Source organism: bacterium, assembly GCA_024742285.1.
Taxonomy (GTDB): domain Bacteria; phylum Myxococcota_A; class UBA9160; order UBA9160; family UBA4427; genus UBA4427.
Map to the genome: position 1 here is coordinate 1 of JANSYR010000012.1, position 113,937 is coordinate 113,937.

At 69.1% G+C, this 113,937-nt stretch carries 104 protein-coding genes, 4 tRNA genes and 1 other RNA gene; 47 read left to right on the plus strand and 62 right to left on the minus strand.

Translation table 11 applies throughout. The features are described from left to right. The 7 genes from NXI30_19905 to kdsB form a co-directional block, all read right to left on the minus strand. Positions 1-252: hypothetical protein (locus NXI30_19905; GenBank protein MCR9096496.1), on the minus strand; the 252-nt coding region annotated here is incomplete at its 3' end. Between the two features lie 38 nt (positions 253-290). After that, positions 291-1,259 (minus strand): hypothetical protein, encoded by a 969-nt coding sequence (locus NXI30_19910; GenBank protein ID MCR9096497.1) that lies wholly within the window; start codon positions 1,257-1,259, stop codon positions 291-293. A 3-nt stretch (positions 1,260-1,262) separates the two neighbouring features. Continuing rightward, on the minus strand, positions 1,263-2,147 hold the full coding sequence (gene purU, locus NXI30_19915) for a formyltetrahydrofolate deformylase (protein MCR9096498.1): 885 nt from the start codon (positions 2,145-2,147) through the stop codon (positions 1,263-1,265). A 513-nt stretch (positions 2,148-2,660) separates the two neighbouring features. Beyond that, complete coding sequence (locus NXI30_19920) at positions 2,661-3,308, minus strand: PEP-CTERM sorting domain-containing protein (protein ID MCR9096499.1); 648 nt, start codon at positions 3,306-3,308, stop codon at positions 2,661-2,663. Between the two features lie 168 nt (positions 3,309-3,476). After that, positions 3,477-4,562: a hypothetical protein gene (locus tag NXI30_19925; GenBank protein ID MCR9096500.1), complete on the minus strand. Its 1,086-nt coding sequence runs from the start codon at positions 4,560-4,562 to the stop codon at positions 3,477-3,479. A gap of 62 nt (positions 4,563-4,624) precedes the next feature. Further along, the gene (locus NXI30_19930) at positions 4,625-5,581 is read right to left on the minus strand and encodes a cyclase family protein (GenBank protein ID MCR9096501.1); all 957 of its coding nucleotides are present in this window, start codon (positions 5,579-5,581) and stop codon (positions 4,625-4,627) included. Continuing rightward, complete coding sequence (gene kdsB / locus NXI30_19935) at positions 5,578-6,315, minus strand: 3-deoxy-manno-octulosonate cytidylyltransferase (GenBank protein MCR9096502.1); 738 nt, start codon at positions 6,313-6,315, stop codon at positions 5,578-5,580. The genes NXI30_19930 and kdsB overlap by 4 nt, the downstream gene beginning before the upstream one ends. A 125-nt stretch (positions 6,316-6,440) precedes the next feature. On the opposite strand from kdsB, the gene NXI30_19940 reads away from it, so the two are divergent. Continuing rightward, a complete protein-coding gene (locus tag NXI30_19940) occupies positions 6,441-7,775 on the plus strand; it encodes an MFS transporter (protein MCR9096503.1) in 1,335 nt (444 codons plus the stop codon). Positions 7,776-7,880: 105 nt separating this feature from the next. Beyond that, positions 7,881-8,351 (plus strand): DUF420 domain-containing protein, encoded by a 471-nt coding sequence (locus NXI30_19945; GenBank protein MCR9096504.1) that lies wholly within the window; start codon positions 7,881-7,883, stop codon positions 8,349-8,351. Between the two features lie 26 nt (positions 8,352-8,377). On the opposite strand, the gene NXI30_19950 is transcribed toward NXI30_19945, so the two are convergent. From NXI30_19950 to greA, 5 genes are all read right to left on the minus strand, one after another. Next, entirely contained in the window at positions 8,378-9,316 is a 939-nt protein-coding gene (locus tag NXI30_19950) for an LLM class flavin-dependent oxidoreductase (GenBank protein ID MCR9096505.1), read from the minus strand. Positions 9,317-9,423: 107 nt separating this feature from the next. After that, positions 9,424-10,002, minus strand: coding sequence for a TIGR04211 family SH3 domain-containing protein (locus NXI30_19955; GenBank protein ID MCR9096506.1), 579 nt, complete (start codon positions 10,000-10,002; stop codon positions 9,424-9,426). A gap of 334 nt (positions 10,003-10,336) precedes the next feature. After that, positions 10,337-10,999 carry a CCXG family PEP-CTERM protein gene (locus NXI30_19960; protein MCR9096507.1) on the minus strand — a complete coding sequence of 221 codons (663 nt, stop codon included), beginning with the start codon at positions 10,997-10,999 and terminating at the stop codon, positions 10,337-10,339. Positions 11,000-11,419: 420 nt separating this feature from the next. Continuing rightward, a tRNA-Asn gene (locus NXI30_19965) sits at positions 11,420-11,495 on the minus strand. Between the two features lie 129 nt (positions 11,496-11,624). Then, positions 11,625-12,107 (minus strand): transcription elongation factor GreA, encoded by a 483-nt coding sequence (greA, locus tag NXI30_19970; GenBank protein ID MCR9096508.1) that lies wholly within the window; start codon positions 12,105-12,107, stop codon positions 11,625-11,627. 254 nt (positions 12,108-12,361) lie between these two features. Here greA and NXI30_19975 point away from each other — a divergent pair, with 254 nt between their 5' ends. After that, positions 12,362-13,006 carry a CPBP family intramembrane metalloprotease gene (locus NXI30_19975; protein ID MCR9096509.1) on the plus strand — a complete coding sequence of 215 codons (645 nt, stop codon included), beginning with the start codon at positions 12,362-12,364 and terminating at the stop codon, positions 13,004-13,006. Positions 13,007-13,021: 15 nt separating this feature from the next. Here the strand turns inward: NXI30_19975 and NXI30_19980 are convergent, their stop codons facing one another. The 6 genes from NXI30_19980 to NXI30_20005 all read right to left on the minus strand — a co-directional run bounded on the left by NXI30_19980 (position 13,022) and on the right by NXI30_20005 (position 17,616). Continuing rightward, entirely contained in the window at positions 13,022-13,414 is a 393-nt protein-coding gene (locus NXI30_19980; GenBank protein MCR9096510.1) for a RidA family protein, read from the minus strand. Between the two features lie 146 nt (positions 13,415-13,560). Beyond that, complete coding sequence (locus tag NXI30_19985) at positions 13,561-13,821, minus strand: hypothetical protein (GenBank protein ID MCR9096511.1); 261 nt, start codon at positions 13,819-13,821, stop codon at positions 13,561-13,563. Between the two features lie 398 nt (positions 13,822-14,219). Further along, positions 14,220-15,137 carry an EamA family transporter RarD gene (rarD, locus tag NXI30_19990; GenBank protein ID MCR9096512.1) on the minus strand — a complete coding sequence of 306 codons (918 nt, stop codon included), beginning with the start codon at positions 15,135-15,137 and terminating at the stop codon, positions 14,220-14,222. A 72-nt stretch (positions 15,138-15,209) separates the two neighbouring features. Beyond that, positions 15,210-15,728 carry a hypothetical protein gene (locus NXI30_19995; protein MCR9096513.1) on the minus strand — a complete coding sequence of 173 codons (519 nt, stop codon included), beginning with the start codon at positions 15,726-15,728 and terminating at the stop codon, positions 15,210-15,212. After that, the gene (locus tag NXI30_20000) at positions 15,725-16,630 is read right to left on the minus strand and encodes a 1-acyl-sn-glycerol-3-phosphate acyltransferase (protein ID MCR9096514.1); all 906 of its coding nucleotides are present in this window, start codon (positions 16,628-16,630) and stop codon (positions 15,725-15,727) included. The genes NXI30_19995 and NXI30_20000 overlap by 4 nt, the downstream gene beginning before the upstream one ends. Next, entirely contained in the window at positions 16,627-17,616 is a 990-nt protein-coding gene (locus NXI30_20005; GenBank protein MCR9096515.1) for a GNAT family N-acetyltransferase, read from the minus strand. The genes NXI30_20000 and NXI30_20005 overlap by 4 nt, the downstream gene beginning before the upstream one ends. A gap of 57 nt (positions 17,617-17,673) precedes the next feature. Here NXI30_20005 and NXI30_20010 point away from each other — a divergent pair, with 57 nt between their 5' ends. Further along, positions 17,674-20,196 (plus strand): alpha/beta fold hydrolase, encoded by a 2,523-nt coding sequence (locus NXI30_20010; protein ID MCR9096516.1) that lies wholly within the window; start codon positions 17,674-17,676, stop codon positions 20,194-20,196. Positions 20,197-20,224: 28 nt separating this feature from the next. On the opposite strand, the gene NXI30_20015 is transcribed toward NXI30_20010, so the two are convergent. From NXI30_20015 to NXI30_20025, 3 genes are all read right to left on the minus strand, one after another. After that, on the minus strand, positions 20,225-20,707 hold the full coding sequence (locus tag NXI30_20015) for a YHS domain-containing protein (protein ID MCR9096517.1): 483 nt from the start codon (positions 20,705-20,707) through the stop codon (positions 20,225-20,227). Positions 20,708-20,785: 78 nt separating this feature from the next. Continuing rightward, on the minus strand, positions 20,786-23,224 hold the full coding sequence (locus NXI30_20020) for a CoA transferase (protein ID MCR9096518.1): 2,439 nt from the start codon (positions 23,222-23,224) through the stop codon (positions 20,786-20,788). A 16-nt stretch (positions 23,225-23,240) separates the two neighbouring features. Further along, positions 23,241-23,627, minus strand: coding sequence for a nuclear transport factor 2 family protein (locus NXI30_20025; protein ID MCR9096519.1), 387 nt, complete (start codon positions 23,625-23,627; stop codon positions 23,241-23,243). 205 nt (positions 23,628-23,832) lie between these two features. Between NXI30_20025 and purE the strand changes: the two genes are divergently transcribed. Both purE and NXI30_20035 read left to right on the plus strand, forming a co-directional pair. Continuing rightward, positions 23,833-24,357 (plus strand): 5-(carboxyamino)imidazole ribonucleotide mutase, encoded by a 525-nt coding sequence (gene purE, locus NXI30_20030; protein ID MCR9096520.1) that lies wholly within the window; start codon positions 23,833-23,835, stop codon positions 24,355-24,357. Between the two features lie 24 nt (positions 24,358-24,381). Next, positions 24,382-25,485, plus strand: coding sequence for a 5-(carboxyamino)imidazole ribonucleotide synthase (locus NXI30_20035; GenBank protein ID MCR9096521.1), 1,104 nt, complete (start codon positions 24,382-24,384; stop codon positions 25,483-25,485). Here NXI30_20035 and NXI30_20040 read toward each other — a convergent pair. After that, positions 25,482-26,627: a sulfotransferase gene (locus NXI30_20040; protein ID MCR9096522.1), complete on the minus strand. Its 1,146-nt coding sequence runs from the start codon at positions 26,625-26,627 to the stop codon at positions 25,482-25,484. The genes NXI30_20035 and NXI30_20040 overlap by 4 nt on opposite strands. A gap of 19 nt (positions 26,628-26,646) precedes the next feature. Continuing rightward, on the minus strand, positions 26,647-27,102 hold the full coding sequence (locus NXI30_20045; protein MCR9096523.1) for a DUF3237 domain-containing protein: 456 nt from the start codon (positions 27,100-27,102) through the stop codon (positions 26,647-26,649). Positions 27,103-27,195: 93 nt separating this feature from the next. Here NXI30_20045 and NXI30_20050 point away from each other — a divergent pair, with 93 nt between their 5' ends. Both NXI30_20050 and NXI30_20055 read left to right on the plus strand, forming a co-directional pair. Continuing rightward, the gene (locus tag NXI30_20050; protein MCR9096524.1) at positions 27,196-28,041 is read left to right on the plus strand and encodes an alpha/beta hydrolase; all 846 of its coding nucleotides are present in this window, start codon (positions 27,196-27,198) and stop codon (positions 28,039-28,041) included. Positions 28,042-28,162: 121 nt separating this feature from the next. Then, entirely contained in the window at positions 28,163-28,639 is a 477-nt protein-coding gene (locus NXI30_20055; GenBank protein ID MCR9096525.1) for a peroxiredoxin, read from the plus strand. 92 nt (positions 28,640-28,731) lie between these two features. Here the strand turns inward: NXI30_20055 and NXI30_20060 are convergent, their stop codons facing one another. Then, on the minus strand, positions 28,732-29,232 hold the full coding sequence (locus NXI30_20060) for a hypothetical protein (protein MCR9096526.1): 501 nt from the start codon (positions 29,230-29,232) through the stop codon (positions 28,732-28,734). 229 nt (positions 29,233-29,461) lie between these two features. Here NXI30_20060 and NXI30_20065 point away from each other — a divergent pair, with 229 nt between their 5' ends. Continuing rightward, positions 29,462-29,830 carry a hypothetical protein gene (locus NXI30_20065; protein MCR9096527.1) on the plus strand — a complete coding sequence of 123 codons (369 nt, stop codon included), beginning with the start codon at positions 29,462-29,464 and terminating at the stop codon, positions 29,828-29,830. Between the two features lie 19 nt (positions 29,831-29,849). Here NXI30_20065 and NXI30_20070 read toward each other — a convergent pair whose 3' ends face one another. The 3 genes from NXI30_20070 to NXI30_20080 form a co-directional block, all read right to left on the minus strand. Further along, on the minus strand, positions 29,850-30,284 hold the full coding sequence (locus NXI30_20070; protein MCR9096528.1) for an OB-fold domain-containing protein: 435 nt from the start codon (positions 30,282-30,284) through the stop codon (positions 29,850-29,852). Between the two features lie 101 nt (positions 30,285-30,385). Next, a complete protein-coding gene (locus tag NXI30_20075; protein MCR9096529.1) occupies positions 30,386-31,573 on the minus strand; it encodes an acetyl-CoA acetyltransferase in 1,188 nt (395 codons plus the stop codon). Positions 31,574-31,651: 78 nt separating this feature from the next. Next, the gene (locus tag NXI30_20080; protein ID MCR9096530.1) at positions 31,652-32,077 is read right to left on the minus strand and encodes a thrombospondin type 3 repeat-containing protein; all 426 of its coding nucleotides are present in this window, start codon (positions 32,075-32,077) and stop codon (positions 31,652-31,654) included. A gap of 157 nt (positions 32,078-32,234) precedes the next feature. Between NXI30_20080 and NXI30_20085 the strand changes: the two genes are divergently transcribed. The 8 genes from NXI30_20085 to NXI30_20120 all read left to right on the plus strand — a co-directional run bounded on the left by NXI30_20085 (position 32,235) and on the right by NXI30_20120 (position 39,752). Further along, a complete protein-coding gene (locus NXI30_20085) occupies positions 32,235-33,107 on the plus strand; it encodes a xanthine dehydrogenase family protein subunit M (GenBank protein MCR9096531.1) in 873 nt (290 codons plus the stop codon). Between the two features lie 36 nt (positions 33,108-33,143). After that, the gene (locus NXI30_20090; GenBank protein MCR9096532.1) at positions 33,144-33,626 is read left to right on the plus strand and encodes a (2Fe-2S)-binding protein; all 483 of its coding nucleotides are present in this window, start codon (positions 33,144-33,146) and stop codon (positions 33,624-33,626) included. Next, the gene (locus NXI30_20095) at positions 33,623-35,899 is read left to right on the plus strand and encodes a xanthine dehydrogenase family protein molybdopterin-binding subunit (protein ID MCR9096533.1); all 2,277 of its coding nucleotides are present in this window, start codon (positions 33,623-33,625) and stop codon (positions 35,897-35,899) included. The genes NXI30_20090 and NXI30_20095 overlap by 4 nt, the downstream gene beginning before the upstream one ends. A gap of 259 nt (positions 35,900-36,158) precedes the next feature. Continuing rightward, positions 36,159-36,527, plus strand: coding sequence for an XdhC family protein (locus tag NXI30_20100; GenBank protein MCR9096534.1), 369 nt, complete (start codon positions 36,159-36,161; stop codon positions 36,525-36,527). Beyond that, entirely contained in the window at positions 36,524-37,216 is a 693-nt protein-coding gene (locus NXI30_20105) for an XdhC family protein (GenBank protein ID MCR9096535.1), read from the plus strand. The genes NXI30_20100 and NXI30_20105 overlap by 4 nt, the downstream gene beginning before the upstream one ends. Next, complete coding sequence (locus NXI30_20110) at positions 37,213-37,839, plus strand: nucleotidyltransferase family protein (protein MCR9096536.1); 627 nt, start codon at positions 37,213-37,215, stop codon at positions 37,837-37,839. The genes NXI30_20105 and NXI30_20110 overlap by 4 nt, the downstream gene beginning before the upstream one ends. Positions 37,840-37,996: 157 nt before the next feature. Then, positions 37,997-38,470 (plus strand): MaoC family dehydratase, encoded by a 474-nt coding sequence (locus tag NXI30_20115; GenBank protein MCR9096537.1) that lies wholly within the window; start codon positions 37,997-37,999, stop codon positions 38,468-38,470. Between the two features lie 16 nt (positions 38,471-38,486). Continuing rightward, positions 38,487-39,752, plus strand: coding sequence for an MFS transporter (locus NXI30_20120; GenBank protein ID MCR9096538.1), 1,266 nt, complete (start codon positions 38,487-38,489; stop codon positions 39,750-39,752). Positions 39,753-39,755: 3 nt separating this feature from the next. On the opposite strand, the gene NXI30_20125 is transcribed toward NXI30_20120, so the two are convergent. Next, positions 39,756-40,982, minus strand: coding sequence for a 6-phosphofructokinase (locus NXI30_20125; GenBank protein ID MCR9096539.1), 1,227 nt, complete (start codon positions 40,980-40,982; stop codon positions 39,756-39,758). Positions 40,983-41,052: 70 nt separating this feature from the next. Next, the gene (locus NXI30_20130) at positions 41,053-41,544 is read right to left on the minus strand and encodes a cupin domain-containing protein (protein MCR9096540.1); all 492 of its coding nucleotides are present in this window, start codon (positions 41,542-41,544) and stop codon (positions 41,053-41,055) included. 98 nt (positions 41,545-41,642) lie between these two features. Here NXI30_20130 and NXI30_20135 point away from each other — a divergent pair, with 98 nt between their 5' ends. From NXI30_20135 to NXI30_20150, 4 genes are all read left to right on the plus strand, one after another. Continuing rightward, the gene (locus tag NXI30_20135; protein ID MCR9096541.1) at positions 41,643-42,548 is read left to right on the plus strand and encodes an SDR family oxidoreductase; all 906 of its coding nucleotides are present in this window, start codon (positions 41,643-41,645) and stop codon (positions 42,546-42,548) included. 141 nt (positions 42,549-42,689) lie between these two features. After that, positions 42,690-44,435 (plus strand): amidohydrolase family protein, encoded by a 1,746-nt coding sequence (locus NXI30_20140; protein ID MCR9096542.1) that lies wholly within the window; start codon positions 42,690-42,692, stop codon positions 44,433-44,435. Between the two features lie 26 nt (positions 44,436-44,461). Beyond that, positions 44,462-45,733, plus strand: a complete 1,272-nt coding sequence (locus NXI30_20145) for a phytanoyl-CoA dioxygenase family protein (GenBank protein MCR9096543.1) — start codon at positions 44,462-44,464, stop codon at positions 45,731-45,733. Between the two features lie 43 nt (positions 45,734-45,776). Next, positions 45,777-46,976 (plus strand): amidohydrolase, encoded by a 1,200-nt coding sequence (locus NXI30_20150; protein MCR9096544.1) that lies wholly within the window; start codon positions 45,777-45,779, stop codon positions 46,974-46,976. Here NXI30_20150 and NXI30_20155 read toward each other — a convergent pair. Further along, a complete protein-coding gene (locus NXI30_20155) occupies positions 46,973-47,416 on the minus strand; it encodes a hypothetical protein (protein ID MCR9096545.1) in 444 nt (147 codons plus the stop codon). The two genes, NXI30_20150 and NXI30_20155, sit on opposite strands and share 4 nt — an antisense overlap. After that, positions 47,413-49,158, minus strand: coding sequence for an amidohydrolase family protein (locus tag NXI30_20160; GenBank protein ID MCR9096546.1), 1,746 nt, complete (start codon positions 49,156-49,158; stop codon positions 47,413-47,415). Before NXI30_20160 ends, NXI30_20155 begins: the two co-directional genes overlap by 4 nt. A gap of 277 nt (positions 49,159-49,435) precedes the next feature. Between NXI30_20160 and NXI30_20165 the strand changes: the two genes are divergently transcribed. Both NXI30_20165 and NXI30_20170 read left to right on the plus strand, forming a co-directional pair. Continuing rightward, positions 49,436-49,975, plus strand: coding sequence for a hypothetical protein (locus tag NXI30_20165; protein MCR9096547.1), 540 nt, complete (start codon positions 49,436-49,438; stop codon positions 49,973-49,975). Between the two features lie 128 nt (positions 49,976-50,103). Next, positions 50,104-52,005, plus strand: a complete 1,902-nt coding sequence (locus NXI30_20170) for an alpha/beta fold hydrolase (GenBank protein ID MCR9096548.1) — start codon at positions 50,104-50,106, stop codon at positions 52,003-52,005. Positions 52,006-52,030: 25 nt separating this feature from the next. Here the strand turns inward: NXI30_20170 and NXI30_20175 are convergent, their stop codons facing one another. Then, the gene (locus NXI30_20175; protein ID MCR9096549.1) at positions 52,031-52,807 is read right to left on the minus strand and encodes a hypothetical protein; all 777 of its coding nucleotides are present in this window, start codon (positions 52,805-52,807) and stop codon (positions 52,031-52,033) included. 69 nt (positions 52,808-52,876) lie between these two features. Continuing rightward, positions 52,877-54,115 (minus strand): sulfotransferase, encoded by a 1,239-nt coding sequence (locus NXI30_20180; GenBank protein ID MCR9096550.1) that lies wholly within the window; start codon positions 54,113-54,115, stop codon positions 52,877-52,879. Between the two features lie 131 nt (positions 54,116-54,246). Between NXI30_20180 and NXI30_20185 the strand changes: the two genes are divergently transcribed. From NXI30_20185 to NXI30_20210, 6 genes are all read left to right on the plus strand, one after another. After that, positions 54,247-55,965, plus strand: coding sequence for an amidohydrolase (locus NXI30_20185; protein MCR9096551.1), 1,719 nt, complete (start codon positions 54,247-54,249; stop codon positions 55,963-55,965). A 121-nt stretch (positions 55,966-56,086) separates the two neighbouring features. Beyond that, on the plus strand, positions 56,087-57,313 hold the full coding sequence (locus NXI30_20190; GenBank protein MCR9096552.1) for an LLM class flavin-dependent oxidoreductase: 1,227 nt from the start codon (positions 56,087-56,089) through the stop codon (positions 57,311-57,313). Between the two features lie 22 nt (positions 57,314-57,335). After that, positions 57,336-58,244: a TIGR03620 family F420-dependent LLM class oxidoreductase gene (locus tag NXI30_20195; GenBank protein MCR9096553.1), complete on the plus strand. Its 909-nt coding sequence runs from the start codon at positions 57,336-57,338 to the stop codon at positions 58,242-58,244. A 300-nt stretch (positions 58,245-58,544) separates the two neighbouring features. Next, positions 58,545-60,893: a PKD domain-containing protein gene (locus NXI30_20200; GenBank protein ID MCR9096554.1), complete on the plus strand. Its 2,349-nt coding sequence runs from the start codon at positions 58,545-58,547 to the stop codon at positions 60,891-60,893. A 76-nt stretch (positions 60,894-60,969) separates the two neighbouring features. Further along, on the plus strand, positions 60,970-61,992 hold the full coding sequence (locus NXI30_20205) for a hypothetical protein (GenBank protein MCR9096555.1): 1,023 nt from the start codon (positions 60,970-60,972) through the stop codon (positions 61,990-61,992). A gap of 140 nt (positions 61,993-62,132) precedes the next feature. Continuing rightward, positions 62,133-63,305: an MFS transporter gene (locus NXI30_20210; protein MCR9096556.1), complete on the plus strand. Its 1,173-nt coding sequence runs from the start codon at positions 62,133-62,135 to the stop codon at positions 63,303-63,305. A 7-nt stretch (positions 63,306-63,312) separates the two neighbouring features. Here NXI30_20210 and NXI30_20215 read toward each other — a convergent pair whose 3' ends face one another. Beyond that, positions 63,313-64,767, minus strand: a complete 1,455-nt coding sequence (locus NXI30_20215) for an NAD(P)/FAD-dependent oxidoreductase (protein MCR9096557.1) — start codon at positions 64,765-64,767, stop codon at positions 63,313-63,315. A 173-nt stretch (positions 64,768-64,940) separates the two neighbouring features. On the opposite strand from NXI30_20215, the gene NXI30_20220 reads away from it, so the two are divergent. Further along, entirely contained in the window at positions 64,941-65,723 is a 783-nt protein-coding gene (locus NXI30_20220) for an SDR family oxidoreductase (protein ID MCR9096558.1), read from the plus strand. A gap of 12 nt (positions 65,724-65,735) precedes the next feature. Here NXI30_20220 and NXI30_20225 read toward each other — a convergent pair whose 3' ends face one another. Next, positions 65,736-66,377, minus strand: coding sequence for a glutathione S-transferase family protein (locus tag NXI30_20225; GenBank protein MCR9096559.1), 642 nt, complete (start codon positions 66,375-66,377; stop codon positions 65,736-65,738). Between the two features lie 639 nt (positions 66,378-67,016). On the opposite strand from NXI30_20225, the gene NXI30_20230 reads away from it, so the two are divergent. The 4 genes from NXI30_20230 (at position 67,017) to NXI30_20245 (ending at position 70,529) form a co-directional block, all read left to right on the plus strand. Beyond that, positions 67,017-67,091, plus strand: a tRNA-His gene (locus tag NXI30_20230). 153 nt (positions 67,092-67,244) lie between these two features. After that, positions 67,245-67,318 (plus strand) — tRNA-Leu (locus NXI30_20235). Positions 67,319-67,632: 314 nt separating this feature from the next. After that, on the plus strand, positions 67,633-68,895 hold the full coding sequence (locus NXI30_20240; protein MCR9096560.1) for a slipin family protein: 1,263 nt from the start codon (positions 67,633-67,635) through the stop codon (positions 68,893-68,895). A 164-nt stretch (positions 68,896-69,059) separates the two neighbouring features. Then, on the plus strand, positions 69,060-70,529 hold the full coding sequence (locus tag NXI30_20245; protein MCR9096561.1) for a PcfJ domain-containing protein: 1,470 nt from the start codon (positions 69,060-69,062) through the stop codon (positions 70,527-70,529). A 205-nt stretch (positions 70,530-70,734) separates the two neighbouring features. On the opposite strand, the gene NXI30_20250 is transcribed toward NXI30_20245, so the two are convergent. The 6 genes from NXI30_20250 to priA all read right to left on the minus strand — a co-directional run bounded on the left by NXI30_20250 (position 70,735) and on the right by priA (position 77,389). Beyond that, positions 70,735-70,811: transfer RNA gene (locus tag NXI30_20250), tRNA-Pro, on the minus strand. Positions 70,812-70,941: 130 nt separating this feature from the next. After that, on the minus strand, positions 70,942-71,652 hold the full coding sequence (gene rpe / locus NXI30_20255) for a ribulose-phosphate 3-epimerase (protein MCR9096562.1): 711 nt from the start codon (positions 71,650-71,652) through the stop codon (positions 70,942-70,944). A gap of 11 nt (positions 71,653-71,663) precedes the next feature. Beyond that, positions 71,664-73,136, minus strand: a complete 1,473-nt coding sequence (gene rsmB / locus NXI30_20260) for a 16S rRNA (cytosine(967)-C(5))-methyltransferase RsmB (protein ID MCR9096563.1) — start codon at positions 73,134-73,136, stop codon at positions 71,664-71,666. Next, on the minus strand, positions 73,133-74,134 hold the full coding sequence (gene fmt / locus NXI30_20265) for a methionyl-tRNA formyltransferase (GenBank protein MCR9096564.1): 1,002 nt from the start codon (positions 74,132-74,134) through the stop codon (positions 73,133-73,135). The genes rsmB and fmt overlap by 4 nt, the downstream gene beginning before the upstream one ends. A gap of 39 nt (positions 74,135-74,173) precedes the next feature. Then, the gene (gene def, locus NXI30_20270; GenBank protein MCR9096565.1) at positions 74,174-74,692 is read right to left on the minus strand and encodes a peptide deformylase; all 519 of its coding nucleotides are present in this window, start codon (positions 74,690-74,692) and stop codon (positions 74,174-74,176) included. Between the two features lie 165 nt (positions 74,693-74,857). After that, positions 74,858-77,389, minus strand: coding sequence for a primosomal protein N' (priA, locus tag NXI30_20275; GenBank protein ID MCR9096566.1), 2,532 nt, complete (start codon positions 77,387-77,389; stop codon positions 74,858-74,860). 85 nt (positions 77,390-77,474) lie between these two features. On the opposite strand from priA, the gene NXI30_20280 reads away from it, so the two are divergent. Next, the gene (locus tag NXI30_20280; GenBank protein ID MCR9096567.1) at positions 77,475-78,161 is read left to right on the plus strand and encodes a fused MFS/spermidine synthase; all 687 of its coding nucleotides are present in this window, start codon (positions 77,475-77,477) and stop codon (positions 78,159-78,161) included. Between the two features lie 21 nt (positions 78,162-78,182). Here the strand turns inward: NXI30_20280 and NXI30_20285 are convergent, their stop codons facing one another. Further along, positions 78,183-78,899, minus strand: coding sequence for a PEP-CTERM sorting domain-containing protein (locus NXI30_20285; GenBank protein MCR9096568.1), 717 nt, complete (start codon positions 78,897-78,899; stop codon positions 78,183-78,185). Between the two features lie 266 nt (positions 78,900-79,165). On the opposite strand from NXI30_20285, the gene NXI30_20290 reads away from it, so the two are divergent. The 5 genes from NXI30_20290 to NXI30_20310 all read left to right on the plus strand — a co-directional run bounded on the left by NXI30_20290 (position 79,166) and on the right by NXI30_20310 (position 85,646). Beyond that, positions 79,166-79,897 (plus strand): TetR/AcrR family transcriptional regulator, encoded by a 732-nt coding sequence (locus NXI30_20290; GenBank protein ID MCR9096569.1) that lies wholly within the window; start codon positions 79,166-79,168, stop codon positions 79,895-79,897. Continuing rightward, a complete protein-coding gene (locus NXI30_20295) occupies positions 79,894-81,051 on the plus strand; it encodes an efflux RND transporter periplasmic adaptor subunit (protein ID MCR9096570.1) in 1,158 nt (385 codons plus the stop codon). Before NXI30_20290 ends, NXI30_20295 begins: the two co-directional genes overlap by 4 nt. A 3-nt stretch (positions 81,052-81,054) precedes the next feature. Then, positions 81,055-84,210, plus strand: coding sequence for an efflux RND transporter permease subunit (locus NXI30_20300; protein MCR9096571.1), 3,156 nt, complete (start codon positions 81,055-81,057; stop codon positions 84,208-84,210). Continuing rightward, the gene (locus tag NXI30_20305) at positions 84,207-84,737 is read left to right on the plus strand and encodes a carboxymuconolactone decarboxylase family protein (protein ID MCR9096572.1); all 531 of its coding nucleotides are present in this window, start codon (positions 84,207-84,209) and stop codon (positions 84,735-84,737) included. The genes NXI30_20300 and NXI30_20305 overlap by 4 nt, the downstream gene beginning before the upstream one ends. 177 nt (positions 84,738-84,914) lie before the next feature. Beyond that, entirely contained in the window at positions 84,915-85,646 is a 732-nt protein-coding gene (locus tag NXI30_20310; protein ID MCR9096573.1) for a hypothetical protein, read from the plus strand. A 28-nt stretch (positions 85,647-85,674) separates the two neighbouring features. Here the strand turns inward: NXI30_20310 and NXI30_20315 are convergent, their stop codons facing one another. The 6 genes from NXI30_20315 to ffs all read right to left on the minus strand — a co-directional run bounded on the left by NXI30_20315 (position 85,675) and on the right by ffs (position 90,376). Beyond that, positions 85,675-86,265, minus strand: coding sequence for an ADP-ribosylation factor-like protein (locus NXI30_20315; GenBank protein ID MCR9096574.1), 591 nt, complete (start codon positions 86,263-86,265; stop codon positions 85,675-85,677). 73 nt (positions 86,266-86,338) lie between these two features. Next, a complete protein-coding gene (locus tag NXI30_20320) occupies positions 86,339-86,824 on the minus strand; it encodes a roadblock/LC7 domain-containing protein (GenBank protein ID MCR9096575.1) in 486 nt (161 codons plus the stop codon). Between the two features lie 282 nt (positions 86,825-87,106). Further along, positions 87,107-87,709, minus strand: coding sequence for a recombination mediator RecR (gene recR / locus NXI30_20325; GenBank protein ID MCR9096576.1), 603 nt, complete (start codon positions 87,707-87,709; stop codon positions 87,107-87,109). Further along, a complete protein-coding gene (locus tag NXI30_20330; GenBank protein MCR9096577.1) occupies positions 87,709-88,080 on the minus strand; it encodes a YbaB/EbfC family nucleoid-associated protein in 372 nt (123 codons plus the stop codon). Before NXI30_20330 ends, recR begins: the two co-directional genes overlap by 1 nt. A 42-nt stretch (positions 88,081-88,122) precedes the next feature. Then, entirely contained in the window at positions 88,123-90,111 is a 1,989-nt protein-coding gene (dnaX, locus tag NXI30_20335) for a DNA polymerase III subunit gamma/tau (protein MCR9096578.1), read from the minus strand. Between the two features lie 166 nt (positions 90,112-90,277). Next, an RNA gene (ffs, locus tag NXI30_20340) (signal recognition particle sRNA small type) lies at positions 90,278-90,376 on the minus strand. Positions 90,377-90,503: 127 nt separating this feature from the next. On the opposite strand from ffs, the gene NXI30_20345 reads away from it, so the two are divergent. Then, positions 90,504-90,968: a nuclear transport factor 2 family protein gene (locus tag NXI30_20345; protein ID MCR9096579.1), complete on the plus strand. Its 465-nt coding sequence runs from the start codon at positions 90,504-90,506 to the stop codon at positions 90,966-90,968. On the opposite strand, the gene hxpB is transcribed toward NXI30_20345, so the two are convergent. From hxpB to NXI30_20365, 4 genes are all read right to left on the minus strand, one after another. Next, positions 90,965-91,681 (minus strand): hexitol phosphatase HxpB, encoded by a 717-nt coding sequence (gene hxpB, locus NXI30_20350; protein MCR9096580.1) that lies wholly within the window; start codon positions 91,679-91,681, stop codon positions 90,965-90,967. The genes NXI30_20345 and hxpB overlap by 4 nt on opposite strands. After that, entirely contained in the window at positions 91,678-92,439 is a 762-nt protein-coding gene (locus NXI30_20355) for an SDR family oxidoreductase (protein ID MCR9096581.1), read from the minus strand. The genes hxpB and NXI30_20355 overlap by 4 nt, the downstream gene beginning before the upstream one ends. 64 nt (positions 92,440-92,503) lie before the next feature. After that, entirely contained in the window at positions 92,504-93,997 is a 1,494-nt protein-coding gene (locus NXI30_20360) for a sulfatase-like hydrolase/transferase (protein MCR9096582.1), read from the minus strand. Between the two features lie 5 nt (positions 93,998-94,002). After that, a complete protein-coding gene (locus NXI30_20365) occupies positions 94,003-94,914 on the minus strand; it encodes a ThuA domain-containing protein (protein ID MCR9096583.1) in 912 nt (303 codons plus the stop codon). Between the two features lie 115 nt (positions 94,915-95,029). Here NXI30_20365 and NXI30_20370 point away from each other — a divergent pair, with 115 nt between their 5' ends. Next, positions 95,030-97,213, plus strand: coding sequence for a PQQ-binding-like beta-propeller repeat protein (locus NXI30_20370; protein MCR9096584.1), 2,184 nt, complete (start codon positions 95,030-95,032; stop codon positions 97,211-97,213). Positions 97,214-97,245: 32 nt separating this feature from the next. On the opposite strand, the gene NXI30_20375 is transcribed toward NXI30_20370, so the two are convergent. From NXI30_20375 to NXI30_20410, 8 genes are all read right to left on the minus strand, one after another. Next, the gene (locus NXI30_20375) at positions 97,246-97,683 is read right to left on the minus strand and encodes a zinc ribbon domain-containing protein (protein MCR9096585.1); all 438 of its coding nucleotides are present in this window, start codon (positions 97,681-97,683) and stop codon (positions 97,246-97,248) included. Then, on the minus strand, positions 97,680-98,837 hold the full coding sequence (locus NXI30_20380; GenBank protein ID MCR9096586.1) for an acetyl-CoA acetyltransferase: 1,158 nt from the start codon (positions 98,835-98,837) through the stop codon (positions 97,680-97,682). The genes NXI30_20375 and NXI30_20380 overlap by 4 nt, the downstream gene beginning before the upstream one ends. A 3-nt stretch (positions 98,838-98,840) precedes the next feature. Continuing rightward, complete coding sequence (locus NXI30_20385; protein MCR9096587.1) at positions 98,841-100,226, minus strand: hypothetical protein; 1,386 nt, start codon at positions 100,224-100,226, stop codon at positions 98,841-98,843. Positions 100,227-100,310: 84 nt separating this feature from the next. Further along, positions 100,311-101,525 (minus strand): CoA transferase, encoded by a 1,215-nt coding sequence (locus NXI30_20390; GenBank protein MCR9096588.1) that lies wholly within the window; start codon positions 101,523-101,525, stop codon positions 100,311-100,313. Between the two features lies 1 nt (position 101,526). After that, the gene (locus NXI30_20395; GenBank protein ID MCR9096589.1) at positions 101,527-102,399 is read right to left on the minus strand and encodes an amidohydrolase family protein; all 873 of its coding nucleotides are present in this window, start codon (positions 102,397-102,399) and stop codon (positions 101,527-101,529) included. A 70-nt stretch (positions 102,400-102,469) separates the two neighbouring features. Then, a complete protein-coding gene (locus NXI30_20400; protein ID MCR9096590.1) occupies positions 102,470-103,735 on the minus strand; it encodes a cytochrome P450 in 1,266 nt (421 codons plus the stop codon). A gap of 56 nt (positions 103,736-103,791) precedes the next feature. Next, a complete protein-coding gene (locus NXI30_20405; GenBank protein MCR9096591.1) occupies positions 103,792-104,406 on the minus strand; it encodes a TetR/AcrR family transcriptional regulator in 615 nt (204 codons plus the stop codon). Positions 104,407-104,674: 268 nt separating this feature from the next. Further along, the gene (locus NXI30_20410; GenBank protein MCR9096592.1) at positions 104,675-105,706 is read right to left on the minus strand and encodes a metallophosphoesterase; all 1,032 of its coding nucleotides are present in this window, start codon (positions 105,704-105,706) and stop codon (positions 104,675-104,677) included. 183 nt (positions 105,707-105,889) lie between these two features. Between NXI30_20410 and NXI30_20415 the strand changes: the two genes are divergently transcribed. The 4 genes from NXI30_20415 (at position 105,890) to NXI30_20430 (ending at position 109,993) form a co-directional block, all read left to right on the plus strand. Further along, entirely contained in the window at positions 105,890-107,191 is a 1,302-nt protein-coding gene (locus tag NXI30_20415; GenBank protein MCR9096593.1) for an LLM class flavin-dependent oxidoreductase, read from the plus strand. A 159-nt stretch (positions 107,192-107,350) separates the two neighbouring features. Further along, positions 107,351-108,022, plus strand: a complete 672-nt coding sequence (locus NXI30_20420; GenBank protein MCR9096594.1) for a hypothetical protein — start codon at positions 107,351-107,353, stop codon at positions 108,020-108,022. Positions 108,023-108,072: 50 nt separating this feature from the next. Then, a complete protein-coding gene (locus tag NXI30_20425; protein ID MCR9096595.1) occupies positions 108,073-108,564 on the plus strand; it encodes an isoprenylcysteine carboxylmethyltransferase family protein in 492 nt (163 codons plus the stop codon). Between the two features lie 190 nt (positions 108,565-108,754). Beyond that, a complete protein-coding gene (locus NXI30_20430) occupies positions 108,755-109,993 on the plus strand; it encodes a saccharopine dehydrogenase NADP-binding domain-containing protein (protein MCR9096596.1) in 1,239 nt (412 codons plus the stop codon). Between the two features lie 16 nt (positions 109,994-110,009). Here NXI30_20430 and NXI30_20435 read toward each other — a convergent pair whose 3' ends face one another. Further along, positions 110,010-111,275: a cytochrome P450 gene (locus NXI30_20435; GenBank protein ID MCR9096597.1), complete on the minus strand. Its 1,266-nt coding sequence runs from the start codon at positions 111,273-111,275 to the stop codon at positions 110,010-110,012. Positions 111,276-111,410: 135 nt separating this feature from the next. Between NXI30_20435 and NXI30_20440 the strand changes: the two genes are divergently transcribed. Beyond that, positions 111,411-112,223 (plus strand): TauD/TfdA family dioxygenase, encoded by an 813-nt coding sequence (locus NXI30_20440; protein ID MCR9096598.1) that lies wholly within the window; start codon positions 111,411-111,413, stop codon positions 112,221-112,223. Here NXI30_20440 and NXI30_20445 read toward each other — a convergent pair. Further along, positions 112,220-113,758, minus strand: a complete 1,539-nt coding sequence (locus NXI30_20445) for a PQQ-dependent sugar dehydrogenase (protein MCR9096599.1) — start codon at positions 113,756-113,758, stop codon at positions 112,220-112,222. The two genes, NXI30_20440 and NXI30_20445, sit on opposite strands and share 4 nt — an antisense overlap. Between the last annotated feature and the right edge of the window lie 179 nt (positions 113,759-113,937).

Here is a 113,937-nt window from a genome sequence, read left to right on the forward strand (position 1 = left end):
CAGGAGGTGGAACACGTCCTCGAGGAGATCTCCGCGTCTCAGCCAGTAGGACGGAGAGAAGGTCTGTGAACTGAAGTAGCGGCCGCAGTGGGTACAGCGGTACCGCTGAATCCTGCGCGGCCGGGCCTCGCGTTCGTAGAAACCCTTCTTCTGAAAGCGCCAACCGGTTGGATCTGAATGGAAATCGCAGTCGGGGTTCGGGCAGTGGGGTGGTCGTCGAGGGAAGTGAAGCGTCGGCATGAAGCCCGACATCGCAGGATGCGTGCCGGGTGCAGACTACGGTCCACGTCTCAGGGGAAGACGAGCTCGCCGTCCTCCGCGATCACCACTTCGCCACCGAACGTGTTTCCCACGAGGCGCGACATCTGGATCTCGAAGAACGGCGGCGGGCGGAGTCGGACCAACACGAGTCGGTCCACCTGTGCGTCCGTCGCGAGACGCCCCGCATCGTCGATCAGCGTGTGCAGCGCGCGATCCCGGTCGATTCGCTCCGCATCCTCGACGATCGCGCCGGTCCCCTCGAGCTCGGCGACCGTCGGGAGATAGGCGGCCTCGTGGATCAACACGTCGGCGCCGCCGGCGAAGCTCGCGAGCTCCTCGTGACCCCAGCCGGCGCCGGAGATCACGATCCGGGACCGACCGTCGGTGAAGCGCCAGGCGAGGGTCGGAATCGGACCGCCCGGGAGGGCGCGCGCCTCGATCGTGAGCGGGCCGACTGCTTCGGCGTATCCGTCGCCGACTTCCTGGACGTCGATCCGGCCGCCGTCCTCCGGGAGGCCCAGCGCCTCTCCCATCGCGGCGTTGCCGGCGGCGTGGGCAGCACTGATCCCCTCGACGAGGGCGCGGGTTCCCGTCGGTCCGACGACGCGGAGGGGCGCTTCGCGGTCCGTCAGCCAGCCGTTCACGAGGAGGTCGTCGAGGCCGACGGTGTTCCAGGGCAGGAGGTTGGTCAGGAAGACGACCGCTGGCTGGTCGACCGGGATCTTCGCGAGGCGCAGCCCCTCGGCGATCCCGCGGCCCGCATCGACGAGCACGACCGTCGTTCCGAGGCCGACCGCGGTCGCGGGGCCGCGGCGTTCGGGGTTCTCGAACTCGCTCCCCGTTCCGACGGTCACGACGGACAGCTCGTCGTAGTCCGCTGGATCGAGCGGCGCGACGATCTCCGCCATCTCCGCCGCACGCCAGAGCACGCCGGCGCCGACCCAGGCGAGGATCAGGATGAGGAAAACGATTCCGAGAAAGGCGAGTCGTCCGTCCATGGATCAGTCGAATACTACGGTCTTGTTGTCGTACACGAGGACGCGACCGTCGAGATGCCAGGAGACGGCGCGGGAGAGCACGGTCCGCTCCACGTCTCGCCCCTTGCGCACGAGATCCTTCGGCGTGTCCCGATGCGAGACGCGGACCACATCCTGCTCGATGATCGGTCCTTCGTCGAGGTCGAGGGTCGCGTAGTGGGCGGTCGCGCCGATCCGCTTCACGCCGCGTCCGTACGCCTGATGGTAGGGGCGGCCTCCCTGGAAGGCGGGCAGGAAGGAGTGGTGGATGTTGATGATGCGCATCGGAAAGGCGTCGATCATCTGCTTCGACAGGATCTGCATGTACCGCGCCATCACCACGAGATCGATCCGATACTCGCCCAGGAGATCGATCTCCTTGCGCTCCTGCTCCGCCTTCGTCTCCTTCGTGATCGGATAGATGCGGTAGTCGATGCCGAACTGCTCCGCGATCGGTTCGAGATCCGGGTGGTTGCTCACGATCAGCGGGATGTCGCAGTGGAGCTCGCCCGAACGGTGGCGCAGGAGGAGGTCGTAGAGGCAGTGGTCGGTCTTCGAGACGAAGATCGCCATCCGCGGGACGTCCCGGTCGAGGCGAAGGGTCCATTCCATCTCGAAGCGGTCGGCCACTTCACGGATCGCGCCCTGCAGGGTCTTCTCGTCGATCACGGAGCCGCCGTTGCCGGTCGCGAGATCGAATCGGATGCGCTGGAAGAACTTCCCCGCGACGGAATCGGTGTGCTGGTCCGCGTCCAGGATGTTCAGGCCGAGGGCGAAGAGCAGTTGCGAGAGGGCGGCCACCAGCCCCGGGCGATCGTCGCAGCTCACCAGGAGCGTGGCGGTCGTCGAGTCTTTAGGGGGGGTCGGCATCGGGGTTCTCCTGCGGGAATCCGGGCGAGGAGCGTAGCCGAGGGGGGCGATCTGGCGAGGTTCGTCGTTCAGCTGGCCATGGAGCTATGGCCGCACCCGGATCGCTCCGATAAGTTCCTCAGCAGGGAATTCACTCATTCCCGAGTTCACCGCGGCCCGTTCATGGGGGCGAGTCGTGGGAGCGGCCCGGAGGGGCGGTTACGGCGACCACCTGAGCCCGGGAACCAGGCATGCGCTTTGGGGCGCATGCCCATCCATACCATGCCGACTTTGGGAGGTAAGAATGGACCAACGTAGCACTACGGCGAGTGAGGTGGTGGCGTCCTAGCAACGCTGAACCGTTTCGTCGAAATAGCTAGGTGCTGCGTGGGACGCAGGTTCCCAACGCCGCCGCCCCTGGGATCGCGGATGTCGTAGCCGCTTCGGGGCCTGATGGCCTGATCCCAGGGACTTTCTCGTTCTGGGCCCCGGAATGTGAATCATCCGGGCCGAACGTGATGACGCGTCCGCTCTTCAGCCGTGCGTCGCTCGAGGCCGCCGGGCCAGGAGGCCCAGGCCGAGCCCGAGCAGGATCGCCGTGCCCGGTTCCGGCACGAGATTCCAGGTCAGCCGGTCGGCGATGAAGAAGGCCGAGCCGCCGGAGTCGTGGCTGATGCGGAGCGTGTCGAACTCGATGTCCCGCAGGCCGTAGACCGCGGCCGCGCAGCACGTGCCGTGGCTGAACACGGTGGTCTCGACCACCGAGCCCGCGCGCAACGCCGTGAACTCGAACGCGTTGCCGTCGTTGGCGGCGAACTCCATCGCGACGGCCGTGACCGTGCCCGAGAAGATGATCTCGATCGTCGCGTTGACGGTGCCGGTTCCGGTCTGGAAGTTCGCGAAGTTGTTCCCGTCCCAACCGAGCGCGCCGCGGTTGTTCTCGTACCAGACGTTCGGCGAGAACGTCACGCCGTAGCCGGCTTCGTACTGGTTCGTGATGACCGTGCTCTGGCTCATCGCGATCTCGTCGAAGTCGAGGGAGAGCGTCGAGGCGTCCGCGAAGGAGAAGTCCGTCGCGGGAAGCGCCAGGGCACGCGTCGACCCGAGAAGGAGCCAGAACGTCGCGAGGAGGAGGATTCGTCCGGCGGACCGGTGGCATCGCGCGAAAGAGCGTCGGGACATCTTGAGGATCTCGAGGAAAGAAGGTGGATTCCTCGGGACTCATCGACCGGGACCGCCCAGGGCTCGATCGGGAACGGTCCGAATCGCGGCGCATGCGGCGGAGTTGCCGCCGCGTTGCCGGTCGCTTTGGGGGTGCCGCTTCGTTCGACCGGACGTGTCGGCGTGATCTCAGCCGTCGGCCATCTTCCACATGATTCGTACGGCCGGGAATCGGATCGGATCCCGTCCGTCGTCGTGCGCCTCGATCCAGCGATCGAACGCTTCGCGGTCCAGATCGGGCGGAAAGGTCCACCAGGGCTGGCCGAAGGCAGCGCGGACGTACTCACGGAAGAGTCCGGCCGCGTCGACACGGTCGGCCGTGGTGAAGTTCGTCTCGCCGCAGGGAGTGCCCTCTGCCGCGAGGCTCGAGGCCCGTTGGCGCCAGGCCTCGAGAGCGCCGTGGCGCGCAGCGTACTCACGCTCGAACGTGTCGAGATAGCGCCCTTCGAGGATCTCGTTTCGGTGGAATGCACCGTAGACGATCCATGCCGCGAGGGCGCATGCGTCCGCCGGAGAGCCGGCGGCCTGGGTGTAGATCACGACCTGCACGTCCGGAGCGGCGATGGACCCGGGTCGAACGCCGACCTGCGCGTGGAGGGCTTCGACGAGACCGACGATGTGATCGTCTGCGGTCGGGTCGCCGTGGAACTCGCCCGTGATTCGTACCTTGAAGAACAGGTGGTTCTTCACGTTCACGAAACCGAAGCTGCGCGCGCGGAGGCGTTCGGAATCGGCGAGGACGAGACTGCGTTCGATCAGGACACCCGCCGACTCGGCCGTTCCGTCGGGGGAGAGCTGGCGGAAGGTCGGAGGGCCGTACGCGAGACGGTCGCGACGGGCGGCGATGTCCATCCCGTCCAGGATGGACTGGGCTTCGATCGAGAGGGCGGCGGAGAGGGTCGATTCCTCGTGGATCGTGATCGGGTAGACGTAGACGTCGATCTTGGCGTCGGGGTAGCTGTCGTCGCGATAGCTGATCATGTGTCCGAGCTCCGGTTCGGGGAAGGAGCGGATCCCCACGCGTCGGAGGTCGTCGATTCGCTCGGGGGCCACGAGGTCGGCTCGGTCGACGCGGTGCAGGGTGACGAACCCCTGTTCGACCAGGGAGACCGGTCCCGTCGTCGGGGCACAGCCGGGCGCTGCGAAGAGCATCAGGGCGAGGCTCAGGAAGAGCGACCCTCTCGGACGAGCCGTTCGAGCGCCGAGTCTGGTCATGCGATTCCTCCCGATCTCGAGGGCTCGACCCCGCCGGGTCCGCCTTGGTTCATCGAGTCCGCCTAACGGATCGCCAGGGGATTGATCGGCGAACCGACCGCGCCGGTGATCGGGAGCGGGGGGGCCGTGAAGAGGAACGCGTATCGGAGGTCCTCGGCGCAGGCCTCGGCGAGCGCGTCCAGGTTGAAGATCTCGCCGAAGAGCACGCCGGTGTTCCGGAGCGAGATCATGTGGAGCGGCTGGAAGCAGTCCTCGGTCTCGTTCGGGATGACTTCGATTCCCCAGGTGTCGGTGCAGACCGCGGCGATCTCCCGGTCGTAGAGCCAGCTCGCGCAGTGGACCGAGAGGCCCGGCGCGCTTCCTCCGCAGTACCCGTCCCAGGAGCCCTCGTCGAGGCAGCGAGTCATCATGCCCGTGCGAACCAGCACGATGTCGCCGCTCTCGATCGCGACGCCCTGCGCCTCCGCGCAGGCGTCCAGGTCGTCGGGCTTGATCGCGAACCCGTCCTCGAGCCAGAGCTCGCCGCGATGGCGCGGGATGTCGAGGAGGACGCCGCGGCCGACGACGCCGTTCTTGGCGGCCTCGATCCCGTTCACGCGCGCGCCACGGCTCGTCACGAGTTCGATGTCGCGGTCGTTGTACATCTTGCCGTCGTAGAAGACGTGGCTGAGCGCATCCCACTGGGTTCCGCACTGGAGCGGCATCGTCACCGCGTCGTCCGCATAGCGAAAGCCGCCGGGGATCCCGTCCTGGGCGCCGGCGAGCACGTCTCCGCCGTCCTGCAGCATGAAGTGGATCGGGTTGTGGCGACCGCCGGCGCCGCTCTGCGGGCCCTTGTGGTCGAAGTCGAGGCCGCAGGAGATGACCTGACCGCGGCGGGGCAGGGCGGTCGCCGCGAGGATCCGCCCCGGTGTGATGAAGTTCAGCGCGCCGAGCTCGTCGTCGGGACCCCAGCGGCCCCAGTTCGAGTAGCGCCGGCCCCATTCGCGGACGGTGTCGGCGGTGATCCGGGCGCTCATGCAGCGCCTCCGCTTCGGGCGAGGGCGGCTTCGACGACGGCGACGTCTTCGGGCACGTCGACGGGCACGCTCGTCCATCCCGCGATCTCGGCTGCCCGGATCCGGTAGCCGTTCTCGAGGGCGCGAAGCTGCTCGAGCTCCTCCGTCCGTTCGGCGGGGCTTCGTTCGAGCTTCACGATTTCGAGCAGGAAGTCCTTGCGGTAGACGTAGAGCCCGACGTGCTGGAGCGGTGCGATCCCGGTGTCCTTGCGGCGGAATGGGATCGGAGCGCGGGAGAAGTAGAGGGCGAAGCCCGCGGAGTCCAGCACGACCTTCACCCGGTTCGGGTCCTCTGCGGCCTCGGGCTCGGCGCGATGGACGATCGTCGACATCGCGGCGCGCTCGTCCTTCAGGAGTGCTTCGACCGCGGCGTCGACGACGAAGCCTTCGATCAGCGGCTCGTCCCCCTGCACGTTGACGATCACGTCGTGATCCCGGCGCGCGGCGACCTCGGCGAGGCGATCCGTCCCGGTCGGATGGTCGTCCCGGGTCATCTCCACCTCGGCGCCGAATCCTTCGCAGGCCTCGCGGATGCGTTCGTCGTCCGTCGCGACCACGACCGCGTCGACGCATTTCGCTGCCCGCGTCCGCTCCCAGACGTGTTGGATCATGGGCTTGCCCGCGATCGGCGTCAGCGGCTTGCCGGGAAAGCGGGTCGAACCGTATCGAGCGGGCAGGATCGCGAGAGTCGACATGGAACCATCCTACCCGAATCGGCCCTTCGGTACGAAGCGCGTTCGTTCGCGGGAAGGCCCCGAACGCCTACGAACTCGCGGTCAGGAAGCGCACCGGCCGCTCACCCGATTGCTAGGATCCGCGCGTGCAGGAAACCGGCCGTGACGGCGGCGCCGCACACGACTCCGATCAAACGCTTCGACGTGTGGCGCGGCCCTGGTGGCTGCCTCATTTCCTCGGACGCGTCCCGCTCGGCCTGAACGAGCGGCACGTGGCGCTGGTCGGTGTGGTGGCGCTGGCGGCGCTCTTCGAGAACTACGACCAGTCGATGCTCACGTCTGCCTTCAAGCAGATCCGTGAAGACTTCGTGCTTTCACAGTCGGAGGCCGCGACCTGGTTCGGGTGGATCCGCCTCGGCGCCATCCCCGCGATCCTGGTCCTGCCTCTCGCCGATCGAATGGGCCGCCGGATCGTCTTCCTGGTCGCGATCGTCGGGATGAGCGTCGGGACCCTGCTCTCGGGCTTCGCGCCGAACGTCGAGAGCTTCGTCGCGATGCAGACGATCACGCGAACCTTCATCGTCGCCGCGATCTCCTGCGCGATCGTGATCATCGCCGAGGAGCTGCCGGCCGCGAATCGGGGCTGGGGAATCGGGATCCTCGGCGCGATCGGTGCCTTCGGCTATGGCCTCGGCGCCATCCTCTACGCATTCATCGACGTCTTGCCCTATGGATGGCGCGCCATGTACATGGTCGGCGGCGTCCCGCTCCTGCTCATGCCGCGCTTCATTCGCAACATCCCCGAGACCGCGCGCTTTCTGGAGGAGCGCGCCGAGCGGATCGCCGGTCGGCGCCCCGAGAGCGGATGGATCTCCCCGCTCGTCGAGCTCGTGGGGCGCTATCCCGGGCGCGTCGTGGGCGTGGCCGCGATGGCCCTCTTCTTCGCGACCGGTTCGTCTCCGGCCTTCGGTCTGCTCTCGGACTTCGTGCAGACGACCCATCAATGGACGCCCGCCAACTACTCGTTGATGGCGCTGGTCGCAGGGACCTTCGGGATCGTCGGGAACTCGGCGATGGGATGGGCCGCGGATCGCTGGGGCCGGCGCCCGGTCGCGATCTTCGGCTTCGGCTTCTTTCCGTTGACCGCGTTCGCGCTCTATTTCGGTCCCGAGACGACGCTCCCCCTGGTCTGGATTCCCTTCGTGTTCCTGCTGACGGGTGGCAACGTCCTGATGCGCATCATCGTGACGGAGCTCTTCCCCACGTCCAGTCGGAATACGGCCATGGGCTGGGGAACCCTCATGGAGACCGTGGGGGCGGCGGCCGGGTACTGGCTGGTCGGTGGTTTCACGACCGTCGGTGCCTCGATCGCGCCCGCGGCGGTGGGTGTCAGTGCGCTGACCCTCGTCGCCGTCTTCGTCATGCTCTTCATCCCCGAGACCGCGGGGCGGGAGCTTGAAGAGACCAGCCAGAACGCCTAGGCCGGCGGCCACCGCGACGCGCCCGCGGCGGGCCCATTCGCTACCGTGGCGCGCGAACCCTGCCGCCGGTGAAGCGGGCGACGCCTCTTCCCGACACGAGATTCGATGGATCCCAAGATCATCTTCTGGGCCGCAGCCCTCCTGAACCTCGGTGTGCTCTGTGGCTTCGGCCTCTTCGGCGTTCGCTACGCGCGTCGGGGAGAGATCGCTCGCCATCGACGCAGCATGAAGATCGCGTCGCTCCTGATCGTGGCCTTCCTCGCGGCGTACCTCTTGAAGGTCGTCTTCCTCGGTCGCGAGGATCAGTCGGTCTGGTCGAGCCTCGACGTCTGGGTGCTCCGGATCCACGAGGTGTTCGTCGTCTTCATGCTCGGCGGCGGGATCGTCGCCTGGCTCCAGGCCCGCAAGCTCGAGGGGACCCAGCTCGTGACCCGGGATCCCGGGGATCCCGCGCCGGATCCGAAGGTCGCCCGAACCCACCGACTCGCCGGCCGGACCTCCGTGATCGCCGGTGTGCTCGCCTTCCTGATGGCGATCGGCGTGCTCGCCGGGATGGTCGCGCGCTCGGGAAGCTGACGGCGCGACCGTTCCCCCGCTCCCCCTCAGACGATCGAGCGCAGCTCCCGGACCATGTCCGTCGAAGCGCGTTCGATGATCTCGTCGGGGTCGGAGAGCGCGGACATCACGAAGTGGCGACAGCCCGCCTTCGCGAAGGCGCGCATCTGCTCGAGGCAGTCTTCCGGCTTGCCGAGCAGGCAGTAGCGCTTGGACGCTTCGGTGAAGTCGGTGTTGTAGATCGTTCCGAGCATCTCCGAGGCCCGCTTGTGGGCGGCTTCGTAGCTGTCGTCGAGGACGGTGAAGAGGAGCGCGGCCGTGTGGAAGGGCAGGCCGTCCCGGCCCGCTTCCTTCGCGTGTCCGCCGATCGCCTTCATGTTGGCGGTGTAGGTCTCGACGTCGCACATGTGTGAGATGTAGCCGTCGCCGAGGCGTCCGGCGCGCTTCATCGACACCGCTTTTCGGCCGCCGACGATGATGGGCGGCGTTCGAACCGGCTTGGGCTCGATCTTGACGGGGTCGAACTGGTAGTACTCGCCGTCGTAGCCGGCCTTTCCCTCGGCCCAGTGGGCGCGCAGGATCTCGATGGCCTCGTTCGTCCGCGGGCCTCGCTCCTCGATCGGGGAGGCGACGGCCTGGAACTCCGGCGGAAATTCGCCGCCGACGCCGACGCCGCAGATGAAGCGGCCGTTCGACAGCATGTCGATCGTCCCGGTCATCTTGGCGGTCAGGGTCGGGTTGCGCAGGGGCAGCAGCAGCACGCCGGTCGCCAGCTCGATCCGCTCGGTCGCGGCGGCGCAGAACGACAGGAGCGAAAGGCTCTCGATCACCGGGATGTGGAAGGCGATGTGGTCCCCGACCCAGATCGAGTCGAGGCCGCTTTCTTCCATCTTGCGCGCCCGCGCCAGGACCGAGTCGCGGTCGTTGGCCGCGAGCATCATCCCCATCTTCACTTCGTCGACGACGTTCAGTCCTTCGATTTCCATGAAGCGAGTCTAGTGCGCCGACGCCGAGAAGGTCAGCGCCCGCCGGATCAGCGCCTGCAGCCCAAGGGCGCTCTGCGCCCGCCGGATCAGCGTCTGTGCCCGCCGGGTTACAAGCGGATGCGGGAGGACGGGCGCCGCGTCGAGTTCCGGTGGAGGAACGCGCCGAGGATCATGCCGCCGGCCAGGATCAGGGCGCCGGTGATCCACTCCTGATAGCGGCTGCCCGCGCGGAGCTCGTAGTTCTCGATCTTGAGCGACTCGATCTCGGCGCGCTGGCCGGAGTCGGTCGAGGCGAGCGTGGCGTTCGACTCGCGGAGCTGCGCCGCCTCGGAGCGGATCTCCTCGAGCTGGCTTCGGAGGCTCGCGGTCTCGCTCTCGAGCATCTCGAGGCGAAGGGTCGGCGGAGGCTCGGTCTCGAGGTAGCCGGCGGGGATCCAGCCGGTCTTGCCGTCGCTCGTGCGCACCCGCGTCCAGCTCTCGCCGCGGGCCAGGACGTCCATCTCGTCGCCCGTCTCGACGGCGCCCAGGATCTTGAACTGGGTCCCGGCGCCGGCGCGCAGGTTGAGACGGATGTTGCCACGGACCCAACCGGTGTCGGCGGCCGCGGGTGGGGCGATGGCGATCGTCGCGAGGGCGACCAGGGCCACGAAGGTGAAGGTGGCGGGGAGGATTCTCGAGGGACGCAAACGGGTACTCCCGGGACTGCGGGCGAGTCCTTTGGGGGGAGGATTTCGGACGGTAGTCGACGGCCCAGGGCGATCTTGTGATCCTCGGCACCGGAATCGGCGCCCGGAATCCCCCCGAGATGGACGACGCTCGGCGGCCAGCATATCGCCCGAAGCGCCCCGGCGGGAGTCATCCGGTCGCGGGATTGCACGGAGAAGTGCATCGAACTCGCGTCGCCCGCCGCAACCGTCGACGGGACGACCGGCCGCGCGCGCCACGGGGCGGATCGAATGAGGCTGAAAACACTCAGGTAAGCGCGCGTGCCCGCGTCGACCCCCCGGTGCTCTGGGGCCGTCAGGCCGAGTCGCGCTCGTCCCGCCGGCGCGTCGTCGCGAGTCCCGCCAACCCGAGCGTGACCAGCACGCCGGTCGAAGGCTCCGGCGTCAGCACGTAGGGATCGAAGTTCGTCGACGTCAGATCGGCGAAGCCACCCCCGTCGACGGAGAAGCGGAGGGTCGTGGAGCCGCCACAGCATCCTTCGAAACCGACCCAGGCGAGCGTGTAGGAATCGCCGGCCGCGAAGTCGAAGGTCGTCTCGAAGACGTCGGGATTGTTCCAGTCGTAGTCCCACCAGACGTCGTCGGTGATCACGCGTTCGTAGACGACGGAGCCCGTCGTGTTGTCGATCAGCGCCGTAGCGCCGCCGCGCCCCCAGTCGGTCCCGACCTGGAACGTATATCGCCCCTCGACGCCGATCGTCACGTCCGTGGTCATCAGGATGCTGTAGTTCGAGCTGACGCCGCCGCCGTGCACCGCGGTCGAGACGTTCTGCAGCGAATCGATGACGTTGCTCTGGATCAGCGTCTCGCCTTCGTGCTGCGCGAGCAGATCCGAGAACGTGTCCCCCGCCGTTACCTGGAAGGTCGACTGGCGGAAGTCCGCACGGAACTCGAGCGCAGTCGCCGTTCCAGCGGACGCAACCAAGGACAGGAGCGACGAGAGCACGGCACGAAACATCGGAAACCTCGCGGCCCCCAAACCCGGCCGTGACGCTCTCATCGGTCCCGTTGCACCCCACCTTGAAGAGCTGCCACCAACCCGCCCGTGACTTGCCCTTCGAAATGCCCCACCCGCAGCCCACCGGCAGAACGCACGCGCGAGGCTCTGCCCCAAATGACGCCAAGAGATCCGCAGGCGCGGCGGAACGAAGACGCTCCAACGGCGCGCGGAGCAGAACGCCTCATCGCCCGGATCGGCACAAGCGGCAAGCGCCCGCGGCCCAGCGAAGCGCGCCGAAAAAGCGCCTGCGGCCGAAACGAAGCGCGCCTTCGGCGCAACGAGCTCAAAAAGCGCCTGCGGCCCAGCGAAGCGCGCCGAAGGCGCGCGAAGCGAAAAAAGGTTCCGTTTCGTTCCGCACGCGTCGTGCGCGGAACGAATTGGCTCCCCGGGCAGGACTCGAACCTGCGACAAGGCGGTTAACAGCCGCCTGCTCTACCAGCTGAGCTACCGGGGAACGGAAACTCGGGGGGCGGAGTTTACGCGTTGGCGGGGCGACCGCAACGCTCTCGCACCGGCAGTTTCGGTGCGCCCTCCGGGTCGGATCGGGGGCCGGGGATGCGCCAGAACGGGCGCTGCCGACCGATCAGAGCGCGTCGAAGCGGATTTCGAGGACCTCGAACTCGCGGATGCCCTTGGGCACCTTGACCGAGACGTCGTCGCCGACTTCCTTGCTCATCAGCGCCTGGGCCACGGGCGACGTCACCGAGATCATGCCCTGCTTGGCGTCCGCCTCGTCCTCGCCCACGATCGTGTAGGAGACCTCGTCCTCGGTCTCGATATCCGAGAGAAGGACGGTCGCGCCGAATCGAACCTTGTCGGGGTCCTGGCCCGAGGTCTCGATGACCTGGGCCCGGGCGATCTTGTCGTCCAGCATGGCGATCCGGCCGGCGATGTGGGCCTGCTTCTCCTTGGCGGCGTGGTATTCGGCGTTCTCGGAGAGGTCGCCGTGGGCGATCGCCTCCTCGATGTCCTTCACGTTGGCGGGCCGCTCGACCGTCTTCAGGTGCTTCAGCTCTTCCTTGAGGGCCTCGTAGCCACGGGGAGTCATCGGGACTCGCTCGTCCATTCCATTCCCTTCGTTCCGACGTGCGCGCGAATCGCTCGCGGCGCCGTTCGAACCTCGTACTGCGATCGTGAACCTGACGGATCGGGGCCTCGAGTCTCATCCCAGGAGTCGGGATCGGTCGCGCGGGGGGTGCGCGCTCGGTCTGCGTGGCCGGCCAGGCGGGGATCTCTCGACGAAATAGGCTACCCAGAGCGTTCGGTCGCATCAACCGGTGGGCCGTATCGGGGCCTTTTGCCCTCGATTTTGGAGCGCAGATGTTCGGCGAAGAGCCCGACGACGAGGACGATCGCGCGCGCGAGGAGGCGCCGATCGAGGACGAGGGCGCGGACCGCACGGCCTTCGTTCGGGGTGCGCTCTTCTTCTACGGCGCGCTCGGGTGCATCGCCCTGGTCTGGCGGATGTCGACGCCCGGCGCCTCGATCCTCCACCCGCCCGGGCGGGCCGAGTCGTTCGAAGGGCTCGGCACCGCGCTGCTGGCCGGTCTCGCCCTGGGCCTCGTCTCGCTGGGGCTCTCCGAGCTGATGACGCGCTTCTCGACCCTGGGCGAGGCGCTGGCGGACACCCTCGGCGATGGCCTGATGGGGATCACCACCGCGGACGGGATCCTGCTGGCCTTCGCGAGCGGCATCGCCGAGGAGATGTTCTTTCGCGGGGCGCTGCAGCCGGCCGTCGGGCTCGTCTGGGCGAGCCTCCTCTTCGGCGCCTGTCACTTCCTGCCGCGCCGGGAGCTCGCGCTCTGGAGCGTGTACGCCGTCGCGATGGGTTTCGCGTTCGGTTGGCTCTTCGAGGCGACGGGGCACCTGCTCGCGCCGATCGCCGCGCACGTCCTGGTGAACGCGGTCAACCTCCCACGGCTCGCACGCCGCGCCGAGGCACGGACGGAGGATCGCCCGGGCTGACCGGCCGACGCCGGCTCAGCCGACCAGCGCGATCGCGTCGATCTCGACCTGGGCACCCAGGGGCAGAGCGGCCACGCCGACGGTCACCCGAGCGGGAGCGGGATCCGCATCGAAGGCTTCGGCATAGACGGCGTTCACGCGCGGGAAGAGCGAGAGGTCCGTCAGGTAGACGGTCGCCTTGACGACCCGATCCATGCCGCTGCCGGCGGCTTCGAGGACCGCCTTCAGGTTCGCCAGGACCTGGCGTGCCTCGTCCTCGATCTCGCCTCCGACCTTCTCGCCGGTCGCGGGGTCGAGGGGGATCTGCCCGGAGGCGTAGACGACGTCTCCGGCGCGGATCGCCTGGGAGTAGGGACCCACCGGCGCGGGCGCGTCGGCGGTACGGATTTCCTGGCGTGCTTCGCTCATGGCGCGGGAGCATACCGCGCAAGCCGTCCGCGAGAAGCACCGGGCGTGACATCACACCCCGCGCCGCGAACACGAGCCGACGGCCCTTTCCGCTCTGCGTCGCCGACCTGCACGGCGCCTCGAAGTCGAGCCGCCGTGCCCCCGACTCAAGAAAGCGGGGTGCTGTCGTCGTCCGGGAGCAGGCGCTCTTCGAGGACGCGGATCAGGTAGCCGAAGAGAAGGAGGTTCGGCAGGCGGCCGCGCGCGTCGCCGTGGATTCCGGCGCCGTCGGCGAAGGCTTCGGCGTACTGCGAGAAGAATTCGATGGTCTCGAAGGGGATGTTCTTCGCGAGCATCTCGTTGATCTGCTCGGACGGGAGATCGTCGAAGATCTCCGCGAACTCGACTGCAATCTCTTCCGGGGTCATTTCCGTCTCCGTGAAACGAATGCGACCCGGGCGCTTGCCCCGTACGTCACGCGTCTCGGCATGTTCAGCTTCGCGATGGGCCCGCGCAGGGCCGCTTCGACGGGGCCGATCTTCACCCGACGACCCCATCGTGTCAAGCATCGCGGGAAGGCAAGAGTCTCGAAAACGGCCGCGAGAAGCGCTGTCGCGGCCGATCTACGTTCGACCTGCCGGGCGCCTTCGCGTCGGGCCCGCGCGGGATTCCCGTTCGCCTTCGCCGGCGCAGCGCGGGAGTTGCCGGTTGCCGATCCGGCCTTCGCCGCGGCGACGTCTCGGTTCGTCGGATCGGAAGTGCGCATCCCAGCCGTCGCACGAACTCGAGACGGGGCCCGCAGGCCCGTGCCGGCTCGTGCCGCGCTTCACTCCGCCGCCATCAGCGCGTTGCGCAGGTTCGCGCGGCGCACCGAGTCGAACGTGAAGACGACCAGCCCGATCCAGACGAAGCCGAAGCCCGTCGCGTGGGCGGTCGTGAAGGCCTCGCCGTAGATGAACGTCGCCAGTGCGAGCGTGATCGTCGGCGCGATGTACTGGAACATGCCGACCGCGGCGAGGGGGAGGCGCCGCGTCGACGCGTGGAAGAGCAGCAAGGGGCCCGCGGTCACGACGCTCGTGAGCGAGAGGTAGGCGTGCTCGCCGGCGCTCGCGGCGAGAAGCGGCGAGTGGTCCTTCGCGGTCAGCGCCAGGACCGCGAGCAGGCTGAGGGGCGTCAGTACGAGCATCTCGCGTGCGAGTCCGCCGAGCGGAGGCTGCGGCCTGACCTTGTGGATCAGTCCGTAGAGCGCGAAGGAGCTGGCGAGGGCCAGCGAGATCCACGGCAGCCCGCCGGCGCGGACGGTGAGAGTCGCGACGCCCAGGGCAGCGACCACGACGGCCACGGTCTGCGCGCGGTTCAGGCGCTCGCCGAGCACGACGAGTCCGAGCAGGATGCTCATCAGCGGGTTGATGTAGTAGCCGAGACTGGTCGCGACGATCTGCCCGGACTGCACCGCGTAGATGAAGATCAGCCAGTTGGTTGCGAGCAGCAGCGCGGCGAGCAGGTTCCAGCCCCACTCCCGGGCCTTCGCGGGGCGGAGCTCGCCGAGCTTGCCGGTCGCGGTGGCGGCCGCCATCAGCAGCAGCATCGTCCAGAGGATCCGCGGAATCAGCGCCTCGTCGGAGGGGATGTGCTCGATCGCCTTCCAGTAGATCGGGACGAGGCCCCACGCGAGGTAGCAGGCCGTCGCGAAACCCATCCCGCTCGGAGAGAGCGCTTCGTCACGTGAGGGATCGCCGGCCATCGCGGGAGCCTAGCGGGTCGGCTCCCGGATTCCGCGACCTCGCGAATCGGCCTTGGCTCCGGGTGTAACGAATCAGCCCTCGGTCTCGGCGCGATAGGCGAGGGTCGAAGGCGCGACGCCGAACTCCGGAGGCGCCTCGACCCCGCGCACCGCGAGGGTCAGTCGGATCAGCGCGTGGTGATGGAGGACGTGGGTGGACACGAACTGCAGCTCGCGCGAGAGGGAAGAGCGGGTCCAGCCCTGACCCGGCTCCGGGCGGACCTCGATCGGCGTGCGTCCGGCCAGCTCGCGGATGCGTTCGAGACCGTCGATCGCGCGTTCGATCTGCTGGCGACCGAACTCGCGATGGGTCTCGACCTCCGACCGGCGCTTGCGGGCGGTGTAGTCGATCCGCTGGGCATCGATCCCGGCGAGCAGGCAACCGACGAAGTCGAGCAGGTGGCGCGTGTGCGCGCCGGGGCTGGCCCAGGCCGCGTCCGCTGCCTGCGTCGTCGTCTCGAGGGAGGCGGCGTAGTCCTCGTCGGAGAGGGCGTCGATCAGAGCGTGCCCCTGCCGGAGCAGGTCGATCAGGGCGTCGGCGGCGCGGCTCAATTCGCTGCCCCGAACGGGGTGCGGGGTGGAGGCCCGGCCCATTCCGAGGATGCCGGAGGGGTCGTGGGAATGAACTTCTTCTGTACGGCTTCGTAGGCTCGGCGACACAGTTCCTTGCGCTTCCTCGCGTGGTTGGGGGTCGAAGGGATTCGGCCCGCTCTTTCCTCTATCGGCAACTCGGCCGCAGATCCTTCGCTCGACGAGTCCAGGACCGGTGAGAACCGGACCCGGGCCTCGATCGAGGGCAGGGTGAGCAGGCGTCGTACGTGGGGCAGGAACGTCATGTCGCCCCACCAGCATACGCATTCGCGAGCCGGTTGGTTTCGATCGTTCGTCTCGTATTGCAGGCTCGCGGCGACGACGGGGGCGCCGGTTCGCACGGAAGCCTCGAAGAGCGAGCTCTTGAAGGGCAGGACGTCGGCTCCGCGCGTGCTGGTCGCTTCCGGGAAGAAGACGACGGCCTCGCCGCTTCTCAGGGCGTCCGTCATCCGGGGAAGGACCTCGAGCAGCGAACGCCGGCGCGCCCGATCGAGGAAGATCGTGCCCAGGGTTCGCGAGGCAGGGCCGACGCCGGGCCAGTCGGCCACGTCCGCGCGCGCGACGAAACGACCCGGGACGAGCGACCAGAGGAGCGGGATGTCGAGGTAGCTCAGATGGTTCGCGACGAGCACGACCGGGCCGCTCGGGATCTCTCCCTCGACGTGGATGCGGAGTCCGAGGCTGCGCGTCGTCTTCGAGGCCCAGCGACGCAGTCTCGTCTCGACGTCTTCGGGCCGCCCGAGCGCGCGCGCGAGCCAGAGGCCGACGACGAGCCGGACGGAGCGGGTCACGAGCATCGCCGCCCGCCGAATCGCGATCGCGCGCCGGCGCCCGGTCGATGCGAAGGTCCGTGGTCGGCTCATCGCTTCCCGCAGTAGCGCGCGTAGGTACGCGGATCGACGCGCTCGAGGTCGAGGAGCACGAAGAAGTCGAGGGTCCGGAAGTCGGGATCCCAGGCGGGGGCGCACGCGAGCCGCGCGCCGATCGCGCAGTAGGCGTAGAGCAGCGCCGGAATCTCCGGCCGCGCGCCCGCCTGCGACTCGGGCCACGCGGGGCGATACGCGGGGGTCGGCGCCACGGCGAGATCCGGGTCGAGCCAGCCCTCGGCCTCGATCTCGGCCAGGGCGAGCCGGGACTGGGCCTCGTCCTTCAGGCCGACCGAGCCACATCCGAAGGCGAAGCGCTTTCCGGCGTGGACGAGGTAGGCACCGATCCCGCGGAGCAGGAGCTGGAGCACGCCGCGGTTGCGGTGGGCCAGCGCGACGCAGGCGCGACCGAGCTCGACGCCTTCGTGTCGGACGTCGGGCGGCAGGCGGTCGAGCTCGAAGATGCGCTCGGTGTAGAAGCCCTCGTCCGCGACCTGCTCGAGGGTCGCGAGGCGATAGCTGCCGACGCACTCGCTGCTCTCGCGGTGGACCACCATCAGATGGTCCGCCCGTTCGTCGAGCGGGTCGAGATCGAGCCCCCGGTCGGCGCCTTCGACGCGGGCACCCAGCTCGCGGGCGAAGACCTCGTAGCGAAGCGCCTGCACGCTCCGTCGATCCGCTGCGTTCCGGGCGAAGCGAACGGCGTAGGCGCCCCGCTCTTCGAGCCAGGTCCGGAGTCCGCCGTCGTCCCGCGGCGTAACCGGATCTCGTCCGATTTCGTTCTCTCTCGTGTCGGGCGCATCGCCGTTCCGGCACGCCGTCCCGGCCGCGAGCGCGAGGCCCGACCGCGGCGCGCCGGATTCGGCTCGGTCCGAGGAAGGAATGGGTCGATGGAAGGCGATCAGCGGTTCGTTCTCCTCGACCGGTCCTACGCATCGCTCCGACGACTGGTTGCCATCTCCTCGTGAATTCCCGCGCGCCATTGGTTCGAACCGACGGAGGATCCGCTCCCGGATCCCGCACGGTCTCAGGCAGGTCCCTTGTTTCGATCCCGAAGATTCTGGTCCTTCTATCTACTGGCCCTCGTCGGGTCGCGCTTGTGGCTCACGTTCGGGGAGGGCGAAGGGCTCGGTCCGCTTCCGGAGGGCATGCAGCGGACGGCGGTCGAGGTCGCTGGGATCGAGCGCACGATCGCTTTCCGCGATCTGGGCCCGTCGGTCGACGAGGCGGTCGTCCTGCTGCACGGGAGCCCGGGCTCGCTCCAGGACTTCGCGGCCCTCGCGAATCGACTGGGCCCGACGCGGCGCGTGCTCGTCCCCGACCTGCTCGGCTTCGGCCGGTCTTCGAGGAGCGTGCCCGATCACTCCTTCGTGGCGCAGGCCGACGCGCTCGCGCAGCTGCTCGACGCACGCGGCGTCGCCCGCGCCCACGTCGTGGGCTTCAGCTGGGGCGGGGGCGTCGCGATCGAGCTCGTCCGGCGCGCGCCGACGCGCATCGCCTCCCTCGTCATGGTCTCGGCGCTCGGGGTCCAGGAGCACGAGCTGCTCGGTCGCTTCGAGCTGAATCGCCTGGTCCATGGCTTCCAACACGCGATCGTCGTGGGGCTGGACTGGCTGACGCCCCACTTCGGTGTCTTCGCGGCGAGCCCTTTCGGTCGCGGTTTCACCCGCAGCTTCCTCGACTCCGACCAGCGCCCGCTCCGCGGAGCGCTGGCCGCGTTCGAAGGGCCCATGCTCGTGATGCACGGGCGGGAGGACTTCCTGGTCCCGCCCGCCGCAGCCCGCGAGCACCATCGGATCGTGCCCCAGAGCGAGCTGGTCTGGATCGAAGGGGGCCACCTCGTGCTGTGGAGCGCTCCGCATCGCGTCGCGGACACGCTCCGGGACTGGCTCGAACGAGCGGATCGTGGTGCCCTCCCGGCGCGCGCCGAGGCGACGCCGGCGCGTCTCGCCATCGCCGCCCGGCCCTTCGATCCCGGGGCATCCGGCCCGCAGAGCGGCCTCGGCTGGCTCGTCTTCGCTCTGCTCGTCTTCGCCGCGTCGATGGTCAGCGAGGACCTGACCTGCGCCGGCGTCGGGCTGCTCGCGGCGACCGGACAGGTCGCTCTGCTTCCGGGCATCGCCGCCTGCGGCGTCGCCCTCGTGCTCGGGGATCTGGTCCTCTACGGGATGGGCCGCGCGCTGGGGCCGCCGGTGCTCGCGCGCTTCGGGCGGGGACCGGGGGAGGTCGGGCCCCTGGGTCGGGGTCTCCAGCGATCGGCGGGCGTCGCGGTCCTGCTCGGGCGCTTCGTTCCCGGTGCCCGGCTGCCGACCTACGTCGTGGCGGGGATCGTGCGGATGTCGATCCTCCGCTTCACCGGATGGCTCGTGCTCGCGGCGGCGATCTGGGCGCCCCTGCTCGTCGGGGCGACCGCGTTCGGGGGACGCCTGCTCGATCTCGAACGAGCGTCACCGCGGACCGCGCTGTTTGCCGGGGTCGTGCTCGTGCTGGGGATGGCGATCGCCGCGCGGCTCGCCCCGCGGCTCACGAGCTGGCGCGGACGGCGGCACCTCCTCTCCGCCTGGCGGCGGCTGTGTCGCTGGGAGTTCTGGCCGATCGCCGCGATCTACGCGCCGCTCGTGCCGGCTGTCCTCGGAATGGCGATTCGCGCGGGTTCGCTCCGGGCACCGACCCTCGTCAATCCGCCGATCGCGGGTGGCGGACTCGCGGGCGAGTCGAAGGCGGCGATCGATGTGCTGCTCTCGCGGATGCCCGCGCACGCGATCCCGACCCGCGTCCTCGAGCCGGGACCCGACGACGAACGGCGCGCCGCGCTGCGCGCGTTCCTCGAAGAGCACGACGACGGGCCCGTCGTCCTGAAGCCGGACGTGGGCGAGCGCGGGCGCGGCGTCACGATCGCGCACGACGAAGCCCGGGCTCAGGCGGCCCTCGAGGCGAACCCGGGTCGCCTGCTGGTCCAGCGCTTCGTTCCCGGCGACGAGTTCGGACTCTTCTACGTCCGGCGCCCCGACGAGGACCGGGGCGAGCTCTTCTCGATCGCGCGAAAGACGCCGCGCTTCGTGATCGGCAACGGGCAGGACCCGCTCGAGCGGCTCATCCTGACGGATCCGATCTGCCTGCCGATGGCGCCGCGGCTCCTCGAGCAGAACGCGGACCGGCTCGCGGAGATCCCCGCCGAAGGCGAACGCGTGCAGGTGACCGAGATCGGGACCCACTCCCTCGGCTGTCGCTTCCTCGAAGGGGAGGACCTTCGAAGCGAGGCGCTCGAGGCCGCCGTCGATCGAGTGAGTCGGGAGGCCGGGCTCGACTTCGGTCGCTACGACGTCCGTGCGGCAGACGAAGCGGCCCTTCGTCGCGGCGAGTTCCGGGTGATCGAGTTCAACGGGCTGACCGGCGAGGCCGCCCACATGTACGACCCGCGTTACGGCCTCTTCGCGGGGCTCGCCATCCTGCGAGAGCAGTGGCGGCGCGCCTTCGAGATCGGCGCGGCCCATCGCGCTGCCGGTCGGACCCCGCTCGGATGGGCGGCGCTCTGGCGCCTCGTTCGCGATTCCCGCGACTGAGGTCCTCGGCGCCGCCCGTCTCCCGGGACTACTCGTCGCGGAGTCCCGGCCAGTTCGCGTCGGCGCGGTCGATCAGCGCGTCGCGGTCGGCCAGCCAGGACTTCATCACGCTCTCGTCGTAGTTCAGGTAGAGCTTGCCCTCGACGATCGTCCAGGCGTCCGGATCGATTCCGGCGGTGTAACCCTGGGAGACGGCCCAGGCGCAGTAGCCCCCGTACTGGGGCGCGTACTTGTCCGGATCGGCCTCGAAGGCCGCCTTGTTCTCGGCGCTCGCGAAGCGCCAGGTCGCGCCCATGTACTCCAGGCTGTGCGCCTTGGTGCCCTCGACGGGGCGGCCTTCGGTGAAGTAGGCGACCGGGTCGGTCCCCTCGATCGCGACGTCGCCGAAGAACGTCGCGTTGATCGGGTCGAGGGCGAGGGCGGATCCCGGTAGGCCGGCGAAGGCGGTCAGGGTGAGGGCGGCGAGCAGGGCGCCCAGGCGGGCGCGGCGGATTCCGGGCGAACGGAACATGGTCTTTCTCCTTCGTTCGGGCGAGCTACCCGACTACACGAACGAAGGAGGGATCCGGTTACGCGCGGGCCGGCCGGGTCAGGTCACGACGCCGCTGGCCATCAGGTCGGCGACGGCCTCGGGGCTGAATCCGAGCTCTTCCGCGAGGACCTCGAAGCTCTCGCCGCCGATCAGCGGGGCGGCGAAACGCGGGCCGTTGTCGTAGCCCGACACCCTGAACTGGTGGCCCGAATAGGGGATGTGGCCCATCTCGGCGTGGTCGAAGTGGCGGTAGAACCCGCGGTGGGCGTATTGCGGATCGTGCTGGAGGTCGCTGCTCCGCTGGACGTGGCCCGCCGGCACGCCCGCTTCGAGCAGGATCGACATCGCCTCCCGCGGCTTGCGTTCGCGGGTCCAGGCGGCGAGCTGCTCGTCGATCGCGTCGTGGGCGGCCAGCCGGCCGGCGACGCTCGCGAGACCCGGTTCCTGCGCCCAGGCCGGATCGTCGAGCACGCGGCGGAGCGCCGACCACTGCGCATCCGTCTCGACCGCGATCGCGACCCACTCGTCCCGGCCCGCGCAGGGGTAGACGCCCTGGGGTGCCGCGTCCCGGGAACGGTTGCCGTTGCGGGCGATCGGGAGGTCCGTCGCCTGACGTGCGAGGATCTCGGGGGCCAGGAAGTGGAGGGCAGCCTCCATCTGGCCGAGGTCGATGTGCTGCCCTTCGCCGGTCCGGCGGCGATGGTCGAGGGCGGCGAGGAGCGTCGTCGTGAGGAACCGCGGGGCGACCGTGTCGGTATAGGCGTTCCACGGTCCGACCGGTGCGCGGTCCGGCCAGCCCGTCAGGTCGAAGAAGCCGGCGACGGCGGCGGCGTGGTAGCCGTAGCCGGCCATCCTCGAAATCCGCCCGGTCTGCCCCATCAGGCACGTGCTGACCATCACGACGCTCGGGTTGACTGCGCGCGCGGCCTCGTAGCCGATCCCGAGTCGGTCGACGGCGCCCGGCGTGAAGCTCTCGAGGATCACGTCCGCCCACTCGAGGATCCGCCCGGTGATCTCGCGGGAGCGCTCGTGCTTCATGTCGACGGTCAGGCTGCGCTTCGACGTGTTGAACTCACCGAAGAACTGCGAGCGGTTCCAGCCGTCCTCGTCGTCCTTGTAGGGACCTGCCGTGCGCAGGTTGTCGGCCTTCACCGTCGACTCGATCCGGATCACGTTCGCGCCGTGATCCGCGAGGTACTTGCCCGAGATCGGCCCGACGCCGACCCAGGAGAAGTCCGCGACCTTGAGACCTTCGAGGGGGAAGGTGGGCTCGGGGTCGCTCGCTCGGAGCGGGATCCGCTCGCGGGGCGATTCGTCGAGCTCGCGCAGGATCTCGTCCGTGTGTTCCCCGAGCTTCGGCGCGCGGTGGCGGATCTCGAAGGGCTGGCGGCTCGAGCGGGCGAAAGGGCCGGGGGCGCGCACGCGGCCGCCGCCCGGGAGATCGACCTCGTGGAAGTAGGCGCGGTCCTCGAGCTGCTCGAAGCTCAGCATGTCGTCGAGGGTCATGACCGGGGCGATCGTGAGGCCGAGATCGAGGCCCGGGAGGAAGTGCTCGCGCTTCGTCCTGCTCGCGAAGTAGCGGTCGACCGTCTCGGTCAGCTCCTCGAGCGAAACGTCGAACTCGCCGCCGCGGAAGATCCGGTAGTCGTAGCTCTTCCAGTCCTCGCGCAGGACGAAGGCGGCGTCGACGATCCCTTCGGCTTCGAGGGTCGACTGGAGGATCCGGAAGGTCTTCCCCTGGACGAGGGTGACGACGTGGCCGTCCTTCGCGGGATGGGCGAGCTGGAGATCCTTCGGCCCGATCTGGAGCATCGCGGCGTTCCGCTCGTAGTCGAAGCCCTGGATCGGCGCCGCCGTCAGCCCGTTGAGCATCGTCCAGGTGAGTGCGCTCTGTGCAGACACGTCGACGAAGACGCCGCGGCCCGTCGTGCGCGCGCGGGCATGGCCGATCATCGCCGCGACGGCGGCCTCGGCGCCGGCGTGGCGCCACGCCTGCGGCACGGACAGCCGGAGCGGCGCGCGGTCCCTGTCGCCCTGGAGCGACATCGGCCCGGCCAGCGCCGCGATCGAGAGATCCGCGGCCGGCCAGTCGGCGGCCGGCCCGTCCGTGCCGAAGGGCGTCACACGAACCTGGACGAGCTGCGGGTTCGCCTCCCGGAGCGTCGCGGGATCGAGGCCGGCGTCGTCGAGGAGACTCGGCGGGCCGGAATCGAGGACGAAGTCGGCGCCTCGGACCAGCTCGAGAAAGCGCGCACGGCCTTCAGGGCTCTCGAGCGCGAGGACGACCGATCGCTTGTTCCGGTTGTAGGCCGCGAACGAGAGGCTGCGCTCGGATTCGGGGCCCCCCTCGAGGAGCGGACCGGTCCGGCGCGCGTCGCTTCCGTCCGTCGGCTCGACGCGCACGACGTCGGCGCCGAGGTCGCCGAGCATCATGCCGGCGATCTGGCCGCGGACGTCGGTCAGGTCGAGGACGCGGTAGGGAGCGAGCAGGTCCACGGCGACGCGGCCCGGATCAGGCGTCGGCGGTGTAGATGCGCTCGGTGAAGCGCCAGCCGTCGGCGGTCTTCGTGAGCTTGTCCTGGTAGCGGCCGGTGGTGATCACCTTGTGGTCGGCGCCCGCGAGGTAGCCGATCAGGAAGGCGGAGCCGGTGGCGGCGTCGCCTTCGCCGTCGATCACGATGTTGGTCGCGTTGTGACGCATGAGCGGCATCATCTCGTGGGTCTTGGCGCCGAACTCGGCGATCGCGTCGCGCCCTTCGCAGAGGGTGTGTCCGGGGTTGAACACGCCGTCCGGGACGAAGAGGCCGCCGAAGGTGGCGCCGTCGCCGGTGTCGATCGCCGTGTTGTAGCGGGCGTAGAGCATCTGGATCTCGATCACGTCGTCGGTCGTGAGGGGCATGGAGCTTCCTTCTCTTGCGGGCCGCCAGGTGGAATGGGAGGTGCGGCCCGCCGGGAGGCGAGACGCTACGGCATGGGGGCCGGGTCGCAAGCGAACGCGCACCCGGGCCGCTTCTCGGGGTGTCTCGGCGACCGGGGCAGCGCCGCGCTATAACCCCGACTTCGCGACCTCCGGCGAGGGGCGGTCGCGGGCTCGGGAGAAGCGCATGGCCGACGAAACGACGGAAGCCGAGGACGTCCTGGTCGGGATCGTCATGGGCTCGACCTCCGACTGGCCGACGATGAAGAACGCGGCCGACGTCCTCGAGGCCCTCGAGATTCCCCACGAGACCCGGGTGGTCTCGGCCCATCGGACGCCGGATCTCCTCTTTCAATATGCGGAGAACGCCGCCGACCGTGGGCTGCGCGTGATCATCGCCGGCGCCGGTGGTGCGGCCCACCTGCCCGGGATGCTGGCGGCCAAGACCTGGGTGCCCGTGCTCGGCGTGCCGGTCCAGAGCAAGGCCCTCTCCGGGATGGATTCGCTCCTCTCGATCGCCCAGATGCCGGGTGGCATCCCGGTCGGGACGCTCGCGATCGGAAACTCCGGCGCGAAGAACGCCGGGCTGCTCGCGGCCGCGATGATCGCGACGACCGACGAGGGGGCGCGCAAGCGGCTCGAGGAATGGCGGGCGCGGCAGACGGCGGACGTGCTCGCGACGCCGGATCCGAGCGTCGACGAGCGGCTCTAGAGCGACACGGAGACAGAGCAAGAGATGAAGGTCGGGATCCTCGGCGGCGGGCAGCTCGGGCAGATGCTCGCCCAGGCGGCGCAGCCCCTCGGCGTCGAGACCGTCGTCCTGGATCCGGCGAAGGACGCGGTCGCCGGCCGGGTCACGACCCTGCTGACCGCGGACTGGGTCGACCCGACGGCCCTCCAGGAACTCGCCGCGACCGACGTCGTGACCTACGAGTTCGAGAACGTTCCGGCGGAGGCGGTCGAGAAGCTGGTCGCCGACGTGCCGGTCCATCCGGCGCCGGAGGCCCTCGTGAAGAGCGGCGACCGGATCGTCGAGAAGAATCTCTTTCACGCGATCGGGATCGAGACGGCTCCCTTCGCCCCGGTGGACTCGCGGGAAGACCTGGACCGCGCGGTCGAGGCGATCGGACTACCGGCGATCCTCAAGACCCGCCGCTTCGGCTACGACGGCAAGGGGCAGGTCGTGCTCCGCGAGCCGGCGGACGTCGAGACGGCCATCGACGCCATCGCGGGCCAGCCCGCGATCCTCGAGGGTTTCGTGCCCTTCGATCGCGAAGTCTCGGTCCTCGCCGCCCGCGGACGCGACGGTGAGCTCAAGTACTGGCCCGCGACCGAGAACGTGCACGTCGGTGGGATCCTCCACATCTCTCGCGCGCCGGCGCCCGAGGTCTCCGAGGCGTTGCTCGCCGAGGCCGTACGGGGTCTCGAGGCGATCATGGCCCACCTCGACTACGTGGGTGTCCTGGTCGTCGAGTTCTTCCAGGTCGGCGACCGCCTGATCGCGAACGAGATGGCCTGCCGCGTCCACAACTCCGGCCACTGGACGATCGAAGGTGCGGAGACCAGCCAGTTCGAGAACCAGATCCGCGCGGTCGCGGGACTGCCCCTGGGTGAGACCCGCGCGGAAGGCTTCTCGGCGATGATCAACCTGATCGGGGAGGTGCCGCCTCTCGGTGCGCTGGCAGGTCGGGACGACGTGTTCCTCCACGTCTACGGCAAGGCGCCTCGCGACGGGCGGAAGCTCGGGCACGTGACCGTCGTGGCCGAGTCCCGAGCGGCCCTCGAAGCGAAGATCGACGAAGTCCTCGCGGTCGTCGGGGATCGATCGAAGTCGGCCTAGCGTCCGGTCGCGTCGACCGAGGGCCAGTCGAAGCGGGCGAAGAGGGGCGCGAGCTCGTCGCGGATCTCGTCTTCGTCGAGACCGAACTCCTGGAGCGAGTAGCGGTGCTTCGTTTCGTGGGTGCCCGCATGCGCCTGCGCTTCGTCGAGGGTGCGCCGGAAGGACGGGTCGATCGTGTATCCGAAGTCGCGATACACGCGTTCGACGACGTCCCTCGGTCGCGCGATCAGCTCCCGGTAGTCGATCTCGGTCGCGGGGATCTCCGGATGGCGCGCGAGCACCGCGGCGGGATAGGTGTAGCTGTGGAGCGACTGCTCGATCAGCCGCGCGAAGCCGGCCTCGATGCGCTCTTCGGGGACGCCCCGGATCTCCCAGAAGCCGCGCATCAGCTTCAGCAGGCTCGGCATCGTCTCCAGGGGGTTGCGGTAGGGCACGATGAACTTCGCGTCGGGGAAGAACTCGATCAGCGACTCGACGCGGCCGGTGAAGGTCGGGTTCTTCGAGAGGTGCGTCTTGCCCGGTCCGTTCAGATAGAGCTGGCGCCGGATGCACTCGCGATAGAAGCGCATCAGGCGTCGACGCTTCCGCTCCGGCATCTCGTCGACGTAGTGGAAGCTCACGACCGAGAGGTCGGGCACGCGCAGCGCCCAGGAGCCCGACGAGCAGGAGTAGGTCAGGATCCCGTCGTCCTCTTCCGGGTAGTCCGCCGCCTGGTGGTGGGCATCGCGGGTCTTCGAGTAGCGCGCGTCACTCCGGGCCCGGGCGCGGCGCGCGAAGAACCCGCCGAGGCGTTCCTCGTCGAAACGCGCGCTCCAGCGGATCAGCACCTTGGGCAGGAGCGCCGGCCAGAAGAGCTCGTACATGAGGAAGCACGAAAAACGCTCGTCCCGGTAGAGCAGGTCGTGCAGGTGGGTCGTTCCGCTCCGGCCGTGGCCGATCACGAAGACGGGCTCCTCGATCCTGGTCTTCCGGAGTCCCGGGAAGAAGAGGGGGTCGAGGGCGAAGCAGATCGCATTCAGGCCGGCGATCAGCGGCACCCGCAGCAGGAGCAGCGAGAAGAGCTTCCTCGATCGGCGCGGGTCGCTCTCGTTCCACGCGTACCGCAGCATGCGGCCCCAGCAGGCCCAGTCGAAGTAGAACACCGCGCCGTCCCGCTCGCCGTCAGCCGTTCACGAGCTCGTAGACGCCGTACTCGACGCAGTCCGGATGCATGCGCCCCTCGCCGACGGCGACGGTCGTCGAAAGCCATGCGTAGCGCTCGTCTGCGCACTCGAAGCGGACGTGGGTGAGGAAACGATTGTCCCCGTACTCCGTCGACTTCCCTGCGGCGAGCTTGCCACCCACGACCTCGTTGAAGTCCATGATCCCCGAGTAGCGCATGTAGATCGGGACCTCGTCCTCCGTTCGCAGCATCAGCCGGACGTCGACCTGTCCGAAGCCTTCTCCCGCGTCGAGCAACCACTCGCCGCCGGGGGGGAGGACGGTGCCGCGGAGGCGCTCGCCTTCGAAGGTCCCTCCGGTCACGGCGAAGATCCGTCGCGTCCCGTTCGGCATCGGTCCGATCTCGACCGGCGCGCCGACGGTGGCCTTCATCTGGAAGAGGTGTTCGAGCTGCACGAGAGATCCTCCGGCCCACCAGGGCCTCGACAGGGAATCCCAGAAGGGGCGGGGCGACAACCCGCGATCCGGCCCCCGGGCTAGGCTGTCGCGATGCGCTTCACCGACTTCGACCACCACATGGCCTTCGTGAACGGACAGCAGATCCACTACGTCCGCGCGGGCGCGGGGCCCGCCGTCGTCCTCCTGCATGGCTGGCCGCAGACCTGGTACATGTGGCGCAAGATCATCCCGGCGCTCGCGGAGCACTACACCGTCCTCGCGCCGGACCTGCGCGGGTTCGGACAGTCCTCGAAGCCGCTGGACGGCTACGACAAGCGGACGGTCGCGGTCGACATCTGGGAGCTGGTCGAGTCGCTCGGGTTCGAGGACGTGGCGCTCGTCGGTCACGACATGGGTGGGCCGACGGCCTACGCGTACGCCTGTGCCCACCCGGCGGCGGTCCGTCGCCTGACGATCCTCGACGTCGCCGTCACGATCGACGAGGCGGAGCAGGCCGAGTACTACAAGCGACTCTTCCATCTCTCGTTCAACGCCGAGCCGGACATCGCGATCCAGCTCGTGACCGGGCGCGAGCGCGAGTTCCTCACCCACTTCTATCGACGTTGCTACAACCCCGGCGCCTTCAGTCTCGAGGACATCGACGAGTACGTCGCGGCGTTCTCCGCGCCGGGGGCGATGCGTGGGAGCATGGCGCACTACGGGGCGCTGCCCCTCGACCTGAAGCACAACCAGGAGAACGCGAAGACGAAGCTCGAGATGCCGGTGCTCGCGCTCGGCGGCGCGATGAGCTTCGGGGCCGGGGTGAAGAAGAGCCTCGAAGCCGTGGCCAACGACGTGCGTGGGGGCGTGATCGAGGGGTGCGCGCACTGGGTCGCGGAAGAACAACCGGAACGCCTGCTCGAGACGTTGCTGCCTTTCCTCGACGAGGACCGCTGACCCGGCGCCGGTTTCGGCGATCGCCTAACCTCGGGATTCCCGCGATGATGCGGGAATCATGGAGTCGGGCGTCGCGCGATGGAGATCGCGTCGGGGCCCGCTCCGCCAGCAGGAGCCAACCATGCTTGCAGTCGGGAGCGATGCGCCCGACTTCTCGGCGCAGGACCAGGACGGGAACACCGTCTCGCTGTCCTCGCTGGCCGGGAAGTGGGTCGCCATGTGGTGGTATCCGAAGGCCTCGACGCCGGGTTGAACGCGTCAGGGCCACGGGTTCCGTGAGCAGAAGGACGCGTATGAAGGAGCGAACGCCGTCGTGATCGGCGTCTCCTTCGATTCGGTGGCGGACCAGAAGACGTTCGCCGAGAGCGAGGGCTTCCCCTATCCGCTCCTGTCCGATCCGGACAAGGCGATGGGAGCGGCCTACGATGCTTGTCGCCAGGAGGGCGAGAAGTACTTCGAGGCCGGGATTCCGAGGCGGATCAGCTACCTGATCAGCCCGGACGGCAAGGTCGCGAAGGCCTACGACGTCGAGAACGATGGACTCGACCTCGATGGTCACGCTGCGGCGGTCCTCGCCGACATCCGGGCGGGGAGCTGATCGCGTTCGCGCGAGGCGCTTCCCGTCGGAAAAACGAAGACGCCCGGAGGATCGATCCTCCGGGCGTCGTTCGTTTCGGATCCGGGGTCGGCCTAACGTCGGCGAGCCGCGAAGGTGCCGTTGAAGGCGACGACCCGGTTGCCGATCCGGTCGCTCCGGCCCGCGAAGTCGGCGCCGAGTCCCGATTCGACCAGCTCGGCGTGGAGGGGGAGGGCGGTCTCGACGCCGGCGTAGTCGAGGCGGATTTCCGCCTCGATGCCGTCGGGGCGCGCGCGTCCGACGATCTCGAAGCGCACCCGCGCGTCGTCGTGCTCGCAGACGCCGGTCCCCATGCGGGTCGTTCCGGCACCGTCCGCGACGGTGAGGGTGACGTCGGTGATGCAGTCGAAGGTCCGCTCCTCGACCGCGGCGCCTGCGTCGAAGCGCGTCTCCGTCACGAGCAGGAGGAACGCGTCGTCGCCTTCGTAGCGGCCAGCGGCCGCATGCGAGATCGTCTGGCCGCTGGCAGCGGTGGCGATCGTGCTGGCCTGGGTCGCGAGTCCCGTGAGCGCGAGGAAGATCGTGAGGCTGCAGACGACGAGGCGACGGATCATGGGGTGGCTCCTGGCTAGGCGAGGGGGACGCGGGCTCGCGTCGCCCCTCATCGAGCAAGGCGCAGACGGGGCGCGAATCGGGCAAACATCTCGTCTAGACGGCCCAGAGGGGATTCCCCTCGGGGAAAAATGGCGTCGGGCGCGCGCGGCGACCTCGGCCTGCCTGGCCCTCGCCCTCGGCTGCGCCAGCCCGACCCGCCACGTCCCCGAGCCGTGGGCCAGTGATCCCGTGGCCGGCGCGGCCCTGACGGAACGGGCGGCGACGACCTGCGTGGCCTCGGGGCGCAACGGCGGAATCCAGCCCGTACGCCCCTTCGTGACCGACGGCTGCTCACGCTTTCCCGACGCCGAGTGGAATACGTCGTGCTGCGTCGAGCACGACATCGCCTACTGGTGCGGCGGAACGGCGGAGGATCGCGAGGACGCGGACGCGACCTTCGGCGCCTGCGTCGCCGCGAAGGCCGGCGGCTTCATGGGATGGTTCATGGAGACCGGCGTCCGGGTCGGCGGCCACCCGATCTTCCCCTCGTCCTACCGGTGGGGCTACGGCCATCCCTACGCGGGCGGGTATCCGTCGGCGGAGGCGACCGAGCGCTGAGCCGAGGACGCGTCCGTCTTCAGGCGAGGCGCCACTGCACCAGCGTGTAGGCGGGCTCGCCCTCGTGGTGCTCGAAGACGGGCTCGACCTTCGCGCCGATCGGGATGTCGCCTTCGGGCGGGTCGACGAGATTGCCGACCATGCGGATTCCGTCGGCGTCCGCGAACTCGACGAGCACGACGACGTAGGGACATGCTTCGACGAGGACCGGGTGGACCGGATGATGAGGGCGCTGCCAGCTGAAGATGCGCGCCTCGCCCGGGATCGGCTCGAAGCCGAGGTCGAAGGAGTGACACTGGTGGCAGATGTATTCCGCCGTCCACTGCCAGGTACCACACGCGCTGCAGCGTTGGGCGACGAGCTCGCCGCGCGCGGCTGCTGCCCAGTAGGGACCGTCGAGGTCGTCGGCGATCGGCTTCGGGAGCCCTTCCGGAAGGACGAAAGAGTCGCTCACGACGTGGCCTCCGGGGTCCGGTCGTGCCCGCTCACAGCGTGGCCTCCGGGGTCCGGTCGTGCCCGCTCACAGCGTGGCCTCCGGGGTCCGGTCGTGCCCGCTCACAGCGTGGCCTCCGAGCCGAAGATCGAGTTGGTGGCGGGCACGACCATCGGGCCCGAGTTCACGAAGGCGACGTCCGCCCCTTCCACGGGATTGGGCGACGTGCCGCGAATCTGCCGGACGGCTTCGATGTTCAGCTCGAGGCCGTGCATGTAGCACTCGGCGAGGTTGCCGCCGCTCGTGTTGAGCGGCAGCTTGCCCTTGGGCGCGATCAGGTTCTCGAAGGCGATCACTTCGTTGGCGTTCTCGTAGGTGCAGAAGCCGTGCTCGATCAGGCTCATCACGACGCCGCCCGTGAAGTTCTCGTAGCTCTGGACCACGTCGACGTCCCCCGGTCCGAGCTCGGCCATCGAGAAGAGGTCGGGGGCGACCGTCTTGAAGCTCGACGTCGCATAGTCGGGGTTGTTGTGTCCACCGGCGCCCGCGCGGTACTCCGCGCCCTGCGCCGCGCCGAGCAGGTAGACCGGCTTCTGCTTGAGGTCCTTCGCGCGATCGGCGGGGACGAGTATCAACGCGGCGGCGCCGTCGTTCTCGAGACAACAGTCGAAGAGGCGGAAGGGCTCGGTGATCCAGCGCGAGTTGTCGTAGCCCTCCTCGTCGAGGGGGCGCCCGCGCATCACGGCGCGAGGGTTGTTCTGGGCGTGGTGGTACGAGGCCATCGAGACCGCGCGCAAGGTGCTGCGCGAGATCCCGTGCTCGTGCATCAGCCGCGTGGTCCGCATCGCGAACATCTGCGCCGGCGACATCACGCCGTACGGGATGGACGTCGCATAGGAGCCGGTGATCGCCGTCGGGTAGTGTGCGCCCGATCCGAAGCGCGCGCCTTGCCCCTGCGCGAGTCCTCGGTAGACGACGACGCAATCCGCCACGCCGGCGTGGATCGCCATCGCGGCATTGCCGATCGCGCCGGAGCCGCCGCCGCCCCCGCCTCCCCAGACCATGTTCGCGAAGCGGAGCGACTTCATGCCGAGGGCCGCTGCGACGCGGTCGGCCGGATTCTTGTCGTCGGCGTACGAAGCGATCCCGTCGATCTCGCGCGGGTCGATCCCGGCGTCTTCCGCGGCGGCGAGGATCGCCTCGAGCGTCAGCTTGAACTGCGCGTCCGGCGACTGCCCGTGCTTGTAGTAGGTCGTCTCGCCGATCCCGGCGACCGCGACCTGGCCGCGCATCGTTCGCTTCGAAGGCATCGCCCGCTCTCCCTGCAAGGGTGGCTCCGAGCGCCGACGATACGTGGACGTCGAAGCGCTCTCAACCGCAAGCCGCGACTAGGGAAGGCAGGGGGTCGTGCCCGCGCAGGCGAGACCGGAGGGGCCGGGGGCGTCGCCCGTCTGGAAATAGAAGAAGAAGACACCGAAGTCGGCGGTCGTGGTCGCGCCGTTCGCATCCGGATCGACGCAGGCGCAGACCTCCGGCGTGACGCTCACGAACGTGCCCGTGAAACACTCGAAGAAGATGCCGAAGTCGGCGGTCGTGGTCCCGCCGTCGTTGTTGTAGTCCGCGTCGCAGGCGTCCCCGAAGCCGTCCGGATCGCAGTCGAGCTGGTTCGACGCTTCGTTGGGCCCGTTCGCGGTCGTCAGGCAGTTGTCGTACGCGTCGGGGACGAGGTCGGAGTCCTGGTCGCTGACGCTTCCCGCGAACGCGGGCGACGCGACGAGGAAGACGAGGAAAGCGAGGAGGGGTCGTATCGGCATGTGTCCATTGACGCCCGGGCGGCCCGCGAGGTCAAGCGAATTCTCGCGGTGAAGCGGATTCGGTTCACGAAATGCGCCCGAGAGAGCCCAGAGACGGCGTTGTGGGTCGACCCCAGAACGCGCCATAATCGAGCTTTCCGATCCGAAGGGAGATCCCGTGTCCGCACCCGTGTCCCGGTTCGAAGCGCCGACGGAGGTCGACGCAGCCGTCGCGCTGCTCGCCGGAGAAGAGGGCGCTCGCGTGCTCTCCGGCGGAACGGATCTTCTGGTCCAGATGCGGCTCGGCGCCGGTGCGCCGCCGCTCTTCGTCGACGTCAAGCGCATCCCTCGGCTCTCCGCGGTGCAGCTCGACTCGAAGGGGCTCCGGATCGGGGCCGCCGTACCCGCCGCGGAGATCTACGAGAACGAGTCGATCCGATCGCTCTGGCCCGGACTCGCCGAGGCGACCGACCTGATCGGCTCCACGCAGATCCAGGGGCGCGCGACCTGGTCCGGCAATCTCTGCAACGCGTCCCCCGCCGCGGACTCGGTTCCGGCGCTGATCGCCTGTGGCGCGACCGCGGTGATCGCGGGGCCCTCCGGCGAGCGTCGGGTCGCGGTCGAGGACTTCACGACCGGCCCCGGCAAGACCGTCCTCGAACGCGGGGAGCTGGTCGTCGAGTTCGAGGTGCCGGCTCCGGCACCGCACGCGAGCGATGCCTATCTCCGTCTGATCCCGCGAACCGAGATGGACATCGCCGTCGTCGGCGCGGGTGTCGCACTCACCCTGGACGACGCAGGAACCGTGACCGAAGCGCGCGTCGCGCTCGGCGCCGTCGCGCCCACCGCGATCCGCGTCCCGGAAGCCGAGGCGGCGCTCGTGGGCTCCTCCGTCGACGACGATGCGCTGACCGCGGCCTCCGCGGCGGCGACGGCAGCGGCGAGCCCGATCGACGACAAGCGGGGCACGGTCGCCTACCGGAAGAAGATCGCGGGGGTCCTCACGACCCGCGCAGCGAAGATCGCAGCCGAGCGGGCGCGGGCGCGTTAGGCGCGTCCCGCACGGACAAGGAAGAAGAGAGACGACGTGGCGAAGATTCGAGTCGAGACGACGATCAACGGCGAAGAGACCGAGTTCCTCTGCAACGGTCAGGAGAGCCTGCTCGAGGTCCTGAGGGACGGGATCGGCATGACGGGCACGAAAGAAGGCTGCACGACCGGCGACTGTGGTGCCTGCTCCGTCGTCGTCGACGGACGGCTGGTGCCCTCGTGCCTGGTGCTCGCGGCCGAGGCCCAGGGCCGGAACGTCGAGACGATCGAGGGCGTCGCCGACGGACAGAAGCTGACGCCGATCCAGCAGCAATTTCTCGAACACGGCGCGCTGCAGTGCGGAATCTGCACGCCCGGATTCATCGTCGCGGCCGAGAAGCTGCTCGAGAAGAACCCGGATCCGACGGAGGCCGAGGCGAGGTACTTCCTCGCCGGCAACCTCTGTCGGTGCACCGGTTACGACAAGATCATCAAGGCCGTCCTCGATGCGGCGGCCGTGATGCGGGAGGAACGGGCATGAGCGCAGCTCCGGACACTTCGGATCGCAAGTTCAAGCAGGTCGGCAGCCGACCGATTCGCCACGACGGCCTCGACAAGGTCACGGGGCGCGCGCGCTTCGGTGCGGACTTCACGCTGCCCGGAACGCTCCAGGGCGTCTTCGTCCGCAGCCCCCACGCCCACGCGAAGATCCTCGGGATCGACACGAGCAAGGCGGAGAAGGTGCCGGGCGTGAAGGCGGTGATCACCGCCGCCGACTTCCCGGAACTCCCCATGCACTGGATCACCCAGGGCCCCGCCGGCGTCGACGCCGGGGCGAACCAGCGCGTGATCCTGGCGAGGGAGAAGGTGCTCTACCACGGCCATGCCTTCGCCGCGGTCGCGGCGGCGACCCGCGAGATCGCGATCGAGGCGGGCAAGCTGATCGAAGTCGAGTGGGAGGTGCTCCAACCGGTCCTCTCGATCGACCAGGCGCTCGCCGACGGTGCGCCGATCCTCCACGAAGGGCAGGCGACCGAGGGAATGGGGCCGCCGGTCGAGGGCGATACGAACATCACGAACCAGATCGTCTTCGAGGGCGGCGACCTCGAGGCGGGCTGGGCCGAGGCCGACGTCGTCGTCGAAGGCGTGTTCGAGACCCCGATGGTCCACCAGGGCTACATCGAGCCCCACGCCTGTCTGGTGAACGCCCGCGAGGACGGCACGTCCGAGATCTGGTGCGCGACCCAGGGGCCCTTCGGCGTGAAGAACGAGACCGCGACGCTCACCGGGAGCGATCCGGCGTCGGTCAAGGTCACGCCCTCCGAGATCGGGGGTGGATTCGGCGGCAAGATTCCGGTCTACCTGGAGCCCGCGGCGCTTCTGCTGTCCCGCAAGGCGGGTCGGCCGGTCAAGATGACGATGACCCGTGAAGAGGTGTTCCGGGGAACCGGGCCGACCTCGGGCTCGAAGACGCACATCAAGATCGGCGCGAAGAGCGATGGGACCCTCGTCGCCGCCGAGTGTCAGCTCGACTTCGAGGCGGGCTGCTTCCGGGGCTCGCCGGTCGGCGCGGCATGCATGACGACGCTCTCGCCCTACGTGATCCCGAACTTCCGGGTGCTCGGCCGGGACATCGTGCTGAACAAGCCGCGGGTCGCCGCCTACCGAGCGCCGGGCGCCCCGGTCGGTGCCTTCGCCGCGGAGAGCCTGCTCGACGAGCTGGCTCGGAAGCTCGGTCGGGATCCGATCGAGTTCCGGCTGCAGAACGCGGTCGAGGAGGGCGATCGCGCGAGCTACGGACCGAAGTTCGGCCCGATCGGCTTCAAGGAGACCCTCGAAGCCGCGAAGGCGCATCCGCAGTACAAGGCGGAGCTCGGCGAGCACCAGGGGCGTGGCGTCGCTGCGGGCTTCTGGTTCAACGCGGGCATGCAGTCGAGCGCGACCGTCAGCGTGAACTCGGACGGCTCCGCCGTCGTGCGCACGGGCAATCCGGACATCGGCGGCAGCCGCGCGAGCATGGCGCTCATGTGCGCGGAGGAGCTCGGGATCGACGTGACGCGGGTCCGACCGATGGTCGGCGACACCGACTCGGTCGGGTACTGCGATGCGACCGGCGGCAGCCGCGTGACCTACGCGACGGGCATGGCGGTCATCGACGCGACCCGCCAGGTGATCGATCACCTGCGCGCTCGTGCGGCGACCATGCTCGACGTGGAGCTCGACAGCATCGAGTGGCAGGACGGGAACGCCGTCGCGGTCAACGGATCCGCGGACAAGGGCTCGCTCTCTCTCGAGGAGATCGCGAAGAAGATGGGCGCCACGGGCGGTCCGGTCGTCGCGAGCGCTTCGGTCAGCCCGCCGGCGGCGGGGCCGGGCTTCGGCGTGCACGTCTGTGATCTCGAGGTCGATCCGGAGACCGGCGTGACGCGGGTGCTGCGCTACCTCGTGGTGCAGGACGCGGGAAAGGCGATCCACCCGACCTACGTCGAAGGGCAGTTCCAGGGGGGTGCCGCGCAGGGCATCGGTTGGGCGCTCAACGAGGAGTACATCTGGGACGCGGACGGGAAGGTCGAGAACGCCGGCTTCCTCGATTACCGCGTGCCGGTGGCCAGCGATCTGCCGATGATCGACACGGTGATCGTCGAGGTGCCGAATCCGCTCCATCCCTACGGTGTGCGTGGCGTCGGGGAGACGCCGATCGTGCCGCCCCTCGGCGCGGTCGCGAATGCGATGCGCGACGCGACGGGCGTGCGCTTCCATTCGCTGCCGATGTCGCCGCCGCGGGTACTCGAAGCCCTCGAAGAGGCCGACTGATCCGCGCCCGGCGCGCGGCCCTGCGGTACGGGAGATCCGATTGGCGACCGTCCTCTTCTCGTCGGCGCAGCAGCGCTTCACGGACGGCGAGGAGCGCGTCGAGATCGAGGCGAGTCGCGTCGACGCGCTGATCCGGGCGCTCTACGCGCGGTACGCGGCGCTCGACGGCCAGCTCGAGAACGCGGCGGTCGCGATCGACGGTGTGATCCACAACGAGGCCGAGTTCGTCGCGATCCCGCCGGATGCCGAAGTCCAGTTCGTGGGCCAGGTCGCCGGGGGCTCCGGCGAGGCGGTTCGCGAGCCGCTCGGGGGTGTCGCGGGAGACCCGCTCGCGGTCGCGCGGGCGTGGCGCGACGCGGGACACGGGGTTGCCCTCGCCACCGTCGTCGAGACCTGGGGCTCGTCGCCCTGTCCGGCGGGCAGCCAGCTCGCCGTCGACGACCGCGGCCACTTCGAGGGATCCGTCTCCGGGGGTTGCGTCGAAGGAGCGGTGATCGAAGCCGCCGGCGGTGTGATCGAGAGTGGAGCCGCGACGATTCTCGAGTTCGGCGTCGCCGACGAGGACGCCTGGGCGGTCGGCCTCGCCTGTGGCGGTCGGATCCGCGTGTTCGTGGAGCGGATCGGTTGAAGCGTGAGACCCTCGACGCGCTGCTCGACGCGAGAGCGGAGCGGCGACCGGTCGCGCGGCTGACCTGGCTGGACGGAGACCGGGAGGCGTTGGCCTCGCCGGGTGCGCCGGGACTCGAGGCGGCACTCGAGGACGCGGTGGTCCAGGCGCTCCATTCGGACGCGGCGGTCGTCGCGGAGACCGACGAAGGAAGGGTCTTCGTCCACCCCTTCAACCCGCCCCTGCGCCTCGCGATCGTGGGCGCGGTCCACATCGCGCAGCACCTCGCCGAGCTGGCCGGACGACTCGGCTACGACGTGACCGTCGTCGATCCGCGGCGCGGCTTCCTGACCGAGGCGCGTTTCCCGGGCGTCACCCTCGACGCCCGATGGCCGGACGCGGCGCTCGAGGCCTTCGGTCTCGACGCGCGGAGCGCGGTGGTCACCTTGAGCCACGATTCGAAGATCGACGAGCCGGCGCTCTCGGTCGCGCTCCGGTCGTCCGCCTTCTATGTCGGCGCGCTCGGGAGTCGCCGGACCCAGGCGAAGCGGCGTGAGCGGCTCCTCGAAGCGGGGCTCGGGGCCGTCGACCTCGAGCGGATCCACGGTCCCGTCGGTCTGGACCTCGGCGCGAAGAGCCCGGCGGAGATCGCGCTCTCGGTCGCCGCCGAGCTGACGGCGACGCTCCGCGATCGGAGCGCCGCTTCGTGAGCGAGGACGCGGGCTACGTCGCGATCGTGCTCGCGGCGGGGGCTTCGCGTCGAATGGGCGAGGGGCGGAACAAGCTCCTCGAAGCGGTCGACGGTCGCGCGCTCGTCGCGCACGCGGTCGATGCGTTCGTCGCCGCCGGTCTCCAGCGGATCGTCGTGGTGATCGGGCACGAGGCGGATCGCGTTCGCGCGAGCCTCGCCGGTCGGCCGGGTGTCGAGTTCGTCGTGAACGTCGACTGGGCCGACGGAATGGGGTGCTCCCTCGCCGCCGGCGCACGTCATCTGATCGAAACGGAGAGCACGCCGGTCGCAGGGGTCTTCGTCACGGTCGGCGATCTCCCGGGGCTGCCCCCCGCGGCGATCGAGGCGGCTCGCGCCGCGCATGCCGCGGCCCCCGCGGCAGAGGCCATCTGCCTTCCGAGCCATGCCGGTCGCGATGGCCATCCGGTGCTCTTCGGACGGGACCACCTCGAAGGACTCGCGGAGCTCGCAGGCGATCGCGGCGCGCGGGCGATCGTGCAGGCGAACGAAGCGAACGTCCGTCGCGTGGCCGTGGAGAGCGACGGGATCTTCTGCGACGTCGACACGCCCGACGATCTGGCCCGCGCGCGCGGGGCCTCCTAGGTCACGGGTGCGTTCCGCGCGCCGACCCGGCGTCGATCGCGCCCCCGGTTTCCCTGTGATAGCAATGGTGGCCCGCCGGACCCGGCGGGATCCCGCCTAGCCCGGGCGCGTCGAGCCACGAGACGTCGCGCCCGTCCCACCCGAGGAGAAGACCCCCATGGAAGAGATTCGGTTCGACGACATCGAGGCCCTGCAGAAGCACGTAAGCGAGGAGTACGGCGAGTTCGGCGAGCCGATCGAGGTCACCCAGGACATGGTGAACCAGTTCGCGGACGTGACCGGGGACCACCAGTGGATCCACATCGACGTCGAGCGCTGCAAGAAGGAGAGCCCCTTCGGCGGGCCGATCGTCCACGGCTTCTTCACGCTCTCGCTCATGCCGAAGCTCTCCCAGACCCTCCCGCAGAGCTACAAGACGACCGGCGTGAAGAATGCGGTCAACTACGGCTCGGACAAGCTCCGCTTCCTCTCGCCGGTCCCCGTCGGCTCGAAGCTCCACGCGCGAAGCCGGCTCGTCTCCGTCGAAGCCGGCAAGAAGGGCGTGCGCATCGAACAGGAGGCGGCGATCCACGTCGTCGGCTCCGAGCGCCCGGCGGTCCTCTACAACATGATCACGATGCTCCAGGGATAGGGTCGGGTCGGGCGTCTTGCCGTCGCCTCCCCATCCGCACTTCTCCGGCTGGCGGGTCTGCGCGTATTCGGCGCTGACCCAGGCGCTCGCGATCGGCTTCACCCTGGGTGCGGTCGGTCTCTTCGCGGCGCCGGTCGGCGAGGAGTTCGGGATCTCGGCCACGCTCTTCAATGTCGGCGTCGGAGGGTTCACCCTCGTGATGAACCTGTCGATGCCGCTGATCGGGCGTGCCCTCGACCGCGGCTCGATTCGCAACGTGATGGCGGTCGGCGCCGTCGTGCTCGCGGCGAGCCTCGTCGGGATCGCGGTCGCGACCGAGGTCTGGCAGGTCGCGGTCTGCTGGATCGTCGGGTGCGCGCTCGGGATGGCGATGCTCGGACCGGTGGCCTCGTCGACGGCGATGGCGAACTGGTTCGATCGTCTGCGCGGACGCGCGATCGGGATCGCCAACGTCGGCGCGCCGGCGGGGCCGCTGGTGATCGTGCCGATCGCCGCACTCGCCTTCGAACCCTTCGGCTGGCGGCCGGTCCTGCTCGCCTTCGCAGCGGCGAGCTTGTTGGTCGCCCTGCCGGCGGCGCGCTTCGGCATGATCGATCGTCCCGGCGAGGTCGGGCAACGACCGGACGGCGAGGATCCGCCCGAGGCCGCCGGATTCGCGGGTTCCCTCGCGGACGAGGGCGCGTGGGACGCGCCCTCGATCCTGCGTTCGCGGGCGTTCTGGATGCTCGCGCTCGGGGCGGCGCTCTTCGGCGGCCAGGGGATCGTCGTCGGCGCGAACTCGATCCCCTTCCTCCAGCACCGCGGCGCGAGCGTGGCGCTCTCGGGCGCCGTGCCGATCGCGATGGGCGTCGGTGCGATCACCGGTCCGCTCGTCTTCGGGTCCCTGGCCGATCGGATCCATCCGCGGAGCCTCTTCATCGGACTCTGCGGCCTGGTCGTGGTCGCCTTCGGGGCGCTGCTGCTGCCCTTGCCGCTCCCGGCACTGCTCGGACTGCTCGTGGTGTGCGGGCTCGTCGGTGGCTCGATGATGCCGGTCTATGGCGCCGCGATCGGGCGTCTCTTCGGCGTGGCCTCGTTCGGGCAGGCGATGGGGCTCGGCGCGCTCGTTGCCGTCCCCATCGGCGCCGGCGCGCCGATTGCGTTCGGCTACGCCTTCGACGCCACGGGAAGCTACGCGGCGGGCCTCGCCGGGTTGATGGTGGCGATGACGATCGCGGCCGGCTTCTTCTTCGGCGTGCCGACCGGGCGGGCGCCGCGTCCCGAAGCGCGCGGATCGAGCTGATCGCTAGGCGAAGCGGGCGCGCAGCGCTTCGAGGTCGAGCTTCGTCGCCGCCGCGATCGACTCGGCGCCGGGGCCGTCTTCGAGGTCGCCGGCCGCGAGTCGCGTCTGCAGCTTCATCGCCGTCGCGAATCCCTCGGTGGTCGTGTCGAGCATCCGGACCGGCGTCTTGCCCGTCTTCGGATCGATCAGCTCGTCGAAGGGGATCGGCACGATCCGCCCGTTCTGGCGAGTGATCATGACGTGGCCGGTTCCCGCGAGCAGGGTCGCGACCGCGCCGGCGCCGAGCTCCCGGGTGTACTCCTGGTCGTACGCGCACGGGGCGACGCAGCGACACTCGTAGCCCACGTCCTTGAGGACGATGGTCGCCTTGATGCCATGCTCGCCGAGGGCGTCCTGGACGCGCTCGCGGACGAGGCGGCCGAGGGGGAACTCGGCGAGGCGCAGGTGGCCGTGCTCGTCTCGGGGCAGATCGGGCAGGTGGGCGAGGTCGTCCGGATCGATCGATTCGCCGAGACCCTCGGCGAGCACGATCACGCCGTGGGGGCGGCCCTCGGCGGTGCTCTTCAGGATCGTGCCCTCGACGCGACGGGCGAGCTCTTCGAGGCGGAGCTTGCGGTCGCCGTATTCCTCGGCGACCACCGCGAGGGTCGCGTTCGCGGCATGGGCGGCACCGAGGGCGAGGTGTCCGGCGTTGCGGCCCATCATCGTGATGATGAACCAGCGACCCGACGTGCGCGCGTCTTCGCGGAGCGTCGAGAGCACGCTGCTCGCCGTGGCGCGGGCGCTCTCGAAGCCGAAGGTCGGGACGCCGGGCGGGAGCGGGAGGTCGTTGTCGATCGTCTTCGGGACGTGGACGACCTTCAGTCTTTCCCCCGCCGCCTCGGCGACGGTTCGCGCCGAGAAGCAGGTGTCGTCGCCGCCGATCGAGATCAGGTGGTCGACGCCGAGCCGGTCGAGGGAGTCGATCACCCGGTCGAGGTTCGCGGGATCCTTCGTCGGGTTGGCGCGGGACGTGCGAAGCACGGAGCCGCCGAGCTCGTGGATCCGGTTCACGGCTTCTTCGTCGAGGTCGATCACGTGCTCGATGTCGCCCTGCATGAGCCACTCGAAGCCCTGGATGCAGCCGACGACACGAGACCCGTTCGCGCGAGCGGCGAGCGTCGCTGCGCTGATCACGCCGTTGATTCCCGGCGCCGGTCCTCCACCGACCACGATTCCGAACGTCGCCATCACACCCTCCTCGAACGAGTCGCGCGGGAACGTAGCCGGATCGCTCCGGGAATTCAGCGTTTACGCGGGCCTATTCCCGCTTGGCGCCGATCATCGTCGCGCCCAGCACGAGCGGCTCGTCTCCGAGGACCCGCCAGGCGTGCTTCGTGCCGCGCTGGACGACGCAGTCGCCCTGCTGGACGAGCTCCTTCCGCCCGTCGTCGAGCTCGAGCTCCGCGGCGCCGCTCACGATGATCACGTAGTCGATCGTGTCGGTCGTGTGCATCTCCGGATCGTCGGGGTCGAAGTAGCGGGCGATCTCCGGCGGTAGCTCGAAGTCACCGTGGCCCTCGGGACGATCCTTCGTCGGCGGGACGGTCACGATCTTGAAGCTCGTCTCGCCCTCCACGGCGAAGTAGCCGATCTGTGCGGGCGATTCGGCGGGGGTCGCGTCCGGGACGCTCGGCGGGCCCTTCGTCGACCAGAGCTCGAAGCTTCCGGGCGAGGTCGTCCTCGGCGGTTCGCCGGCATGCTGAAAGATGGATCGGCCTTCGGCATCGTGGCCGGTCACGACGAGCTTCATCGAACTCCCTCCTGGCCGGGGCCTGGCAGCGCGGTCATCGGTCGGGCTCTACGATGGTGGCAGATCGATTCGGCGGGACAATCCGGGGAGGAGCGGGAATGGCGGAGGCGGGACGCCGCGCGTTCGTGACGGGCGGGACGCGGGGGATCGGCAAGAGCATCTGCCGCGAGTTCGCGCGCGCGGGCTTCGACGTCGCGTTCACGGGCCGGACCCTGCACGAGGGGGAAGGGCGGGAAGAGGACGAGCAGGGCAATGCGACGCCCCTCGAAGGCAGCCTCGAATCGACGCGCGCCGAGGTCGAGGCCTTCGGCCGCGAGGCGCTTCCGATCCAGCTCGATCTGCTCGATCCGGAATCCGTCGACGCCGGCGCACGGACGGCCCTCGACGCCTGGCGCGGGGTCGACGTCCTCGTCAACAACGCGATGTACGAGATGGGTCGCTACACGAACGCCTGGATCAAGGACACGCCGATGGAAGAGTTCGCGGCGAAGATCCAGGCCAACTTCCTGGCGCCGATCGCCCTGGTGAAGCGTTTCCTGCCCGGGATGATCGAGCGCGGCGGCGGGCGGGTCATCAACCTCTCCACCCGGCACAACTACCAGAAGCAGGGGGGGCCGCCGGGGCAGGGTGGGGCGGGCGTGTCCTACAACTGCTCGAAGGCGGCCTGCGGGAAGATCGCCGACGGGCTCGCGGCGGAGCACGACCGCGACGGGATCGTCGCCTTCGACCTGGATCCCGGCCCCGTCATGACCGAGCGCTTCCACACCCAGGGCCACCGGCTCGGCTACCCGAAGACGCTCTTCTGCCCGGTCGAAGTTCCCGCGGTGGCCGCGCTCTGGCTGGCGACCGAGGACGAGGCGGCCGAGTACAACGGCCAGCACTTCATGGCGCAGGAGTTCGTCCGGCAGCGCGGGCTCTGGGAAGACTGGGAGAGCGTGCTGCCGATGAACCGCGGCTGGACGCCGACGGCGATCCTCGACTGGCGCGAGCCGCGGGGGCGCTGACCGACGACGAGGGGCCGCCAGGGGCCCCGAGGACGCTCCGATTGCGGGTGTGTTGCCACCTCGCGGGCCCGATCCGGCAGCTACAATGACCGGCATTCACTCGGCCGCCTTCCCCACCCGGCCGGACCAGGAGTGTCCACAATGTTCGATCTCAAGATCACCGGCGGAACGATCGTCGACGGCACCGGCGCCCCCGCCTACGCGGGCGAGGTCGCCATCAAGGACGGCCGGATCGCCGCCGTGGGCGCGAGCGTGCCCGGCGACGCGACGCAGACCATCGACGCCTCCGGTCGGATCGTCACCCCGGGCTTCGTCGACGTGCACACCCACTACGACGGACAGGTCACCTGGGACGATCTGCTCGATCCCTCCGGTGGCCACGGCGTGACCACGGTCGTCATGGGCAACTGCGGCGTCGGCTTCGCGCCGGTCAAGCCGGGTCAGGAAGAGTGGCTGATCCAGCTGATGGAAGGCGTCGAGGACATCCCCGGCACGGCGCTCGCCGAGGGCATCACCTGGCAGTGGGAGAGCTTCCCCGAGTACCTAGACGCCCTCGAGAGCCGGCAGACCGCCGTCGACTTCGGAACGCAGCTCGCTCACGGCGCGCTCCGCGCCTACGTGATGGGCGAGCGCGGCGCGAAGAACGAGCCCGCGACGCCGGAGGACATCGCGGAGATGCGCCGGCTCACGAAGGAAGCGATCGAAGCGGGCGCCCTCGGTGTCTCGACGAGCCGCGTCCTGGGTCATCGCGCCATGGACGGTGAGCCCGTTCCCGGCACCTTCGCCGCCGAGGACGAGCTCTTCGGCCTGGGCCTCGCGCTCAAGGACGCCGGAGCCGGTGTGTTCGAGCTCGCTCCGGCGGGCGCGGACGGGCAGGATCTCGTCAACGCCAAGAAGGAAGTGGAGTGGATGAAGAAGCTGTCGGCCGAGATCGAACGGCCGGTGACCTTCGCGATGCTCCAGGTCGAGGCGGAGCCCAACCTCTGGCGCGAGATCATGGACGAGTCGATCCAGGCGGCGGAGGACGGCGCTCAGCTCTATCCGCAGATCGCGGCGCGGCCCTTCGGGCTGATGATCGGGCTCCAGACCCACCACCCCTTCGCGCGTCGCCCCACCTTCCGCCGCATCGAGTCGGAGTGCGACTCGATCGAAGCCGTCGCCGCGGCGATGCAGGACCCGGCGAACAAGGCGGCGATTCTCGCGGAGGAGAACCTTCCGGCCGATCCGAACAATCTCTTCGACGGGATGTCGGACATGATCGCGATGATGCTGCATCGCCTCTACGTGATCGGAGATCCGCCGGACTACGAGCCGACCCCGGACCGCGCGGTCTCGGCGATCGCCGAGGCGCAGGGCGTCGAGCCGATCGAAGCCGCGTACGACGCATTCGCGGCAGGGGACGGCACCAACATGCTGATGATGCCGATCTTCAACTACGTCGACGGCAATCACGACGTGATCCGCGAGATGATCACCCATCCCTACTGCGTGTCGGGGCTCTCCGACGGCGGTGCGCACTGCGGGATGATCTGTGACGCGTCGATCCCGACCTTCCTGCTGACGCACTGGGCGAGGGATCGGAGCCGCGGCGACAAGATCGATCTCGAGCGGGTGGTGCAGAAGCAGACGAAGGATACGGCCGAGCTCTTCGGGCTGACGGATCGCGGCACCGTCGAGGTGGGCAAGAAGGCCGATCTGAACGTGATCGACTTCGACAACCTGAAGCTGCGCTCGATCAAGCTCGTGAACGATCTGCCGGCGGGCGGTCGACGTCTGCTCCAGAAGGCCGAGGGCTACGACTACACGATCGTGTCCGGCGAGATCACGCGACGAAACGGCGAGGACACGGGCGCGCGCCCGGGTCGGCTCGTCCGCGGAGCGCGCTAGGAATCCACACCGGGAGGGCGACGTCGATGGCGGCATCCGAAGAGATCGGACGGGATACGCAGTTCGGGACCTATCGCGGGGCGGGGCTTCCCTGGGTCGACTTCGATGCGTTCCATCAGGAAGAGCTCCCCAGGCGCCTCGAAGAGGGTGTGAACGAGCAGGTCGCCTGGGACGTGGCCGGTCGCGATCCGATCTCGATCGGATTGCCGGACGGTCGCTTCTACACCTACCGATGTCGTGAGGGGCGCATCCTCGTGGAGCCCGGGCAGGCGAAGGATGCCCGGACCATCCTCGAGATCGTCGATCACGAGTCCTGGCTCGACTATCTCTACGAGTTCCGAACCCGCTACGGCCTCCTCTTCAGCAACGCCGTGCGCTTCGTTCGCGGGGATTTCGAGACCTGGGACGAATGGGAGCCGGCGATCCGCTGCATGTACTCGGGTCGGCCGATCTACGATCCGGAGCGTATCGAGTTCCGTGATCTCGCGGGCGAGCCGCTCGATCTCCATCGGAGCTTCGAGACCGGCGACGACCCCGAAGAGATGTCGAACTTTCTTCGGCAGACCGGGTTCCTCGTCGTGCGGCGCGCCTACGACCCGGAGCTGATCGCGACGCTCGGGAGCGAGCTCGATCGGGTGATCGCCGAGTCGACCGAGGGAAACCTCTACTCCTGGTGGGCGACGGACGCCGAGGGTGACCGCTTCCCCTATCGACTGACGTATCTCTCCGAGCAGTCCGAGATGATCGCGGGCCTCTACGACCATCCCCGGACGCGTCAGCTCGTCGCCCTCTCGAAGGAGGACGTCGTGCCGGTCCCCGATCGGATCGAAGGGATCCTCGCGGTCGTGAAGAAGGAGGGCCTCGAGGCGGACGCCTCGGGTTACGCGAACCTCGAGTACCACTCGGACTGCGGCTTCGGCGCCTGCCACACGACGTGTCCCTGCGTCCTGGTCGGGATCCAGGTCGACGCCGCCGGCCCGGCGAGCTCCCAGCTCCACATGATGGCCGGGAGCTGGGGCAAGGCGTATCACAACGTCCCGTCGCAGATCACGCCCGACCGCTATCCCCTCGTCCCGATCGTGGCGGAGCCCGGAGACGCGACGGTCCACTTCGGCTGCGGGCTGCACGCCGGACCGCCGCCGACCGGTTCCGATCGTCGACGCACGCTCTACGTCCAGCACTACAGCCCGGGTGCGAGTCGGCTGATCGGTCGACACCAGGGCTACAACCAGATCATGCCGGGCTACGGCGTCGGCGACATTCCGAACATCGACGAGATGCGCGAGCGCGTCGAGTAGTCGTCCGGACGATCCGATTCCCGCCCGATCCCCAGGAGTCCCCATGAAGCGCTACCTCGCGATCTCCTCCGACGGTCACGCCGGGCCGCAGCCCCAGCACTACCGCCCCTACGTCGACGCGAAGTACCGCGACCTCTTCGACGAGGCCCTGAAGGTCCAGATCAAGCAGACGCAGGAAGCCGAGAAGATGTTCCTGATCGCGGACATCAACGAGAAGTGGCGAGAGGGCCACGAGTACGAGCTGACCGGGGCCTGGGATCACGACGCGCGGATCAAGGTCTGCGACGACGACGGCGTCGCGGCCGAGGTGCTCTTCCCCGACGGCATCACCGAGATGAACTCGCCGCCCTTCGGCGCCGGCCTCGGACTGCCCACCAAGGACGTCGACCCGGAGCTCCAGTGGGCCGGCGCGCGGGCGCACAACCGATGGACCGCGGAGTTCTGTCAGATGGCGCCGGAGCGGCGCTGCGGCGTCGCGGTCGTCCCGCTCATGTGGGACGTCGACGAGGCGATCAAGGAAGCGAAGTGGGCGCGGGAGCAGGACATGCGCTCGGTGATGATCCCCGTCATGTGGAACGATCATCCGCCCTACAACGATCCCTGCTACGACCCGTTCTGGGCCGTCTGCGAGGATCTCGGGCTGGTCGTGAACTACCACTCCGGGCCCGCGCCGCAGGAAGAGTATTTCGGGATCTGGCCCCCGAAGCCCGGCGACGAGATGCGTCGCGGCGGCATGGGCTGTTATCTCTCCGAGGTGCTCTGGTTCGTCGCGCGCCCACTCACGTTCCTGATCTGGGGCGGCGTCTTCGAGAAGTTCCCCAAGCTCAAGGTCTCGACGACCGAAGGGATGGCCGACTGGGTTCCGCATCAGCTCGGGATCTGGGACTGGCACTACGAGCACTCCGCCCAGGAGCAGAAGCTCGGGGATTACGTGAGCCACCTCTCGATGAAGCCGTCGGAGTATTTCCGCCGGAACGTGCGCGTGGGCTCGATGGTCACGCGCAAGGAAGCGCTCGATCGAGAGAACATCGGGATCAAGAGCTTCATGTGGGGTACCGACTATCCCCACCCGGAAGGAACCTGGCCCTCGACCGAGGAGAAGATCGATACCGCCTTCGAGGGGCTGCCCGAGGACGACATCGCGAACATTCTCGGGATCAACGCCGCCGAGTGGTACGACTTCGACGTAGAGAAGCTGGCGCCGATCGTGGACCGGATCGGACCGACGGCGGATCGGTTCTAGTCCCGCATCCCCGTCTCGTGGAGATGGCGCCAGCGCCATCCGGATCCGCGCGCGTCCCGCAGGAGCCAGACCGAGGAGCGCCGCGCGTTCTCCGGTGGCGTCGACTGCCGGGCGCCGCGCTGACGTTCGACGTAGGTCGCGACCACGCGTACGCCGTCCTCGCTTCGGTCGACGTCGACGACGCGCACGTCTTCGATCGTGATCCGGAAGTCGGGATTCGAGCCGTACTCGGCACGGATCTTCTCGAGGATCGTTCGGCCGGGGTGTGCGATCCCCGACGGCTGGATGTTGATCATCGCCGTCGGCCACCTCGCCGAGAGGTTGCGATCGAAGACGGCGTCGTCTCTCGGGACGTCCCCCCGGAACCACGCCGAGAGATAGTCGTGAAAGGCCTCGACTTCCGCCGCGACCTCGCGAGCGAGCGCGTCGCCCTCGCTCATCCGCGATAGAGCCCGCCGGGCCGGGCCCCGGTGTCGACGCCGTCGCGCGACGTGACCTGCCCGCCGCAGATCGTCGCGACGTAGCCGCTCGCGGCCTGGAGGAGGCGCGGCGAGCCACTCGGCAGGTCGTGCTCGACGCGCGGCGTGGCCAGGGCGATCCGGTCGAGGTCGATCACGTTGAGATCGGCGCGCAGGCCGCGGGCGACCCGGCCGCGGTCCGCCATGCCGAAGAGATCGGCGGGATCGCTGGTCAGCATCCGGACGGCCTGCTCGAGGGCGAGCTTCTCGCCTCGCTTCCGGTCGCGGACCCAGTGCTCGAGCATGTAGGTCGGATAGCTCGCGTCGCAGATGACGGTCACGTGGGCACCGCCGTCGCCTCCGCCGACCAGGGTCCCCGGCCGGTTCAGCATCTCGTGGACCGCGCCGAGGTGGCCGTCGGCGTAGTTGCCCATGAAGACGCTCAGGAAGCCGGGACCGCCGGGTTGTTCCGCCGCGTCACACAGGGCGTCGTAGATCCCTTCGAGGGGCGTGACGCCGCGCGCCTCGATCGCGCGACCGAGGGAGAGCGCGGGGTCCGGCTCGAGGAGCTCGTCGGTCGTCGGGAGGAAGGTGCTTCCGAGGCTGCTCAGGATGATCGTCGCGGCGTGCTCGAACATCGGCGTCTGTCGGGGCTCTTCGAGGATCCGCTTCCGGCGAGCGGGATCCCGAAGGGCCGCGACGCGCTCGGCCGGCGGCAGTCCGGCGATCTCGACGAAGCTCGCCTTGTCGAGGAAGGGATGGAACGTGTCCCAGGACAGCAGGAGCCCGCCGGGTCGGTTGATGGTCATGGGGACGAGCTTTGCGCCCTCGGCGTTGGCGGCGTCCGCCATTTCGAAGAGCTCGCGCCAGAGCTCGGGCTGGACGTTGTTCTGGGCGATCGTGAAGAGCACGGTAGAGCCGGTGTCGAGGCTCACCTGTCGGTAGAAGGCCAGCTCGCGACGGAAGCCGTCCGGGTCTTCGCCCATCAGGCCGGCGGGCACGACCTGGAAGAGGCCGCGGCCGTCCTTCCGGGCGGCCTGCAGGATCGCGTTGACCTCCCGCGACTCGGCGAAGGTCCCAGGGACCGCTTCGCCGCTCGTCGAGGTGTGGAGCGTGATGCGATTGCTCGAGAAGGCGATCGCACCGGCGTCGATGGCTTCGGCGGCGAGTCGCGCCATCTCGGCGATCTGCGCGTCGCTCGCGGGGCCGTTCACGTCGCCGTCGTCGCCGATCGCGTAGGTCCGGAGCGCGCCGTGCGGCAGCTGGGTCGCGACCTCGACCGCGCGGGGCTTCGAGGCCAGCGCGTCGAGATACTCCGGGAAGCTCTCCCAGGCCCACTGGATCCCGTCGTGGAGCGCGGCCCCGGGAATGTCCTCGACACCTTCCATCAGGTCGATCAACACGTCCTTGTGGTTCGGCCGGACCGGCGCGAAACCGACGCCGCAGTTGCCCATCACGACGGTCGTCACGCCATGGTCCGCGGAAGGCGCGAGGCGATCGTCCCAGGTCGCCTGGCCGTCGTAGTGGGTGTGGGGGTCGATGAAGCCCGGGGTGACGAGGAGGCCCTCGGCCTCGATCACCTCGGCGGCGTTCGTGGTCTCGATCGAGCCCGCTTCGGCGATGGTTTCGATCCGCCCGTCGCGGACGGCGACGTCGGCACGGCGGACAGGGTCGCCGGTGCCGTCGACGAGGTCGGCCTTTCGGAGGAGGAGGTCGAGGTTCATGGGAGAGGGCTCCGGTGGAGAGTGGACCCGGGAACGGTAGCGGGGGCGAAGTGTCCGCACCTGCTTCCATTTCGATTCATCCGTCCGTTGAACGACGTGGTCCGCGTGCACCTGAGCGGCGTTCCGATCGGAGTCAAGGTGTTATGCTGGCTTCATGGACGCCCTAGGGGATCGACCTACATGCCTCGTCCTTCGTTTCCTGGGAGCCTGCGCGTTGGCGATGCTCCTTCTCTCGGGATGTGTCTCGAGCGTTGGAGTCGTGCATCCCGTTTCGCCCATGGGCCGCGCACCGCTCGCTCCGGACAAGGGCTATGTGCTCTTACACGTCGTCACGGACATTCCGATCGAGTACGTGACGATCAGCGGAGGGCGGATCGCGGAAGCGTTGCCCCGCGGATCCGCAGCCTGGCTGATCGAGCTTCCGGCAGGTCGATACGCGTGGCGGCGGATCAAGCCCGCCGCTTCGACGGGGACCCAGCACCTGATCGATCTCAGCGACTACCGGGCCCTCCGGCGCGTCGAGGACTGGGTCTGGGACGACGAATACGAGTTCGACGTGATCGCCGGTGCGGTGAACTACCCGGGTACGCTGATCGTGAACAGCGACCCCGCCAGCCGGTCGTCGCGATACTGTTGCTTCGTCCGAGTTCGAAACCGGTCGGCGATCGACTTGCGCGCCGTCCTCGATGATTACGGCGCAATCATCGATCGCTTTCCGATTCGTCATGGCGGGGCCGGCAAGGACCGATTCCTGTCCCACTACTCCGAAGTGCGTGACCGGCTGAAGCGTTCGGCGCAGGCGGAGGAGGGCGGATGAACGTGCTTCGCTTGCGTGGCCTGTCCGCAGCGTTCGTTGCCGTCGCATTGCTCGCCGCGTCGTTTTCGGAGGGGTCTGCCGAAGGCCTGTCGGCGGAGTCGGCGTTCTCCCGGAACGGTGTGTCGGCCGTGTCCCTCAGCCCGAAGGGAAGCTGGGCGGTGGCCCTCGCCGTGTTGGGGGACAAGTACGGACTGCTCGTTCAGAAGGCGGCGGGAGGACGCGTTCATCCGGTGATCGCGATCGAGAGGCCGTTCACCTACTACGCATGGGTCGATGACGACACGCTGATCGTGACCTTCGATCTAGGTTCGAGCGATTCGCGCATCCTGATCGATCTGAGTCTTCGAAACGGAGAGGTCGTCGCCTCGAAGAACCGGATCCAGGTCCATGGCCACGTGGTCGACCCCTTGCCGACGGACGACGACCACGTGCTCTGGTCTCATCGCTCTTCGGGCGACACCTACCTTCTGCGGCTGCCGACGGTCGATCTCCTCGGTCTCGGCAACGGCAATGCCTCGCGGACCCTTGACCGACAGCTCCGCGATCCCGTTCTCAAGCTCCAGGGCGCAGCCTACTCCTGGATCACGGATCTCGAGGGCGAACCGCAGGTCGTTGTTCGACCGAGCCGCGAGGGCGACGAGATCCTGATCGGCCGTCGTCGGGAGCGCGGCGGGGCTTTCAGCACGGTCTATCGCTACCTGGAGGACGACGACGAGGAGGCCCTCCGGCCCGTCGCGCTCGTACCCGGCACGCGTCATTTCTATGCCCTTGGTCTCGCCGGTAAGGACACGATCGGTCTCCACGAGTTCGACCCCGACGACCAGGAGATCGTACGCGAGGTCTACCGGCGCGACGACGTGGACGTGACGGGCGTGGTCGTGGACCCACTGACCCGCGATCTGATCGCCGTAGAGTCCATGGTCGAGGGCGAGAGATCGTACTTCTACATGGATGGCTTCTTCGAGCGCTACACCGACGAGCTCCAGCAGCTATCGGAACGTCTGCCCATCGACTCGGTGCGCGTCCGGTCGGTGTCGGCCGATCGAAACGTGCTCCTTCTCCACCAGTGGGGCGCGACAGAGCCCGGCCGTTTCCTCAACTACTTCGTGGATAGCGACCAGCTCCTGACGACGGGGGAATGGCGTTCTGACATCGACCGGGAACGTCTTGCGAAGACCGAGAGCTTCCGGGTCGCGTCGAAGGACGGGCTCGAGATCGAGGCGTACATCACCCTTCCGAGCGGGAGCGACGGCCCGCATCCTCTCGTGGTGATGCCGCACGGTGGCCCGCACGGGGCCCGCGACGTTCGTCTCTACGATCCGCGCGTCCAGTACCTGGCGAGCTGGGGCTTCGCGGTGCTCCAGCCGAACTACCGCGGTTCTTCCGGGTACGGGCGGGAGTACTTCGAGTCGATCAAGAAGCAGTGGGCGAAAGCGATCGAGGACGACATCGACGCTGCCGTCGAGCATGCGATCGGTCGGCCGGAGATCGACGGCGATCGAATATGCATCGTCGGCGGGAGCTATGGCGGCTTCTCGGCACTCGCGAGCGTCGTCCGCCATCGGGACCGCTATCGGTGTGCCATCAGCATGAACGGAGTCTCCGACATCCCGCTCCTCTACGATTCGAGCGACATGGCGGACTCGAAACGTGTGATGGACTTCTACGAGGAGTACGTCGGGGATGTTGAGACGGAGCGTGAGCTTCTCGAAGCCGTCTCCCCGGCCTACAACGTCGAGTCGATCGACACGCCGATTCTCTTCATCTACGGGGATCGGGACCGTCGCGTGGATCCCGACCATTCCCATCGCATGATGCTGATGATGGATCTGCTCGGGAAGCCCTATGAGTCGATCGAGATCGAGACCATGCGCCACCGCCCCACGTCGATCCAATGGGTGATCGTCATGCGATCGATGCGTCGGATGCTGACCCGGAATCTCTTCCCTGGACGTGTCATTCACCCGGATCCCGACATCGGCGGCGCAGGCGTCGGCCGGCTCAAGCACCGGCTCGATCTCGACCTGTGATCGTCGGCCTCGCGCTGCCCGGCGGCTAGCAGTCGACGGTATTCCAATAGGGATGGAACGAGATGCAGACGCCCTCTTCGAGGTTTTCGAGATCCTCGAACAGATCGTCACGGACCACGTACTGCGCGTTCTTGCGATCGATCTGGAAGACTGCGTCCAATCCGCCATAGCCACTGAAGACACGCTTGCCAGACGCATCGAAGATCATCGTCAACATCGAGCCCGCTCGGGTGGTGCCGGACATGGTGAGGCCGATCGCGCGTTCGCGGCGTCGAACGCCATCCCATTTGAGGGTGCGCCCGCCGGTGTACTCGGCTCTACGCACGACGACGTTCGGTAGGACGTAGATCTCGGCCTCGGCGCCGATCTCTTCGAGGATCAGGGGCATGAGATCGTCGAGCTTCATGCTTCCGGAGACCCGGCTGGACTCTCCTGACATCATCTTCTTTCGCAGCTCTCGGACGGCTTCGCTGCTCGCCCGGCTGTACTCGCGCGGATGCAGCGTGGTCGATTCGACGCCGCGAGCGGAGAGGAAGCCCTCGATGATCCGAAGGAGGTCGTCGTTGGCGACATCCAGTCCCTGAATCGGCGTCACGGCCGCGTTCAACGGAAGGATCAGCGCGCGCTCGATCCCCGGATGATGGGCCTTGCCCGGGACGAGCTCGTACTCGTGGTCGATCTTGTACCGGCGCGGCTTCTTCTCGTCCGACGAACCGCCTCCCGCGCAGGCGAGGAGCATGGTGGATACGAGCAGCGCCGCGACGAGCGGGGCCATGAACGGGAGCGAGCGACGAAAGGACAATCGGACATCTCCTGCCACGTGACCGGCATCCGACAACGTAACACCGTGCGGGTCGATTCTCCTCGTCGATCAGCCCTCCCGCGCGATCCCGTAGTACTCGACGTAGTCGGCGTAGACCGCGTCGACCATCGCGGCGTCGAGACCGTACTCTTCGAGCGAGTACGCGTGGGCGCCGTGCTTGCCCTTCGGTTTGTCGTGGAGGTAGCCGGTGATGCGGTCGTCGTGGCCGGCCGGCCAGTCGAGACCCGCGGCGTCGTAGATCTTGCGGATCGCGGCAACGGGATCGCTCATCAGGTCGGAGAAGTGGCTGTCGATGATCTGGTCGTCCGGAATCTGGCCGGTCTTTCGCAGGTCCTTCACGCCGTTCAGCATCATGCCGAAGCCACCGAGGGCGAGCTGGCCGTAGAGTGCGGGATCGATGGCCTCCGAGCGCAGCCACTGGAGCATCGCCGTCGTGCTCGCGGCGGAGCCGACGAATCGCTGCGGATCGCGATGGGTGTGGACGACGACCGCATCGGGGTACTCGGCGAAGAGTCCCTCGATCGTCCGCAGGTGTCCCGGCGACTTGAGTAGCCAGGGCCTGCGCTCCTCGCCGTACTGCAGCGTCTGGAGGAATCGGCGATGGAGCCGGTAGGTCCGCGGGACGATCTCCGGCTGGGTCATCGACCACGCGGCGAAGTCCGGGGCCTGGTAGTTCATGGCCCAGTAGGGGCCGCCGAACTCGAGCGCCAGGAAGTGGACGCACTCGCAGGGGAGGTCGGTTCCCAGCTCGTGGAGCGTCGCGAACTCCGGCTGCATGTCCATCCACAGCTCCTGCTCGGACTCCGCGAGCGCGCGACGGGCGTCGCGCGTCTGGAACTCGCCGTGGGGGAGGGGGTGATGGGCTTCCCAGGAGAGCGGCGCACGGATCCCCGGATCGAGGGCGAGCAGCTCGAGCAGGATGGTCGTTCCCGTGCGGGGGGCGCCGAGTACGAAGATCGGTCGTTCGATCGGCTCCTCGAGGATCGCCGGCTCCTTCGCCCAGGCGTCGAAGAGGCGAAGGCGGGTCTGGAGGACGCGCAGGATCTCGGCGCGTGCGAGGAAGCGCCCGACCAGGGTCGCCTGCGACTCCCGGTCGATCGACCCGACCATCCTCCGGTAGGTCTCGAGCCAGTCGTCGTCGCCGATCTCTTCCAGGCCGGTCGTCGAACGCGCCAGGGCCAGCAGCTCTTCCGGGTCCAGAGGGACCAGCTGGTCGGCGGCGCCGGTGGCGGGTCCGAAGAGGTTGAGGCGGCGGAGCCAGTCGGGGCGATCGCGATAGGGGGCCATGCGCTTCCTCTCGAGCGGAATAGGGCGACCCCGGATCATCGAGCCCGTGACGCGGGATCGCAAGCGCGGCGCACGTAGCTATCCTCGCGAGCCACGCGCGCCGCGAAGGCCGCGCCAGGAGGAGTGGTCCCATGTCCCGCCCGATCCCGACGCTCGCGATCCTCGCGTTCCTCGTCTCCGCGTGCGCCGTCGGCCCCTTCGCCCCCTCGCCGTACGCCGACGTCGTCTTCTTCGGCGAGCACATCCATACCGTCGACGACGCGACCGCCGGCGCCCGGGCCGTCGCCATCAAGGGCGAGAACATCGCGGGCGTGGGCAGCCGCGAGGACGTCGCCCCGCTCGTCGGTCCGGACACGCGGATCGTCGAGCTCGGGGAGCGCGCCCTGGTCCCTGGCTTCATCGACGCTCACGGCCACTTCACGATGGCCGTCGGGTTCCTGAATATGCTGAACGCTTCGTCCCCGCCCGTGGGTCCCATGGAGTCGATCGACGACATCGTCGAGGGCCTCGCCGCGCGGATCGAGGAGCTGGAGATCCCGGCGGGCGAGTTCGTCACGGGCTACGGCTACGACGACTCCCTGCTCGCCGAGAACCGTCATCCCGATCGGGACGACCTCGACCGCGCCTCGACCGAGCACCCGATCGTCCTGATCCACGTGTCGGGTCATCTGGCGACGGCCAACTCCCTCGCGCTCGAGCACTTCGGATTCGACGAGACGACCGAGGATCCCTTCGGCGGCGTGATCCGGCGGCGCCCCGGCACGACGATTCCCAACGGCGTCCTCGAAGAGGTCGCGGCGCACATCGGACTCGAGCCGGTCATGCTCGCCGCCCAGAACGTCAGCCCGCGCGAGTTCGCCGCGCAGGTCGCACAGACCGTGGACTACCACGCTTCCTTCGGGATCACGACCGTCCAGGACGGCGCGTCGAGCCCCGAGGTGGTCAAGGGTCTCAAGACGCTCGCGAGGTTCCGCCCGCCGGCGATCGATATCGCGGTGTTCCCCGTCATCCGCAGCGACGCGGACAGCGAAGACCCGGACGCGATCGGCTACACGCCGGACTACGAGAACGGGGTCCGGGTCGCGGGTGTGAAGTTCGTGCTCGACGGCTCGCCGCAGGGCCGGACCGCCTGGTTGACCGAGCCCTACGACGAGGGGCCTCCCGGGGCCGATCCCGACTACGTGGCCTACCCGATGGTCGAGCCCGCCTTCTACAAGAAACACGTGAAGCGGATGCTCGACGCGAGGATCCCCATCCTCGCCCACGCGAACGGCGACGCGGCGATCGACCTGATGATCGAAGGCATCGACGAGGCACTCGGTGGCGAGCCGAAGGACCATCGCTCCGTCACGATCCACGCCCAGCTCGCCCGGGAGGACCAGCTCGATCGCATGAAGGCGCTCGGGATCGTCCCCTCGTTCTTCGCTGCGCATCCCTTCTTCTGGGGCGATTGGCACCGCAAGAGCTTCGGCGACGACCGTGCCATGCGGATCAGCCCGCTGCGCTCGAGCCTCGATCGCGATCTGCCTTTCACGATCCACAACGACGCGATGGTCGTTCCGCCGCACATGCTGCGGCTGATCGAGATCGCGATGGGGCGGAAGACCCGGGAAGGCGTCGTGCTGGGCGAGGACCAGCGGGTGAGCTTCGAGGAAGCGCTCCACGCGGTCACCCTCGGCTCCGCCTACCAGTACTTCGAGGAGGACCGGAAGGGCTCGATCACCCCCGGCAAGCGCGCGGACCTCGTCGTGCTCGCGGAGGATCCGGCGTGGGTCCGGCTCGACGACGTGAGCGAAGTCGCGGTCGTCGAGACCTTCGCCCGCGGCGTCTCGATCTACACGGCCGACTGACCCGGGACGCGATGCGACCTCCCGCGACCGCGGGTTCGCGTCTCGCGGGGTCCGTTGGGTTTTCGCGATCCGAGGTGCTACGGATCGCGAGGACCCCGTCCCGTCCCACGCGAGGAATCTCATGACCGACGTGCTGCCGCGCCCGCTTCGCTTCGGCGTTTTCCTGGCGCCCTTCCATCCCGCCGACGAGAACCCGACGGAGCAGCTCCACCGGGATCTCGCTCTCGTCCAGCACCTCGACGCGCTCGGCTACCACGAGGCGTGGATCGGTGAGCATCATTCCGGCGGCTACGAGATCATTCCCTCGCCGGAGGTCTTCCTCGCCCATGCGGCGGCGACGACCCGCCAGATCCGTCTCGGGACCGGCGTCGTCTCGCTGCCCTACCACAACCCGCTCATGCTGGCGGATCGGATCCTCCAGCTCGACCACCAGTCGCGCGGCCGTGTGATGCTCGGTTGTGGTCCCGGACAGCTGGTGACCGATGCGTTCATGCTCGGGATCGAGCCGAGTGAGCAGCGCCGGATGATGGGCGAGGCCCTCGAGGTCCTCGTGCCGCTGCTGCGCGGAGAGGTCGTGACCCGAAAGACCGACTGGTTCGATCTCAGGGAAGCGTCGAGCCAGCTCCCGCCGGTCCAGTGGCCGGGACCGGAGATTGCCGTCGCGAGCGCGATCTCGCCTTCGGGTGCGATGGCGGCGGGACGGCACGGCACGGGCCTGCTCTCCCTCGCGGCGAGCGGACCCGAAGGCTACGAGCAGCTTCCGAAGCACTGGGACGTCTGCGAGGAGACCGCGGCGAAGCACGGCCAACAGGTCGATCGCTCGAGCTGGCGTCTCGTCGTTCCGATGCACATCGCCGAATCCCGTGAGCAGGCGCGGCGGGACATGGCGCATGGGACGCTTCGACTCGCCGGCTACATGGAGGCCCTCGGAGGAGTGAAGCCGCCCTTCGCGGAGTCGACGGAGACGATGCTAGACGCGTGGACGGGCCCTGGGCTCCCGATCTTCGGGAAGCTGACCTGCGGCACGCCGGATGACGCGATCGACGTCATCGAATCGTTGCGGGAGCAGTCCGGGGGCTTCGGGACCGTCCTCCTGCTGGGGCACAACTGCGCGAACCCCGAGGCGACGCGGCGGAGCTACGAGCTGATCGGCCGCTATGTCGTGCCCGCGGTGAACGACGCCAACCGCTATCGCACGCGAAGCATGGAGTGGGCGACGAAGAACGCCGCGACGTTCATGCCGGCGATGCAGGTCGGGATCCAGAAGGCGATCGAAGAGTACGAAGCGAACCGCGCCGAGTCCGGCGAGGGGACCGCGTGGGTCGGTGACGCGAAGACGATCGAGTAGCCGTGTCGGCGAAGGAATGCGCATGACGAGTCCTGCAGCGAGCCTCACGGGGCGAGGCGTCTGGTTCTATCCCGATGGACTGAGCGGGAACGAGACCATCGAGTTCGCCCAGCGCCTCGAAGCCCTCGGCTACTCGGCGCTCTGGATGCCCGACGCGGGCGGTCGCGACGTGTTCGCCCTCGCGGCCCGTCTGCTCGACCACACCGAGCGCCTGGTCGTCGCGAGCGGAGTCGCCAACGTCTACGGGCGCGACGCGCTCGCGATGCGGTCGGCGCAGCTGACCCTCGCGGAGCAGTCCGGGGGAAGGTTCCTGCTCGGGATCGGCATCTCCCACCAGCCCCTCGTCGAGGACATGCGGGGCCACACGTACGGCAAGCCGGTCGCGACGATGCGCGCCTATCTCGAGGCGATGGCGACCGCGGACGCCGGCTACGTCGGTCCGCGGCCGGAGGAAGCGCCGCCGACGGTGCTCGCCGCCCTCGGCCCGAAGATGCTCGAGCTCGCCCGGGACGCCGCGGAGGGCGCTCATCCCTACATGGTCACGCCCGCGCACACGAAGCAGGCGCGGGCGCTGCTCGGGCCCGATCGTCTCCTGTGCACGGAGCAGAAGGTCGTCCTCGAATCCGATCCGGAGGCCGCCCTCGCGATCGCGCGGGAGACCGCGGCGATCGCCATGGGGCTGCAGCTGCCGAACTACCAGAACAACCTGATCCGGCTCGGCTTCGAGGCCGCCGACTTCGAAGCGGGGCCGAGCGACCGGGTGATCGACGCCGTGGTCGCGATGGGCGACGCCGCCACGATCGAGGCCCGCTTGCAGGCGCACGTGGATGCGGGCGCGAACCACGTCTGCATCCATCCGATCCACCCGGAGGGCCTCTCGGTCCCCTGGTGGCCGGCCCTCGAGGCGCTCGCGCCGGCAGGGAGCGCGTAGCGCCGACGCGCCCTCGGGCGCGGGCCCCGCCGGGCCGGCGGCAAGTCAAGCGCAAACGCCGCTCGGACCTGCGTCCCCCTGAGGCCGCAGAACGGCCTCGAAACGCGCGTATTCGCGAGGGATCAGGGGGGCGGACCGGCCCACCTGCCTGTCGCCTGCCGTGGGAAGTGCTGCATCGCGCACGTCGCGATTTCGCCCGCCGCCTGCACTCACGATCGCAGGCATCGCTCCACTCGAGGAGCGTCGTCGCGGGCGCAGGGGGCGGTCGGGGCGGCGGGACGCGGTGCTTCGGAGCCCACCATGACCACCACGACCCGACGATTCCGCCATCGCGGACCTCTCCGCCGCAGTCCGCTCGCGACCTACGCGCTGATCGCCCTGTCGATCGTCGCGCTCGTCGGCGTGGGCTGCCGCGCGCAGAACTCGAACGACTCGCCGATGGGCGGGGCGAGCGCGGCCTTCTCCCAGTCCGCGTCCAGTGGCCAGCCCGGTCTGATGGTGAGCTTCACGAACGATTCGACCGGCGACTTCGATTCGCTCGTCTGGGACTTCGGGAACGCCGAGACCAGCACGGACCCCAACCCGACGGTGCAGTACGACGACTCGGGGACCTATACGGTCTCGCTCACGCTCAGGACGTCCCAGGGCACGAGCTCCGCCACCAGCGAGGTCGTCGTCGCCGCGCTGCCGACCTCGGACTTCTCGTGCACGCCGGACTTCGGCTTCGTGCCCGTGAACGTGTCCTGCTCGAGCTCCGCCACCGGCGCCGTCGACACGCGCTACGAGGTGAGCGGGATCGGGGCGGTCCTGAACGGTGCGAGCGTCGCTTTCGAGCTCCCGGTCGCGGGGGCGTACACCGTCACGCAGATCGTCGACAACGGAATCGGCGACGAGGACCAGACGTCGACGACGATCGACGCGTACGACCTCGCGATCTCGGCCTCGGTGCCGAGTGGCTCGCCCCCGTCGGTGGGCCCGATCCTGTTCAGTGCCGTCACGGGGGCACCCGCGCCGACGCTCGATGCCTGGTTCGTGGACGGCGTGCTCGCCGACATCGGTTCCAGCCTGTTCCAGTCGCTGGGCGAGCCCGGGACCTACACGATCATGTACCAGTACGGCAACGCGTCGCTCACCGAGACGGTCGAGATCCAGTACCTGGTCGCGTTCGGCGCCCCTTCGGCGGCCTTCACCGTCTCGACGGCCGAAGGCGCGGGCCCCCTCGACGTGACCTTCACCGACACGTCGACCGGCACGCTCAACGCCTGGCGCTGGGACTTCGGCGACGGCGAGTTCTGTGACTTCCCGGCGCCGGATGGAGTCGATCCCGACGATCCGACGGTCTGCGACAGCGCGAGCCCGACGCACACCTACGACGCGATCGGTCGCTACGACGTCACGCTCCGGGTGACCGGCGAGGACACGGATCCCAGCGATCCGGACCTGACCGACACCGTGACCCAGAACGACGCCGTGACCGTCACGATCATCGATCCGGGATTCGAGAACCAGACCGTCGCGTCGACGATCGACGTCGGCTGGACGGCGATCACCCCGGCGAGCGCGACCGCGTCCGCCGAGCACGTAGCACTCTCCCAGAACGTCGGGGGCGCCGACGCGGGCATGCCGACCGAAGGTCGCCAGTGGGCCGCCCTCGACGGCCTCGGAACCAACGGGAGCGACGCGGCCGTCGACGTCGAGAACGGCATCCGTCAGGACTTCCTGCGCCCGGCCACGGCCAGCGTCCTCGAGTTCGACTACGTGCTGCTCTATTCGGAGCCGCCGGCGGGCGCGGTGCTCGACGCGATGACGGCGACGGTCGGCAACGGAACGGACACCGTCGAGATCACGAGTGCGCAGGCGGATGTTCGCTCGCCCTTCGCCGGCGGCTCGACGCGCTACCCGACCCTCGACGGCGCGACGACCCGCGCCACGCCGGTCCGGACGGCGAGTCTCGATCTCGCGGCGGTGCCCGAGTTCGCGGGGGACTCGCCGGACCAGGTCTACACGCTCACCATCCGCCTGACGAACGACCTGAACGACTTCCGCAGCCCGCGGGCCTACGTCGACGACATCCGGTTCACGGATCCGGCGACGCCTTTCACGGCCTCGTTCTCGGCCCCGGCGACGATCGTGGCCGGGCAGGCCGTGGACTTCCTGGACGAGACCTGCCTGGGCGTCGGTGGCTGCGTCGATCCGACGAGCTTCCGCTGGGACTTCGGAACCCACCTCTCCCCGGCGATGCTCACGTCGAGCGGGTCGGCGGAACAGAACCCGTCCTACACCTTCGTCGAGGCGGGCGACTACGACGTGCGCCTGCTCGCCCGGAACGCCGATCAGGAGTCGCTCGCGACGATGAGTGTCACCGTCCTCGAGGCCGCAGTCGCGATCCCGGTGGTCGATTCGATCGGCTACACGGGCGCGGGCGGCGTGACGGCGCCGGCGATGGTCACCTTCGAGGACCAGTCGACCGCCGATCCGTCGGACACGATCATCGCCTGGAGCTGGGACTTCGCGGGCTGGGGCACGTCGACGCTCCAGAACCCGGCCCCGGTCGCGATCAACCAGGCGGGCATCTGGACCATCCGCCTCACGATCACGACGGCCTCGGGCCAGGTGGACACCACGAGCCTCGACGTCGTGATCGACTGACCCGGCCGCGGAGCATCCGATCGATTGCGGGGGGTCCGCCCTTTACTCCGCGCCTCGATCGGTCGATGTTTGGGACATGGACCGCCGTCCCGACCGCAGCTCCGCCCGAATCGAGGCTATATCCACCCGTCCTGGCGCGGGCTGGATCCTTTCGGCCGGATCGGCCTGTCTGCTCGTGCTCAGCCTCGTCCTCCCTGCGACTTCTTCGCTCGCGGGCAGCCACGATGACCGCGCCGATGGGCACGGGCACGGCCATCGGACCCATTCTCCGCGCAGCGGCCCCGCGCGGGGCGTGTCGGCGCCGAACGTGCGCTTCGAGATCTTCTACGACTACCTCGAGCAGGACTCGACGGACACGTACAACGGCGCCGGGCCGAGCACGCTCTCGATCGACGAGCACGACGGGCACGGCTCCCGTTCGGCGCTCACCGGCATCTTTCCGATCTGGGGACCGATCGGCGCGCGCGCCCAGCTGCGTGGCGCCTACGGTCACCGCCAGCGGAGCCTCGATGGCCTCGCTCGGGGCAACAACGAGATCTCCGCGAGCGGCGCCGGGCTCGAGCTCTTCGTCCGGGACCCGGAACGCGGCGCCCTATCCGCGGGCGGCGGCTGGGACAGGCTGGCGCGGGACGGACCGATCGACGCCGAGGAATACCGCGGTCACGTGACCGCGCAGGTCTTCTTCCCGGATCTCGGGACCGGACCGGTCGACTGGAATCTCCACTTCGGCTTCACCCATCGCGAGGTCGACGACGTGCCCGGGACCGCCGACGTCGACGCCGACCGCTATCTCGTTCGCGCGCAGAGCGGCTGGTACGCGAGCGAGAACGTCCAGATCCTCCTGGGCGTCCAGTGGGATCGCGCCGAGGAGGAGTTCTCGAGCGAAGAGGACACCGAGGCGATCTTCGAGGCGCGCTGGTTCGTGCCCGTGCCGGTGATCCCGGTCGAGCTCCGGGTCGGCGGTTCCGCCGGCGTCTCCGAGTACAAGCGCCCGCCCTTCCGCGCGGACCGGCGCCCGATCTACGGCGCGAGCGTCGGCCTCGTCTTCCGCTTCGGCGCGGGCGAGACCCTGATCGACACCCAGCGCCGCTACGACTGATCGGGTCTCCGACGTCTCGCGTCCTTCTCGCGAGTGCGGCGCCTTCGACGACTCGCGCGCCTTGACCGCCACGCGGGACTCGTCCACGCTTCGCGACGGTCGGACGCGCCCGGCCTTTCCGTCCGATGCCGGGGAACGCCTTGCTGCTCGAGCGCCGCTACCTGCCTCTCTTCCTCGTGACGTTCACGCTCGCCGTCGGCTATGCGTTCATCTATTCGCTGACCGCCGTGATCCGAAGCCGCTTCGGGATCAGCGAGACGGGGATCGGTTGGATCGGCGGGATCGGCTTCGCGGCAGGCTTCCTCTCGATGGTGAGCCTCTCGCGCTACGCCGACCGCGGGCACACCCGGGCCATGTTGCGCGCGGGCGTCGGCCTCGTCCTGCTCGGGAACGTGGGGATGATCTTCGCGTCGGACCTGGCGGGCTTCCTCGCTTCGCGGACGCTCCTCGGACTCGGGGGCGGGCTCTTCACACCGGCCGTCCGGCGGCTGGTGGTTCTCTCCGACCCGGAGCGCGCGGGCGAACGTCTCGGCGCCATGGCGGCCTTCGACATGGCGGGCTTTCTCGCCGGTCCGGTCCTCGCGACCTTCTTCTACGAGCTCGGGGGCCTGCGCGCGGCGTTCGCGTCGCTGGCCGGTCTCGCCTTCCTCGTCTCGATTCCGGTCCTGCGCTTCCGCTTCGAGGAGGCGCCGCAGGTGCTCGGAGACGCGTCCCGCGAGCGACCGATTCGTGACCTTCTCGCACTCGGGCCCGTGCGGGGCGTGGTGCTCTGCACGATCGCCTTCTACACCACCGTCGGTGTCTTCGAGGCGATCTGGTCGATCTTCCTCGACGATCTGGGCGCGAGCCAGCGATACATCGCGCTGACGCTCACGCTCTTCGCGATCCCGATGCTCTTCGTGCCGATCTACGGCGGGCGCCTCGCGCAGCGGCAGGGGCCCCTCCGCGTCGCCGCCTGGAGCGTCGGCGCGGCGATCCCGTTCATGGCCCTCTACGGCGGGCTCACGGATCTGGCGGCGCTCGGCGTGCTCTGCGTCGTCCACGCGATCGCGGACTCGTTCACGATGCCGAGCCTCCAGCTCGGGATCGCGCAGGCCGCACCGCGTCGCCACCTCGCGTCCGGGCAGGGGCTCGTCGGCGCGACCGGGCAGGCGGTCGCGGCGGTCACCGCGATCGGGTCCGGGACCGTCTACCAGTTCCAGGGTGCGACCGCGCTCTTCACCGGGAGCGCCGCGATCATGCTCGTGCTGCTCGTCGCCGGGCTCTGGCAGGGACGGACGTTGATGGCGCCGTCCTCGGCAGAGCCCGCGTGAATCCGGTCTAGCCCTCGAACTGGATCGCGCCGTCCTCGAGCGGGGCGTTCCGGATCATCTTCTTGTCGAGGGTGTAGTTCTGGGTGTTCCGCCAGGGACCGCGATCACTCTGCTTCGGGAACAGGTGCATCATGCGCTTCATGTAGCCCGGGTTGAAGTCGTCGATCCAGTCGAGAGCGGGCATGCCCTCGTCTTCGGGGCGGAGCCGCGGGACGGCGATGGACTTGCCGGTCGCGGCCATGTGGTTGAGCACGCGGCAGGCGTACTCGCTCGTGATGTCCGCGCGAAGCGTCCAGGAGGCGTTGATGTAGCCGAAGGTCTGGATCAGGTTCGGCACGTCGGAGTACATCATGCCCTTGTAGCTGAACGTGTCCGGGAACGAGATCGGCGCGCCGTCCTTCGAGAACTCGACGCCGCCGAGGACCTTGAGCTCGAGACCGGTCGCGGTGACGATGATGTCGGCCTCGACCTTCTCGCCGGATTCCATCTCGATCCCGTTCTCGGTGAAGCGACTGATGTGGTCGGTCACGACCGAGACCCGACCCTCGCGGATGCCTTCGTAGAGGTCTCCGTTCGGGATCAGGCAGAGGCGCTGGTCCCACGGGTTGTAGTCGGGGGTGAAGTGCTTCTCGACGTCGTAGTCCGGCCCGAGCTCTTCGCGGACCATGCCGAGGAGGCGCTCCTTGACCCTCTCGGGCTTCGTGCGCGTCCGGTTGTAGAGGAAGCGCTGGAGCTGGACGTTCTTGAAGCGGGTGATCGCGTAGGCCCACTTGTTCGGCAGGAACTTCCGGAGCCAGTTCGCGATCGCGTCGCGGTCCGGGCGGGACACGACGTAGGTCGGCGAACGCTGGACCATCGTCACATGGGCCGCGTCGTCCGCCATGTTCGGGACGATCGTCATGGCGGTTGCCCCGCTGCCGATCACGGCGACGCGCTTGTCCGTGTAGTCGAGATCCTCCGGCCAGAACTGCGGATCGACGATCTGGCCCGCGAACGTGTCCTGACCCTCGAAGTCGGGTCGGTAGCCGCGCTCGTAGTCGTAGTAGCCGGCGCACATGAAGAGGAAGTTGCAGGAGAGCTGGACCGTCTCGTCGCCGCCCACCAGGACGTCGAGGGTCCACTTCTTCTCCGCGGTCGACCACGCGGCGGCCTGCAGGCTGTGGCGGAAGCGGATGTGCTGGCGGACGTCGAACTCGTCGGCGGCCTCGTTCACGTACTCGCGAATCGCGGGGCCGTCGGCGATCGACTTCTCGGCGACCCAGGGCTTGAAGCTGAAGCCGAGGGTGTGCATGTCGCTGTCCGAGCGGATGCCGGGGTAGCGGAACAGGTCCCAGGTACCGCCGATGGCGTCGCGGCCTTCGAGGAGGGTGAACGTGCGCTCGGGGCACTTCTCCTGGAGGTGGCAGGCGGCGTCGATACCGGACAGGCCGGCGCCGACGATGACGACGTCGAAATGATCCATGGGGTGGGGTCTCCGGCGCGGGCCGCGGGCGGGGCCTCGACGCGGGCGAGAGGGTACCGAAAGGCCAGGCCTACGGTCGGACGCCGGGTTCCGTTCGCCGGGGGCATCGCTGCGCTGTAAGCTCGCGCCGCGCTCGTCCTTCCGACGCGCGGGAACGAGCCGGAAAGGCCCGCATGTCCTCGCCCCTCGACAAGTTTCGCCTCGACGGAAAGACGATCGCCGTGACCGGCGCCTCGTCCGGCTTCGGCTCCCACTTCGCCGGCGTGCTCGCGGAGGCGGGTGCCCGGGTCGTGCTGGGCGCCCGGCGCCTCGAGAAGATCGAGGCCCGCGTGGAGGAGATCCGCGAGGGCGGCGGGGAGGCCCACGGTCTGACGCTCGACGTGAACGACCGCGCGAGTCTCGAAGGCTTCCTCGACGCGGCCTGGGACCTGGGCGGCCGCCTCGACGTGCTGATCCAGAACGCCGGCGTCGAGGCCGGGGCGAAGACCTTCGAGACGATCGACGACGACGACTGGGATCGCGTCCTCGACACGAACCTGAAGAGCGCCTGGCGCGGGGCGCAGCGCTACGTCGAGCGCGTCCGGACCCGCGAGCAGGGGGGAGGCAACATCGTCAACGTCGGCTCGATCACCGCCTTCCGCACGATCAAGGGACAGTTTCCGTATGCCGTCTCGAAGGCGGGTCTCCACAAGGCGACCGAGGTGCTCGCCCTCGAAGCCGCGCGCTACGGCGTACGCGTGAACACGCTCGCGCCAGGCTACGTCCTGACCGACGTGAGTCGGCTCCTCCTCGAGGGGCCGACGGCCGACGACTTCGTCAAGGGGATCCCGCAGCGTCGCTACGGCGAGTTCGAGGACCTCGACGGGCCGCTGCTGCTGCTCGCGTCCGACGCGTCCGCCTACATGACGGGGTCGACCGTCGTCGTCGACGGCGGGCACGTCGTGTCTTCGCTCTAGGCGGAGCCCCGTCTAGCGATTCACTTCGACGATCGCCTTCATCATGTCGGCGAGGTCGTTCGCGACCGAGGGCTTGGCGTCCATCCGCGCGATCCACTCGCCGAGGTTCGTGAGGTCGGGCGAGGGCGCCGCGCCGAGGGTCGAAGCGAAGAGCGTCGCCAGCCGATAGGTCACGTCCGCCGGATTGAATCGGTCCGCCGCGATCCACTCGCGTCCCTTCAGCTGCGCGTCGAGCGCGGTGTACTGCTCGGCGAGCGCGCGCTTCGCTTCCTCGATCTCGTCGGCCTCCCCTGCGCCATAGAAGACGTTCGCGATCAGCGTCCATACGTGCGGAAAGAACACCTCGTCCGCATGCAGCTCCGCCATCCGCACTAGAGCCCGCTCTCCGGGATCCTCCGGAAAGAGCCGCGGCTCGGGCCACTTCTCGTCCAGGTACTCGACGATCACCGTCGAGTCCCAGAGCGCGACGTCGCCGTCGACGAAGACGGGGACCTGCGCCTTCGGGTTCAGCTCGAGCACCCTCGGATGCTTCGGCTCGTAGCCCTGCTTTCCGAACGGGACTTCGACGCGTTCGTAGTCGATGGCCTTCTCTGCGAGGGCGATGCGGACCTTGGCCGTGAAGAGCGAGAGGGGACCGGAATAGAGGGTGGGCATGGCGACCTCCGGGGTTTGGGCGCAATCGGGAGCATCGAGCAGGCGTCGGGCGCCCGGAAGGGCCAATTGCCGGACGATGTCGGGCACCAATCTCGTGGAAGGCGGGAGGACGGGCGCGCGATGCCGGCGCGATGCCGATCCGTGTTCGTATCACGGTCGAACTAACAGACTTTATCGGGGAGAGCGTCGATTTTTCGTTGACAGGATCGGGATCGACGATAAATTGCGCCGCCACTCCAGACGAGGTACGAGCCATGTTGGTCTCGCGAACAGGATGGAATCAGATGCGACGGCAGATGCAGACGGTGTGTCGAGCGGCGTTGGCTTCGAACGGCGGCGAATTCGCCGGGTTCGAGAGCCATATCGGCTCACTCCGCTTCGGCCTGGCTGATTCGGAATCCGACCTCGTCTCGCTCGCGCCCTAGCAAGAGCGCTTCGAGCGAGATCGGCTAGGACGGACTTCGTCTGACGAGGTTCGCCGCGGGGATTCCCTTCCTCGCCCGAGCGCCTGGCTCTGAGGCGTCGCGACGTCGCGTCGCGCCCATGGACGACCGCGTCAGCGAATCGACCCGCGGACGCCGTGCGGGATCGTTGCGCCCGGGAAGGGATTCCTGCGCGCACGGACCGCGAACGACGATGGCGGATCTGGTTCAACGGGAGAACGCCGGAATGTGACTCCGGAGATGTCGGGTTCGATTCCCACGGTTCGCACCACTTTCACGGATGAACTCGCAGATAGAGGAGAGATCCGAAAACGAGCATCGCGAATGCGATCGGTCACCAGCGGAGTCGGTTCTGTATGCCGACCCGGGGCGAGGGAGTTCGTTCTCCCCGCGTCTACCGGGGCCCCTCGCGCGCGACGCACCAGCGTGGATAGCTCAGCAGGTGAGAGCAACGGACGCAGAATCCGTAGGCCGCAGGTTCGATTCCTGCTCCATTCGCTTCTTTACCCGAAGCACCCCTGGTTGGTCCGAGAGGATCGGGGTTCGACTCCCCACAGCCGGCCGGGCATCCGGCCCCAACAGAAGCGCGAGGCCCTCTCGCCCTTCGAGACGTCGACGACGCGCCCCGGCACGTCCGAGACGAATCGATCGGCAGCGCGGAGGACGCCCTGAGCGCTGGCCCCTGTGGCGCGCCCGGAGTGTGGACGAAGGGCCGCCGCGATCGACTTCGCCCTTGCGGCGACGTGTCTCCCGACCCGTCGCCGCGAGAACGCGCGGGTCGACTCGCCGCGACTGCGGGAGAGATGTTCCCGGTGCGCGCAAGCCAGCGACCGCCCCTCCACGTGGAGGGCCTCGCCGAGGGTTCCCGGGACGCGAACTTCGCGCCCGGAACGAACGAGAGAGAAGGAACGGAGGTAGACGACATGTGGATGATCAAGACCGTCGCCGTCGCCGAGCACGAGCGAGCGCTCCTGTTCCGCGATGGTCGCTTCGAACGGGTCCTGGGCCCGGGCCGACACCGCGTCGTGTCGATCCGCCCGAGCGCGCGGATTCGCGTCGACGAGTTCGACCTGACCGATCTGGTCTTCGTGCACCCGCTCGCGGACTTCCTCGTGAACACGTACCCGAAGCTTCGGGAGGACGTGTTCGAGGTCGTCGAGACCGGGGACGCCGAAGTCGCGGTCGTGCGAGCCGATGGCCAGGTCCACGAAGTCGTGGCGCCGGCCTCTCGCCGGATCTTCTGGCGCGGTGCGTACCGGGTCGACGTCGAGCGCTTCGACATCGCCGAGACCTTCGAGGTCGTGGGCGACGTGGCGAGCCTGATCCGTCAGCTCGCGCTCGTCGACCGTACGGCCCTCGCCGCAGCGATCAGCTTCGACGAGGTCCCGGAAGGCGAGGTCGGCCTGCTCTTCGTCGACGGTCAGCTCGACCGGGTCCTGGATCCGGGTCCGCACGCGTTCTGGAAGTTCAACCGGACGCTGCGGGTCTTCCGGGTTCCGACGCGGCTCCAGACCGTCGAGGTCACTGGTCAGGAGATCCTGTCGAAGGACAAGGTCTCCCTGCGGCTGAACCTGACCGCGAGCTACCGGGTTCGCGATCCGGTCGAGGCCTACCGGGCGACCACGAACTACGGCGACTTTCTCTACAAGGAGCTGCAGTTCGGTCTGCGCGAGGTGGTCGGAGGGCGAACGCTCGACGAGATCCTCGCCGAAAAGGAAGTGCTCAACGAGGCCATCGAGGCGCGCGTCCGCGACCGCGTCGTGGACTACGGACTCGATCTCGTGAGCATCGGTGTGAAGGACATCGTCCTCCCCGGTGAGATGAAGGCCATCCTGAATCAGGTGGTCGAAGCGGAGAAGGTCGCCCAGGCGAACCTGATCCGACGCCGGGAGGAGACCGCGGCGACGCGGTCGCTCCACAACACCGCCCGGATGCTGGAACAGAGCCCGCTCCTGGTTCGGCTCAAGGAGCTCGAGGCGCTCGAGAAGGTCACCGAGCGGGTGGGTTCGCTCACCGTTCTGGGTGGTCTCGAGGGCGTGCTCGACGGACTCGTGAAGATCCGGAAGGACGAGTGACGCAGGTCGTTCTCCTTCCTCGGAATCGGGATCGATCGCGGGTCCACCGGACGGCCCGGTCCTGCTTCGTGCAGGGCCGGGCCCATTCGGGGCGCAGTCCACGCGCCCCGGAACGAACGATCGATTCGCGCGGAACGTGATCCCGCGCTGGAACGGATGAACACGTGGCCACTCGAGCCCGGGTCGCGGCGCCGCGACCTCCGCAGGAGGTCCCGCTCCGCGTACAGAAGCATTTGCGTCGTCTCGGCCTGTACACCGGTGAGGACTACCTCCGCTGGTGCATGCGCCGGGGGTTCGCGGCGTCCTATCGAAAGACCTGGGATGCGCTCGAAGAGGAGTGGTCCGCGCACGGTCGCGAGATCGCGCAGGCACAGTCTCGTCTCAAGGTCGATCGGGATCCGGCGAAGCTGATCGCACGTGTGTGCGAAGGAAAGCTCCGGCCGCGGGACATCGCGCGGCCCCGCTGGCGCGCGCTCGCGGAGCGGATCGATGCCCAGCCGATGACCGCGCGGCAGACCCGCGCCCTCCGTCGGCTCGTGGAAGTCGTTCTGAAGCGCGGTCGACTCCTCCTCGCGGAGGGGGAGGTCGGTGGCGATCGACTTCCGTATCTCGACGCGCTGATCGTGCTGGCGCAGAACCACCGGCACTGGGTTCGGAAGCCCGTCGACTGGCACCCGCGCACGCACAACGCCGAACGTCAGCTCGCTTCGCTGATCCGCCATCTGATTGCGAGGTATCCGGTGCCCGCGTTCATGGACGCCGCCTGGCTTCGGTCCGGCGAAACGGCGCTTGCGTATCGACGGTGGTACCGCGCGATCGGTCGCGGAGAGAATCTGCGTCACCAGGAAGGGCCGATCCCCTGGACGAACCGGATCGTGCACTGGTTCCTGAAGGCGCCGGCGCATCTCTCCATCGAGGCGGCCATTCGCTGGGGACAGGTCCGCGCCGAAGGCGGGAACGAAGCGCTGGCCCGCGCGATCGTCGCGTCCAGGATCGGCCGGAACTTCGAACACGACGCCTTCTGGGTCACGGTGATCCGATTCCTCGTCCTTCACGACTGGATCCTCCCTCGCGCCGTCGGTCCCATCATCGACTATCTGCACCACCAGAGGTTCGTCGTCGTCGAGGCCTTCGAGGCGCCCGGCGTGCGAGCCCCCGCGCGCCCCGCGCAGCCCAACCTGACGATGCGAGGCCGGTCTCCCTTCGCACTCCTGCGGGAGGTCGAGCGGTGGCACCGCGACCTGGCCAGGACGCCGACGCGTGGACCGATCTCCTGGCCCGGTTCGGGCATCCGCGAGTTCTCCCAGGAAACGGGCATCAAGGGACGCACGCTCCAGGTCTGGCTCATCCGCGAGCTCCGCTCCGCCGCGGCGCTCCACGCCGAGGGCGCACGCATGCGCCACTGCGTCGCGACCTACGTTCCTGAGTGCCGCGACGGCGACTGCTCCATCTGGACGATGGAGCGCCACTCCTTCGAAGGCATCGACGCCCGGGTGACGATCGAAGTCAACCGTGAGGGCGAGATCGTCGAAGTGCGCGGCAAGGCGAACCGTGAGCCGTCCGAGCGGGAGCTCGAGGTGATCCGCTCGTGGGCCGCGCGCGAGCGGCTTCAGCTCGCGCCCATCATCGGCTGAGCCGCTTCGCCGATCGATCGCGACCCCAGGCGGTGAGCCCGGCTCCGCGTCGGAACCGGGAGGCAGAGCGTCGGGTACCGGACGACCACCCGAGTCGCCTGGTCGGGACTTCCGCAGCGAACCCAGCTCGGTCGCCATGCCGCAATAGAAGCCGCCTGGTCGCGACGTCTGCGACGAACCCAGCAGAATGCGGATATCGCAAAAATGGTCGGGGCGACTGGATTTGAACCAGCGACCTCTTCGTCCCGAACGAAGCGCGCTACCAAACTGCGCCACGCCCCGACCGAGCGCCGGAGTATACGGGCTCCGACGCGGCCCTCAAGCGCAAAAGAGCGGCTTTTCGGGCCTGAAACGGCGCTCAGGGGCGTTTCACCGGTGGGCCGCCGGGCCCGTCCGCGCGCCCGCTCGGACGCTACTGGACGGCGGCCTGGGCCTTCTTCCGGAGGTCGTCGATCGCCTTCTTGCGGTCGTCCTCGATGAAGACCGAGGTCCCGGCGACGAAGCTGTTGGCGCCGGCGGCGGCGGCGCTCGCGATGTTGCTGGCCTTCACGCCGCCGTCGACCTGGAGGTCGATCTCGAGCCCACGCGATTCGATCCAGCCGCGGATCTTCTCGATCTTTGGCAGCATCGCTTCGATGAACGACTGACCGCCGAAGCCCGGGTTCACGGTCATCACCAGGATCTGGTCCGCCTCGTCGAGGCAGTACTCGACGGCTTCGGCCGGGGTCGACGGGTTGAGCACGGCGCAGGATCGGACGGGCGAGGTCCGCTCGCCGTCCTTCATGCGCGCTTCGCCGATCCGGCGGATCTGGCCGAGGGTGCCGTGGAGGTGGGGGCAGGCTTCGGCGTGGACGCCCAGGATGTCGGCGCCTGCGTCGATGTAGTGCTCGAGATAGGTCTCGGGGGACTCGATCATCAGGTGGACGTCGAGGGGCGACTTCGCAGCGCCCTTGATCGCCTCGACGACCGGCGGGCCGATCGTCAGGTTCGGCACGAAGTGGCCGTCCATCACGTCGACGTGGACGAGCTCGGCGCTCTCGATCGTGGCGAGCTCCTTGGCCATGTTGACGAAGTCGGCGGCCAGGATGGACGGCGAGATCTTGATGTCTTTGCGGGTGCTCAAGGGCGTCTCCGTCAGTCTTCCTTGCGCGGGTTTCGGATCAGTCGGACGGCGAAGAAGCCGTCCATGTCCCGGGTTCCGTCGAGGTCGGGGCGATTCGGCATGTGGGGGAGGACGCGGAAGAAGCCGTCCTCGTCGATCAGCTCACGGAGGGCTTCGGGCGCCTCGTCGCGGCCCGCGATCCGCCAGTTCGCGCGGGTCGCCATGAAGCCCCGGATCACCGCCTCGTTCTCTTCCGGGGTGACCGTGCACGTAGAGTAGACGAGGCTCCCGCCCGGCCTCAATACGGCCGCCGCCGCTTCGAGGATCTCGCGCTGGACCCGGGCCAGGTCTTCGAGGTCCTCGGGGCGCAGACGCCAACGGGCGTCCGGGTTGCGGCGCATCGAGCCGAGCCCCGAGCAGGGCGCGTCGATCAGGATCTTGTCGAAGGGCCCACCCTCGGAAGCGAGCTCCTCCATCGGCTTCGTCGCGTCGCGCTCGAGGGTCGCCACGCCGCCCACGCCGAGCCGGCGGATCCCGCGACCGACCAGGCGCAGCCTGCGCGCGTGGCGATCGAGGGCGAGGACGTGGCCGTCGCCGTCCAGGCGCTCGGCGATCGCCGCGCTCTTGGTTCCGGGCGCCGCGCACGTGTCGAGGACGCGATCGCCGGGCTGCGGATCGAGCAGCTCGACGACGAGCTGGGAGGCCTCGTCCTGGGGGCTCACCCGCCCCGCGACGAAGGCGGGGTCCTGGCCGACGTCGCCGCGACGACCCAGGACGATCGCGTCCGGCGAGTATCGTCCTGGGCGCGCGTCGGGGTGGCGTTCGCGCAGGTCGGCGAGGGCTTCCGCGCGGGGGGTCTTCGTGCGGTTCACGCGAACCGTGACCGGCGCCGGCTCGTTCATCGCGACCGCGAGCTTCGCCGCGTCCTCCGCGCCGTATTGCTCGAGCCAACGTTCCGCGAGCCACTCGGGCAGGGAGCAGGCGTGGACGAGATGGCCCATCGGGTCGGCCTCGAGGTCCGGGAACGCGTAGCCCTCGCCCTCGCGCGCCAGGCGTCGTAGCACCGCGTTCACGAAGCCCGTCGCGCGCTCGAGGCCCATCGCGCGCACGCAGCGCACGGCTTCGTCGACGGCGGCGTTCGCCGGAATCCGATCCGAGAAGAAGAGTTGGTAGGCGCCGACGCGCAGCGCGCTGATCACGAGGGGCTCGAGCTTCGCGAGGTCCCGGTCGAGGGCCTGCTGGATCAGGTAGTCGAGACGCCCGCGCCAGCGGAGGGTGCCGTAGACGAGCTCGGTGGCGAGGCCGCGATCCGCCGCGGGCATGCGGCTCTGGACGAGGGCGTGATGGAGCGCGAGGTCCGCGTAGGCCCCTGCGCGCTGGACGCGTTCGACGACGCGGATCGCGATGAGTCGCGGCGCGGTCGGGCCCGCGGTCTTCTTCGGCGCGTCCTTCTTGCGTCCGGGCCAGCGCTTTCCGCGACCGCCCTTCTTGCGATCGTCGCTCACGAGGCGTCTCCTTCGTCTTCGGTGGGATGTGGCACGATCGCCAGACGCGCCCCGTCCGGGATCTCGAATCCGCGCAGGAAGTCGGCGACCTCGAGCGGCTTGCCGCCGGGACGCTGCATCACGCGGGGGACGAGCCAGCCGTCGCCCGTCGCGATCCGGAGCGGCGCAGTCCCATCGCTCGTGTCGAGGGTCCCGGGGATCGCGCCCTCGCCGGTCGCCGGCTGCGACGACGCGCGCGAGATCTTGAGGAGGACAGGCTCGGCGCCCTCGGCCTCGAGGGTGACGGCGCCCCCCGGCTTCGGGGAGACGGCGTGGATCCGCGCGACGAGGGCGCGGGCCGGATCGCGGAGGTCGAGGACCGAGTCATGCTTCTCGATCTTCGCCGCCAGGGTCGCCTTCGACGCGTCCTGCTCGGTCCAGGCGACGGTCCCCTCGGCGATCTGGTCGAGGGCTTCGCCGATCGCGCTCGCGGCGAGCTCCGCGAGTCGCGTGGTCAGCTCCGCCGCGTTCTCGTCCTCGGCGACCGGCGTCTTCGCGACCAGCGCGACGGCTCCGGCGTCCATCTCCTTCTCGACGCGCATGACCGAGATCCCGGTCTCGTCTTCGCCGTCGAGGATCGCCCGAGCGATGGGCGCCGCGCCGCGGTACTTCGGGAGCAGGCTCGCGTGCGCGTTGATCAGGTAGCCCTCGGTCGGGAGCTCCCGGACCCTCTTGGGGATGAACTGGCCGAAGGCCACGACGACGCCCACGTCGGGTCGCAGGGCGTCGAGGGCCGCGACCGTTTCCGCGTCTCCGACCTTCTCGGGGCGCAGCAGGGGCAGGGCCTCGCGGAGGGCGACCTCGGAGACCGGCGAGGGCGAGCGCTTGCGGCCGCGACCGCGACCGCGGTCCGGCTGGGAGACGATGCCGACGACCTCGTGCGGCCCGGCGAGCAACGCCTCGAGCGTCGCCACCGCGATGTCCGGGGTGCCGAAGAAGACGACGCGGAGGCGGCGCATGGCTTCAGGACCGATCTGCCGGGAGGCGGCGGCGCAAACCTAGGCCTGCTCTTCGGCGAGCTGCTTCTTGCGCTTCTTGACGTAGAGGCTTCGCTTCAATCGGCTGATGCGGTCGATGAAGAGGATCCCGTCGAGGTGGTCGTACTCGTGCTGGATGCAGACGGCGCGGAGTCCCTCGGCGTGCTCCTCGATCGGGTTGCCGTCGAGGTCGGTTCCGCGGAGCGTGATCGTCGCGTCGCGCTCGACCGTCGCCTGGTAGTCCGGGACCGAGAGGCAGCCCTCTTCCCAGGTAATCTTGCCGGCGCGGTCGCTGATCACCGGGTTGATCACGACGGTCGGGCTCCGGTCGTTGCCGTCGTCGGTCCAGTCGGTATCGATCACGAACATGCGGACCGAGGCGCCGACCTGGGGGGCGGCGAGACCGATCCCGGGCTCGTCGTACATCACGTCGATCATGTCGCGGGCCAGCTCGCGGATCTCGTCGGTCACTTCGGTGATCGGCTCGGAGACCTTCTTGAGGCGCGGGTCGGGAAACTGGACGACTTCTCGGAGGGCCATGGGTCGCTCGTGTGGGTCCTGTGGAAAGAGGGGGACGGGCGGCGCGGCGGGTCGCCCGTAGCCTATCGGCCGTTCCGGGAAAGGCGCGGAAACGGGCGCGGAGAGGGCGCTCGCGGATCGGCTGCCTGGCCGCAACTCCGCGGTTCCGCTGCGAAAACGGCGGCTTTATAGCATGTTGACGGGACGCGCGTCGAGGGCCATCTGGACCTCCCGCGGCAGTCCGCGCCCGGCCGCGAGGGCGGCCTTCGAGGCGAGCCGGAGAGCCTCCTCGTCGTCGCCCTTCAGCAGGCACATGAAGCGGTACCGGCCCCGTAGTCGCGCGATCGGCGCGGGGGAGGGGCCGAGCACTTCGAGGCGGATGCCGTCGCGGAGGACCGCCCGCGCCGCGTTCGCGACGGCTTCGATTCCCTGCCGTGCGTGCTCCTCCTCCTCGGCGTGCACGAGGATCCGTGACAGGCGACCGAAGGGCGGGTAGCCGAGGGCTTCGCGGTGGCTGATCTCCTCGCGATAGAAGCCTTCGAAGTCGTGACTGCCGACCGGGGCGAGGGCGTAGTGGTCCGGCACGAAGGTCTGGACCACGACGCGGCCGGGCCGGTTCGCGCGGCCGGCGCGGCCGGCGACCTGGGTCAAGAGCTGGAACGTGCGTTCGGCGGCCCGGAAATCCGGCAGATGGAGCCCGATGTCGGCGGCGACCACCCCGACGAGCTGGACGCCGGGGAAGTCGTGTCCCTTGGCGACCATCTGGGTCCCGATCACGATGTCGACCGCTTCGTCCTTGAGGGCCCCGAGCACGGACTCGGTATGCCCGCGCTTCTGCGCGACGTCGCGATCGAGGCGCATCGTGCGCGCACTCGGAAAGACCGTCTGGACGTCCTCCTCGAGCCGCTCGGTGCCGACGCCGAGCAGCGCCGTCTCCGGGTCGCCGCATCCGTTGCAGTTGTCGGGGACTTCGCGTTCGAGGTCGCAGTAGTGACACTTGAGCTTGTAGTCCGCGGCGTGGAACACGAGGGCGACGTCGCAGTCGTCGCAGCGCTCCGCGTGGCCGCACTGGAAGCAGAAGATCCGCGTCGAGAAGCCGCGCCGGTTCAGGAAGAGGATCGTCTGGCCTCCGTCGGCCATCGTCTGCTCGATCGCCGCGCGCATCGGCCGCGACAGGATCAGCTTCCTTCCGCGCGGGTTCTTGTCCTTCTCCTTGCCGAGGTCGACGATCTCGACCGCCGGGAGCGGGCGTCCGCCGACGCGGCGGGGAAGCGAGAGGCGCTTGATGCGTCCGGTCTCGGCCTGATGGCGCGTCTCGAGGGCGGGGGTCGCGGAGCCCAGGATCAGCGGACAGCCCGCCTGCGCCGCTCGCCGCGCCGCGACGTCCGCGGCGTGGTATCGGAAGCCCTCTTCGTTCTTGTACGCGCCGTCGTGCTCCTCGTCGATCACGATCAGGCCGAGGTCCTCGAGCGGGGCGAAGAGGGCGCTGCGGGCGCCGACGGCGATCCGCGTGTCTCCGGTTCGCAGGCGCTCCCATTGGGCGAGCCGATCCCCGGGCTTGAGGCCGCTGTGGAGGACCGCGACCTCGTCTCCGAATCGCGCGCGGACCCGCGCCACGAGCTGATGGGTCAGCGTGATCTCCGGAACGAGGACCAGCGCCTGGCGCCCCGCCTCGAGGGCTTCGGCGATCGCGCGCAGGTAGACCTCGGTCTTGCCGCTGCCGGTCACGCCGTGGAGCAGGAAGGTCTCGGCGACCTGGCGCTTGATCGCGTCGCGGAGGGGGACGAGGGCGTCTCGCTGGTCCTCCGTGAGCGTGACCGGACCGTCGCCGTCGAGGATCGACTCCGCCGCGATCAGCCGGGGTCGTTCGGAGAACGCGACGAGCCCGCGCTTCTCGAGGTTCCGGAGCAGCGCGCCGACGTTGGGATCCTCCGCCGTGAGCCGCCGGGTCGGGACACCCTCCTTTTCCTCCGCGATCCGCCGAAGCAGGGCCGCCTGCTTCTTCGCCCGGCCCAGGACCTGCATCGCGGCGTGCTCGACGTCGACGTCGAGGGCGATCCGCGCGATCCGTTCGGTGGGGACCCGGGCCTTCGCGCGGCGGACTTCGACCCGTCGCTCGACGAGGCCGTCCCGGGCGAGCGCGGCGAGGCGGGTCTCGACGTCGATCCGGGGGAGCGCCTTTCCGAGGGCCTTTTCGAGCGAATGGGCCGTCTGCGTCCGCATCGCGAGCTGTTCGAGGAGCGGCCGCGCCTCGTCTGCCAGGGCGCCCTGGGCGAGGGCGCGCTCGCCACGCGGGGTCAGCGCCCAGGGGCGCGAGAGGCGGGGCGTCGATCCGGGCGGCAGCGCGTGCGCGAGGGCGAGGCCGATCGGGCAGAAGATGTCCCGCGCCGCCTCGGCCAGGAGCTTCATCATGGGCAGGCCGACGACCGGCTCCTCGTCGACGACGCCCGCGATCTCGGCGAGCTCCCGCGGTCCGCCCGCGGAGGCCTCGTCCTCTTCGGTCGACCAGTCGCCGGGAACGACCAGGCCGACCAGCGGCGTGCCCCCGAACTGGACGCGTACGCGCGTACCCGGCTCGACGGGGCGGGCATGGGCCCGCGGTACCCGGTAGTCGAAGAGGCGGTCGAGGGGGACGGGCAGCGCCACGCGCACGATGCCCTCGTTCGTGGCATCGTCCGAGCCCGCAGGCGGGAGGCCGTCGAAGAGGGGGGCGGACATGGCGCAATCGTATGGTGGGCGCAGTCCCGAGGAAAGCCCGCGGACCGATCGTCGGCGCGGACGCAGGGAAAGGCCGCGGATCCGCGTGGACGACGAGGGCGACACCCGGAGCCTCGTCGTCGACGAGACCTTCGCCTCGTTCTATCGCCCGGGCGAGATCGTGACCCACTGCGTCTGGGACGCGATCGCGGCCCCGATCCTCTGGCTCCCGCCGAAGCGCCGACGGCGGATCCTGGTCCTCGGCCTCGGCGGTGGCTCGGTCGCGCGGATCGCACGCGCGCTCGCACCCGAGGCGGAGATCGTCGGCGTCGAGTTCGAGCCCGAGGTCGTCCGGCTGGCGCGGCGCCATCTCGACCTCGACGAGATCGGCCTCCGGGTCGAGGTCGCCGATGCGCGCACCTGGGTCGAGGCCGAGTCCGAGCGCGCCCCCCGCTACGACGCGATTCTCGAAGACGTCTTCGTCGGGTCCGGGGACGACGTCCACAAGCCCGACTGGATCCCGGAGCCGATGCACGCCCAGGCCTTCGGAATGCTCGCGCCGGGGGGCGTCTTCGTCAGCAATACGCTCGACGAGCACGCGCGGGTCGCGAAGTCGATGCGCGCGCACTTCGAGGGGCTCGTCGCGATCGAAACCGAGGACTACGACAACCGGGTGCTGGCGGCGGGTGGACCGGGACTGTCGGGGGCCGCGCTCCGGGAGCGCGTCGCGGCGTCCGACGTGCTCGCCCCGAGCCTCGAGGTGCTGTCGTTCAGGACCCGGCGGGCGTCCTGAGGTGGCGCGGTCGAGCGGCGACTAGGCCTCGCGTCGGCGACGCACCGCGTTGCCACACACGACGGCCCCCAGCCCGAAGAGCAGCGCCGCGGAAGGCTCCGGAACCGGCTCGGCCGCGTCGACGGTGAAGAGCCAGTCACTCGCGTAGAGGTGCTGGTTCAGGCCGCCGGGCGCGTTCGAGTGGTTCACCCAGCCGTAGCAGGAGCGATCGGCACCGCGGTGCTCGTCGACGCAACGGAACGTGTATCCGTGGCGGCCCGCGAAATCGACCAGGTCGTAGGTCCGCCCGGTCAGGCCGTCGGTGATCGTGCCGCTCGAGAGGCCGTACGTGTAGAGCGCCGCGTGATCCGAATCGCTCGGGGCGGGATTCACCTGGAGGCGGTTCTGCGCCTCCTGATCCACGACGTTGCGGTAGGTGAAGTCGATCGTGAAGACTCGCGCGTGCTCGTAGACCGATCCAGCGTCGAGACCGCCCCAGCTCTGGCCGGAGATCTGGATCGTGTTCGCGTCTTCGTCCCAGAAGAGGTTCATGTCGCTCCGGGCGTGATCGAAGTCGAAGGTGTAGACGTCGCTCGAGTCGCCCGTCAGCAGGCCATCGAGGCGCAGGCCGTAGGCCGGAGGAGCCTGGTTCCCGCCCGGGTGGCTGCTGAGGCCGAGCCAGACCCCCGACTCGATCGGCCCCGCGAGGGCGGCGGAGGGAAATAGCAGAACGAAGAGGAGGGGGATGAGGCGCTTCACGACGGTCTCCGCGGTGGGGATGGGGTATGCGCCCTTTGTACATGGAATGTGGGGTTTGGGACGCATCAAACCGTAGCGTCGAATAGTGTTTGCCGATGATCTGCCGCCGGGTGGAGTGATCCGTGTCGGGCCGTGCCCAGGCGACGTGGGCGCGGCGTGTGAAGATCTGTATCTCTTCGAATTCGCATGGGAATCCTGGGCTAAAGTCGAGTGTGCGCACGCCCGATACTTGAATTAATCGAACGTTCGATTAATTTGGGTCCGCCATGTCCTCTTCGTCGCAGGCTGAAGGCTCCTCGCAAGCTGAAGGCTCCTCCCCTCACCCTGAAGGCTCGCCTCTGCGACGCCCCGGACGCCCCCGCCAGGAATCCGGCGACGGCGGTGACGTTCGCGATCGGCTGCTCGACGCGGCGGTGGAGATCGCGGTCGAGCAGGGCTTCGAGACCGCGGGCCTGCGCGAGATCGCACGGCGTGCCCAAGTCAGTCCGGGGATGATCTCGTACTACTTCGGTGATCGGCAGGGCCTCTACAGGGCGATGTTCGAACGTGTCTTCGCGCGGGTCCGGGAGAAAGTCGACGCCGTCCTCGACGCGCCGGATCGGACGAGCGAAGACCGCGTGGCAGACCTCGTGCGGATCCAGATCACTTCGATCGCGGCCGACCCGTGGCTGCCCATCGTGGTGATGCGCGAGATGCTCTCGCGGCAGGACTCCCCGATCCGCGACTTCATCGGCGAGTTCATCGCGAAGGGCCCGATCGCGATGATGATCGAGCGGCTCGAGCAGGCCCAGCGCGATGGCGCGATCTCGAAGGACTACGACCCGAGGATGCTGGCGATGACGATCGGCAGTCTGTCCGGCTTTCCCTTTCTCATGCTCCCGATCGTGGGACCGCATCTCGGTCTCGAGCTCGACGGCGACTTTCCCGAACGTCTGATCGAGCACAACCAGAAGATTCTTTCCGAAGCACTCCGCGCCCGAACGGAGAACGCCTCATGAACCCGATCTCGACTGCGAACGACGTCCGCCGTCGTCTCGAGAGATCCGTCGTCCTCGCACTCGCGGCGGGGTGTCTCGCCGTCTTCGCGCTGGCGTGCAACGACGGCGCCGCGACGACGCGCGGGGAGCCGGAATCCGTCGCTCCGCTCCCCGAGGCGCGGCTCCGCGTCCGGATTGATCCCGTCCGTCTCGACGCGCTCCCGACCGAAGACCGGATCACCGCGACCGTCCGCGCCTTCCACCGCGCGACGATCACGGCCGAGACCCAGGGCCGCGTCCTCGAGCGCGTCGTGGAGCCCGGGACCGAGGTCGAGGCCGATGGCGCGATCCTTCGGCTCGAGGACTCGCGAATGGTGCTCGAGCTTCGTCGGGCCGAAGCGCAGCTCTCGGCGGCGCGGACCGTCCTCGCCCACGCGAAGCGCGAGTTCGCCCGCGGCGACCGTCTCCGGAAGCAGAACGCGATCAGCACCCAGCAGCACGACGACCTCGAGCACGCAGTCGATCGCGCCCGAGACGAACGCGCCCTCGCCGAGGTCGCTCGCGACACGGCGAAGCGGAATCTCGCGGACACGCGGATCACGGCGCCCTTCGCGGGCACCGTCGATTCGATCGCCGTCGACGTCGGGGACTTCGTCTCCGCCGGAACCCCGGTCGCGGTCCTCGTCGATCTCGCCCGCGTCCGGATCATGGGCAGCGTGACCGCCGGCGAGGCCGCGCGCCTCGTGCCGGGCACGACGGCGCGGGTGACCTTCCGCGATCTCGGCGGCGAGATCTTCGAGGCGAAGCTCGAGAGCGTCGCCCGCGTGGCCTCGTCGAAGGACGGGACCTACGCGATCGAGCTCCACATGGACGACCCGAGCGGTCGCCTCCGGGACGGCCTCGTCGCTACGGTCGAGCTTCCGGACGCCGATGCCTCGCCGCGTCTGCTCACCAAGCGTGCCTCGCTCCTCCGGCGGAGCGGCCATCCCGAGGTCTTCGTGATCGAAGGGGAGGGCGACGCCGCCGTGGCCCGGAGCCGTCGAGTGCGAACGGGACGCAGTGCGGGGGAGTGGATCGAGGTCCTCGACGGATTGAACGAGGGCGAACGCGTGGTCTGGGACGGCCACTTCGCGCTCGGCGACGGGATCGCCGTCGTGATCGACGGGGAGGGCTAGACGATGGAACGTCTGATCCGCTTCTTCGTCGAGCGCCATCTCCTCGTCAACACGATCACGCTCGCCGTCGTCCTGCTCGGTCTGCTCGCGATGCTGCGAACGAACGTCGAGGGCTTCCCGGAAGCCACGATGCCGATGTTCATGGTGACGGGGACCCTGCCCGGCGCCGCGGCCCAGGACGTCGAGACCAAGGTCACGATTCCGATCGAGGACGAGCTCCGGGAGGTCGACGGCCTCGAGAGCTTCACCACGATCATCACCGACAACCGCTCGGTCACGACGGTCAAGCTCGACGACGACACCCCGGACGAAGACATCTTCAAGAAGGAGCGGGAGATCCGGAACGCCATCGAGGCGATCAACGACTTCCCGCCGGACATGCGCGACGACCCGTCGGTCTTCGTGATGGACCCGTCGAAGATGCCGGTCCTCGAGGTCGCCGTCGCCGGCGAGCAGGGCGTCCTGCCGGAAGCGGCGCGACACCTGAAGCGGACGCTGATGCGCCTCGAAGGCGTGGGCGAGGTCATCGAGGTCGGTCTGCCGGATCCGGAGATCCGGGTGCTCGTCGATCCCTCCGCTGCGCGCGCCCATGGCGTGACCATCCTCGACGTCACCCGCGCGGTCGAGCGGCGCAACGTGTCGGATACCGGCGGCGTCCTCGAGAGCGCCGGCGACCGGCGCCAGGTCGTGATGTGGGGACGCTACGAGGACGCGTCCGAGGTCGGCGAGACGATCCTCCGCTTCGACGAGGGAGGCCCGCTCCGCGTGCGCGACGTGGCGCGAATCGAGGTCGGACGAGAGGACGTGGGCCTGATCGCGGGCACGAACGGGCGACCGGGTCTCTCGCTCGTCGCGGTCAAGAAGTCCGATGCGGACATGATCGACACGCGAAACGCGATCGCCGCGGCCCTCGAGACGATCGAGCTTCCGCCCGGCGTCACGACGACGATCGTGAACGACGCCTCCTACGAGATGTCCAACCGGCTCCGGGTCATCGCGAGCAACGGCATCATGGGCATCGCGCTCGTCGCCGGAATCGTCTTCCTCTTCCTGGCGCCGTCGGCCGCGGTCTGGGTCTGCGTGGGCGTTCCGCTCGTGATCCTCGGCGTGATCGCACTGATCCCGGAGGTGGGGCTCACCATCAACTTCGTGTCGACGATGGCCTTCGTGATCGTGCTGGGGATGCTCGTCGACGACGCCGTCGTCGTCGCGGAGAAGATCCTGCTGCGCCGACAGGAGGGCCTGAAGCCCACGGAAGCCGCGATCTCCGGCACGATGGCCGTGGCGCGTCCCGTGATCGCGTCGGCCGCGACGACGCTCCTCGCGTTCCTGCCGATGCTCGCGATCGGCGGCATGCCGTCGAAGCTGATCTGGCAGGTCCCGGTCGTCGTCAGCCTGGCGCTCGCACTCTCGCTCCTCGAGAGCTTCCTGATCCTGCCGCCCCACATGTCGATGGTCCGTTCGGACGCAATGCCGCGACCGAAGCGGAAGTTCATGCTCGATCTCGAAGAGCGGTACCGCCGCGCGCTCCACGACGTCCTCCCCAGGCGCGGGCGCGTGGTCGCGGTCTTCAGCGCGATCTTCCTCTTCATCGCCCTGGTCATCGCCCCGCGAATGCAGTTCGAGTTCTTCCCCCAGGAGTCGGCGCCGGGCTTTTCGCTCAAGGTGCGGATGCCGGCGGGTACGCCGATCGAGCAGACCGAGGCCGTGTCGGACATGATCCTCGCGCAGATCCCGCCGCTCATGGGCGAGGACCTGATCGCGATCACGTCGCGGGTCGGTCACATGGAATCGGAAGGCTTCGACCGGGAGTACGGATCCTCGGAGAACGAGGCGGTGCTCTCGATGCATCTCGACCTCGACAAGAAGCGGATGACCGCGGCCCAGTGGATGGCGGAGCTCGAGCCGCACGTGCGGGCGCCCATCGAAGCCGAGCTCATCTACGAGGCGAAGGTGGATGGCCCGCCCGGACTCGAGCCGGTGAGCGTCTTCGTCAAGGCGAACGACGACGCCGTCCGCCGGCAGACGGCGCTCGCCCTCGTCGAGTTCCTGGAAGGGCTCGGCGGCGTCACGAACCTCTCGGTCGACGAGAAGCTCGGCATGCGCCAGATCGATCTGAACCCCGATCCCGAGCGTCTCGCGCGCAACGGACTCGACGCCCACGACCTGGGGCTCACGCTCAAGGCCGCCTACTACGGACTGATCGCTTCCGAGATTCGTGATCTCGAGGAGTCGACGGACATCCGTGTCGCCTTCGAGCCGTCGTCGCGCCGCTCGATCGACGCGCTGCTCGACACCCAGGTGCGCAACTCCCGGGGCGAGCTCGTGCTGCTGCGTGACGTCGTCGACCCGATCGAGATCCCCGCGGTCGCGCGGATCCAGCACCGCGACGGCCTGCGCGCCGTCTCGGTCACCGGCGGGATCGACCCGAACGCGGGCGTCACGGCGACGACGATCGCCGAAGCGATCGAGACGGAGTTCCTGCCCCGCTACGCCGGGCGCAGCGACATCGAGCTCGAGATTTCCGGCGAAGTCGTCCAGTCGCGCCGCGCGGTGGGCGACCTGGGCTTCGTCGCGATCGCGGTCTTCCTCGGGATCGGCGCGGTCATCGCGATCATGCTCGGCTCGTTCCTCGAAGCCTTCTTCGTGATCGCGGTGGTTCCCTTCGCGGCGATGTCCGTGATCCTGACGTTCTGGGCCCACGGCATGCACTTCTCGCTGCTGCCGCTGATCGGTACGATCGGTCTCTCCGGTGTCGTCGTGAACGCATCGATCGTGATGGTCGACTCCGTCCACCAGGCGCAACACAGGCTCGACCGGAGCGCCTCCGAGGAGGAGCGCTTCGACGTGGTGGTCGAGGCGTTCGTGACGCGACTGCGGCCGGTGCTCGTGACGAGCCTGTCGACCTTCGGCGGCGTCCTGCCCACGGCCTACGGGTTCGGCGGCTACGACGCGGTCATGTCGCCTATGTCGCTCGCTCTCGGGTGGGGACTCGCATTGACCTCCGGCGTCACGCTCTTCCTCGTGCCTGCGCTCTACGTCTCTGCGAACGACATCAACCGCCAGATCGACGTCTGGCGCCGCGGGCGAAGGCCCGAGCTCGGGGTGGCCGAGGCGGCGGAGCTCGGGGGCGACGGTCCGGAGGAGGCGGCCGCATGAGTTCGTCGAGGGACGAGTCGATCGGGCGGCCGCCGAGGATCGAGCCGGACCCGATGCCCGAGGGCGCGCCGCGCATCCTCGGCACCGTGAAACGTCACCCGCACCTGCTCGAGCCGATGCTCGGCTTCTCGTCGGCCCTCGCGGCCGGGGCGCTCCCGCGGCGCGCGTCCGAGATCCTCGCGCTGCGGGCCGCCTGGAACTGCCGTTCGGCCTTCGAGTGGGCGCATCACACGCGGTACGGACTCGATGCGGGGCTGTCCCAGGAAGAGATCGATCGCCTGGCCGGCGGCGATCCGGACGTGGGCTGGGACGAAGGCGACGCTGCGCTCGTGCGCGCCGCGGACGAGCTCCATGCGGGGCAGGACGTGGCCGACGCGACCTGGGCGCGGCTGGCGCAGGACTGGGACGAGGGGCAGCTCGTCGAGATCCCCTTCGTGGTCGGCCAGTACACGATGCTCTCGATGGTGGCGAAGGCGACGGGCGTCCCGGTCGATCCCGTCCAGCCCCGGTTTCCCGGCGAAGACTGAGCGCGAACCTTCCTGCGCCCGGCCTGCCGCTCGCGTGCTCGATGGAACGCGGCGGACCTGCTCGATCGGACGCCCCATTTCCGGGGCCGCGCGTCAAGCACGGCTCGAGGGGGGCGATGAGCAGGAGAGCGTGTGCGACGGGCGCGCACGGAGAAGCGTTCGACCGGGGAGGGCGCGGTGGACATCGGATTCGTCGCGAGCGTGCTCGGGGCCGTGGAGCCGGTCGGCGCTCCGGGGACGCCGCCGTCGGTCCGAGAGCGCGGTTCCGCCCGTCCCGGGGCCGTGGGCGAAGCGGAGGCCACCTCTTCGGCATTCGGTCCGGGCGTCGCGGTCTCGCTCTCCGCGGAGGCGCAGTCCCTCGTCGGCCCGGGCGCTCCGGCGAAGTCGTCCTCCGGTGACGGGTCCCGAGCGGACGCCGAGGCGCGGAAGGAGCTCGCAGCGGAAGCCGGGCCCCGGGGCGGATCCGGCCGTCCCGGCGAGCTGACCGACGACGAGCAGGAAGAGGTCACGCGGCTCGAGCAGCGCGACGCCGAGGTCCGCGCCCACGAGAACGCCCACAAGGCCGCGGCGGGACAGCACGCGCGGGGCGGTCCGACCTATGAGTTCGAGCGCGGGCCGGACGGCCGGCGCTATGCGGTCGGTGGTGAGGTCCAGATCGACACGTCGCCGGTCCCGAACGATCCGGACGCGACGATCCTCAAGATGCGCCAGGTGCGCCGGGCCGCCCTCGCGCCGGCGGAGCCGTCGCCGCAGGATCGCCGGGTCGCCTCCGAAGCCTCCCAGCAGGAGTCGGCGGCGAGGCGCGAGAAGCTCGCGCAGCAGCAGGCAGAGGGCGGCGCCCGCAAGTCGGACGCCTACTCGCGCGCTTCGGAGCGCCCGCTGGGCGGCGTGCTCGACCTGACCGCCTAGCGCGCCCGCAGGATCGACCGAGGGCCGATCAGCCGCCCATCTTCTTGAGGTCGGCCAGGACGCCCTTGGCGACCGCCTTGAGCGTCTCGAAGACGCCTTCGCCGGTCGTCGCGCAGGCCTCGAACTCGGGGGCGCCCATCGGGTTCAGGAGCCGCTGGAGCTCTTCGAGGGGCGCCGCGTTCGGGAGGTCGCGCTTGTTGTACTGGATGACGTAGGGAACCTTGTCGAGCTCGTAGCCCTGCTCCTTCAGGTTCACCTTGAGATTGTCGAGGCTCTCGAGGTTCGCCTCCATCCGCTCGACCTGGCTGTCGGCGACGAAGACGACGCCGTCGACGCCCTTCAGGATCAGCTTGCGGCTCGCGTCGTAGAAGACCTGACCCGGGACCGTGTAGAGGTGGAAGCGGGTCTTGAAGCCGCGGATCTCACCGAGGGCGAGGGGCAGGAAGTCGAAGAAGAGCGTGCGCTCGGTCTCGGTCGCGAGGGAGATCATCTTGCCCTTCACGTCCGGATTCGTCTTCTGATAGATGTGCTGCAGGTTCGTCGTCTTTCCACACAGGCCGGGGCCGTAGTAGACGATCTTGCAGTTGATCTCTCTCGAGCTGTAGTTGATGAACGACATGGGGTGGTGTCCGTGTTAGGCGGTCGAGAGTTCAGTCGCTATCGCGCCGGCGGCGCACGACTGAGCCTTCGGCTCAGTCGTTGAACAAGTTGTCGATGTCGTCGTCCGTGATCTCGGCGAACGGCGACGAGGCGCTGTGCGCCTCGGTCTCGGCCTTCTTCTTCACTTCCTCGAAGAGCTTCGCGAGCTCGGCGCCGGCCTTCTTGACGCGAAGGCGGACGAGGCCGAGGGAGCTGCGCTCGTCGAAGACGACGACCAGGATCATGCGGTCGCCGACCAGGGTCATGTGCAGGTTGTCCCGCTGGCCCTGGTGGAAATGGATCGGGAACTCTTCCTCGCCCACGATCTTGGCGAGGCCACCCGTCGCGGCGACGCAGCCGGCGGTCAGGCTGGCGAGGCTGGTGCTGTCGATGCCCTGCATCTCGCCGGCTTCGCCCACGAGCTGACCGGCCTTGTCGACCACGAAGACGCCCTTCGCGTTGGCGTCTCGGACCAGCTTTTGGATGATCGCGAGGACTCGGTCGAAGTCCTCCTGCTGCATCACGAGCTGGGATTCCATCATCGGCAGTTGCCTCTGTAAACGTCCGGGAAATGGACCCTTTTTGGCAGCTTACCCCGCGTGGGGAGGGGCCGCCAAATGCGAGCCGGCACACACCGATCCCGCGTCTGTTCCTGATTCGGCCGGCGTTTCCGGTGGCTTTAGGGCACGGGCGTGGTTTTGCGGCCGCAGCGGGCGATTTCGTTCTGCAAGCGGCGTCGCGCGCCCGGCGTCGCCGGGCCGGATTGCTCGCCCGTTGCCGATCGGGTGAGTCGCCGCGGGGCGCTCCGGGGTCGGGCGGTGCTAGTCCCCGATCGAGCGCCGGTTCTCGATCGCGCGACTGACCGTCACGTGGTCGGCGTACTCGATGTCGCCGCCGAGGGGCATGCCGTAGGCGATGCGCGAGACCTGGACATGGGCGCCGCGCAGGCGGTCGGCCAGGAAGTGGGCGGTCGCATCGCCCTCCGCCGTCGGGTTCGTCGCGAGCACCACTTCCTTCACGCCGTCCTGGGCGACCCGGCGCTCCAGCTCACCGACGCGGAGCGTCTCGGGTCCCATCCCGTCGATCGGAGACAGCGCCCCGCCCAGCACGTGATAGAGGCCGCGGAAGCCGCCGCTGCGCTCGATGGCGGCCATGTCCGCGGGCTCCTCGACGACGCAGACGACGGTCCGGTCGCGGTCCGGGTGGGCGCAGACGGGACACGGCGTCCGGTCCGAGAGGGTGAAGCAGGTCTCGCAGACGACGGTGTCGCGCTGGAGCCGCGCGATCGACTCGGCGAGCTCGCGGGACAGATCCTCCGGCGCGCTGAGCAGGAAGTAGGCGAGGCGGGTCGCGGATTTCTCGCCGATCCCGGGGAGTCGCTTCAGGCTCTCGACCAGGCGGTCCATGGCGGGCGACGACGACATCAGGCACCCCCTCCAGAGGTGAAGCCTCCTCCCGGCGTGCCGGGCATCCCGGGCAGGTTCGGGAGCCCCGCGAGCATCCCGCTCTGGAAGCGGGTCATCTCCTGGGCGACGGCTTCCTGGGCCTTCGTGAGGGCGGCGTTCACCGCGGCCGCCGTGAGGTCCTGGATCATGTCGCGATCCTTGTGCTCGATCAGGACGGGTTCGATCTCGACCGAGAGGACGCGGAACGCCCCCGAGACCGTCGCCGTGACCATGCCGCCGCCGGCGCTCGCTTCGTAGCGGCGTCGCGCGAGCTCGGCCTGGAGCTCTCCGAGCTTCGACTGCATCTCCTGCGCGCGCTCGAGCGCCTGCTTCATCTCGTTGGGATCCACTTCGTCTCCTGGGGCCGGGCGTTCTCCGGGTCTGGCCCGAGTCTAGTCGCCGCGGCCGCCGCGGCCCGTATTCGCGCCGAGGGGGCGGATCTCGACGATCTCCGCCTTGAGGATCTCGATCGCGAGGTTCACCGGCTCGCTGTTCAGCGCCTCCTGGCGCTGACGCCGCTCCTGCTCCCGGGACTCGCGACTCTGCTCGCGGGCGGCGTTCGCCGTCGCGATCTCGACGGTGATCTTCGTGGGCTTGCCGAAGAGCCGGGTCGCGAGGGCTTCGAGATCCGGCTGGCGTGCGCGGAGCCGCTCGACGTGGAAGGCGGCATCGGCACCGATCCGGATCACGTTGCCCTCGATCCCGACGAGGGTCGTCCCGTCGAGGCTTGCGAACTTCGAACGGTCGAGCTCGAGCGCCTTCGTCTTGAAGCGATCGAAGATCGTGGCGGGTGGGGCGCCGCCTCCGATCGTGGGCGGCGTGCCGGGAGGGACGGACGCCGCCGAGGTCCGATGGGCGGTGGCGTCGACGCCGGGGTCGTCGTCGAAACGGGCGGGCTCGACCGGCGTCTCGCGGGGGCCGTCGAACGCCTCGTCGGGATCGACCGCCCGGGGCGCGTCCGTACGAGCCGGCATGGGCGGACGCGCCGGCGGCTTGGATTCAGTGGGCGCCGGTGGCGCGCTGGCGGCTGGGCCGGCCGCTGGCGGTGGGTCGAAGCCTTCGGCATCCGCATCGGCATCGGCGCTGGACGCACGGGTTCCGTTTCCAGGACCCGTCGTCGGTTCCGGGGCGCGCCGCCGCGGGCCCCGATCCGAGACGCGGCCGCCTCCGGCTCCTCCGCCACCTCCACCGCCGCCACCGCCGGACGGGACACCGCCTGCGGCGAGCCGTCGCTCGAGCTGGTCGAGGCGGGCGAGGAGCTGGCCGACGTCGTCGCCCGCGGGCATCGTCGCGAGCCGGATCACCGCCATCTCGAGGACCGCCGTCGGCTGGGGCGCCCAGGAGAGGTCTTCGATCTCGCGAACGAGGGCCCGGAACATCCTGCGCAGGCGCGCGGGCTCGGTCCGTCCGGCGAGCTCGATCAGCTCGGCGCGCTCCTCGTCGGTCCCCTCGAAGAGGCCTTCGCCTTCCGGGGCGACCCGGAGCACGACGAGATCACGCAGGAACTCCAGCAGGGCGTCCGCGACGCGGCGCGCCTCCGACCCCCCGCTGGTCGCCTTCGTCACGTGCTCGAGGGCCCTGGCGACGTCGCCTTCGATGCACGAGAGGGCGATCTCGCGGAGCACGCGGCGGTCGACGAGGTCGAGGACGTCGGCCACGACTTCGTCGGTGATCTCGGCGACCCCGTCCTGACCGCTGGAATAGGCCACGATCTGGTCGAGGAGCGTCTGCGCGTCGCGCATCGATCCGTCGCCCTCGCGCGCGATCATCGCGACGGCGGAAGGGGAGATTGCGATGCCTTCGGATTCACAGATCTCGGCCAGGCGTTCGCCGACGGTCGAGAGCGCGATCCGGCGCAGGTCGTGGCGCTGGCAGCGGGACAGCACGGTGAAGGGGATCTTCTCGGGGTTCGTCGTCGCGAACACGAAGAGGCTGCGCGGCGGCGGCTCCTCGAGGGTCTTGAGCAGCGCGTTGAACGCCGGCCCCGAGAGCATGTGGACCTCGTCCACGATGAAGATCCGGTACTTGCCGGGGGCGGCGGCGTAGCGGATCGACTCGATGACCTCGCGCATGTCGTCGACGCCGGTCCGGCTCGCCGCGTCGATCTCCTGGACGTCGGTCGAGCGTCCCTCGGTGATCTCGGTACACGGCGGGCAGCTGCCGCAGGGCTCGACGGTCGGCCCCTTCTCGCAGTTCAGGCAGCGTGCGATCAGCCGCGCGAGGGTCGTCTTGCCGACGCCGCGCGGGCCGGTCAGCAGCATCGCGTGCGGAATCCGGTCGCTCCGGATCGCGTTCCGCAGCGCGGTGGTGACGTGCGCCTGCCCCGACACCTCGTCGAAGCTCTGCGGCCGCCATTTCCGCGCGATGACCTGGTAGCTCAAGGGGCGATCCGTCGTCGTGAGGGCTGGGAGGTCCAACGACGCTGAGGGATTTCGATCGGGATTGGCGCCCGATCGGGACGCGACGTCGTCACTTCCCGATCGGCGTCGCCTGAGCGGCACGTCGCCTCGCAGGCGGCCAAGCCGCACCCCTTACGCACAGAGCATTGACCGCAGGGCGGTCCACTCGCAGCCAGGCCCTGCTACGGCTGCTTCCTTCCGGACCTGACCGGGTTCACAGGATCCCGAACTCGAACGGGACCCTGCGGTCAACGCTCGGTGCGAACCGGGAAAGTACCGGTGGCGGAGAGCGGATTCAATCGTGTCGGAATCGGGCCCGAGACGCCCGGACCCGGCTAGTATCGCGGGATCCGATCGGATCAGGAGGAAGTGCGATGGCGGCGAGCGAAACCCCGGACCGGCGCGAGGACGAGGCGCGGCTGCGCGACACGGCCTTCCGCTACGCGCGCATGATGGACCGCATGTCCTTCGACGACCTGCCCACGGTCTTCGCGGAGGACGGGGTGCTCTCGGGTCCCGGTTACGAGATGACGGGACACGACGAGCTCCGCACCGGGCTCCAGAGCCTCGACCAGTTCGAGGCGACCCTGCACGGCGTCCTCAACACCTACTTCGAGATCGACGGCGATCGGGCGAAGGGCGAGGTCTACTGCGTCGCGAACCACGTGCACCAGATCGACGGGATCCCCTTCAAGCTCGACATGGGCATCCGCTACGAGGACGACTACACGCGCAAGGGCGACCTCTGGGTGATCCAGCGGCGCTTCTTCAACATGGTCTGGGAGACCGACACGCCCATGCGGGTCTCGGCGGACGGGAAGCCCCTGGCCTCCGCCTAGTCTGCGCGCCCGATCCCCGCGTCCTCGGACTCCGTCCGGAGTCGTGGCAGCGCCTCGGCGAAGGCGTCGAGGGAGTCCATTCGCCAGGTTGCCGCCTCGAAGCGCGGATCGCCCTGATGGGCCGCCTCCGGGATCGCGACGCAGCGCATCCCCGCGGCCATCGCACTCGCGACGCCGTTCGCCGAGTCCTCGATCGCGATCGCGCCCCGGGCATCCACGCCCATCTCGTGCAGGGTGGAGCGATAGACGTCCGGGTGGGGCTTGCCGAGCGTCTCGTGCTCGGCGGACCGGCAGACCTCGAAGCGCGAACCCAGTCCGAAGGTGTCGAGCGTCGCCTCGATCAGCCGCATCGGGGACGAAGAGGCGAGTCCCAGCCGCCACCCCTCCGCCTCTGCGGCGCCGAGGGCCGCTTCGACGCCGGCGATCGGTCGTGCCTCCGCTCGGATCACGGTCTCCATTTCGTCGATGATCGCGGTCGCGACCTCGTCCACCGACGGCGGTGTCCAGGATCGATGGTCGATCCAGTACTCGACGGCCTCGTCGATCCGCAGGCCCATCGTCCGGACGCAGTCCGACTCCTCGAGCGCGAGCCCATAGCGGCCGAAGCAGGCCACCTCGGCCCTGCGCCAGAGCGGCTCCGAGTCGACGAGGACACCGTCCATGTCGAAGACCAGGGCGCGCCCGCGCGGGTCCGGTTCGGCGTCGCGCGTCACGCCAGGGCGGCGCCGTCGATCCGGATTTCCTCGCCGCTGATGTGGAGGGCGTCCGGCGAGGCGAGGAAGAGGATCAGGTCGGCCACCCGTTCGGGTCCGGTCGGACCGTGGAGCGAGGCCAGGCGGTTCAGCAGTTCGAAGTCGGCGCCTTCGGGCATCCGGGTCGGTTTCGTCATGCCCGTATCGATGGACGCCGGGGCGATCGAGTTCGCTCGAAGTCCGCGATCGGCGTACTCGACCGCGATCGCACGGGTGAAGGCGTGGATGGCCCCCTTCGAGGCGCTGTAGGCGGCGCCGTAGGCGAGTCCCGCGAGGCCGGCGGTCGAGCCGATGTTCACGATCGACCCCTTCGTCTCGAGCAGGTGCGGAATCGCGGCCCGGGTCATCAGGAACGTACCGTCGAGGTTGACCGAGAGGATCTTTCGCCACGCGGCGAATTCCATCTCGTCGGTTCGGGAGTAGGCGATGACGCCGGCGTTGTTGCAGAGCGTGTCGAGCTTGCCGTAGGTCTCGACGCAGGCGGCGACGCTGTCGTTCGCCTGGGCCTCGTCGGCGATGTCGGCGACCCGTGATTCGATGCGACCGCCGCTCGCGGCGGCGATCTCGCTCGCGGCCTTGACCGTCTCCTCGAGGCCCGTCGCGACCACGTCGGTCACGAATACGTTCGCGCCTTCGGCTGCGAGCTTCAGGGTCGCGGCGCGACCGATCCCGGAGGCGCCTCCCGTGATCAGCAGGACCTGGTCGGTGAATCGCGGCATGTCGGCTCCTCGTGTGGGCGGCCGAACGTCGCACGGGCGCGAAAGGGCGGCAAGCGCCGCCGATCTAGCGCCAACCGCGCGGGTTGCGCTCGTCTTCCTGGACACGCGCTTCGAAGGCGGCGGCCATCCGGGCCATCACTTCCGGATGGCGCGTGCTCACGTCCCAGCTCTCGCTCGGATCCTGGTCGAGGTCGAAGAGCCAGGGGCCCCAATCGGCGTTCGCAGAGAATCGTTCCGTTCCGCCCGCGCGGACGCCGCGCCGGCGGTGGTATTTGAAGCGCGCGTCGCGCACCGCGTCGAGTCCGCCGCCATTCCCGCCCTGGGTCATCCCGTAGTAGTAGAGAAGGCGATCGCCGGCAGGCGCCGCGTCGAAGAGGTGAGCGCCGACGTCCTCGCCGTCGAGCAGGCGGTCCGGCGGCGTCGGGAGGGCGAGGAGCGAGAGGAGCGTCGGAACCAGGTCGACCCCCCCGATCGGGGCGTCGCTCTCGCGACCCGGGGCGATCCGTGACGGCCAGTGGACGACGAAGGGGACGCGCTGGCCGCCTTCCCAGGTCTGGTTCTTGCGACCCCGGTTCATCCCGGGACTGCCCTCGTACCAGGGGCCATTGTCCGAGGTCGCGATCACGATCGTGTCCTCGAGCAGCCCGCGGCGTTCGAGGACGTCGACGATCCGGCCGACGGAGTCGTCGAGGCCTTCGACGACGTCGCCGTAGAGCCCGGCGTCCGAACGTCCGCGATCCTCTTCCGGTCGGAAGAGAGGGATGTGTGGGAAGTTGTGGGCGAAGTAGAGGAAGAAGGGGCGGTCGTGGTCCCGATCGAGGAACTCGACGGCCGCGTCTTCGTAGACCCGCTTCATCCGCGTCTGGTCGAAGGGCGCTTCGTGCAAGAGCGCTTCGCCGCGGTAGATGGCGAAGGGGGTCATGTCGTTGCTGTAGAGCGCACCCAGATAGGTGTCGAACCCGCGGTCGAGGGGAAGCGAGGGCGAGCGATCTCCGAGATGCCACTTGCCGACCATCCCGGTCTCGTAGCCCGCTGCGGAGAGGATCTCGGGCAGCAGGATCTCCTCCTCGGCGACGCGCGTGGCGGGGGCGCCCTGGGCCCGGAGCGCCCATTCCATGGGGTGGCCGGTCGGAAAGGCGACCACGTTCAGGAGCGCTCGCTCGGGATACCGACCCGTCAACAGGCCGACGCGCGAGGAGGTGCAGACCGGGGAAGGGGCGTAGTAGTTCTCGAGTCGGAGGCCGCCCGCCGCGAGGCGATCGAGATGGGGGGTCGCGATCGACTCGGCCCCGTAGGCGCCGAGATCGCCGTAGCCGAGGTCGTCGAACAGGATCAGCACGAGGTTGGGTCGGTCGCCGGCGGCGCTCGGCGCATCGGCGGAATCGGTCGCGATCGCTTCCAGGTAGCGCGCCTTCGCCAGGGCGTGCTCGGCATCATCGGCACTCGCGTACGCGGCGATCCGAACGACGAGGAGCCCGAGCCAGAGGAGCCCGGCGACGATTCCGAGGAGCGCCAGGCCGCCGAGGCCACGAACGAGCAGCGACAGGAGACGGCGCATCGGGCCTAGCGACTCGCCGTTCGGGGCGTGCCTTCGCACTCGGTCTTCCGCGGGTCCCCCGCCCAGGCGACGGCGTTGCGCAGCAACGTCTTCGTATAGTCCCGGGCGTAGGCCTCGGCCCAGTGGCCCATCGCGGTGTAGACCGCGCGACCTCGATCGACGCAGCGCGACCAGACGATCGGGTGGTCGCCCATCGAGATGTCGACCTCCTGGCCCATGCCGCGGATCCAGGGCGAATAGGTCGACTCGTCGACGGTCAGGAGCACGTGGTAGCCGGCTTCCCGGGCGCCCCGATCCCAGGAGTACCACTCCTCGGCGTGTACGAAGTCCGCGGGCAACCCCGTGGTGACTGGATGCTGCGGGTCCTCGACGACCACTCGCGCCTCCTGGGTCTGGGGGCCGAGGATGTGACCGAGGTAGGTCCCTGTCTTGAGCGTTTCCTCGTACCAGGTCCACTCGGCGTGGGAACCGTCCCCGGCCGCGTGGATGCCGAGCCAGCCGCCGCCTTCCTCGAGCCACCGCCGGAACGCCGCGTCCTGCGCGTCGCTCGCGTGGTCGCCGCTGGCGCTCGCGAAGACGACGACGTCGAAGCGGTCGAGGATCGTGGAATCGAAGACGGCGCTGTTCTCGGTGTGGAAGACGGCCCAGTCCGCGTCAGTCGCGAGCTCGTCGAAGAGGTCGTGCGAGGCCGCGATCCCCTCCGTATGGCGGAACTGGTTCGTCTTCGAGTAGACGAGGACGCGGAGGTTCGCGTTCGCGCCGAAGTCGGCCGCGAGCACCGGCGGCGTCGTCTCGTGGGCGTGGCTCGGGAAGAGGATGCCCCAGGCGCCGATCCACCAGACGAAGAGCAATGCGCCCACGACGGCGAGAGCGACGAGGCTGGCGAGTCCGAGACCGATCTTCTTCACGAGGCTCATGGGGGCTCCTCCGCGACCGCGAATCGGGGAGACGATAAGGCAGATCGGTCGGCTTCGTGTGCTCGCCTCGTGGGTCTCGCCAGCTACCGTTGCCTCGTTCGGTCGAGGAGATGGGGTGAGCGATCACGACGCGGAAAGTGGAGCACGAGCGAGGCGATGGGCCGGCCTCCTCGCGTCTCTGGCCACGGGCGTCGGGTGCGTTTCCTGCGGTGGCGACGCTCCGGACGCGGCGGCATTCGAGCGGGCGCGGGAGCGGGCCGCGCCCGCCGAGCGGGAGTGGCGCAGCTATCTGGGTGGGCTCGAGTCGAGACAGTGGTCGCCCCTCGACGAGATCGACCGCTCGAACGTCCACCTCCTCGAGCGCGCCTGGATCCATCGGTCGGGGGAGCCCGCCTCGAGCGGCCTGCAGATGCAGGTGAACCCGATCGTCGTCGGCGGCGTGCTCTACGGGGTCTCGCCGAACCTCGTGCTCTTCGCGATCGACGCCTCGACCGGGGAGACACTCTGGCGTTTCGATCCGGGGACGGGATCGTGGCTCGCGAGCTCGAGTCGCGGAGTCGCGAGCTGGCGGAGCGGGGACGACGAGCGGATCGTGTTCGGGGCGAAGAGCTTCCTCTACTCGATCGATGCGAAGACCGGTCGGCCGGTGGAGTCGTTCGGCGAGGGCGGTCGGATCGATCTCCGCGAAGGCCTCGGGCGCGACGTCTCCGCGGACATGATGGGCGTGACCGTGACGACGCCGGCGACGATCTTCGAGGACCTGATCCTGGTCGGCGGGCGGGTGAACGAGATGGAGGGGGCGCCGCCGGGCACGGTGCGCGCGTTCGATGCGAGAACGGGCGCGCTTCGCTGGGCCTTTCATACGATTCCCCGGCCCGGGGAATTCGGGTACGAGACCTGGCCCGCCGACGCCTGGAAGACCGCGGGCGGTGCGAACGCCTGGGCCGGGATCACCGTCGATGCTTCACGGGGCCTCGCCTTCGTCCCGACCGGGTCGGCCACGCCCGACTTCGACGGCAGCGACCGCCTGGGCGACAACCTCTTCGCGAACACGTTGCTCGCGCTCGATGCGCGGACCGGAGAGCGCGTCTGGCACCAGCAGCTGGTGCGCCACGATCTGTGGGATCGCGACCTTCCGTCTCCGCCCAACCTGGTCGAGCTCGAACGGGACGGCGTCGTCGTGCCCGCGGTCGCGCAGACCACGAAGCAGGGGCACACCTATGTGTTCCATCGCGAGACGGGAGAGCCGCTCTTCCCGATCCGCGAGGAGCCGGTCCAGCCGACCCCGATCGAGGGCGAGGTGACGGCCCGGTCCCAGCCGATTCCCATCGCTCCGCCGCCCTTCGCACGCCAGTCGCTCACGGCGGAGACCGTGAGCGACCGCACGCCCGAGATCGCTTCGGCCCTCCGAGAGCGCCTGGCCTCGATGCGATCCGGTGGACTCTACGTTCCGCCCAGCACCGAAGGCTCGATCCTCGTCCCCGGGATCGACGGCGGGGCCGAGTGGGGGGGCGCCGCCTGGGACGCGTCGACCGGGACGCTCTACGTCAATGCGAATCAGGTCGCGTCGATCCTGCAGCTGGTGGAGACCGCCGGCGAGACCGAGCTGACGGATACCGCCTATCTGGGACTCTGCGCCGGCTGTCATGGGCTCGACCTGAAGGGGGACGGCGCCTCGATTCCCTCGTTGATCGGGGTTCGCGACCGGATGGGCTTCCTCGAGTTCCACCGGATCCTGCGCGACGGGCGAGGGCGCATGCCGCCGGTCGCAGGGTTCATGCCCTGGTGGCAGCGCTACCCCGCGGCCTGGCTGCTCTACCGACTCGACGAGGAGGACGCACCGATCCATTGGGCGGAGCGCGAGGGCGAACGGCACGTGACGAGCGCGGGCTACCAGGACTTCACCGATCCCGACGGACTCCCCGGCTCCAAGCCGCCCTGGGGCACGCTGACTGCGATCGATCTCGCTGGTGGGAAGCTCCGCTGGCAGATCCCGCTCGGGGACTACCCCGAGATCCTCGCCGAAGGCAAGAGCGGGCTCGGGGCGGCGAACTACGGTGGGCCGGTCGTGACCGCGGGCGGTCTGCTCTTCATCGCCGCGACACCGGACCGGAAGCTCCGCGCCTACGACAAGGAGGACGGGACGCTCCTCTGGGAGGACACGCTTCCCTTCGGTGGGTACGCCACGCCTGCGGTCTACGAAGCGGACGGTCGACAGTTCGTGGTGGTCGCGGCAGGTGGCGGGAAGTTTCGCCAGGCCTCGGGCGACGCCTACGTGGCCTACGCGCTGCCGCGCTAGGCGCGCTCTTCATGTTAGGCGTGAAGGAATCGTTAGGCGCGGGCCTGCTCGGCGTCGGGTCCGGCCGGCCGCCAGCAGGGCAGGTGGAACCCGTCCTTGCCGGGGACGATTTCGAGGGCGACCGCCTCTCCCGAGACGGGTTCGCGAGCGCCGAGCCAGCCGCCGATCAGGAGCAGGTCGTCCTGTGCGTCGAGGCGGACCTGGACGACGGTGTAGGGCACGGCCTCGCGAAGGGCGGGAGCGAAGGCCTGGTGGGTCCGGACCCAGCTGGCGACGGTGCCGGCCCCGTCGAGGGTCTCCCAGCGCGCGTCGAAGGACCGGCATCGGTTGCAGATTTCGCGCGCCGGCCAACGCAGGGCGCCACAGGCGGAGCAACGCTGGAGCCGGAACTCGCCGGCCGCGAGCGCGTCCCACCAGGGGCGCGAGTCGCGATCCGGCGTGGGCGGGAAGGGGAGGAACGCGTCGCTCATGCGTCCCTCCGCAGGATCAGCGCCGAGGCGTTTCCGGCGACGTAGCCCGGCTGGGCCGTGGAGAGTCCGATCTCGGCGCCTTCGACCTGGCGCGCGCCGGCCTCGCCGCGGAGCTGGGACACGCACTCGTAGACGTGATTCAGCCCGTGGACGTAGCCCTCCGAGAGGAAGCCGCCGTGGGTGTTCACCGGGAGCGCGCCGTCCGATCGCGTCGCGCCGCTCTCGACGAAGGGGCCGCCCTCTCCCTTGGGACAGAAGCCGTAGTCCTCGAGCTGCACGATCACCGAGTAGGTGAAGCAGTCGTAGAGCTGGGCGACGTCGATGTCCTGCTGTCCGACGCCCGCCATCTCGAAGAGCCGAGGGGCCAGGTCGGCCGCCGACGTCGTCGTCGTGTCCGGCTGTTGGTTCGAGTACAGCGTCTGGCCGCCGCCCCAGGCGGCTCCGCTGATCGAGACGGGGTGCTTCTTCAGGTCCCGCGCGCGCTCGGGGGTCGTCAGCAGGATCGCGACCGCCCCGTCGGTCTCGAGGCAGCAATCGAGCAGGCGGAAAGGCTCGACGACGGGTCGCGACGCGAGATGGTCGGCGAGCTCGATCGGCGCGCGCATCATCGCGCGCTCGTTCTTCGCCGCGTTCGCCCGCTGCTGGACGGCGACGTGGCCGAGCTGTTCCTCGGTCGTGCCGTAGCGCTCCATGTGGGCGCGCGCCGCCATCGCGAACTGCTGGGGGGGCACGAAGTAGCCGTAAGGCGCCTGGTACTGGGTCTCGACGGCGTCGACGAGCGGGCGTCCCGTTCCGCCCATGCGGAACTCGGAGCGGGCGTTGAGCGCGCGGTAGCAGACGACGGTTTCCGCGACGCCGGCGGCGATGGCGAGGGCCGCCTGTCCTACGACCGCGTGGGAGACGCTGCCGCCGCCGAACTGGTCGACGAAGTAGCGGGGGTCGCGGAGGCCGAGGGACTGGGCGACCACCGCCGGGAGCACCGAATCGCCGACCCGGTAGGTCGCGATCCCGTCGAGGGCGTCCGGCGGGAGCCCCGCGTCGTCGAGCGCGGCCATGATCGCGCGCGTCGCGAGGGTGAGGGTGCTGACGCCCGAGTCCTTCGAGTAGGGCGTGCAACCGATCCCGGCGATCGCGACCCGGTCGCGCAACGTCAAGGACTAGCCCCGCTCGTCGCGGAAGCGCTTCGGCTTCGGGCTCGACTTGATCTGCGTGAGATCGTCGAGGGCGCCCGGCGCGTGGACCTCGACGCCGAACTTCACGCCGATCTTCTCTTTCAGGAGCTGTTCGAGTTGTTCACGGATCCCGTCGTGCTCGCTCGTGGGACGTTCCGTCGTGGCCATCACGACCATCTCGTCGCGGTTGTTCTCGCGCACGGCCCGCACGAAGTAGTCCTCGGTCACGGCCTCGTGGGTCATCACGATCTCGCCGAGCGCCTCGGGCCAGACGTTGACCCCCCGCAGCTTGACCATGTTGTCTCCACGTCCGGAGAACGGCCCCATTCTGCGCTGCCAGCTCCCGCAAGCGCAGCGCTCCGGCGGATGAAGAAAGGACAGGTCCATGATGTTGTATCGGAACTGCGGGCTGCCGGTCTTGTAGAGCTCGGTCACGACGAGGGAGCCGAGCTCGCCGTCGGGGAGGGGCTCGCCCGTGTCGACGTCGACGACCTGGACGATGAAGGCGTCCTCCTGGATGTGGAGGCCCTGTCTCGCGGGGCACTCCGTCGCGATCCACTGGACTTCGTGGAAGCCGTAGGACTGGTAGTTGGGGACGCCGAAGGTGGCTTCGAGCAGCTCCCGGTCGCCGATGTTCGGGAGTGCGCAGAGCTTCAGGTCCTCTTTCGGGTCGAGGCCCATCTCCCGCGCCTTGTCCGCCAGGCGGAGGAGATAGTCACCGGTCGTGAGGATCGCCTTCGCGCCGTACTGGACGGCGAGCTCGATCTGGCGCTGGCTGCTCGTCACGGTTCCGGTCCCGGTCGTGAGGACGACGCAGTTCAGCCAGTTGTAGAGCGCCTCGTCCATCGAGAAGGCGCCGTTGTGGGTCGAGTAGGCCCAGGCGTTGACGACCGTGTCGCCGGGCCGGATGCCCTGCATGTAGAGGGCCCGTGCGGTCAGGATCGAGCCCGCCATGCGATCCCAGGTCGTGTAGAGGGTCGGTCGCGACGTGCCCGTCGTCCCACCGGACATGAAGACCCGCATCGGCTCCCGGTAGGCATCCGTCGGGAGCACGCCCTGGTAGTCGCCGAGCGGCGGGTGGGCCTCGATGCTCTTGCGGATGTCGTCGACCGAATAGGTCGGGATCCGGTCGAGGTCGGCGAGGCTCTGGATCGAACGCGGGTCGAAGCCGGCGGCGTCCCAGCGACGCTGGAAGAAGGGCACGCGATAGGCGCGCAGGGCGCGGTCCTGGACGCGGGCGAGCTGTTTCGCCTCGATCCGCTCGCGGTCCTCGAGCCAGGTCGACTCGAAGTATTCCGGCGGCGGCGGGTACATCCGCGTCAATGCGTCGTAGTCGACGGCTTCGTGAGGTCGGCGGATTCCCTGCGGCATTCGATGACTCCCTGACCGCGAGTGACTCGCGGGCGGTTTGCAGGTTCGCACCCGCCGACCCGATCCCGCAAGGACCGCCGCCGGTCAGTTGATCGCGCCGTCGTTCTTGAGTCGCGTGATCTCGTCCCAATCGAGGCCGAGCTCGAGCAGGAGCTCCTCGGTGTGCTGACCCGCTTCGGGGGCCGGGGTCGGTTGGTTGGGTGTCTCGCCGAACTGGACCGGATTGCCGACGAGCCGGAAGCGCCCACCGGAGGGTCGGTCGAGCTCCGCCACGTATCCGTTGGCCCGGGCCTGGGGATCGTTCGCGACTTCGAGGCTGTCCTGCGCGACTTCCCAGACCGCCTCGAGTCCCGAGAGCCGCGTGCGCCAGGTCGCGAGGTCGTTGCTTCCGAAGAGTTCGTCGAGCTCGGCGATCAACGCCTCGCCGTTCGCTTCGAACGGTTCGTCGCTCGAGAAGCGCGGATCGTCCAGCCAGTCCGCGCGCCCGACGGCCCGCGCGAACGCGGGCCACTGGTGGAAGCCCTGGAGGAGTCCCAGCGCGATCCAACGCGCGTCGGCGGTTCGATAGGTCCCGGCCAGGGGATTGAAACGCGGTGCACGCGGCATCCGCGGAGAAGGCGCGCCAGCGTCCATCGCGCCCGAGATCGCCGAGGCCATCGACCACATCCCCATGCCGAGGAGCGAGAGATCGACCGTCGTGCCCCGACCGGTCCGTTCGCGCGCGAGGAGGGCGGCAGCGATGCCCCCGGCGAGGACGAGTCCCGCGGTCCCGTCGCCGAACGCGCCGCTCGGCATCGGCGCGGGACGCGCGGCGTCCTCGATCGTCGCGCCGTGCTGCGCCCCCGAGCGCGCCCAGAACGTCGCGTGGTCGAAGCCGCCCCGGTCCCGTTCGTCCCCGCGCTCTCCGAGGCCGGTTCCGCGGGCGTAGACGAGATGGGGGTGGTCGCGCAGCACGGTCTCGGCTTCGAGTCGCAGTCGCGCGCGGGAAGCGGGGAGCAGGTTCGTGATCAGGACGTCCGCATCGGCGAGCAGGCGGTCGAGGAGGGCGCGCCCCTCGGCGTTCGCGAGGTCGAGTCCGAGGCTCCGCTTGCTGCGGTTCGCGTGCTCCCACGCGTAGTTGACCCGGGCGCCGGTCGGGCGGTCCGCGGTTCGGCGGAGTCCGCGATAGGCGTCGCCGCGGACGGGATGCTCGATCTTGACCACGTCGGCGCCCCATTCGGCCAACACGCCCGCGCCGACCGGGACGAAGACGAACTGGGCGACCTCGATCACGCGGATGCCCGCGAGAACGCCCGGCATGCTAGGCGAGCTCCCCGATCCGCGGGAAGAAGCGCGCCGCGTTGCCCCCCATGAGCGCCGATGCGATCTCGTCCTCGAGGCCCAGGGCGTCGAGCTGGGCCAGGGCATGACGATGGCCGACGGTGGGGAAGCTGGTCCCGAACATCGTCTTCCGTCGCCCCGGGCCGCGGATGAAGTCGACCAGCGCAGCGTGCCAGCGCTTCGGCGGAAGCGACGCGGTTCCCAGGTAGACGTTCGAGAACTTGAGGGCCATCGCGACCGCCTCCTCGACCCAGGGCCAGCCCGTGTGCGAGAGGAGGAAGTTCACTTCCGGAAAGTAGAGAGCCGGACGATCGATGCCGATCGGGTGTCCGCAGGCGGAGGCCATGCGGCCTCCGGAGGTGCCCGCCTGCATCACGAAGGGGAGGCCCGTCTCGTGGGCGAGCGTGTAGTAGGGGTAGTACTCGGGGGCGTCGAAGGGCAGGTCGAAGCTGTGGGTGTGGGTGTGGATCGCGACGACCCAGGGCTTCGCGGCCATCTGCCTGGCGCGGTCGAGTCCTTCGGTCCCCTCCCGCGGGTCGATGCTCCACTGGGCGACGAAGCGACCCGGGTACTTCGAGGCGAGGGGCTCGATCTCCTCGACGCGGGTCGCGAATCCTTCGAAGTCGGTCACGCCGGCGTGGGGCGGGACGTCGCAGACCGGCAGGACGAGGGTCTGCAGACCGATCTCGTCCATCCGCGCGATCATGGTCTCCGGGTCGCAGAACGCGTCCTCGGGGTCGCTGCGCACCTTGAGCGGGATGCCCTGGGCTTCGAGGCTCGCATTCCAGAGCGCCTCGCGATCCGGTAGGAACGCGTTGGTCCACGAGTCGATCATGCCCGCGCGATCAGTCATCTCGGATTCCTTCTTCGGTTGGGAACCCGGACAGAGTAGGCGCCCGCGCCGTGCGCGGGCACCCCACTGGTCAGGCGCTCTCGGGCGTGTACTTCACGTGCATGTGCTGGACGCTCCGCACGAGGGCCGACTCGCCGAGCTCGGGACCGTCCGTCGCGTACTCCATGTCCGGAAGACGTCGCAGCAGCTCTTCGAGGGCGACCCGCAGCTCCATGCGGGCGAGGTTCGCGCCGAGGCAGAAGTGGTTGCCGATCCCGAAGGCGAGGTGCTGCGGCTTGCGGTCGATGTCGAACGTCTCCGGGTTCTCGAACTCGTTCTCGTCCCGGTTCGCGGAGCCGTAGATCATCAGGATCTTCTCGCCCTGCTTGATCGGCACGCCGCCGAGCTCGGTGTCCTGCGTGGCCGTCCGCTGGAACGAGAGGACCGGCGAGATCAGACGCAGCATCTCCTCGATGGCGGCGGGGATCAACGACGGGTCCTCGACGAGCCGCTGTCTCGCTTCCGGATTCTCGATCAGGAGCTGCATGCCCCCGGAGAGACCGTTCCGGGTGGTCTCGTTGCCCGCGACCATGAGCAGGATGCTCATCTTGATGAGCTCGTCGTTGTTCATCGCGCGGTGGTCCTCGCCGCGGTCGTAGACCTCGTCGACGGAGTCGTCGCGATTCTCGTGCTCGACCAGGAAGCCCTCGTCCTTCGCCTGGACGAGGATGCTGATCAGGTCGTCCTTGGGCACGGCGCGGCGGCTCTCGATGATCTCGGTCACGTAGGTCATGTATTCCAACGCGGCCTTGCCCGAGGCGGCGACGATCTCCGGCTTGTCGAGGTTGCCCTGGGCGCTGATCATCGCGTCGCTCCACTGGTGGAAGCGCTCGCGGTCCTCGCGGCGAATGCCGATCATTTCGGCGATCAGGATCAGCGGCAGCGGGACGGCGATGTCCTCGACGAAATCGCACTCGCCCTTGCTGGCGATCGCGTCGATCGCCTCGTCCGTGATCTGCTTGAAGACCTCTTCCCACTTGCGAACCATGCGCGGGGTGAAGCCCCGGTTGATCAGGCCGCGCATCTCGCCGTGACGCGGCTCGTCCTCGTCGATCATGCCGATCTTGGCGTTGATCCGGCCCGGCAGGACACCTTCGCCCGAACAGAAGAGCTGGCTGTTCTTCGAGGCGTGTACGACGTCCGCGAAACGCGTGACGACGTACGCACCCGTCTTCTCGCTCCAATAGACCGGCGCATTCGCGCGAAGCCAGCGGGTTCGCTCGGGCATGTCCTCGTTCCAGGCATGGGCCTGGCTGAAATCGATGTCGATGTTGGTCTCGTCGAAGCGGGTGGTCATGATCAGGGGGGCTCCTTGGACGGGGCTCGTGAGTGCTCGAGAACGTTGGAATCGGGTCAGCGCGGCCGAAGGGTCTCGATCGCGAAGTCGGAGGCGGCGTGGAGGCCTTCCTCGACCGGGAAGTCGGGGTTGGCCAGCCAGCTCGTGATCGCCGAATTGAGCATTCCGACGATCATCTGGCTCAAGAAGGGCGCGGGATGGTCGTCGCGCACGCAGCCCTCCTTCTGGCCGTCGGCGAGCAGGTCGACGAAGGGCTCGAAGAGGCGCTCGAGGTAGGGGTGGGGTCCGGCCGGGGTTCCGTCGAGCCGGATGAACTCGAGCAGCGTCTCTCGCGCCGGGTCGCGATTCTCGCTGATGTCCTTGGCTGCCCGATCGATGAAGCGCCGCAGCCGCAGGATCGCGTCCCCCTCGCCGACGAGACTCTCGACGGTCATGGCGTGGAGGTGATCGACCACCTCCGCGGTCATCAACGAGAGGAGCGCCTGCTTGCTGTGGAAGTGGTTGAAGAACGTGGCCGGGGCGACGTCCGCCGTGTGAGCGATCTCGTCGACGGTCGTCGCGTCGAAGCCCTGCTTCGCGAAGAGCTCGCGGGCGGCGGCGTAGATGCGGGCGCGGACCTCGAGCTTCTTGCGCTCTCGGCGTCCCAGGGGCGCGGTCGGCGTCAGCGACATTCGGGCTCTCCTCGCATTCGGCGCTTCACGGCGCTGGAGTCTCCTCCATGGGTAGAGTTCGGTCAATACTTGGAGTCGGCTCTTAATTTAGTGGGCCCTCCACGATAAAACGTAACGAAAGCAGTAGCTTGTGCGCAGATGAAGCGCATCGGGGACTGTGCGAACGCGTTCGCGGAGACGGAAATCCGATCATGATACCCGCGGGGCGACACGCCAGACGATCTTCGCCTGCACCGGGCGCGTCCTGCGGAGCCGGCGGCCTCGGCCGCTAGTCCGCGGTCGTCGGCTCGTTCGAGACCTCGCCGGCCAGGCCGATCGCGTAGCGCGCGGCGATCTCCGGCGCGCGGAGTCGCGCGATCAGCGGGAGCGGTGCGACCCGGTAGAGCGTCACCCGAAGCTTCGGTTCCGGCTCGCCCAGGAACGAGTCGAAACGAACGAAGCCGATGCTCGCCTCGAGGAAATCCGGTGCCTCGATCCGATACTCGGTCGAGGTCTGCAGCTCGGCGTGGGCGCCGGAGCCCGCGATCACCGTGAGCGAAGGCGCTGCGCCGGGAACCGCGGAAGGGATCGCACCGAGGACGTGAACGTGTCCCGCTACGTAGGCGTGTACCGGGATCCCGGCGTCCCGCGCGGCGTTCCGGACCATGCCCGAGAGCTGGGGGTGGCCCGTGATCGGCGGACGGTGTCCGACGATCACGCGGAACGGGCCCCGTGCCCGCCGGAGCGCGTCCGCGAGGGCTGCGGTCTCGGCGTCGCCCCAGGGCGACTCGGAGACGACGAAGATCAGGCTCAGACCGCCCGGCAGCTCGCGAACCGCCGGGGCGTCCGTCGTCGGCACCTCCCAGTTCGTGAGGAGCTGCGGAACGCGCGTTCGCTGGAGGTCCGGACTCTCCGCGGCCCGTACGTCGTGGTTGCCGATCACGGCGTAGAGCGGCGGCGGGTCGGGGGGCGGCTCGCACGCTCCGCCGAGCGCCGATTGGAGCTCGGGTGAGGGACGCACGAACGCGCAGTAGGGAAGGGCCACGTTCTCGACGACCCGCGGCAGGACCTCTTCCTCGGTCAAGCCGTCGGGATAGAAGTTGTCGCCGAGAAGGACGAAGGCGTCGGTGGGGAAAGCCTCGTGGACGCGTGCGAGCGCGTGACCAACGGCGAGCTGGGGCTCGAACAGGAACGGCAGAGCGCCCCAGGGTTCGCCCGTATCGCCGACCGCGAGAAAGGACCCGTTCGGATGCGGACGCGGAGCCGGATCGGAGGGCGAGCAAGCGCCGAGGGCCGCGAACGCGGCGGACGCGGCGAGCACGAGTCGGATCGTCGACCGCGAAGTCGACCGGGAGAGGGAAGCGAACACCGTCGCGTCGAGCCTTCGGGGAGTTCGGGGGCAGCGTTGGCGAGTCTAGCCGATCGACGGGGTCCAGCGTCGGGGGAGCGGCGACGCACCCGCTCGAGCCAAAAGTGCGGGCGCTTCGCGTGATAGGCTCTCCAAATGGCGATTCCTCGAGGCGGACGACGGATGCGGATCGGCGCGTTCCTCTCGGGAACCGGTGGGAACATGGGTTCCTGGCGTCATCCGGACGCGGTCCTCGACGGCGCGATCAACTACGACCACTACGTGTCGATGACCCGGCGCGCGGAGGCGGCGAAGCTCGACTTCGTGTTCTTCGGGGACGGGCTCTACATCTCCGAGAAGTCCCACCCGAATTTCCTGACACGCTTCGAGCCTCTGACGCTCCTCGCCGCGCTCGCGCCGGTGACGTCGCATATCGGACTCGTCGCGACGCTCTCGACCACCTACAGCGAGCCCTTCAACGTCGCCCGTCAGTTCGGGACGATCGATCTCCTCTCGAAGGGGCGCGCGGGCTGGAACATCGTGACGTCGCCCCTCGAAGGGACCGCCGCGAACTACGGGCGCTCGGACCACCCGGACCACGATCTCCGCTACCGGATGGCGAACGAGTTCGTGGACGTGACCGAGGGGCTGTGGCGGTCGTGGGAGGAGGGGGCCTTCGTCCGCGACCGCGAGAGCGGTCGATTCATCGACGCGTCGAAGATGCACGCGCTCGACCACCGCGGCGAGTTCTACTCCGTCGCCGGTCCGCTCAACCTGACGCGCTCGGCGCAGGGGCAGCCGATCCTCTTCCAGGCCGGGGCCTCGGAAGCCGGTCGGAGCTTCGCGGCGGCGCGGGCCGACGCGATCTTCAGCGTGTCGCCGACCGTCGAGACGGCCAAGCAGTTTCGCGCCGACATCCGGGCACGCGCTGCGAAAAATGGGCGCCCTCCGGAGTCGGTGCTGATCCTGAACGACGTCGGCCCCGTCGTCGGCCGGACGACGGCGGAGGCCGAGGAGAAGTTCCGCGCAATCGGCGAGCTCGTGGACGTGGACACGGCCCTCGCCTACCTGGGGCGCTTCTTCCAGGACATCGACTGGTCGGGATACGACCTCGACGCGCCCTTCCCGGACCTCGGCGATACCGGCCACGGCGGTTGGCAGAGCGCCTCCGACGGGATCAAGAAGCGCGCCGAGAAGGAAGGCATGACGCTTCGCGAGGTCGCCCTCGCGACGACGACGCCCCGCCATCCCTTCATCGGGACCGCCGTCGAGATCGCCGACACGATGCAGGCCTGGTTCGAGGCCGACGCGGTCGACGGTTTCATGCTCGACTGCCCGGTCCTGCCGACCGGCCTCGACGAGTTCGCCGACGAGGTCGTCCCGATCCTGGTCGAGCGGGGGCTCTTTCGCCGCGACTACGAGACGGACACCCTACGCGGGAACCTCGGGCTGGCCTAGAGCCCGGGGCGGCCTCGACCGGGCTGCGTTCGTGCCTCCGGGCGGCTCCGATTTCGGGCGCCCTGGCCGGAAGTTGCGGCGGGCGGGGGAGACTCGGCACACTCCAGCGTGAACCTGCCCGAGCGCCCGGATCTGCGATCCGCGAGGAGCCCCCCATCTATGGCCGCCGAAGCAACTCTCGACAACGATGTCCGGCCGGACGCCCAGCCGACGCCGGATCCCGCCGCGATGCGTGAATTCGCCGCGAAGCTCGACCGCGCGAACATGAAGAAGATCGGGGCGCTCCACTTCGCCATGGTCATGGGGGCGCTCACGCTATGGGGCGCGGCGGAAGCCTGGGCGCAGACGACGGGCTGGGTGATCGCCGGCGTCGCCGCGGTCGCCAACGCCGTGATCGCCGGGACGGTGATCGCGTCGACCCTCCACGAGTGGGGCCACTTCGCGGGCGCGCGCCTCTCGGACGCACCGTCGCCGGTGCTGGATTCGCCACGCAACCACTACTTCATGTTCGATTTCAAGATGGCGGACGCGGACGTGCGCCAGTTCACCTGGATGAGCTGGGGCGGGATCCTCGTGCCGTGGGTGCTCGTGCTCGGCGCGCTGATCCTGATTCCCGTCGGGCTGACCAGCGGCGCGGCGCTGGTCGCGACCCTCGTCGCCAAGGCGACCGCGGCGAGTCACTTCGAGGTGCCGATCGTGCGCGACGCCAACGACTGCGGCGATCACAACGCCGCCTTCGGACGGGGGATCGCCGGTGGTCTCGACAAGAGCGGCCGCGTCGGGAACCTGACGGGACTCGCGGTCTTCGTGCTGCTCGTCCTCATCTTCTAGGCCCGCAGAGGAATGCGCGGCCGGGTGCGCGGTGGGTGGAGGAGACGACGATGACCGAAGCCGATGCGACCGAAGAGAAGGAACGTGGCGCGGCCGTCACGATTCCGCCGCCGGTCATCCCCGTCGTGATGCTGGCTCTGGGCGTCGCCGTCGAAACCTTCGCGGCCCCGCTCGGTGCGGCGCCCGTTGGCCTGGCGCGCTGGGGCGGCGGCCTCGCGCTCACGGCATTCGGCATCGTGCTGCTCGCCGCCGCTGCCGGGCTCTTCCGGAAGACGGGACAGGATCCGAAGCCCTGGGAGCCGGCTCCGGAGCTGATCGTCGAAGGGATCTATCTCTACACGCGCAACCCGATGTACGTGGCGTTCGGCGCGCTCCAGGCGGGGCTCGGCATGCTGCTCGGGAGCTATCTCCCCGGGCTGCTCGTCCCCGTCTCGTGGTGGATCATCTACCACATCGCGATCCAGCACGAGGAGGTCTATCTCCTCGAGAAGTTCGGCGCAGACTACGAGGCCTACCTGGGCCGCGTTCGGCGCTGGCTCTAGCTCGAGCCCGACCCACGTCCGATCTGAAATCGATCGGGCTGGAGGCCCTCGGTGGGGAGTACCCGGACCACACGACGATCGAGTTCGCGCGCCTGTGCTCGGACGTGATCGATGGATTCCAGGTGCCGCAGGGATTCGGGGACGCACCCCGTTGCTCGCCGTCGCCCCTTTGAAGGATCCGAGGTGACCCATGTCCGATTCCACGCGTGATTTCGAGATCGTCTTGTGGGGCGCGAGCGGCTTCACCGGCAAGCTCACCGCCGAGTACCTGCTCCGGAAGCACGGCGCGGCCGGCGATCTCCGTTGGGCAATCGGCGGACGCAATCGCGAGAAGCTCGAGCGGGTGCGCCGGGAGCTCGCCGACGAGACTGGCGTCGATTGCGAAGCGCTGCCGATCCTCGTCGGCGACAGCGACGACGCGGCGGCCCTCGAAGCGATCGCCCGCCGGACGAAGGTCGTCTGTACGACGGTCGGTCCCTACGCGAAGTACGGATCGAAGCTGGTCGAGGCCTGCGCGAAGACCGGGACCGACTATTGCGACCTGACCGGCGAGGTCCACTGGATGGCGCGCATGATCGAGGCCCACGCCGACGCGGCGGAGGCGAGCGGCGCGCGGATCGTGTTCACGACCGGCTTCGACTGCATCCCCTCGGATCTCGGCGTGTTCTTCCTCCAGCGCGAGACGATCGCGCGCCACGGCACGCCGGCCTCGCAGGTCCAGCTCCGGGTGAAGGGATTCAGCGGAGGGGCGAGTGGCGGCACGATCGCGAGCATGCTGACGATGCTCGAGGAGGCAGGCCGCGACTCCGAGGTCATGCGGGTGATGAACGAGCCCTACTCGCTCAATCCGAAGGACCGGCAGACCGGGCCCGATTCCCCGGAGCGGTTCACGCCGAGCTATGACGAGGCGTTCGGACAATGGGTCGCGCCCTTCGTGATGGCGGGGATCAACACGAAGGTCGTCCGTCGTTCGAACGCGCTGCTCGGCTTTCGCTACGGCGAGGACTTCCGATACGACGAAGCCATGTTGATGGGGGCCGGACCGGCGGGGATGGCGAAGGCCTCGGCAACGAGCTTCGGCTCGGCAGCGACGATGGGCATGATGGCGATCGGCCCGATCCGGCGACTCGTCTCCGGGCGGCTGCCGCAGCCCGGCGACGGCCCGACGAAGGCGCAGCGCGAGAAGGGCTACTTCGACCTCCGGCTGCGCGGGACGACCCCGGACGGCCGCGTCGTGAACGCGCGCGTCCGCGGCGACCGCGACCCGGGCTACGGCTCGACCGCGAAGATGCTCGCGGAGAGCGCGCTCTGCCTGGCGCGCGACACGCTCGACTCGCCCGGCGGGATGCACACGCCGGCGAGCGCGATGGGGGAGGCGCTGCTCGCGCGGATGCCCGATGCCGGGGTGACCTTCGAGGTCGTGGGCTGACCGCTCCGGCGCGATCTCAGCGCAGCACGACCGGCATCGCGACGTGACGATGCCAGCCGGGCCAGTTCGCGAGCTCCAGGGTGCCCGGGTCGCGGCCGAAGCGCGCTTCCGGAAAGCGCTCGAAGAGGCGTCGCAGGCCGATGCGCGCCTCCATCAAGGCGAGCTGTTTGCCCAGGCAGAAGTGGGCGCCGAATCCGAAACCCAGGTGCGGATTGGGCGAGCGGGTCTCGTCGAAGCGGAGCGGATCGTCGAACGCGGCGGGGTCGCGATTGGCCGCACCGAGCATCGGCATGATCATCGTCCCCCGCGCGATCCGCGTCCCGGCGATCTCGAGGTCTTCCATCGGACGGACCGGCTTCGTGCCGAGCACGGGGCCCTGGAGCCGAACGAGCTCTTCCATCGCCCCGGGCCATCGGTCGGGGTCGCCCTCGACTCGTGCGCGCACGTCCGGTGACTCGAGCCAGAAGCGGATGCCGTTCGTGATCAGGTGCTCGGTCGTCTCGAGGCCGGCGATGATCAGGAGGAAGACCATCGCGACGAGCTCGTCGGTCGTCAGCCGGTCGCCGTCCTCCTCGGCCTCGATCAACGCGGAGAGCAGATCGTCCGAAGGCTGCTTGCGTTTGCGCTCGATCAGCTCGCGAATGAAGGCGCCGACCCGCCGGAGATCCCAGAGCATCGTCTTGACGATGCGAGGGCCGCTCAAGCCTCTCGACAGGATGGTGAGCCCGCTCTCCATCTCCACGGCTTCTTCGGGCCGGATCCCGACCAGCTCGGCGATCACCTTCATCGGCACCCAGCGCGCGTAGTCCTCGAGCAGGTCGATCTCCCGACCGGGGTCTCGATCGCACTTCGCCTCGAGCGAGTCGAGGAGGCTCGATGAGATCGCTTCGACCCGTGGCTCGAAGGCGGCGACGCGTCGGGCGGTGAAGGCCTGATTGACGAGGTTGCGGTGGCGGCGGTGTTCCGGTTCGTCCTCGTAGATCATGCTCGTGGTGAGCGCGGCGATCGCCTTCGGGAGGGGGATCGGGAGCGCGCCTCCGCTCGATCGGCCGAGGGAGCGCGCGCGATTCCGGACGAAGCGCGGATCCGTCAGGACGAAGCGGCAGTCCTCGTAGCGGGAGACGAGCTTGAGCCGCATGAGGCTGACCCGGCCGTCCGCGACGGGGGACTCGTCCCGGAGGCGCGCGTACCAGGCCTCCTTGTGGTGGAGGAAGTCCCTCGACGCGAGGTCGATCGGACGATCGAGGCGGAGTGCGGGCGTGATCTCGGCGGCGGCGGCCATGTTCGGCCCTCCGGCTGGTGCGCGTCGATAGAATCGCATAGCCCCGGCCTCATGACCCACGGTACGCGCGGACCGTCGATGCCTCGCGATGATCGCCTGGTATCGTTCTCGCTCACCCTCCGGAGGCCCGCACCCATGCCCTTCGAGATCCGCCCCGCCACCGCGGCGCTCGGCGCCGAGATCCTTGGAGTCGACCTCGCTTCCCTCGACGACGCCGGCCTGGCCGAGGTCCGGAAGCTCTGGATGGACTACAAGGTGCTCTTCTTTCGCGACCAGGACCTCACGATCGAGGAGCACATCGCCTTCGGGCGCCGCTTCGGGGAGCTCGAGCGCCATCCCTTCGCGCCGGACCTTCCGGAGCATCCCGAGATCGTCCACATCACGTCGACCGAGGAACGCCCCTACGCCGCGAACATGTGGCACAGCGACGTGACCTGGCGGAAGGCCCCGTCCCTCGGATCGATCCTGCGCGGGCGCGTCATTCCTCCGGTCGGCGGCGACACCTGCTTTGCCAACGCGGTGATGGCGTACGAGCGTCTCTCGCCTGCGTGGAAGGAGCGGATCGACGGCCTGACCGCGTCCCACGACTACATGAACGTCTTCGGTCGGAGCGTGCCCGAGGAGAAGAAGGCCGAGATGCGCGAGAAGTATCCGGTCCAGCACCACCCGGTCGTGCGCACCCATCCGGAGACCGGCGAGAAGGCGATCTACACGAACTGCAGCTTCGTGACCCATGTCGACGGGGTCGACGCCGAGGAGAGCAAGGCGATCCTCGACCATCTCGAGCGGGCGATCATGAGTCCGAACGTCCAGTGCCGCTTCCGCTGGGAGAAGGATTCGATCGCGATGTGGGACAACCGCTGTACGCAGCACTTCGCGACCAACGACTTCTGGCCCGAAGAGCGGCGGATGGAACGGGTCACGATCGTCGGCGACCAGCCGTACTAGGGCGCTTCCGCGGGAACCATTCGCACGATCTGGCCTCCGCTCTCGTGCTCGAGGAGCAGGAGGACGTGGCCCTGCGCGTCGACCTCGACGTCGCGGATGCGCGCGAGGTCGCGAACGAGGAGCTCCGTTCGGACGTGGCGATCGTCCTCGATCAGGACGCGGAAGAGGTCGCTGCCCTTGAGTGAGCCGACGAGGAAGGCCCCCTGCCAGTCGGAGAACGCGTCGCCTTCGTAGATCACGAAGCTCGAGATCGCGGGGGAGGGCGTGATGTCGACGATGGGCTGTACGATCGAGGTGAGGTCGAGCTCGATCCCCAGGATGTTCCCGTACTCGACCGGCGTGCCGTCGTAGTCCTGTCCGAGGGAGTAGAGGGGCCAGCCGTAGTTGCGGCCGGGGCGGAGCAGATTGATCTCGTCGCCGCCGCGTGGGCCCATCTCGGCCTCCCAGAGCTTGCCGGTCTCCGGCTCGAACTCGAGGCCCTGGGGGCTCCGGTGGCCGTAGGTCCAGATCGCCGGGATCACGCCTTCGACGTCCACGAAGGGGTTGTCGCGAGGGATCCGCCCGTCGTCGTGGAGTCGCAGGACCTTCCCGTAGGGCTTGCCGAGATCCTGGACGCCGTCGAAGTTGGAGAGACCCTTGATGCCGATGCTCATGAAGACGTAGCCGGCGGGATCGAAGGCGATCCGCCCCCCGGAGCCGAGATCGGGGGTCACGGTGTAGTGCTCGGGGTCCGCCTGCCAGATCGTCTCTTCGTCGACCCAGGCGCCGTCGCGGATCCGGCCGCGGATCAGCTTGTTCATCGAGACCGGGAGCGGCGTCGCGCGACTGACGGCGTTGCAGTCCTCGCAGCGGTCGGTGTAGTGGAGGTAGACCCAGCCGTTGTTCTCGAAGTCGGGGTGGAGGTCGACGTCCAGCAGCCAGCCGAGTCCGAGCGGGAGCGAGACGAGCTCGAGCCCATGGTCGTGGCCGCGCGGGGTGTCGCGCACGACCGTCCGGTCGCCGTCCGGGTGGACGAGGACGAGGCCGCCCGTCTTCTCGGTCATCAGGATGTCGCCGTTCGGGAGCGGCGCGATCGAGAACGGGAGCGGCGCGAGGCCGTCCGCGACGACCTCCAGGCGATAGGCGTGCGCCTCGGTCTCGACGACCTGAGTCGGAACGGCGAGCTCCGTGTCGGTCTCCATGTCGAGGAAGCGCTGGCCGTCGCGGCGCTCGGCGACGTAGAGGGCGATGCTCTTGATCTCGTCCTCGTCGAGGACGGCCCCCCACGGCGGCATGCCCTTCGCGGCGTAGCCGTCGCGGATGCTCGCGATCAGGTCGGGCATCGTGTCGCCGTGGACGAGCGGTCGTCCGGCCAGGGGCGGCCCCTGGGCCGCGCCCTCGAGATTCGAGCCGTGGCACACCGCGCAGTTGTCGGTGTAGAGGTGCTCGATCGGATCCCGCTGCGAGAATCGCCAGACGAGGAACGCGCCCGAGGCGGCGACCGCGACGAGAACGGCGAGGAGGCCACCGACGATCCAGAGCACGCGTTTCAGCATCGGGTTCCCAGACTCGAAGGGGAGGAGCGGATTCGAGAGTATCGGACATCGTCCGACCGCGGCGAAGGCTGAAGCGCGTCGTTCGTCCAGCGCAAGGGCGGCTCGGGGGGCGTCGGCGGCGGGGCGAAGCGCCTCGTGCTCACTACACTGCGAGGGCGAAGGAACCCTCCCGGAAGGCG

Bases quoted from the DNA above. Each gene is read 5' to 3' on its own strand.
- NXI30_19980 (MCR9096510.1), bottom strand. From the start codon at position 13,414: ATGAGCGAAGCACGCCAGGAAATCCGTACCGCCGACGCGCCCGCGCCG.
- NXI30_20180 (MCR9096550.1), bottom strand. From the start codon at position 54,115: ATGGCCCCCTATCGCGATCGCCCCGACTGGCTCCGCCGCCTCAACCTC.
- NXI30_20390 (MCR9096588.1), bottom strand. From the start codon at position 101,525: ATGCCGGGCGTTCTCGCGGGCATCCGCGTGATCGAGGTCGCCCAGTTC.
- NXI30_20115 (MCR9096537.1), top strand. From the start codon at position 37,997: ATGGAAGAGATTCGGTTCGACGACATCGAGGCCCTGCAGAAGCACGTA.
- rarD (MCR9096512.1), bottom strand. From the start codon at position 15,137: ATGGCCGGCGATCCCTCACGTGACGAAGCGCTCTCTCCGAGCGGGATG.
- NXI30_20095 (MCR9096533.1), top strand. From the start codon at position 33,623: ATGAGCGCAGCTCCGGACACTTCGGATCGCAAGTTCAAGCAGGTCGGC.
- NXI30_20345 (MCR9096579.1), top strand. From the start codon at position 90,504: ATGGCGGCGAGCGAAACCCCGGACCGGCGCGAGGACGAGGCGCGGCTG.
- NXI30_20430 (MCR9096596.1), top strand. From the start codon at position 108,755: ATGTCCGATTCCACGCGTGATTTCGAGATCGTCTTGTGGGGCGCGAGC.
- NXI30_20225 (MCR9096559.1), bottom strand. From the start codon at position 66,377: ATGCCCACCCTCTATTCCGGTCCCCTCTCGCTCTTCACGGCCAAGGTC.
- NXI30_20355 (MCR9096581.1), bottom strand. From the start codon at position 92,439: ATGCCGCGATTCACCGACCAGGTCCTGCTGATCACGGGAGGCGCCTCC.
- NXI30_19950 (MCR9096505.1), bottom strand. From the start codon at position 9,316: ATGGAAATCGAAGGACTGAACGTCGTCGACGAAGTGAAGATGGGGATG.
- NXI30_20375 (MCR9096585.1), bottom strand. From the start codon at position 97,683: ATGAGCGACGCGTTCCTCCCCTTCCCGCCCACGCCGGATCGCGACTCG.
- NXI30_19925 (MCR9096500.1), bottom strand. From the start codon at position 4,562: ATGACCAGACTCGGCGCTCGAACGGCTCGTCCGAGAGGGTCGCTCTTC.
- recR (MCR9096576.1), bottom strand. From the start codon at position 87,709: ATGTCGTCGTCGCCCGCCATGGACCGCCTGGTCGAGAGCCTGAAGCGA.
- NXI30_20290 (MCR9096569.1), top strand. From the start codon at position 79,166: ATGTCCTCTTCGTCGCAGGCTGAAGGCTCCTCGCAAGCTGAAGGCTCC.
- NXI30_20185 (MCR9096551.1), top strand. From the start codon at position 54,247: ATGTCCCGCCCGATCCCGACGCTCGCGATCCTCGCGTTCCTCGTCTCC.
- NXI30_19930 (MCR9096501.1), bottom strand. From the start codon at position 5,581: ATGAGCGCCCGGATCACCGCCGACACCGTCCGCGAATGGGGCCGGCGC.
- NXI30_20155 (MCR9096545.1), bottom strand. From the start codon at position 47,416: ATGAGCGAGGGCGACGCGCTCGCTCGCGAGGTCGCGGCGGAAGTCGAG.
- NXI30_20360 (MCR9096582.1), bottom strand. From the start codon at position 93,997: ATGCGCCGTCTCCTGTCGCTGCTCGTTCGTGGCCTCGGCGGCCTGGCG.
- NXI30_20000 (MCR9096514.1), bottom strand. From the start codon at position 16,630: ATGAGCCGACCACGGACCTTCGCATCGACCGGGCGCCGGCGCGCGATC.
- NXI30_20135 (MCR9096541.1), top strand. From the start codon at position 41,643: ATGGCGGAGGCGGGACGCCGCGCGTTCGTGACGGGCGGGACGCGGGGG.
- NXI30_20195 (MCR9096553.1), top strand. From the start codon at position 57,336: ATGACGAGTCCTGCAGCGAGCCTCACGGGGCGAGGCGTCTGGTTCTAT.
- NXI30_20130 (MCR9096540.1), bottom strand. From the start codon at position 41,544: ATGAAGCTCGTCGTGACCGGCCACGATGCCGAAGGCCGATCCATCTTT.
- NXI30_20205 (MCR9096555.1), top strand. From the start codon at position 60,970: ATGGACCGCCGTCCCGACCGCAGCTCCGCCCGAATCGAGGCTATATCC.
- NXI30_20445 (MCR9096599.1), bottom strand. From the start codon at position 113,758: ATGCTGAAACGCGTGCTCTGGATCGTCGGTGGCCTCCTCGCCGTTCTC.
- NXI30_20405 (MCR9096591.1), bottom strand. From the start codon at position 104,406: ATGTCGCTGACGCCGACCGCGCCCCTGGGACGCCGAGAGCGCAAGAAG.
- NXI30_20015 (MCR9096517.1), bottom strand. From the start codon at position 20,707: ATGTTCCGTTCGCCCGGAATCCGCCGCGCCCGCCTGGGCGCCCTGCTC.
- NXI30_20315 (MCR9096574.1), bottom strand. From the start codon at position 86,265: ATGTCGTTCATCAACTACAGCTCGAGAGAGATCAACTGCAAGATCGTC.
- NXI30_20200 (MCR9096554.1), top strand. From the start codon at position 58,545: ATGACCACCACGACCCGACGATTCCGCCATCGCGGACCTCTCCGCCGC.
- NXI30_20220 (MCR9096558.1), top strand. From the start codon at position 64,941: ATGTCCTCGCCCCTCGACAAGTTTCGCCTCGACGGAAAGACGATCGCC.
- NXI30_20165 (MCR9096547.1), top strand. From the start codon at position 49,436: ATGGGCCGCGCACCGCTCGCTCCGGACAAGGGCTATGTGCTCTTACAC.
- fmt (MCR9096564.1), bottom strand. From the start codon at position 74,134: ATGCGCCGCCTCCGCGTCGTCTTCTTCGGCACCCCGGACATCGCGGTG.
- NXI30_20365 (MCR9096583.1), bottom strand. From the start codon at position 94,914: ATGAGCCTCGTGAAGAAGATCGGTCTCGGACTCGCCAGCCTCGTCGCT.
- priA (MCR9096566.1), bottom strand. From the start codon at position 77,389: ATGTCCGCCCCCCTCTTCGACGGCCTCCCGCCTGCGGGCTCGGACGAT.
- NXI30_20075 (MCR9096529.1), bottom strand. From the start codon at position 31,573: ATGCCTTCGAAGCGAACGATGCGCGGCCAGGTCGCGGTCGCCGGGATC.
- kdsB (MCR9096502.1), bottom strand. From the start codon at position 6,315: ATGTCGACTCTCGCGATCCTGCCCGCTCGATACGGTTCGACCCGCTTT.
- NXI30_20295 (MCR9096570.1), top strand. From the start codon at position 79,894: ATGAACCCGATCTCGACTGCGAACGACGTCCGCCGTCGTCTCGAGAGA.
- NXI30_19945 (MCR9096504.1), top strand. From the start codon at position 7,881: ATGGATCCCAAGATCATCTTCTGGGCCGCAGCCCTCCTGAACCTCGGT.
- NXI30_20385 (MCR9096587.1), bottom strand. From the start codon at position 100,226: ATGCCGCAGGGAATCCGCCGACCTCACGAAGCCGTCGACTACGACGCA.
- NXI30_20080 (MCR9096530.1), bottom strand. From the start codon at position 32,077: ATGCCGATACGACCCCTCCTCGCTTTCCTCGTCTTCCTCGTCGCGTCG.
- NXI30_19975 (MCR9096509.1), top strand. From the start codon at position 12,362: ATGTTCGGCGAAGAGCCCGACGACGAGGACGATCGCGCGCGCGAGGAG.
- NXI30_20140 (MCR9096542.1), top strand. From the start codon at position 42,690: ATGTTCGATCTCAAGATCACCGGCGGAACGATCGTCGACGGCACCGGC.
- NXI30_19920 (MCR9096499.1), bottom strand. From the start codon at position 3,308: ATGTCCCGACGCTCTTTCGCGCGATGCCACCGGTCCGCCGGACGAATC.
- NXI30_20415 (MCR9096593.1), top strand. From the start codon at position 105,890: ATGGCGATTCCTCGAGGCGGACGACGGATGCGGATCGGCGCGTTCCTC.
- greA (MCR9096508.1), bottom strand. From the start codon at position 12,107: ATGGACGAGCGAGTCCCGATGACTCCCCGTGGCTACGAGGCCCTCAAG.
- NXI30_20305 (MCR9096572.1), top strand. From the start codon at position 84,207: ATGAGTTCGTCGAGGGACGAGTCGATCGGGCGGCCGCCGAGGATCGAG.
- NXI30_20005 (MCR9096515.1), bottom strand. From the start codon at position 17,616: ATGGCGCGCGGGAATTCACGAGGAGATGGCAACCAGTCGTCGGAGCGA.
- NXI30_20035 (MCR9096521.1), top strand. From the start codon at position 24,382: ATGAAGGTCGGGATCCTCGGCGGCGGGCAGCTCGGGCAGATGCTCGCC.
- NXI30_20145 (MCR9096543.1), top strand. From the start codon at position 44,462: ATGGCGGCATCCGAAGAGATCGGACGGGATACGCAGTTCGGGACCTAT.
- NXI30_20320 (MCR9096575.1), bottom strand. From the start codon at position 86,824: ATGGAATCCCAGCTCGTGATGCAGCAGGAGGACTTCGACCGAGTCCTC.
- NXI30_20190 (MCR9096552.1), top strand. From the start codon at position 56,087: ATGACCGACGTGCTGCCGCGCCCGCTTCGCTTCGGCGTTTTCCTGGCG.
- NXI30_19960 (MCR9096507.1), bottom strand. From the start codon at position 10,999: ATGTTTCGTGCCGTGCTCTCGTCGCTCCTGTCCTTGGTTGCGTCCGCT.
- NXI30_20025 (MCR9096519.1), bottom strand. From the start codon at position 23,627: ATGCCCCTCACGACCGACGACGTGATCGAGATCCAGATGCTCTACGCC.
- NXI30_19910 (MCR9096497.1), bottom strand. From the start codon at position 1,259: ATGGACGGACGACTCGCCTTTCTCGGAATCGTTTTCCTCATCCTGATC.
- NXI30_20425 (MCR9096595.1), top strand. From the start codon at position 108,073: ATGACCGAAGCCGATGCGACCGAAGAGAAGGAACGTGGCGCGGCCGTC.
- NXI30_20215 (MCR9096557.1), bottom strand. From the start codon at position 64,767: ATGGATCATTTCGACGTCGTCATCGTCGGCGCCGGCCTGTCCGGTATC.
- NXI30_20400 (MCR9096590.1), bottom strand. From the start codon at position 103,735: ATGACCACCCGCTTCGACGAGACCAACATCGACATCGATTTCAGCCAG.
- NXI30_20395 (MCR9096589.1), bottom strand. From the start codon at position 102,399: ATGACTGATCGCGCGGGCATGATCGACTCGTGGACCAACGCGTTCCTA.
- NXI30_20050 (MCR9096524.1), top strand. From the start codon at position 27,196: ATGCGCTTCACCGACTTCGACCACCACATGGCCTTCGTGAACGGACAG.
- NXI30_20060 (MCR9096526.1), bottom strand. From the start codon at position 29,232: ATGATCCGTCGCCTCGTCGTCTGCAGCCTCACGATCTTCCTCGCGCTC.
- NXI30_19985 (MCR9096511.1), bottom strand. From the start codon at position 13,821: ATGACCCCGGAAGAGATTGCAGTCGAGTTCGCGGAGATCTTCGACGAT.
- NXI30_20160 (MCR9096546.1), bottom strand. From the start codon at position 49,158: ATGAACCTCGACCTCCTCCTCCGAAAGGCCGACCTCGTCGACGGCACC.
- NXI30_20440 (MCR9096598.1), top strand. From the start codon at position 111,411: ATGCCCTTCGAGATCCGCCCCGCCACCGCGGCGCTCGGCGCCGAGATC.
- NXI30_20300 (MCR9096571.1), top strand. From the start codon at position 81,055: ATGGAACGTCTGATCCGCTTCTTCGTCGAGCGCCATCTCCTCGTCAAC.
- purU (MCR9096498.1), bottom strand. From the start codon at position 2,147: ATGCCGACCCCCCCTAAAGACTCGACGACCGCCACGCTCCTGGTGAGC.
- NXI30_20150 (MCR9096544.1), top strand. From the start codon at position 45,777: ATGAAGCGCTACCTCGCGATCTCCTCCGACGGTCACGCCGGGCCGCAG.
- NXI30_20125 (MCR9096539.1), bottom strand. From the start codon at position 40,982: ATGGCGACGTTCGGAATCGTGGTCGGTGGAGGACCGGCGCCGGGAATC.
- def (MCR9096565.1), bottom strand. From the start codon at position 74,692: ATGGCCCTCCGAGAAGTCGTCCAGTTTCCCGACCCGCGCCTCAAGAAG.
- NXI30_20420 (MCR9096594.1), top strand. From the start codon at position 107,351: ATGGCCGCCGAAGCAACTCTCGACAACGATGTCCGGCCGGACGCCCAG.
- NXI30_20435 (MCR9096597.1), bottom strand. From the start codon at position 111,275: ATGGCCGCCGCCGCCGAGATCACGCCCGCACTCCGCCTCGATCGTCCG.
- purE (MCR9096520.1), top strand. From the start codon at position 23,833: ATGGCCGACGAAACGACGGAAGCCGAGGACGTCCTGGTCGGGATCGTC.